The 115,343-nt window shown below is 34.7% G+C and carries 127 protein-coding genes and 1 pseudogene (2 of these 128 only partly in view); 114 read left to right on the top strand and 14 right to left on the bottom strand.

Translation table 11 applies throughout. The features are described from left to right. From NTHER_RS09120 to NTHER_RS09110, 3 genes are all read left to right on the top strand, one after another. Nucleotides 1–67, top strand: the 3' portion of a protein-coding gene (locus NTHER_RS09120; RefSeq protein WP_012448247.1) for a hypothetical protein. It extends 290 nt beyond the left edge of the window; 67 of the gene's 357 nt are visible here — the last part of the coding sequence; the start codon falls outside the window, past its left edge; the stop codon is at nucleotides 65–67. Nucleotides 68–278: 211 nt separating this feature from the next. Continuing rightward, the gene (gene mtaB / locus NTHER_RS09115) at nucleotides 279–1,634 is read left to right on the top strand and encodes a tRNA (N(6)-L-threonylcarbamoyladenosine(37)-C(2))-methylthiotransferase MtaB (protein WP_012448246.1); all 1,356 of its coding nucleotides are present in this window, start codon (nucleotides 279–281) and stop codon (nucleotides 1,632–1,634) included. Beyond that, a complete protein-coding gene (locus tag NTHER_RS09110; RefSeq protein WP_012448245.1) occupies nucleotides 1,631–1,813 on the top strand; it encodes a DUF896 domain-containing protein in 183 nt (60 codons plus the stop codon). Before mtaB ends, NTHER_RS09110 begins: the two co-directional genes overlap by 4 nt. Nucleotides 1,814–1,923: 110 nt before the next feature. On the opposite strand, the gene NTHER_RS09105 is transcribed toward NTHER_RS09110, so the two are convergent. After that, nucleotides 1,924–2,856 (bottom strand): amidohydrolase family protein, encoded by a 933-nt coding sequence (locus NTHER_RS09105; RefSeq protein WP_012448244.1) that lies wholly within the window; start codon nucleotides 2,854–2,856, stop codon nucleotides 1,924–1,926. A 183-nt stretch (nucleotides 2,857–3,039) separates the two neighbouring features. On the opposite strand from NTHER_RS09105, the gene NTHER_RS09100 reads away from it, so the two are divergent. The 35 genes and pseudogenes from NTHER_RS09100 to NTHER_RS08940 form a co-directional block, all read left to right on the top strand. Then, complete coding sequence (locus tag NTHER_RS09100) at nucleotides 3,040–3,789, top strand: hypothetical protein (protein WP_012448243.1); 750 nt, start codon at nucleotides 3,040–3,042, stop codon at nucleotides 3,787–3,789. Nucleotides 3,790–4,028: 239 nt separating this feature from the next. Further along, nucleotides 4,029–4,694 carry a helix-turn-helix transcriptional regulator gene (locus tag NTHER_RS09095; RefSeq protein WP_012448242.1) on the top strand — a complete coding sequence of 222 codons (666 nt, stop codon included), beginning with the start codon at nucleotides 4,029–4,031 and terminating at the stop codon, nucleotides 4,692–4,694. Between the two features lie 69 nt (nucleotides 4,695–4,763). Beyond that, entirely contained in the window at nucleotides 4,764–6,140 is a 1,377-nt protein-coding gene (locus tag NTHER_RS09090; protein ID WP_012448241.1) for a tyrosine phenol-lyase, read from the top strand. 132 nt (nucleotides 6,141–6,272) lie between these two features. After that, entirely contained in the window at nucleotides 6,273–7,025 is a 753-nt protein-coding gene (gene nadE / locus NTHER_RS09085; protein ID WP_012448240.1) for an NAD(+) synthase, read from the top strand. Between the two features lie 87 nt (nucleotides 7,026–7,112). Further along, complete coding sequence (locus tag NTHER_RS09080) at nucleotides 7,113–7,865, top strand: YebC/PmpR family DNA-binding transcriptional regulator (protein ID WP_012448239.1); 753 nt, start codon at nucleotides 7,113–7,115, stop codon at nucleotides 7,863–7,865. Nucleotides 7,866–7,940: 75 nt separating this feature from the next. After that, a complete protein-coding gene (locus NTHER_RS09075; RefSeq protein ID WP_012448238.1) occupies nucleotides 7,941–8,510 on the top strand; it encodes a BofC C-terminal domain-containing protein in 570 nt (189 codons plus the stop codon). 47 nt (nucleotides 8,511–8,557) lie between these two features. Beyond that, nucleotides 8,558–9,043 (top strand): crossover junction endodeoxyribonuclease RuvC, encoded by a 486-nt coding sequence (gene ruvC, locus NTHER_RS09070; RefSeq protein ID WP_012448237.1) that lies wholly within the window; start codon nucleotides 8,558–8,560, stop codon nucleotides 9,041–9,043. Nucleotides 9,044–9,071: 28 nt separating this feature from the next. Then, nucleotides 9,072–9,716 (top strand): Holliday junction branch migration protein RuvA, encoded by a 645-nt coding sequence (gene ruvA / locus NTHER_RS09065; protein ID WP_012448236.1) that lies wholly within the window; start codon nucleotides 9,072–9,074, stop codon nucleotides 9,714–9,716. Between the two features lie 15 nt (nucleotides 9,717–9,731). After that, the gene (gene ruvB, locus NTHER_RS09060) at nucleotides 9,732–10,757 is read left to right on the top strand and encodes a Holliday junction branch migration DNA helicase RuvB (RefSeq protein ID WP_012448235.1); all 1,026 of its coding nucleotides are present in this window, start codon (nucleotides 9,732–9,734) and stop codon (nucleotides 10,755–10,757) included. A gap of 100 nt (nucleotides 10,758–10,857) precedes the next feature. Further along, nucleotides 10,858–11,076, top strand: coding sequence for a DUF2905 domain-containing protein (locus NTHER_RS09055; RefSeq protein WP_012448234.1), 219 nt, complete (start codon nucleotides 10,858–10,860; stop codon nucleotides 11,074–11,076). 17 nt (nucleotides 11,077–11,093) lie between these two features. Further along, nucleotides 11,094–13,256, top strand: coding sequence for a SpoIID/LytB domain-containing protein (locus NTHER_RS16455; RefSeq protein WP_012448233.1), 2,163 nt, complete (start codon nucleotides 11,094–11,096; stop codon nucleotides 13,254–13,256). Nucleotides 13,257–13,282: 26 nt separating this feature from the next. Beyond that, a complete protein-coding gene (queA, locus tag NTHER_RS09045) occupies nucleotides 13,283–14,314 on the top strand; it encodes a tRNA preQ1(34) S-adenosylmethionine ribosyltransferase-isomerase QueA (RefSeq protein WP_012448232.1) in 1,032 nt (343 codons plus the stop codon). Nucleotides 14,315–14,414: 100 nt separating this feature from the next. Beyond that, on the top strand, nucleotides 14,415–15,053 hold the full coding sequence (locus tag NTHER_RS09040) for a hypothetical protein (protein ID WP_012448231.1): 639 nt from the start codon (nucleotides 14,415–14,417) through the stop codon (nucleotides 15,051–15,053). 53 nt (nucleotides 15,054–15,106) lie between these two features. Further along, nucleotides 15,107–16,219 carry a tRNA guanosine(34) transglycosylase Tgt gene (gene tgt, locus NTHER_RS09035; RefSeq protein WP_012448230.1) on the top strand — a complete coding sequence of 371 codons (1,113 nt, stop codon included), beginning with the start codon at nucleotides 15,107–15,109 and terminating at the stop codon, nucleotides 16,217–16,219. A 25-nt stretch (nucleotides 16,220–16,244) separates the two neighbouring features. Next, nucleotides 16,245–16,517 (top strand): preprotein translocase subunit YajC, encoded by a 273-nt coding sequence (gene yajC / locus NTHER_RS09030; RefSeq protein ID WP_012448229.1) that lies wholly within the window; start codon nucleotides 16,245–16,247, stop codon nucleotides 16,515–16,517. Nucleotides 16,518–16,603: 86 nt separating this feature from the next. After that, nucleotides 16,604–17,023, top strand: coding sequence for a TIGR04086 family membrane protein (locus NTHER_RS09025; protein WP_012448228.1), 420 nt, complete (start codon nucleotides 16,604–16,606; stop codon nucleotides 17,021–17,023). 218 nt (nucleotides 17,024–17,241) lie between these two features. Further along, a complete protein-coding gene (locus tag NTHER_RS09020) occupies nucleotides 17,242–17,427 on the top strand; it encodes a DUF1858 domain-containing protein (protein WP_414628122.1) in 186 nt (61 codons plus the stop codon). Between the two features lie 69 nt (nucleotides 17,428–17,496). Next, the gene (scfA, locus tag NTHER_RS15635) at nucleotides 17,497–17,634 is read left to right on the top strand and encodes a six-cysteine ranthipeptide SCIFF (RefSeq protein ID WP_012448226.1); all 138 of its coding nucleotides are present in this window, start codon (nucleotides 17,497–17,499) and stop codon (nucleotides 17,632–17,634) included. Between the two features lie 54 nt (nucleotides 17,635–17,688). Next, on the top strand, nucleotides 17,689–19,158 hold the full coding sequence (gene scfB, locus NTHER_RS09015) for a thioether cross-link-forming SCIFF peptide maturase (protein WP_012448225.1): 1,470 nt from the start codon (nucleotides 17,689–17,691) through the stop codon (nucleotides 19,156–19,158). Next, on the top strand, nucleotides 19,139–20,482 hold the full coding sequence (locus tag NTHER_RS09010; RefSeq protein ID WP_012448224.1) for a replication-associated recombination protein A: 1,344 nt from the start codon (nucleotides 19,139–19,141) through the stop codon (nucleotides 20,480–20,482). Before scfB ends, NTHER_RS09010 begins: the two co-directional genes overlap by 20 nt. Then, nucleotides 20,469–21,575, top strand: coding sequence for a tRNA 2-thiouridine(34) synthase MnmA (gene mnmA / locus NTHER_RS09005; RefSeq protein ID WP_012448223.1), 1,107 nt, complete (start codon nucleotides 20,469–20,471; stop codon nucleotides 21,573–21,575). Before NTHER_RS09010 ends, mnmA begins: the two co-directional genes overlap by 14 nt. 93 nt (nucleotides 21,576–21,668) lie before the next feature. Further along, entirely contained in the window at nucleotides 21,669–21,842 is a 174-nt protein-coding gene (locus NTHER_RS16040) for a hypothetical protein (protein WP_012448222.1), read from the top strand. A gap of 49 nt (nucleotides 21,843–21,891) precedes the next feature. After that, nucleotides 21,892–22,071 (top strand): hypothetical protein, encoded by a 180-nt coding sequence (locus NTHER_RS09000; protein ID WP_012448221.1) that lies wholly within the window; start codon nucleotides 21,892–21,894, stop codon nucleotides 22,069–22,071. A 57-nt stretch (nucleotides 22,072–22,128) separates the two neighbouring features. Continuing rightward, nucleotides 22,129–23,235 carry an AI-2E family transporter gene (locus NTHER_RS08995; RefSeq protein ID WP_012448220.1) on the top strand — a complete coding sequence of 369 codons (1,107 nt, stop codon included), beginning with the start codon at nucleotides 22,129–22,131 and terminating at the stop codon, nucleotides 23,233–23,235. A gap of 428 nt (nucleotides 23,236–23,663) precedes the next feature. Next, entirely contained in the window at nucleotides 23,664–26,300 is a 2,637-nt protein-coding gene (gene alaS, locus NTHER_RS08990; RefSeq protein ID WP_012448219.1) for an alanine--tRNA ligase, read from the top strand. Nucleotides 26,301–26,442: 142 nt separating this feature from the next. Next, nucleotides 26,443–26,685 (top strand): IreB family regulatory phosphoprotein, encoded by a 243-nt coding sequence (locus NTHER_RS08985; protein WP_148206920.1) that lies wholly within the window; start codon nucleotides 26,443–26,445, stop codon nucleotides 26,683–26,685. Nucleotides 26,686–26,765: 80 nt separating this feature from the next. Then, nucleotides 26,766–27,191, top strand: coding sequence for a Holliday junction resolvase RuvX (gene ruvX / locus NTHER_RS08980; RefSeq protein WP_012448217.1), 426 nt, complete (start codon nucleotides 26,766–26,768; stop codon nucleotides 27,189–27,191). 20 nt (nucleotides 27,192–27,211) lie between these two features. Beyond that, on the top strand, nucleotides 27,212–27,496 hold the full coding sequence (locus NTHER_RS08975; protein ID WP_041367053.1) for a DUF1292 domain-containing protein: 285 nt from the start codon (nucleotides 27,212–27,214) through the stop codon (nucleotides 27,494–27,496). Between the two features lie 96 nt (nucleotides 27,497–27,592). Then, the gene (gene mltG, locus NTHER_RS08970) at nucleotides 27,593–28,660 is read left to right on the top strand and encodes an endolytic transglycosylase MltG (RefSeq protein WP_012448215.1); all 1,068 of its coding nucleotides are present in this window, start codon (nucleotides 27,593–27,595) and stop codon (nucleotides 28,658–28,660) included. Between the two features lie 28 nt (nucleotides 28,661–28,688). After that, a complete protein-coding gene (locus NTHER_RS08965; RefSeq protein ID WP_012448214.1) occupies nucleotides 28,689–29,948 on the top strand; it encodes a peptidase U32 family protein in 1,260 nt (419 codons plus the stop codon). Between the two features lie 64 nt (nucleotides 29,949–30,012). After that, nucleotides 30,013–31,140, top strand: a complete 1,128-nt coding sequence (locus NTHER_RS08960; RefSeq protein ID WP_052291967.1) for an NAD(P)/FAD-dependent oxidoreductase — start codon at nucleotides 30,013–30,015, stop codon at nucleotides 31,138–31,140. 155 nt (nucleotides 31,141–31,295) lie between these two features. After that, nucleotides 31,296–32,087 carry an acyl-CoA dehydratase activase gene (locus NTHER_RS08955; protein ID WP_012448212.1) on the top strand — a complete coding sequence of 264 codons (792 nt, stop codon included), beginning with the start codon at nucleotides 31,296–31,298 and terminating at the stop codon, nucleotides 32,085–32,087. A gap of 53 nt (nucleotides 32,088–32,140) precedes the next feature. Then, complete coding sequence (locus NTHER_RS08950) at nucleotides 32,141–33,217, top strand: 2-hydroxyacyl-CoA dehydratase family protein (RefSeq protein WP_012448211.1); 1,077 nt, start codon at nucleotides 32,141–32,143, stop codon at nucleotides 33,215–33,217. A 117-nt stretch (nucleotides 33,218–33,334) separates the two neighbouring features. Continuing rightward, nucleotides 33,335–34,594 (top strand): 2-hydroxyacyl-CoA dehydratase subunit D, encoded by a 1,260-nt coding sequence (locus NTHER_RS08945; protein ID WP_012448210.1) that lies wholly within the window; start codon nucleotides 33,335–33,337, stop codon nucleotides 34,592–34,594. Nucleotides 34,595–34,762: 168 nt separating this feature from the next. Continuing rightward, nucleotides 34,763–35,101, top strand: a pseudogene (locus tag NTHER_RS08940) (sigma-70 family RNA polymerase sigma factor); the annotation flags it as partial. Between the two features lie 58 nt (nucleotides 35,102–35,159). Here the strand turns inward: NTHER_RS08940 and NTHER_RS08935 are convergent. Beyond that, the gene (locus NTHER_RS08935; RefSeq protein ID WP_012448208.1) at nucleotides 35,160–35,999 is read right to left on the bottom strand and encodes an undecaprenyl-diphosphate phosphatase; all 840 of its coding nucleotides are present in this window, start codon (nucleotides 35,997–35,999) and stop codon (nucleotides 35,160–35,162) included. Nucleotides 36,000–36,212: 213 nt separating this feature from the next. Here NTHER_RS08935 and eam point away from each other — a divergent pair, with 213 nt between their 5' ends. Together eam and NTHER_RS08925 are read left to right on the top strand one after the other, a co-directional pair. Beyond that, entirely contained in the window at nucleotides 36,213–37,451 is a 1,239-nt protein-coding gene (eam, locus tag NTHER_RS08930; RefSeq protein WP_012448207.1) for a glutamate 2,3-aminomutase, read from the top strand. A 127-nt stretch (nucleotides 37,452–37,578) separates the two neighbouring features. Next, the gene (locus NTHER_RS08925) at nucleotides 37,579–38,778 is read left to right on the top strand and encodes an MFS transporter (RefSeq protein WP_012448206.1); all 1,200 of its coding nucleotides are present in this window, start codon (nucleotides 37,579–37,581) and stop codon (nucleotides 38,776–38,778) included. Here the strand turns inward: NTHER_RS08925 and NTHER_RS08920 are convergent. Beyond that, the gene (locus NTHER_RS08920) at nucleotides 38,764–40,011 is read right to left on the bottom strand and encodes a nucleoside recognition domain-containing protein (protein ID WP_012448205.1); all 1,248 of its coding nucleotides are present in this window, start codon (nucleotides 40,009–40,011) and stop codon (nucleotides 38,764–38,766) included. The two genes, NTHER_RS08925 and NTHER_RS08920, sit on opposite strands and share 15 nt — an antisense overlap. Nucleotides 40,012–40,155: 144 nt before the next feature. Here NTHER_RS08920 and cobO point away from each other — a divergent pair, with 144 nt between their 5' ends. Then, nucleotides 40,156–40,710, top strand: a complete 555-nt coding sequence (cobO, locus tag NTHER_RS08915; RefSeq protein ID WP_083762758.1) for a cob(I)yrinic acid a,c-diamide adenosyltransferase — start codon at nucleotides 40,156–40,158, stop codon at nucleotides 40,708–40,710. A gap of 71 nt (nucleotides 40,711–40,781) precedes the next feature. Here the strand turns inward: cobO and NTHER_RS08910 are convergent, their stop codons facing one another. From NTHER_RS08910 to NTHER_RS08875, 8 genes are all read right to left on the bottom strand, one after another. Beyond that, the gene (locus tag NTHER_RS08910) at nucleotides 40,782–41,894 is read right to left on the bottom strand and encodes an AAA family ATPase (protein ID WP_012448203.1); all 1,113 of its coding nucleotides are present in this window, start codon (nucleotides 41,892–41,894) and stop codon (nucleotides 40,782–40,784) included. 49 nt (nucleotides 41,895–41,943) lie between these two features. Further along, nucleotides 41,944–43,050 carry an acyl-CoA dehydratase activase-related protein gene (locus NTHER_RS08905; protein ID WP_012448202.1) on the bottom strand — a complete coding sequence of 369 codons (1,107 nt, stop codon included), beginning with the start codon at nucleotides 43,048–43,050 and terminating at the stop codon, nucleotides 41,944–41,946. Continuing rightward, nucleotides 43,022–43,993, bottom strand: a complete 972-nt coding sequence (locus NTHER_RS08900) for an acyl-CoA dehydratase activase-related protein (RefSeq protein ID WP_012448201.1) — start codon at nucleotides 43,991–43,993, stop codon at nucleotides 43,022–43,024. Before NTHER_RS08900 ends, NTHER_RS08905 begins: the two co-directional genes overlap by 29 nt. Before the next feature lie 263 nt (nucleotides 43,994–44,256). Continuing rightward, a complete protein-coding gene (locus tag NTHER_RS08895; protein WP_012448200.1) occupies nucleotides 44,257–44,637 on the bottom strand; it encodes an Asp23/Gls24 family envelope stress response protein in 381 nt (126 codons plus the stop codon). 108 nt (nucleotides 44,638–44,745) lie between these two features. Beyond that, nucleotides 44,746–45,336, bottom strand: a complete 591-nt coding sequence (locus NTHER_RS08890; RefSeq protein WP_012448199.1) for a thymidine kinase — start codon at nucleotides 45,334–45,336, stop codon at nucleotides 44,746–44,748. A 123-nt stretch (nucleotides 45,337–45,459) separates the two neighbouring features. Next, nucleotides 45,460–46,344: a cell division protein FtsX gene (locus NTHER_RS08885; protein WP_012448198.1), complete on the bottom strand. Its 885-nt coding sequence runs from the start codon at nucleotides 46,342–46,344 to the stop codon at nucleotides 45,460–45,462. Continuing rightward, on the bottom strand, nucleotides 46,341–47,033 hold the full coding sequence (locus tag NTHER_RS08880; RefSeq protein WP_012448197.1) for a cell division ATP-binding protein FtsE: 693 nt from the start codon (nucleotides 47,031–47,033) through the stop codon (nucleotides 46,341–46,343). Before NTHER_RS08880 ends, NTHER_RS08885 begins: the two co-directional genes overlap by 4 nt. A 116-nt stretch (nucleotides 47,034–47,149) precedes the next feature. Further along, the gene (locus tag NTHER_RS08875) at nucleotides 47,150–48,331 is read right to left on the bottom strand and encodes a coiled-coil domain-containing protein (protein WP_012448196.1); all 1,182 of its coding nucleotides are present in this window, start codon (nucleotides 48,329–48,331) and stop codon (nucleotides 47,150–47,152) included. A gap of 363 nt (nucleotides 48,332–48,694) precedes the next feature. Between NTHER_RS08875 and putP the strand changes: the two genes are divergently transcribed. The 10 genes from putP to NTHER_RS08825 all read left to right on the top strand — a co-directional run bounded on the left by putP (nucleotide 48,695) and on the right by NTHER_RS08825 (nucleotide 58,576). Then, the gene (putP, locus tag NTHER_RS08870; RefSeq protein ID WP_012448195.1) at nucleotides 48,695–50,236 is read left to right on the top strand and encodes a sodium/proline symporter PutP; all 1,542 of its coding nucleotides are present in this window, start codon (nucleotides 48,695–48,697) and stop codon (nucleotides 50,234–50,236) included. 134 nt (nucleotides 50,237–50,370) lie between these two features. After that, nucleotides 50,371–50,679, top strand: a complete 309-nt coding sequence (locus tag NTHER_RS08865; RefSeq protein WP_041367043.1) for a (2Fe-2S)-binding protein — start codon at nucleotides 50,371–50,373, stop codon at nucleotides 50,677–50,679. Next, nucleotides 50,672–51,841: an NAD(P)/FAD-dependent oxidoreductase gene (locus tag NTHER_RS08860; RefSeq protein ID WP_083762756.1), complete on the top strand. Its 1,170-nt coding sequence runs from the start codon at nucleotides 50,672–50,674 to the stop codon at nucleotides 51,839–51,841. The genes NTHER_RS08865 and NTHER_RS08860 overlap by 8 nt, the downstream gene beginning before the upstream one ends. 5 nt (nucleotides 51,842–51,846) lie before the next feature. Continuing rightward, nucleotides 51,847–52,359 carry an ATP-binding protein gene (locus NTHER_RS08855; protein ID WP_012448194.1) on the top strand — a complete coding sequence of 171 codons (513 nt, stop codon included), beginning with the start codon at nucleotides 51,847–51,849 and terminating at the stop codon, nucleotides 52,357–52,359. After that, complete coding sequence (locus NTHER_RS08850; protein ID WP_012448193.1) at nucleotides 52,356–52,631, top strand: (2Fe-2S)-binding protein; 276 nt, start codon at nucleotides 52,356–52,358, stop codon at nucleotides 52,629–52,631. The genes NTHER_RS08855 and NTHER_RS08850 overlap by 4 nt, the downstream gene beginning before the upstream one ends. Beyond that, nucleotides 52,627–53,772 carry an NAD(P)/FAD-dependent oxidoreductase gene (locus tag NTHER_RS08845; protein ID WP_148206917.1) on the top strand — a complete coding sequence of 382 codons (1,146 nt, stop codon included), beginning with the start codon at nucleotides 52,627–52,629 and terminating at the stop codon, nucleotides 53,770–53,772. Before NTHER_RS08850 ends, NTHER_RS08845 begins: the two co-directional genes overlap by 5 nt. A gap of 99 nt (nucleotides 53,773–53,871) precedes the next feature. Then, complete coding sequence (gene pruA, locus NTHER_RS08840; protein WP_012448191.1) at nucleotides 53,872–55,506, top strand: L-glutamate gamma-semialdehyde dehydrogenase; 1,635 nt, start codon at nucleotides 53,872–53,874, stop codon at nucleotides 55,504–55,506. A 118-nt stretch (nucleotides 55,507–55,624) separates the two neighbouring features. Then, nucleotides 55,625–56,380 (top strand): SagB/ThcOx family dehydrogenase, encoded by a 756-nt coding sequence (locus NTHER_RS08835; protein WP_012448190.1) that lies wholly within the window; start codon nucleotides 55,625–55,627, stop codon nucleotides 56,378–56,380. A gap of 78 nt (nucleotides 56,381–56,458) precedes the next feature. Beyond that, nucleotides 56,459–57,418 carry a carbon-nitrogen hydrolase family protein gene (locus tag NTHER_RS08830; RefSeq protein ID WP_012448189.1) on the top strand — a complete coding sequence of 320 codons (960 nt, stop codon included), beginning with the start codon at nucleotides 56,459–56,461 and terminating at the stop codon, nucleotides 57,416–57,418. A 45-nt stretch (nucleotides 57,419–57,463) separates the two neighbouring features. Then, nucleotides 57,464–58,576, top strand: a complete 1,113-nt coding sequence (locus tag NTHER_RS08825) for a site-2 protease family protein (RefSeq protein ID WP_012448188.1) — start codon at nucleotides 57,464–57,466, stop codon at nucleotides 58,574–58,576. A 7-nt stretch (nucleotides 58,577–58,583) separates the two neighbouring features. On the opposite strand, the gene NTHER_RS08820 is transcribed toward NTHER_RS08825, so the two are convergent. Then, nucleotides 58,584–59,246: a DUF6391 domain-containing protein gene (locus tag NTHER_RS08820; RefSeq protein ID WP_012448187.1), complete on the bottom strand. Its 663-nt coding sequence runs from the start codon at nucleotides 59,244–59,246 to the stop codon at nucleotides 58,584–58,586. Between the two features lie 106 nt (nucleotides 59,247–59,352). On the opposite strand from NTHER_RS08820, the gene NTHER_RS08815 reads away from it, so the two are divergent. The 6 genes from NTHER_RS08815 to NTHER_RS08790 all read left to right on the top strand — a co-directional run bounded on the left by NTHER_RS08815 (nucleotide 59,353) and on the right by NTHER_RS08790 (nucleotide 66,221). Next, nucleotides 59,353–60,264: a radical SAM protein gene (locus NTHER_RS08815; RefSeq protein WP_012448186.1), complete on the top strand. Its 912-nt coding sequence runs from the start codon at nucleotides 59,353–59,355 to the stop codon at nucleotides 60,262–60,264. Between the two features lie 14 nt (nucleotides 60,265–60,278). Next, nucleotides 60,279–61,979, top strand: a complete 1,701-nt coding sequence (sppA, locus tag NTHER_RS08810) for a signal peptide peptidase SppA (RefSeq protein ID WP_012448185.1) — start codon at nucleotides 60,279–60,281, stop codon at nucleotides 61,977–61,979. Between the two features lie 106 nt (nucleotides 61,980–62,085). Next, entirely contained in the window at nucleotides 62,086–62,931 is an 846-nt protein-coding gene (locus tag NTHER_RS08805) for a DegV family protein (RefSeq protein WP_012448184.1), read from the top strand. A 123-nt stretch (nucleotides 62,932–63,054) separates the two neighbouring features. Beyond that, the gene (locus NTHER_RS08800) at nucleotides 63,055–64,356 is read left to right on the top strand and encodes an NfeD family protein (protein WP_158438240.1); all 1,302 of its coding nucleotides are present in this window, start codon (nucleotides 63,055–63,057) and stop codon (nucleotides 64,354–64,356) included. Between the two features lie 85 nt (nucleotides 64,357–64,441). Next, nucleotides 64,442–65,317 carry a slipin family protein gene (locus tag NTHER_RS08795; protein WP_012448182.1) on the top strand — a complete coding sequence of 292 codons (876 nt, stop codon included), beginning with the start codon at nucleotides 64,442–64,444 and terminating at the stop codon, nucleotides 65,315–65,317. 124 nt (nucleotides 65,318–65,441) lie between these two features. Then, the gene (locus NTHER_RS08790; protein ID WP_041367041.1) at nucleotides 65,442–66,221 is read left to right on the top strand and encodes a slipin family protein; all 780 of its coding nucleotides are present in this window, start codon (nucleotides 65,442–65,444) and stop codon (nucleotides 66,219–66,221) included. Nucleotides 66,222–66,336: 115 nt separating this feature from the next. Here NTHER_RS08790 and NTHER_RS08785 read toward each other — a convergent pair whose 3' ends face one another. Beyond that, nucleotides 66,337–67,002: a cysteine hydrolase family protein gene (locus NTHER_RS08785; protein ID WP_012448180.1), complete on the bottom strand. Its 666-nt coding sequence runs from the start codon at nucleotides 67,000–67,002 to the stop codon at nucleotides 66,337–66,339. A gap of 278 nt (nucleotides 67,003–67,280) precedes the next feature. Between NTHER_RS08785 and NTHER_RS08780 the strand changes: the two genes are divergently transcribed. From NTHER_RS08780 to NTHER_RS08670, 23 genes are all read left to right on the top strand, one after another. After that, nucleotides 67,281–68,798 (top strand): recombinase family protein, encoded by a 1,518-nt coding sequence (locus NTHER_RS08780; protein ID WP_012448179.1) that lies wholly within the window; start codon nucleotides 67,281–67,283, stop codon nucleotides 68,796–68,798. A 65-nt stretch (nucleotides 68,799–68,863) separates the two neighbouring features. Then, on the top strand, nucleotides 68,864–69,205 hold the full coding sequence (locus NTHER_RS08775) for a sigma-70 family RNA polymerase sigma factor (protein ID WP_012448178.1): 342 nt from the start codon (nucleotides 68,864–68,866) through the stop codon (nucleotides 69,203–69,205). A gap of 184 nt (nucleotides 69,206–69,389) precedes the next feature. After that, nucleotides 69,390–69,884 carry a YqeG family HAD IIIA-type phosphatase gene (locus NTHER_RS08770; RefSeq protein ID WP_012448177.1) on the top strand — a complete coding sequence of 165 codons (495 nt, stop codon included), beginning with the start codon at nucleotides 69,390–69,392 and terminating at the stop codon, nucleotides 69,882–69,884. Between the two features lie 60 nt (nucleotides 69,885–69,944). After that, on the top strand, nucleotides 69,945–70,220 hold the full coding sequence (locus NTHER_RS08765) for a hypothetical protein (protein ID WP_012448176.1): 276 nt from the start codon (nucleotides 69,945–69,947) through the stop codon (nucleotides 70,218–70,220). Between the two features lie 217 nt (nucleotides 70,221–70,437). Further along, nucleotides 70,438–70,950, top strand: coding sequence for a type 1 glutamine amidotransferase domain-containing protein (locus NTHER_RS08760; RefSeq protein WP_012448175.1), 513 nt, complete (start codon nucleotides 70,438–70,440; stop codon nucleotides 70,948–70,950). Nucleotides 70,951–71,094: 144 nt separating this feature from the next. Beyond that, a complete protein-coding gene (locus NTHER_RS08755) occupies nucleotides 71,095–72,435 on the top strand; it encodes an APC family permease (RefSeq protein ID WP_274377051.1) in 1,341 nt (446 codons plus the stop codon). Nucleotides 72,436–72,464: 29 nt separating this feature from the next. Next, nucleotides 72,465–73,352 carry a shikimate dehydrogenase gene (aroE, locus tag NTHER_RS08750; RefSeq protein WP_041367036.1) on the top strand — a complete coding sequence of 296 codons (888 nt, stop codon included), beginning with the start codon at nucleotides 72,465–72,467 and terminating at the stop codon, nucleotides 73,350–73,352. A gap of 126 nt (nucleotides 73,353–73,478) precedes the next feature. Continuing rightward, nucleotides 73,479–75,164, top strand: coding sequence for a GspE/PulE family protein (locus tag NTHER_RS08745; protein WP_012448172.1), 1,686 nt, complete (start codon nucleotides 73,479–73,481; stop codon nucleotides 75,162–75,164). Between the two features lies 1 nt (nucleotide 75,165). After that, a complete protein-coding gene (locus NTHER_RS08740; RefSeq protein ID WP_012448171.1) occupies nucleotides 75,166–76,377 on the top strand; it encodes a type II secretion system F family protein in 1,212 nt (403 codons plus the stop codon). Nucleotides 76,378–76,406: 29 nt separating this feature from the next. Then, a complete protein-coding gene (locus tag NTHER_RS08735; RefSeq protein ID WP_012448170.1) occupies nucleotides 76,407–76,808 on the top strand; it encodes a type IV pilus modification PilV family protein in 402 nt (133 codons plus the stop codon). Nucleotides 76,809–76,812: 4 nt separating this feature from the next. Continuing rightward, complete coding sequence (locus NTHER_RS08730; protein WP_012448169.1) at nucleotides 76,813–77,295, top strand: PilW family protein; 483 nt, start codon at nucleotides 76,813–76,815, stop codon at nucleotides 77,293–77,295. A 3-nt stretch (nucleotides 77,296–77,298) separates the two neighbouring features. Next, nucleotides 77,299–78,306, top strand: coding sequence for a pilus assembly PilX N-terminal domain-containing protein (locus NTHER_RS08725; RefSeq protein WP_012448168.1), 1,008 nt, complete (start codon nucleotides 77,299–77,301; stop codon nucleotides 78,304–78,306). 2 nt (nucleotides 78,307–78,308) lie between these two features. Continuing rightward, nucleotides 78,309–79,280, top strand: a complete 972-nt coding sequence (gene pilM, locus NTHER_RS08720) for a type IV pilus biogenesis protein PilM (RefSeq protein WP_012448167.1) — start codon at nucleotides 78,309–78,311, stop codon at nucleotides 79,278–79,280. A gap of 117 nt (nucleotides 79,281–79,397) precedes the next feature. Further along, nucleotides 79,398–79,823, top strand: a complete 426-nt coding sequence (locus NTHER_RS08715) for a hypothetical protein (RefSeq protein WP_012448166.1) — start codon at nucleotides 79,398–79,400, stop codon at nucleotides 79,821–79,823. Beyond that, a complete protein-coding gene (locus NTHER_RS08710) occupies nucleotides 79,820–80,473 on the top strand; it encodes a hypothetical protein (RefSeq protein WP_012448165.1) in 654 nt (217 codons plus the stop codon). Before NTHER_RS08715 ends, NTHER_RS08710 begins: the two co-directional genes overlap by 4 nt. Then, on the top strand, nucleotides 80,463–80,933 hold the full coding sequence (locus NTHER_RS08705) for a prepilin-type N-terminal cleavage/methylation domain-containing protein (RefSeq protein WP_012448164.1): 471 nt from the start codon (nucleotides 80,463–80,465) through the stop codon (nucleotides 80,931–80,933). Before NTHER_RS08710 ends, NTHER_RS08705 begins: the two co-directional genes overlap by 11 nt. A gap of 38 nt (nucleotides 80,934–80,971) precedes the next feature. Beyond that, nucleotides 80,972–81,244 carry a late competence development ComFB family protein gene (locus NTHER_RS08700; protein WP_012448163.1) on the top strand — a complete coding sequence of 91 codons (273 nt, stop codon included), beginning with the start codon at nucleotides 80,972–80,974 and terminating at the stop codon, nucleotides 81,242–81,244. Between the two features lie 22 nt (nucleotides 81,245–81,266). Then, nucleotides 81,267–81,836, top strand: a complete 570-nt coding sequence (locus NTHER_RS08695; protein WP_012448162.1) for a shikimate kinase — start codon at nucleotides 81,267–81,269, stop codon at nucleotides 81,834–81,836. Next, the gene (cysK, locus tag NTHER_RS08690) at nucleotides 81,826–82,734 is read left to right on the top strand and encodes a cysteine synthase A (RefSeq protein WP_012448161.1); all 909 of its coding nucleotides are present in this window, start codon (nucleotides 81,826–81,828) and stop codon (nucleotides 82,732–82,734) included. The genes NTHER_RS08695 and cysK overlap by 11 nt, the downstream gene beginning before the upstream one ends. Nucleotides 82,735–82,799: 65 nt before the next feature. Next, nucleotides 82,800–83,234: a type II 3-dehydroquinate dehydratase gene (gene aroQ, locus NTHER_RS08685; RefSeq protein WP_012448160.1), complete on the top strand. Its 435-nt coding sequence runs from the start codon at nucleotides 82,800–82,802 to the stop codon at nucleotides 83,232–83,234. Between the two features lies 1 nt (nucleotide 83,235). Next, complete coding sequence (locus tag NTHER_RS08680) at nucleotides 83,236–84,309, top strand: M24 family metallopeptidase (protein WP_012448159.1); 1,074 nt, start codon at nucleotides 83,236–83,238, stop codon at nucleotides 84,307–84,309. 46 nt (nucleotides 84,310–84,355) lie between these two features. Then, nucleotides 84,356–84,922 (top strand): elongation factor P, encoded by a 567-nt coding sequence (gene efp, locus NTHER_RS08675; RefSeq protein ID WP_012448158.1) that lies wholly within the window; start codon nucleotides 84,356–84,358, stop codon nucleotides 84,920–84,922. A 40-nt stretch (nucleotides 84,923–84,962) separates the two neighbouring features. After that, a complete protein-coding gene (locus NTHER_RS08670) occupies nucleotides 84,963–85,238 on the top strand; it encodes a CD1247 N-terminal domain-containing protein (protein ID WP_012448157.1) in 276 nt (91 codons plus the stop codon). A gap of 48 nt (nucleotides 85,239–85,286) precedes the next feature. Here the strand turns inward: NTHER_RS08670 and NTHER_RS08665 are convergent, their stop codons facing one another. Continuing rightward, complete coding sequence (locus tag NTHER_RS08665) at nucleotides 85,287–85,772, bottom strand: hypothetical protein (RefSeq protein ID WP_012448156.1); 486 nt, start codon at nucleotides 85,770–85,772, stop codon at nucleotides 85,287–85,289. 509 nt (nucleotides 85,773–86,281) lie between these two features. Here NTHER_RS08665 and ltrA point away from each other — a divergent pair. The 34 genes from ltrA to NTHER_RS08490 form a co-directional block, all read left to right on the top strand. Beyond that, entirely contained in the window at nucleotides 86,282–87,709 is a 1,428-nt protein-coding gene (gene ltrA, locus NTHER_RS08655; protein ID WP_012446632.1) for a group II intron reverse transcriptase/maturase, read from the top strand. Between the two features lie 136 nt (nucleotides 87,710–87,845). Beyond that, entirely contained in the window at nucleotides 87,846–88,814 is a 969-nt protein-coding gene (gene spoIIIAA, locus NTHER_RS08650; RefSeq protein ID WP_012448155.1) for a stage III sporulation protein AA, read from the top strand. A 14-nt stretch (nucleotides 88,815–88,828) separates the two neighbouring features. Then, nucleotides 88,829–89,344: a stage III sporulation protein AB gene (locus NTHER_RS08645; RefSeq protein ID WP_012448154.1), complete on the top strand. Its 516-nt coding sequence runs from the start codon at nucleotides 88,829–88,831 to the stop codon at nucleotides 89,342–89,344. Nucleotides 89,345–89,359: 15 nt separating this feature from the next. After that, nucleotides 89,360–89,566: a stage III sporulation protein AC gene (gene spoIIIAC / locus NTHER_RS08640; protein ID WP_012448153.1), complete on the top strand. Its 207-nt coding sequence runs from the start codon at nucleotides 89,360–89,362 to the stop codon at nucleotides 89,564–89,566. 1 nt (nucleotide 89,567) lies between these two features. Further along, on the top strand, nucleotides 89,568–89,957 hold the full coding sequence (spoIIIAD, locus tag NTHER_RS08635) for a stage III sporulation protein AD (RefSeq protein WP_041367029.1): 390 nt from the start codon (nucleotides 89,568–89,570) through the stop codon (nucleotides 89,955–89,957). A gap of 42 nt (nucleotides 89,958–89,999) precedes the next feature. Then, nucleotides 90,000–91,214: a stage III sporulation protein AE gene (gene spoIIIAE, locus NTHER_RS08630; protein WP_012448151.1), complete on the top strand. Its 1,215-nt coding sequence runs from the start codon at nucleotides 90,000–90,002 to the stop codon at nucleotides 91,212–91,214. Nucleotides 91,215–91,239: 25 nt separating this feature from the next. After that, nucleotides 91,240–91,950: a stage III sporulation protein AF gene (gene spoIIIAF / locus NTHER_RS08625; RefSeq protein WP_012448150.1), complete on the top strand. Its 711-nt coding sequence runs from the start codon at nucleotides 91,240–91,242 to the stop codon at nucleotides 91,948–91,950. 57 nt (nucleotides 91,951–92,007) lie between these two features. Then, complete coding sequence (locus NTHER_RS08620) at nucleotides 92,008–92,592, top strand: sporulation stage III protein AG (RefSeq protein WP_012448149.1); 585 nt, start codon at nucleotides 92,008–92,010, stop codon at nucleotides 92,590–92,592. Nucleotides 92,593–92,610: 18 nt separating this feature from the next. After that, a complete protein-coding gene (locus NTHER_RS15245; RefSeq protein ID WP_012448148.1) occupies nucleotides 92,611–93,249 on the top strand; it encodes a SpoIIIAH-like family protein in 639 nt (212 codons plus the stop codon). 96 nt (nucleotides 93,250–93,345) lie between these two features. After that, complete coding sequence (locus NTHER_RS08610; protein ID WP_012448147.1) at nucleotides 93,346–93,720, top strand: Asp23/Gls24 family envelope stress response protein; 375 nt, start codon at nucleotides 93,346–93,348, stop codon at nucleotides 93,718–93,720. A 47-nt stretch (nucleotides 93,721–93,767) separates the two neighbouring features. After that, nucleotides 93,768–94,307 carry an alkaline shock response membrane anchor protein AmaP gene (gene amaP, locus NTHER_RS08605; protein ID WP_012448146.1) on the top strand — a complete coding sequence of 180 codons (540 nt, stop codon included), beginning with the start codon at nucleotides 93,768–93,770 and terminating at the stop codon, nucleotides 94,305–94,307. A gap of 15 nt (nucleotides 94,308–94,322) precedes the next feature. After that, nucleotides 94,323–94,544, top strand: a complete 222-nt coding sequence (locus NTHER_RS08600) for a DUF2273 domain-containing protein (RefSeq protein ID WP_012448145.1) — start codon at nucleotides 94,323–94,325, stop codon at nucleotides 94,542–94,544. A 34-nt stretch (nucleotides 94,545–94,578) separates the two neighbouring features. Continuing rightward, nucleotides 94,579–94,998 carry a transcription antitermination factor NusB gene (gene nusB / locus NTHER_RS08595; RefSeq protein ID WP_012448144.1) on the top strand — a complete coding sequence of 140 codons (420 nt, stop codon included), beginning with the start codon at nucleotides 94,579–94,581 and terminating at the stop codon, nucleotides 94,996–94,998. Nucleotides 94,999–95,004: 6 nt separating this feature from the next. After that, the gene (locus tag NTHER_RS08590) at nucleotides 95,005–95,985 is read left to right on the top strand and encodes a Kae1-like domain-containing protein (RefSeq protein WP_041367026.1); all 981 of its coding nucleotides are present in this window, start codon (nucleotides 95,005–95,007) and stop codon (nucleotides 95,983–95,985) included. A gap of 109 nt (nucleotides 95,986–96,094) precedes the next feature. Beyond that, entirely contained in the window at nucleotides 96,095–96,949 is an 855-nt protein-coding gene (gene folD / locus NTHER_RS08585; protein WP_012448142.1) for a bifunctional methylenetetrahydrofolate dehydrogenase/methenyltetrahydrofolate cyclohydrolase FolD, read from the top strand. Next, nucleotides 96,931–98,202 carry an exodeoxyribonuclease VII large subunit gene (xseA, locus tag NTHER_RS08580; RefSeq protein WP_012448141.1) on the top strand — a complete coding sequence of 424 codons (1,272 nt, stop codon included), beginning with the start codon at nucleotides 96,931–96,933 and terminating at the stop codon, nucleotides 98,200–98,202. Before folD ends, xseA begins: the two co-directional genes overlap by 19 nt. Then, nucleotides 98,189–98,461 carry an exodeoxyribonuclease VII small subunit gene (locus NTHER_RS08575; protein ID WP_012448140.1) on the top strand — a complete coding sequence of 91 codons (273 nt, stop codon included), beginning with the start codon at nucleotides 98,189–98,191 and terminating at the stop codon, nucleotides 98,459–98,461. Before xseA ends, NTHER_RS08575 begins: the two co-directional genes overlap by 14 nt. Nucleotides 98,462–98,463: 2 nt before the next feature. Beyond that, complete coding sequence (locus tag NTHER_RS08570; protein WP_012448139.1) at nucleotides 98,464–99,357, top strand: polyprenyl synthetase family protein; 894 nt, start codon at nucleotides 98,464–98,466, stop codon at nucleotides 99,355–99,357. A 48-nt stretch (nucleotides 99,358–99,405) separates the two neighbouring features. After that, nucleotides 99,406–99,849, top strand: coding sequence for a divergent PAP2 family protein (locus NTHER_RS08565; RefSeq protein WP_012448138.1), 444 nt, complete (start codon nucleotides 99,406–99,408; stop codon nucleotides 99,847–99,849). A gap of 98 nt (nucleotides 99,850–99,947) precedes the next feature. Next, nucleotides 99,948–100,532, top strand: a complete 585-nt coding sequence (locus NTHER_RS08560) for a hypothetical protein (RefSeq protein WP_052291965.1) — start codon at nucleotides 99,948–99,950, stop codon at nucleotides 100,530–100,532. Between the two features lie 9 nt (nucleotides 100,533–100,541). Next, complete coding sequence (gene dxs / locus NTHER_RS08555) at nucleotides 100,542–102,437, top strand: 1-deoxy-D-xylulose-5-phosphate synthase (protein WP_012448136.1); 1,896 nt, start codon at nucleotides 100,542–100,544, stop codon at nucleotides 102,435–102,437. Then, nucleotides 102,424–103,254 (top strand): TlyA family RNA methyltransferase, encoded by an 831-nt coding sequence (locus NTHER_RS08550; RefSeq protein WP_012448135.1) that lies wholly within the window; start codon nucleotides 102,424–102,426, stop codon nucleotides 103,252–103,254. Before dxs ends, NTHER_RS08550 begins: the two co-directional genes overlap by 14 nt. Next, entirely contained in the window at nucleotides 103,251–104,111 is an 861-nt protein-coding gene (locus tag NTHER_RS08545) for an NAD(+)/NADH kinase (RefSeq protein WP_012448134.1), read from the top strand. Before NTHER_RS08550 ends, NTHER_RS08545 begins: the two co-directional genes overlap by 4 nt. Nucleotides 104,112–104,148: 37 nt before the next feature. Next, entirely contained in the window at nucleotides 104,149–105,822 is a 1,674-nt protein-coding gene (gene recN, locus NTHER_RS08540) for a DNA repair protein RecN (protein WP_012448133.1), read from the top strand. Between the two features lie 167 nt (nucleotides 105,823–105,989). Then, a complete protein-coding gene (gene spoIVB, locus NTHER_RS08535) occupies nucleotides 105,990–107,291 on the top strand; it encodes a SpoIVB peptidase (RefSeq protein ID WP_012448132.1) in 1,302 nt (433 codons plus the stop codon). Between the two features lie 162 nt (nucleotides 107,292–107,453). Beyond that, nucleotides 107,454–108,296 (top strand): sporulation transcription factor Spo0A, encoded by an 843-nt coding sequence (spo0A, locus tag NTHER_RS08530; protein WP_012448131.1) that lies wholly within the window; start codon nucleotides 107,454–107,456, stop codon nucleotides 108,294–108,296. A gap of 126 nt (nucleotides 108,297–108,422) precedes the next feature. Then, entirely contained in the window at nucleotides 108,423–108,947 is a 525-nt protein-coding gene (locus tag NTHER_RS08525; protein WP_012448130.1) for a hypothetical protein, read from the top strand. A 209-nt stretch (nucleotides 108,948–109,156) separates the two neighbouring features. After that, on the top strand, nucleotides 109,157–110,305 hold the full coding sequence (steA, locus tag NTHER_RS08520) for a putative cytokinetic ring protein SteA (protein WP_012448129.1): 1,149 nt from the start codon (nucleotides 109,157–109,159) through the stop codon (nucleotides 110,303–110,305). Nucleotides 110,306–110,321: 16 nt separating this feature from the next. Further along, a complete protein-coding gene (locus tag NTHER_RS08515) occupies nucleotides 110,322–110,786 on the top strand; it encodes a DUF349 domain-containing protein (protein ID WP_012448128.1) in 465 nt (154 codons plus the stop codon). Nucleotides 110,787–110,797: 11 nt separating this feature from the next. After that, nucleotides 110,798–111,493, top strand: a complete 696-nt coding sequence (locus NTHER_RS08510; RefSeq protein WP_012448127.1) for a glycosyltransferase family 2 protein — start codon at nucleotides 110,798–110,800, stop codon at nucleotides 111,491–111,493. A gap of 28 nt (nucleotides 111,494–111,521) precedes the next feature. Continuing rightward, nucleotides 111,522–112,349, top strand: a complete 828-nt coding sequence (locus NTHER_RS08505) for a glycosyl transferase (protein WP_012448126.1) — start codon at nucleotides 111,522–111,524, stop codon at nucleotides 112,347–112,349. Between the two features lie 30 nt (nucleotides 112,350–112,379). Continuing rightward, nucleotides 112,380–114,146 carry a sigma-54 interaction domain-containing protein gene (locus tag NTHER_RS08500; RefSeq protein ID WP_012448125.1) on the top strand — a complete coding sequence of 589 codons (1,767 nt, stop codon included), beginning with the start codon at nucleotides 112,380–112,382 and terminating at the stop codon, nucleotides 114,144–114,146. A gap of 213 nt (nucleotides 114,147–114,359) precedes the next feature. Continuing rightward, nucleotides 114,360–115,268, top strand: coding sequence for a phosphate butyryltransferase (ptb, locus tag NTHER_RS08495; RefSeq protein WP_012448124.1), 909 nt, complete (start codon nucleotides 114,360–114,362; stop codon nucleotides 115,266–115,268). Between the two features lie 47 nt (nucleotides 115,269–115,315). Then, nucleotides 115,316–115,343 carry the start of a Glu/Leu/Phe/Val family dehydrogenase gene (locus NTHER_RS08490; RefSeq protein ID WP_012448123.1) on the top strand. The gene runs 1,037 nt beyond the window's last position, so the window shows 28 of its 1,065 coding nt (coding positions 1–28); it begins with the start codon at nucleotides 115,316–115,318; its stop codon lies beyond the right edge, outside the window.

Here is a 115,343-nt window from a genome sequence, read left to right as displayed (position 1 = left end):
ATGGTTTACATATCCTGGAGAAGACAGGGACAATTCATTAAAATTAAAGGAAAAACTAGTATTTTAAACTTTACGGAGAATTACGCTAAACAGCAGCAGAAAGCTCACTGCTTTAGCTGTGGAAGTATGTCAATGAATTAAAAGAAAGAATAAGAGATCTCACCAAGCAATTTGAGAGCTTAAAGAAAACTTAATTGCTTAAACACCTGTTTTTTTGTATAATGCCTTCAGGATTTAAAAAATAAAAAACATAAGAACCTAGTGGAGGAAGGCTCAAAATGATTATAGGTGAAAAAAATAAATCATTTAAAATCATAACTTTAGGATGTCCTCTTAACCAGTCAGAAAGTGATTTAATGAGAGCCAGACTTCATCAAGCTGGGTATAGTGAAACTGGAACTGGAGATGATACTGCCGATATATATATTATTAATTCCTGTACCGTTACCCAAAATGCTGCAAGAAAGTCAAGAAAAGAAGCCAGAAAAGCAAAAAAGGGAAATCCAGATGCCTGGGTTTGTTTAGTCGGTTGTTATGGTGAGATGGAATACGAAGAAATTAAAGAAAAAATACCTGAAATAGATTTAATTATAGGTACGCGAAATCGAGAAAAAGCTATTGAAAAACTAGTTGGCCAGGAATTAGATTTAAATCAATTTCATAATTTTCCCCAAGATAATAATGAAATAAGACCTGATAAAATTAGGCCTGCTATAAAAATACAAGAAGGTTGTGACCAATCATGTAGTTACTGTATAGTTACTCTGGCGCGTGGTCGTCCCAAGAGTAGAGAGTTTCGACAAATCAAACAACAGGTAAAATCTTATCTGGAAGAGGGCTATCAAGAGATTATATTAGCTGGAACAAATATGGGCTTATATGGTAAAGATGTGAAAGGTCAATCAAAGCACTCTTATAAATTTATAGATTTGCCCATGCTTGTTTCTGAGCTGGCTACATTACCTTATGACGATTATAGGATTAGGATAAGTTCTTTAGAACCTTTGGAAATGACTGAGGAACTTTTATATGCCATGAAAGAACACGACAAAATTTGTAATTATCTGTACTTGCCTCTTCAGAGTGGCAGTGATAGAATACTTAAACTAATGAACAGAAAGTATACTACCGATGATTTTGCCAGGATAGTGGAAAAGGCCAAGACATTACTTCCCGGCGTGGGCATCATGACAGATTTGATAGTTGGTTTTCCTGGAGAGAAGGAAGAAGATCATAAAGCTACCATGGAATTTGTAGAAGAATTGAAGTTAAGCAAGCTACATGTTTTTCCCTATTCACCTCGCCCTAAAACACTAGCTGCAAGCTTTAATGTTCAGGTTCGTCCTGATATCAAAAGAGCGAGGACTGAAGAAATGAAAGAGTTGGGTCAAAAACTTGCTAGAAGATTTTATCAGGAAAACTTAAATACCAGGTTGCGGGTTTTGTATGAGCGAAATTATGAAACATCTGATAAAATTTTGGGTGAAGGTTTTTCGGAAAACTATTGTTTGGTTAGATTTGAAACAAAGGGTACTAATCTAACTAATAAAAAAGGTGAATTTGTAAACGTAATAAGCCATCAAAATTATGATTGGGGATTGATGGGTTCAACAAGTCAGGAGGTGAAATATTGATCTCTCAAGATTTAATAAATAGAATTAATGAGCTATACAAGAAACAAAAAGAATCAGGTTTAACTGATGAAGAACAACAAGAACAGCAAAAATTAAGACAGGAATATTTAAAAGGGATTAGAAAACAAGTGCTTAAACAGATGGGCGAGGATCCAGAAAAAGAACCTAAAAATAATTAAGTGTTTGTAAACTTAATTTTCAAATTAACTTGTTTAATAACTCCACACCTTTTTTAGGTGTGGAGTTTATTTTTTGATTATGAATAAAATTACTTATGCTTAAAAGAATACTAAAGTGAGTTATTTAAAAGCCTGTTAGCATTTCCAGAGAAAAAGAGTTCTTGGTCTTTTTTACTGACACCAAGGTCCTCTAGAATTTTCCATTGGACTTTTAGGTATTTATAGCTAAATCCTCTTGGGAACCAACTAGAATCTGTTCCAAAAATCATTCTTTCTGGCCCTAGAGTTTTTAATGACTTTTTGAATACGTCTTTTAAACTCATGTCATAAACCATCCAGTCAAGCCATTGATTGGATCCAGATGAATCAACGTAAATATTGGGAAGGCTCCAAGCTAGGTGGAGCACTTCTTGGAAATAGCCTGCTCCAAAATGAGGAATGATTATTGGAATATCGGGATATGAACGGGCTACTTCAAAAATTGAAAAGGGATTTATATATTTATAAGTGGCTAAACCGCCGGGGCCTCCAACAATTCCAAAGTGAATTATCACTGGCAGTTTATTATCATTAAGATATTTCCAAAAAGGTTCAAATTCGGGGTCGTTAAAGGGACGTTCCATAAATGGTGCTAACATTTTATGACCCGATAATCCCAATTCTTCTATGCCCCGTTGTAATTCCTCAAATGAATTAGATTCTTGAATATCGTGATGTGTAAAACCAATAAAAGATTCGGGATATAAGCTAATTATATTTGCTAAAGTATCATTATCAAAACCTGCTGTAACGGCATTAACTTTTTCTAGACCATAATATTCTTTTTCTTTGTACCAAAGCTCTGCAACCTTCTCAGGACTGTAGACTTCACCATTAGGTTTATCAAATCCCCATTTCTCAAAAAATTTTTCTTGTAATTTCTTTCTATGATTTTGTATAGCTGGGTGACTTGATCGTGACTTATTTGGTTTTTTTCGTTGTACAGGTAGATGAATGTGAAAATCTATAACAGGAAAATCAGGCATCTCAACTTGTTCTGACATTTGTTTAAACCTCCCACTAAATATATTTACATTCCGAGATTTATTAATCAGTACTCATACTAGCATAGATGAGTTACACTCGCAAAGTTAAAACCAAAAATTGGATTTATAAATAGAAGTAAATTAACAAATAATAGAAGTGGAAACAAAAGATAAGAAAACTAAACAGGAGGTGGTGAAGTAATGGCAAATTATCAAGGACCAAGATATCAAAGTGGACAGTATGGTCCTACTCAAGGAAGTTACAGAGGACAGACTCAACAGGTGCAAAATCCAAATATAGGTGGTAGCCAACCACATGATTACCACACCAGCCGATATCAAGGATATAGCGGAGGGCAAAAACCTAGTCAGTATAACCCAGATGCTTATCACACTTCCAGGTATCAAGGCTATAGTGTTGGAAATGCACCTCAACCAGGTACTTCAATAACCCCTCAGGGTGGCCAATTTGGTCAAGGTGGCCAGTATGGTACAAGTCAAATGCCAACCCAAGGATCTCAAACAATGTATCAAACTGTACCAACCGGAGGATATGGTGGCACCACCAGTGGATATGGTGGCACAAGATATAGTTACGGCCAAAACTTTGGTCAAGGAGTTAGTGGTGCCAATGTTCAGCAGATTCAAAGTCAGCTAAATCGCTGCAGACAGAATATTGACCAGATTAACCAGCTTGCAGGTCAATTAACTCAAGCAGAACAGCAAAACAGACAGGAAATTGATCAATTGTATCAAATTGAACAAGATAATTACAGAAGACTTGAATATCTAAGTCAACTAGAAGCACAAGCTTCACAACAATTACAACAAATTCAATCAATGTGCAATCAGATTAATCAAGAATTCCGTGCTATTGAAAATCAGGTTATGAGTCAAGTTGGAACTATGACTCAACCCGGATCTATGAATCAGCCGGGAAGAATGAACTAAACTCACACTAAACCTGATAAAATCTGTTCCCAACCATTAAAAGGCCCTCCTATTAGGGGGGCCTTTAACTGTTTAGTGGCTCTGAAAAAACTTAATACAAATTATTACTTAAATAGAGTAAAGCTTTAAAGCCAAAAACCGTTGAATTACTAAAATTTTGTAAGCTTTGTTGACATTTTGGAAATGCTTTGGTATTATAAATTATAGTTATGATAGGAAAGATATAGGAGGAAACTATTATGGAAGTAAATTACAATGAAATTTCAGAAAAGTTAAAACCCTTTTTGCCAATTGTCGAAGGTATTGCAACAACTTTCGGTAAACATTGTGAAGTGGTTTTACATGATATTAATCAAGCTCATACGAGCATTGTGGCAATAGCTAATGGACATGTTACAAGTCGGGGTATCGGTGGTCCACCTACAGACTATCTATCAGAAATACTTAATCAAGAAAAAGAAAAACGAGAACATAACAATAAACTTTTTAATTATAAAACGAGAAGTAAAGATGGCAAAGATTTAAAATCCACTACTATTTTATTGACCGATGAATGTAATGACCTGATCGGAGCTTTATGTATAAATATGGATCTAACGTCACCAAAAATGGCACTAACCTTTTTGGAAAATTTAATTCAGATAGATAAAGAAGAAGAAAGAGAAAAATTCCCCGAAAATGTTAACGATTTTTTAAAGGTAATGATAGACAAAAGTATTGGCTCTTTAGACAAACCTGTGAATCTGCTTTCAAAGGAAGAAAAGTTGGAAGTAATCCGTTATCTTGATCGCCATAGAATTTTCCAAATTAAAGGTTCAATTGATTTGCTAGCTAAAGAGTTAAATGTTTCTAGATATACAATTTACAATTATCTAGATGAAGTGGCTGCCGAAAAAGAATTATGATAGTTGTTTGCTTAGCTAAGCCCTTGATAATAGGGTTTATATAATTAATACACTAAGGAGGTTATTTACATGTCAAGAGAGTTTCAAGCAGAACCTTTCAGAATTAAAACAGTAGAGCCAATCAAAATGACTACAAAAGAAGAGCGAGAAGAGGCTATACAAAAAGCAGGGTTCAACACTTTCCTATTAGATTCTAAAGATGTTTACATCGATTTATTAACTGACAGCGGAACTAATGCCATGAGTGATTATCAATGGGCAGGTCTTATGATGGGTGATGAGGCTTATGCCGGAAGTAAAAACTGGTATAACTTAGAAAAAGCAGTACAAGAATGTTTTGGTTTCGAATATGTAGTTCCAACTCATCAAGGTAGGGGCGCAGAAAACATTTTATCTCAGATCATGATTAAAGAGGGAGATTACATCCCAGGAAATATGTATTTTACAACTACTAAGGCCCATCAAGAATTTGCCGGAGGTACTTTTAGAGATGTGATAATTGACAAGGCACATGATTCACAAGCTGAGCATCCTTTTAAGGGAAATGTAGACCTAGAAAAATATCAAGCTTTGATTGATGAAGTAGGTCCGGAACGAATTCCATATATCTGTGTTGCAGTTACTGTAAATATGGCGGGTGGACAGCCTGTTAGCATGGAAAATTTACGCAAGGTTAAAGAAATATCTGATAAATATGGTATAAAAGTAATGTTTGATGCTACTCGTTGTGTGGAAAATGCTTACTTTATCAAAGAAAGAGAAGAAGGGTATCAGGATAAATCCATTGCTGAAATTTTAAAAGAAATGATGAGTTATGGTGACGGAGCTACTATGAGTGGTAAAAAAGATCCCTTAGTAAATATTGGTGGTTTCTTGGCTATGAATGACGAAGAGCTATATCAAAGAGCTACTCAACTAGTTGTTGTGTACGAGGGAATGCCCACTTATGGTGGAATGGCAGGAAGAGATATGGAAGCCATGGCGAGAGGAATATATGAATCACTAGATTATCACTACATTAGTCACAGAGTCAATCAGGTAAGGTATTTAGGAGAGAAGCTAGAGGCTGGCGGAGTTCCAATTGTCAAACCTATCGGTGGTCATGCAATATTTGTAGATGCCGAGAGATTCTTGTCCCATTTACCTAGAGAAGAATTTCCAGCCCAGGCCTTGGCTGCTAATATTTATAGAGATTCTGGAGTAAGGACTATGGAAAGAGGTACTGTTTCTGCTGGAAGAGATAAAGATGGCAACAATATTTTCCCCAAATTAGAAACAGTTAGATTAACTATTCCTAGAAGAGTTTACACTTATGCGCATATGGACGTTGTTGCGGACTCGATTATCAATCTTTATGAAAATAGAGAAAAAATCAAAGGTTTACGATTTGCTTATGAACCACCAGTATTAAGATTCTTTACCGCAAAATTTGAAGAAATAAAATAACGTTTGAACAAGAACTAAGAGCCCTCCAATGAGGGCTCTTTTGTTTTCGTTGCATACATGTAGAATATGATGTAAAATGGAACATGACTTACTGGAAAAATGTTAAAATGGCTCGAAAAGGGGTTGACTAGCTTGTACGTGGACACGCATTCAAAAGCTGAAATGATGGTGGAATCGGTTAGTGATTGGATCAAGCAACAAGTTGAAGAAGCAGGCTGCAAAGGCACTGTAACTGGACTTAGTGGTGGGATTGATTCTGCGGTAGTGGCCGCTTTATCAAAAAGAGTTTTCCCTGAAGATACATTAGGTGTGATTATGCCATGTTATAGTGAACCCAGAGATGAAGAGGATGCTTTATTATTTGCTGAACATCATAATATTAACGTGAAAAATTTAGACCTATCCGAAACTTACGATTCAATGGTAGGAAAATTGGATGATACAGAGAGCACTTCCAAAATGGCTCTTGCTAATATTAAGCCACGACTTAGGATGACTGTATTATATTATTATGCGCAAACCTATAAATATCTAGTTTTAGGAACTTCTAACAAAAGTGAATTGATTTTAGGGTACTTTACTAAGTATGGTGATGGGGCTGCCGATTTATTACCAATAGCTACGTTTACTAAAATGGAAGTGTATGCACTTGCTCGTCAATTAGAGATACCCGAACGCCTGATTAAACGACCACCAACAGCAGGTATAATATCAGGCCAGACCGACGAAGATGAGATGGGTTTTACTTACGATGAACTGGAGAAATATTTCAAAGGGGAACAGATATCTAAAGATGTAAAGAATAAGATTGAAAGACTAGAAAGAATAAATGCACACAAACGTTCTATGCCCCCTATATATACACCGAAAGAATCATTGAATTAAGTCTTGTAACATTGAATGATTGTTATTAGTAATTTTTATGCGAACATTATTTAGATTGTATTATCAAATTTAAAAGGGGGGATAATTTTGGCAGGACATTCAAAGTGGGCAAATATTAAGCACAAAAAAGCCAGAGTAGACGAGAAGCGTGGCAAACTTTTTAGTAAACTTTCAAAAGAAATTATTGTTGCCGCGAAAGAGGGTGGAGGAGACCCTGAAAAGAACTTTCGTTTAAGAATGGCTGTTCAAAAGGCAAAAGAAAATAATATGCCTAATGATAATATAGAGCGAGCAATTAAAAAGGGCACAGGAGAACTCAAAGGATTTAATTATGAAGAGATATCCTATGAAGGTTACGGTCCAGGAGGAGTTGCTATATTCTTGGATGCCATGACAGATAATAAAAATAGAACAGCTTCTGAAGTACGTCATATTTTTACAAAGAATGATGGTAATCTGGGTGAAGATGGTTGTGTTGCTTGGATGTTTGACCGTAAAGGTTTAATTACTATAGATAAAGAACAAGCTGAAAACATTGATGAAGAAGAACTGATGTTATTAACTGCGGAAGCCGGGGCTGAAGACTTCAAATCCGATAATAACAGCATTGAAATCGTAACTACTCCACAAGATTTTGAACAAGTGAGAGAAGCATTAGAAAACGAAGAAGTTCCGTTATCATATAAAGAAGTGACTATGATACCAAGCAATACTGTAAAAGTTGAAGGTGAAGAAGCCAAGAAAGTCCTACAGCTAATGGAAGAGCTGGAAGATCATGATGATGTTCAAAATGTTTATGCTAACTTTGACATTGATGATTCTTTAATGGAAACAGGTTAAGTGAGAATAATCCCCCCAGTATCTGGGAAGGATACCTTTTAGGTGTATCTCTTTTCAGATTGGGGGGAAATTTTTATGAACTTTAAAAAATCTCTTAAACTTAATCAGAAGCAAATAATTGGTACAGGTGCTGTGCTTGTCATTATAATATTTTTGATTGCCAGCCAAGTAGGGCCAGGTAACGGTACAAAAACTGAAGAAATAGCAATAGATGAGGATACTGAAATCAACTATATTAAAAAATTTACAGAATGTGGTACTGAAAAGCATTATTCTCAAGAGTATCCCCCGGAAATTTTCGAACGGATGGACTTTATAGGTTATACAGAAGAAGAACTGACTGATTTTTTACCCGATGATTGGAAATTGGAAGAATTCAGCCAAGAAAGTGTGACTTTGGCATACTACGGAGAAAAATATGAGAAGCATGAAGAAATTGTAGAAAAGGTCAACTCAGATTTTGTAGGGTATGTGGGGATCTATCAAAACAAAATTGCCATATATAGAGGAGAACCTCCGGAAGGGGAATTAGTAGAAGTTACTAGATATCAGGTGAAAGATGTATATTTCAATGAACTCAAAGAAGGTATTAAGTTTGAAAGTGAAGAAGAAAAAAATAAAATACTGGAGAGCTATACCAGCTAATAAATCGATCTATTAAAAAACAGGAAAAATGTTGGGGTGGATTTACTATGATTATAATGGGGTTAGATCCTGGAATAGCAGCATGTGGGTATGGTATAATACATGCTAAAGGTACTAAATTAGAATGTCTTGCATGCGGTGTTTTACGTACATATAGTGACGAAAGTGCTACAAAGCGCCTGGAATCAATTTATCAAGGAGTTTCAAACTTGATAAGTGAATTTTCACCGAATACTGTAGCTGTAGAAAGTTTATTTTTTGCCAAGAACTCTAAGACAGCGATGAAGGTGGGACAAGCCAAAGGGGTACTAATGCTTGCAGCAGCTCATAACAATTTAGAAATCTTTGAGTATACTCCTTTACAAGTTAAACAGGGAGTTTGCGGTTATGGTTCGGCTTCTAAGGAACAAGTGCAAAAAATGGTTAAACAGATTCTAAGTTTAGATAAGATTCCTAAGCCTGATGATGCCGCAGATGCCCTGGCTGTGTCATTGTGCCATTCCCAGGCATACCGCTTGAGAACTAGATTATAAAATTGAACTAGATGGTGAGGGGATAGAAGTGATCACTAGAATAAGAGGCGAGATGTTAGAAATTACACCTGATTATTGTGTGGTTATGGCCGGAGGTTTAGGATACAAAATATACATTCCTGATAATTGTCAAGAGGAGATACCGGATCCTGGACAGGAAATTGACTTACATACATATTTATCTGTTCGAGAAGATGCTATGACTTTGTATGGGTTTACTAGTGGTGAACAGTTGGCAGTTTTTGAATTGATTATGAATGTTTCCGGAATAGGCCCTAAAATTGCTTTAGCTTTAGTAGGGACTATACCACCTACAGAATTTTATTTATCTGTACTTAATGATCAGGTTAATCAGTTAACGAAAGTTCCTGGAATTGGTAAAAAATCAGCTCAAAGGATTATTTTGGAATTAAAAGAAAAAGTTAAAGATATAACATCCAAAGATGCTTATCAAGATATATCTGCATCAGAAAAACTGGATAATACAGGTGAAAAATTAGGCATTAGTACCAGACACAAACATCTTGATGAATTAAAAGCTGCTTTAAGCAGTTTAGGTTATACTAATCGGGAAATTGAAAAAACAGTTGATGCAATTCAAGGACAAATAACGGAAGGGCAAGATATGGAAGAACTCTTGCGATTAGCTTTACAAAAATTAAACACGAAATGATGAGGAGGAAAAATAATGTCCTCAGATGAAAGAATTATTACTCGCCAGCAAGTGGGGGAAGACTATCAACTGGATAGCGATTTGCGTCCAAGAAAATTTGATGACTATATTGGTCAAGAAAAAGTAAAGACTAATCTAGAGATTTTTATTAAAGCTGCAGTTGAGCGTTCTGAAGCTTTAGATCATGTGCTATTATACGGCCCTCCAGGATTGGGAAAAACTACTTTAGCCCATATAATTGCAGAACAAATGGGTGTGAATATTCATGTGACATCAGGGCCTGCCATTGAGAGGCCTGGAGATTTAGCTGCTATTTTAACAAATTTAGAAGAACGGGATGTCTTGTTTATTGATGAAATACACCGCTTGCCTAGAAGCGTGGAAGAAATTCTTTATCCTGCTTTAGAAGATTTTTCGATAGATATTATGGTAGGAAAGGGACCAAGTGCTAGGAGCTTGCGCCTTGATTTAGCTCCCTTTACCTTAGTGGGAGCAACTACTAGAGCTGGTAGTCTATCTAGTCCTTTAAGAGATAGGTTTGGAGTTGTAAATAGACTGGATTTTTATTCAATGCAAGATCTTTGTCAAATTGTGACTCGATCAGCAGACATTTTGGGAATAGAAATTACTGAAGAAGGGGCCAAAAAACTAGCTCAAAGTTCTCGCGGCACTCCTCGGATAGCCAATAGATTATTGAAACGTGCCAGGGATTATGCTCAAGTTAAAGCCGATAACAAAATCACAGCAGAAGTTGCTGATAAAGCTTTGGAAATGCTCGAAGTGGATTCTTACGGATTAGATGAGATTGATAGAAGATTGATGCATACAATTTATAATAAATTTAGTGGTGGCCCCGTTGGCCTTGATACTATTGCTGCTGCCATTAGTGAAGAAGCTGAAACTATTGAAGATGTTTATGAACCATTTTTGCTACAATTAGGTTTTTTACAGCGTACACCTAGAGGACGTGTACTAACTAAGGCAGCTAAGAATTACTTAGGCCTTTCTGATGACTCACCAGAGCAGCAAAAATTATTTTAGGTGGACTCAGATCACTTACTTAATTCTAAAATAAGTTTTAAGTTATTTCTAAATTAATTCCTAATATTGTATCTAAATTATTTCACCTGAGGTGGTATCAATGTTTGATCAATTTGGTCGACTACTAATAACCTTTGGAATACTATTCTTAGTCATGGGTGGAGTTGTCACTTTGATATCTAAATTAGGCAATATTGGTAAGTTACCAGGAGATATTTTTATTCAACGCGGTAATGTCACTTTCTTTTTCCCATTAACTACTTCAATTATAATAAGTATTATCTTGTCATTGATCCTGACTTTTATAATCCGAAGATAAATTAAGGAGGAGATTCAGTGGTTAGAACAACTAGTTTGATCACTTTAATTTTATTATTTTCTATTGTATTTATAGGTCTAAATTATGATGTATCGGTATCTGCTGATAGTCCAGGAATTACATCAAATTTGGATGAAGTTGAGGTCGGAATACTTCACAGGGAAGATGATTTGGAATCAAGTATAAAGCTTGAGCCCGTTTACAACAATACAGACTTAGAAATAAAATTGAACGGAACTGCTATACCAGTTTCTAATGGTGCAGATGGTGTAAATATTGAGAAAAAAAGTAATCGATTACTAATTAATGGTGAAACTATCGATGAATTCAATCAAGGGAGCTCAATTTCAATTACTTATCCAATGAAAATAGGCCCGATAAGTTCTAAACAAATAAGTGAACTAGAATCAAAAGTAGAATCCCAAGAAGAAATAACTAACATAACTACTATTCAAGAGTCTGGTGCTAAATATTTAGAAATGGAGCTAACAGAACTTGATGCAATAAATTCAATCATGAAAATTATAAATGATAGATTATCTAAAAAAGGATATTCTTATCAGGGTGATTATTTAGTTATTTTAGAAAAAAGTCAAGATAAACAAATGATTGAACAACGTAAAGATGAATTTAATGACTTAGATTCATTGCATACAATTTCTTTTGGTGATAAATGGGCTCTTCTAACTGAAATTGATCAATTAACAACAGCTTTTTCTTTGATCAATAAATATGATATAAATATGGATGATTTCAAAATTTACGGTCCTGGATTTTATAGGAATAAAGACAATACTGAAGTGATTACTATTGATAGACCTGGTAAAATATCAATTCTCTTGACAGGTGATTATTCGGAAACAGAATTAATGAAATTAAAAGAACTTATCAGTGATAAAACTTTTCTTGAAACTAATTTAGTAAAAGAAGGTTCCAAAGGTCTATTAATTGGAAGTTTTAATGAAACAGTTGATGAATCCTTAATTAAAAATTATTTAACTGACCACAAAGGTATAGCTAGTAAAATTGGAGGAAAATACAGGACGGAATTTGCAACTGTATCTTTGAAGGATTTTACAGAAGGAAATGATACATATCAGAAAAGTAGTTCACAGAAAGACTCTTCTCAGATAGAAGAAATTATAATTCATGGTAATGGAAATCCAATTGAACTTGAAAATAATAATCGTTCTTATCGTGGTAAGATGAAACTAAGACTTAAAGATAACGGATTTATGGTTACTAATGTTGTGGGATTAGAAGACTATCTTAAAAGTGTCGTTCCCTCAGAAACCTATAGTTCCTGGGATATAGAAGCCTTAAAAGCTCAGGCCGTAGCTTCTAGAACTTATGCTATTTATTCACAGCAAAACAACAATTATAATGATTTTGACTTGACTGATTGTCAAAATTCACAAGTATATAAAGGTTATCAAGCTGAAAATTCTAAAACTACAGAAGCTGTTAACAGTACAATGGGAGAAGCAATTTATTATAATGGTGATGTGATAAATGCACTTTATCATTCTAACTCAGGTGGGAAAACTGAAGATCCTGAAAATGTATGGGGATCTGCTATTCCTTATTTAAGCTCAGTCGAAAGCTCATGGGATGAAGAAGCTGAAGATAGTAATTCTGATATTTACAATTGGGAAAAACAGATTTCTCGAGAGAAAATTTCTGAAAAGCTAAATGAAGACTATGATTTAGGAGAATTAAAGGATATTGAGATATTAGAACGAACATCAGCAGGACGAGTTAAAGAATTAATTTATAGAGGGACAAAAGGTGAGGAAAAGATATTCGGAGATAAAAACAGAACCCCTATGGGTTTGAAAAGTACTAAATTCGAAAAAACTTCTAATAGAGAAGATACAGAAGTTTCTATAAAAACAGGAACAGGTAGACAAAAAAAATATGTAGAAAGAGATCAGTTATACGCTGTTTCCGCAGATAGTAGTATCCCTAAAGAAGTCACAGAAAGTCAGCAAGAATACTATATAAAAAGTGGCAATGGAATAAGGGAGGTAAGAAAAATTCTCCAGTTTACTTTTTCAGGGAAAGGGTTTGGACATGGATTAGGTATGTCCCAATGGGGTGCCCACGGAATGGCCCTTGAAGGTTATAATTACAGGGAAATTTTAAACCACTATTACAGTGATCAAATAATAATTGAATAAAATAAAATAGTAAATGGGGTTGTAATATGAAATTAGAAGAATTTAATTATGAACTTCCAGAAGAATTAATCGCACAGAAACCACTTGCTAATAGATCTAAATCCAGATTAATGGTAGTTTCAATTAATTCATCAGATGTCCAGCACAACCATTTTGAAAAATTACCACAGTACGTAAAGGATGGAGATCTGTTTGTAATTAATAATAGTAGAGTAATACCTGCCAGATTATTTGGTAACAAAAAACAGACAGGTGGAAAACTGGAAATGGTGCTACTTCACCCCTTAGAGGGTAAAGATGAATGGGAAGTGCTGGTTAAACCGGGTAAGCGTGCTAAACCCGGGAATGTATTCGAATTTGGTCAAGAAACTTTGGAAGCAGAAATTTTAGATATCACTCCTGAAGGTAGTCGAAGAGTCAAATTTTATTACCAAGGAAATTTTCAACAGGTATTGGACCAATTGGGTCAAATGCCTTTGCCTCCATATATAAAGGAGGAATTAGAGGATCCCGAACGATATCAGACTGTGTACGCCAAGGAAAGTGGGTCAGTAGCGGCTCCTACAGCTGGGTTACATTTCACACCAGAAATCATAAGTGATATTAAGGATCAAGGTGGAGAGGTAGCCGAATTAACTTTACACGTAGGCCTAGGTACTTTTAGGCCTGTAGAAACTCCTAATATTGAAGAACACGAAATGCATGCTGAATATTATCAACTCCCAGAAGAAACAGCCAAAAAAATTAATCAAGCAAAACAAAGGGGTAATAGAGTGATTGCTGTAGGTACAACAGTAGTTCGTACTTTGGAGACAGTTAAAACTGACGATGGTTTAGTTCAGCCTGGAAAAGGTTGGACAGACATATTTATCTACCCCGGATACGAATTTAAAGTAGTTGACGCTATGCTAACTAATTTTCATTTGCCTAAATCTACATTGTTAATGTTAGTAAGTGCATTTGCTGGCAAAGATTTAATAATGAGCGCTTATCAAGCTGCCATAGAGGAAAGATACCGGTTTTTCAGTTTTGGAGATGCCATGTTTATTAAAAATTAGGTACTGGCACTGTTATAGTTAGTTGTTGATATTGTTACAGTTATCAACATTCAGCCAAAAATTAAATTGGCGATTTAGTTATTACAAGGAGCGCTGGAAAATGCGAATGAAATGGAATAAAGAAATTAATGAATTACTGATCAAAGCAGCTTCAGTTATCGAAAAATTTGTGGCACTGGCTTTGTTAGTCGGGGTAGTGTTGGGATTGTACCTTTATATTGTGACAGGGAATTTTTATCAAAATTTTTTTGGTGAAAATATTTACGATAATTTTAGAAATTTTATTAGTTTAATATTGATTTTTGTGATAGCGCTGGAACTCAGTGAAATGTTGTTGATAAAACGGCCTGGAACAATAGTAGAGATCTTCTTTCTTGCTATTGCTAGGAAATTACTAGTTTATACGGAAAATACATATGAGCTAGTCTTAGGTGTCATAGCATTAGCGGGAGTTTTTATGATTAGAAAATACTTATTTATTGATCATTTTGAGCCGTATGAATCAGTTATTGTTGGTGGAAATACTTTTATAAAAGATGCTAATAAAATTGCAGGGGTCAATATACTTCAGGATCCCAGTGAAACTACGATCAATCAATTATTGCATAAGCTTTCTGAGGAAGAAAGAAGGCAACTCGTAGAAAACTTAACTTTTACTGTAGGGGATGCAAAGTTAACTATATTGGATATGAATCAAGAATTCATATCTAAAGTTAGAATAAAAAGATTGAACAATTAAAATGTAATGATTTTAGATTTTTTTAATGAAATGACTACAGGCAGGTGAAATTATTGGCTATAAGTTATCAATTAGAACAAACATCATCGGAATCCAGGGCTAGACTGGGAAAGCTCAAAACTCCTCGTGGTGAAATTCAAACTCCAGTTTTTATGCCTGTGGGAACCCAAGCTACTGTAAAAACCATGACACCAGAAGAGTTAAAGAACTTAGACGCTGAAATAATATTAGGTAATACGTATCATTTGCATTTGCGACCAGGAAATGACATTGTTAGGGAAGCAGACGGACTTCACAAATTCATGAATTGGGATAGACCCATACTTACTGATAGTGGGGGGTTTCAGGTATTTAGTCTGGGTAAACTAAGACAAATATCAGAACAGGGTGTTGAATTTCGTTCACATATAGACGGTTCAAAACTGTTTATGACACCTGAAAAATCTATTGAAATTCAGGAGGATTTGGGTTCTGACATAATGATGGTCTTTGATGAATGTCCACCCTATCCAGCCGAATACGATTATGTTAAAGAATCAATGGACCGTACTATCCGGTGGAGCAAAAGATGCTTACAACATCAAAAACACCCTGAAAAACAAGCCTTGTTTGGTATAGTTCAGGGTGGTATGTATCCCGAATTAAGAAAAGAAAGTGCTTTAAAAACAACAGAATTAGATTTCCCAGGTTATGCAGTAGGTGGATTAAGTGTAGGTGAACCTAAAGAAATGATGCTTGAAGTACTTAATACAACAATTCCTTATCTACCGGAAGAAAAGCCCCGATATTTGATGGGGGTTGGTACACCTGATTATATAATAGAAGCAGTTAGAATGGGTATAGATATGTTTGACTGTGTTTATCCTACAAGAGTAGCACGAAATGGTACTGCTATGACTAGATTTGGGAATTTAACTGTTAGAAATGCTGTATTTCAAAGAGATTTTCAACCAATAGAAGAAGATTGTGATTGTTATGTATGTCAAAATTATTCAAGAGCTTATCTAAGGCACTTAATAAAAGCAAATGAAATCCTTGGATTTAGATTACTGACTTGGCATAATTTGTTTTTTCTGATAAAGTTAATAAAGGAACTACGTCAGGCAATAGCAGATGATAATTTTCTAGCCTGGCGGGATTCTTTTTATAAAAATTATCAAAATTAATATTTAATTAAGGAGGAATACTCTCATGCCAGAAGTAGTGGGTTCGTTTTTACCGCTGATTATTTTAATTGCAATTTTTTACTTCTTGCTTATCAGACCACAACAAAAGCAGCAGCGAGAAAGACAGGAAATGCTTGATAATTTGAAAAAGAACGATAAGGTGATTACCATTGGTGGAATTCATGGTACCATCAAAGATATCAAAGAGGATCAGCTAACTTTAAAAATTGCGGAAAACTTATCTATAACCATGTCTAAGTTCGGGATCCAATCAGTGGTTAATGACGAAAACAAATAATAATAAGACAAGTGTAATCGTTATCGAAACATAATCCTCCATCATCTCACATAAATATTTACTAGCCTTGCTAGGAGGTGATGGGGATGGCTCGAATGAGGAACAGTTCTGCGGGCTCAAATAAAGCTCAAGGAAGCTCTGAAAGTTTATTGAACTCTCCTTTGGTGCTAGGAGTGATTCTGGCTTATTGTATAACTCTAGTTGTTTTTGTACTAGCCAGTCTCATGTTTACGTTCACTCCACTACCAGAAGCAGTAATGCCCTATCTTACGTATATTACGAGTATCATCAGTGTATTAATTGGGAGTATCTATGCCGCAGGAAAAATTGGGTATAAAGGATGGCTCAATGGAGGGATTTGTGGTCTTCTTTATTTCTTGGGTTTGTTTATTTTGAGCCTGGTTTTAGGTGTACAAATTGTATACGGTCTTCAGTTAATTTCTAGAGCATTACTAGCTTTTGTTATAGGAGCAGTAGGTGGTATATTAGGGATAAATATCAGTTGATGGCTTAGAAATTATTTGTCTTTTAATAAGTGGGACTTGATTGTGGAAACATAATATTAGAATCAACTTTTGCCGGGGAATACCCGGCTTATTTATTGAGTTGAATCACCCCTTGACCGCTTGATAATAAGAAAGTAAAATGTTAACAGAGTTCAGGTGTTAAAATTATGTAAATTAGTTGGGAGGTAATGACTTTGTCAGAAAAAGTAACCAAAGATATGACTATCAGTGAAGTTTTAAAGAAAAATCCTAAAACAGCTGAAGTCTTTATGAAGCACGGTATGCAGTGTTTAGGCTGTCCTTCAGCAGCAGGAGAAACCGTTGAACAGGCTGCTATGGTACATGGAGCCGATGCGGACAAGTTGTTGGAAGAACTTAACAAAGTTTTTGAAAATGAAGAGTAAGACTAATTGAATTAGGCCTACGCTGAATGTAGGCCTTTTCTTAACAAGAATACTTTAGGAGGTGTAATAATGAAACATATAAAAATTATTTCAGAAGCAAAAACAACAGATAATAATAAAACTGGATGCGGTGAGTGTCAAGCTTCTTGTCAGTCTGCTTGCAAGACTTCATGTACTGTAGGAAATCAGGCATGCGAGCAAAAATAAATGATATAAGGTGATAATGAAAACGAATTGAAAATTGAAAGTGAGTTGAACAGCATGAGAAATTTTAAACCCTTAATTCACATATTCAATGTAGCTGATAGATACTTTTTATTTGACACAAATGCAGAGACTTTTTTAGAGATCAGTAAAACTTGTTATCAGATAATTGAAGAAGCCCGACAAAATATAGGTGATAGGGGATTACTCACAAAAGAAAGCTTTTCAGAGTTGATCAACTCTGAAATAGAGGACATAATTAGGCTTAGTAATCTTAATTATCAAGATGCTAATCAAATAGAAGAAACTATCACGGAATTGAAGATGCTTTATGAACAAGGTTTAATCTTTTCTGAACTACAATATCCTGTGGATGAAAAAAATATAGGAAAGTCTGGTATCAAAGCTCTATGCGTACACCCTGCTCATGATTGTAATATGCGTTGTAGTTACTGTTTTGCTGAAGGTGGATCTTATTCCCATGATATAAGCTATATGGATATCGATACTGCAAAACAAGCTGTTGAATTTTTAGTGAATAATTCTGGAGACAGAAAAAACTTAGAGATAGATTTCTTTGGTGGAGAACCTTTATTAAATTTTCCGGTAATTGAAAAATGCGTTGCTCATGCAAAGGAGTTAGCTAACAAGCATGGGAAGCATTTTAAATTTACTTTAACTACCAATGGACTTGCATTAACTGATTCAATTATTGATTTTTTAGTTTCAAATCGTTTTGCCGTAGTTATGAGTTTAGATGGAAGAAAAGAAATCCATGATAATTATAGAACTGATCTGGCAGGTAATAGTACCTACGAAAAGATTTTACCTGCTTTTAAAAAATTATTAAATAAAATGCAGGCTCACGATTACTGTGAGTATTATATCAGGGGAACTTACACTCGCAAAAACTTAGATTTTTCCGAGGATGTGTTTCATATTGCTGATTTAGGTTTTAGCAGGATATCTTTAGAACCTGTTACTGGTGAAGAGAATTCAAGTTTTAGTTTAAATGAACATTATTTAAGTAAGTTGAAAAGTGAATACTTAAAGATAGTTGAAAACAGTTTAACAAGAAATAACTCTTCAGAGATTAACTTTTTTCACTTTAACCTAGATCTTAATAATGGACCATGTACTACCAAAAGAATTACAGGGTGTGGAGCAGGTTTTGATTATTTGGCTGTTGACCCTGGAGGAAATTTATATCCATGTCATCAATTTGTTGATATGGAAGAATATTCCATGGGTCATGTAGCTGAGAATAGCTTAAACTCTGATATTTCTAAGAAATTCAAAACTAACAATTTGATAAATAAAAACGATTGCTATGATTGCTGGGCTAAATTTTTATGTGGTGGAGGTTGTCATGCTAGTGCCCTAAAAGCTAATAACTCAATCGAAATGCCAAACCAGCTCGATTGTCAGTTAAAGAAAATTCAGTTTGAATATGCTCTGTACAAAAAAGCGCGTGAACAGGAAGTAGATAAAGAAGGGGTAGTTCATCATGGATATGGATCTGTTTAATTATAATTTAGAAGAAAAAAAGTTTAATGACACTCCGCTGGCGGACAGGATGCGGCCTCGTAGCCTTGACGACTTCGTGGGACAGGAACAAATCTTAGGAAAAGGCAAATTATTACGAAGGGCCATTGAAGCCGATCGACTTACTTCAATCGTACTTTATGGCCCTCCTGGTTCTGGAAAAACTACTATAGCTAAGATTATCGCCGAAAACACAGAAAAATATTTCTATCAATTGAATGCTGTCACTAGCGGTGTCAAGGATTTACGGGAAGTGGTGGAAAAATCTAAGGAGAATAGAAGTTATTATAGTAAAGGTACAATTATGTTTATAGATGAAATTCATAGATTTAATAAGAGTCAACAAGATGCACTACTTCCATATGTGGAAGATGGGACAATCACATTAATTGGAGCTACTACTGAAAATCCGTATTTTACAGTTAATAATCCTCTTCTCTCTAGATCCCGAATATTTAAGCTAGAACAACTGGGGATTCAAGAAATTGAGACTTTACTACGTAGATCCTTGCAGGATGAAGAGAAAGGTTTAGGTAATTATAATGTTGAAATAAATCAAGATGCATTGCAGCATCTGACTGATTGTTCTAATGGAGATATTCGAATTGCATTAAATGCACTAGAATTGGCTGTATTAACTACTGTCCCCAATGAAAATGGGACGAGAATTATTACTAAAGAAGTGGCTGAAGAATCAATCCAAAAAAAAGCTGTATATTATGATCGAGATGGGGACTATCACTATGATGTCATTTCTGCTTTTATTAAATCTCTACGCGGTTCTGATCCAGACGCAGGTTTATACTGGTTAGCCAGGATGTTATCTGCAGGAGAAGATCCTTTATTTATAGCCCGAAGAATGTTAATTTTTGCCAGTGAAGATATAGGTAATGCAGATCCTATGGCTTTACAGCTTGCATTGTCAGTATATCAGTCAGTAGAAAGACTGGGCTTACCAGAAGGAAGGTTGACTTTGGCACAGGGTGTTACTTATTTAGCTTCAGCTCCCAAAAGTAATAGTAGTTACAAAGGGATATTAAAAGCTATTTCAGAAGTTGAACAAGGAGGTCATGATCAAGTACCTCAACATTTAAAAGATTCACATTATCAAGGAGCAAAGGAACTTGGACATGGAAAGGGTTATCAATATCCTCATAAATACCCTGAAAATTTTGTTCATCAGTCATATTTACCTGAGGAATTTCAAGATAGAATATATTATCATCCAACGGAGAATGGTAAAGAAAAAGAAATAAAACAACGTTTGAACAGGTTTTGGGATAAGCGTGGTGATGATGATGAGTAATAGAGTTTTAGTGGCAATGAGCGGTGGGGTAGATAGCTCAGTTGCTGCTTTAATGTTAAAAGAACAAGGTTATGAAGTGATCGGTGCTCATATGCGAATTTGGTACAGGGAAGAAGATGAAGAGCTTTATGAACAAAATGTGAAAGGTTGTTGTTCACTAGCTGCTGTCCACGACGCCAAGAGAGTTGCCGATAAAATTGGAATACCTTTTTATGTATTGAACTTTAAAGAACCCTTTTACGATTGGGTTGTAAAGAATTTTATCGACGAGTATTTACAGGGACGAACACCAAATCCGTGTATAGCATGTAATAGATTTATTAAATGGGAAGAATTTTTGAAACGCGCAATGGCTTTAGAATGCGATTATATTGCGACTGGTCATTATTCAAAAATTGTATATGATAATCTTAAAAACAGATATTTACTGTACCGTGGTAAAGACAAAACCAAAGATCAGAGTTATATGTTATCGCAATTAACCCAAGAGCAGCTGGCCCGTACATTATTTCCCTTAGGTGATTATTACAAAGAAGATGTAAGAAATATTGCTGAACAAAACGAGCTTGGCGTGGCTGATAAACCAGATAGCCAAGAAATTTGTTTTGTTCCCAATAACGATTATGGAGAGTTTCTTCAATCTGTAGTACCTGAACACATTAATCCTGGTCCTATCCTTGACGCCCAGGGAAATAAACTGGGTGAGCATAAGGGAATTGCCTTTTACACCATAGGACAGAGACGAGGTTTAGGCATTTCATTAGGTAGACCAGTGTATGTTATTGATATCGATGCAGATAATAATGCCCTCATAGTTGGGGATAAAGAAGAATTATACTCGGATGGGTTGATTGCAGAAGAGATCAATTTAATTCCATATGAACAAATTGAAAATTCAATTGATATTGAATGTAAGATTAGATATAATTCAAGAAATGTATCCTCAACACTTCAGCCCTATGGAAATGATCAACTATTGGTTAAATTTAACCAACCCGTAGAGGCAGTAACTCCAGGTCAAGGGGTTACTTTTTACCAAGATGATTTGGTGATTGGCGGTGGTACTATACTTAAGGCGACCACGAAAAAATAGCAAAACTTTTCATAACTTCTTCTCTTTAAGTTAGAATAACTGTCCCCTCCACAAGGAATAATAAGGTTAAAAGACTAATTTGGAGGGGATATTATGGTTACGTATTGTCCAGTATGTAATAGAGTAGATATTGGTAAAGTTGGAGCTAATCAATATTATTGTTGGCATTGTTGTATAGAATTTAGTATGACTGGAAAACACAGATATCGCTTATACAGTATCGAGGATGATGGTACCTTATCCTCACTTGGTGAAGAAAAAGTATAATATCTAGGAAACTAAATCTAATATATGTATAGCAGGAGGAGATGAATCAATGCTTGGTGGTGGATATATACGAGGTTTAGTAACAGGAGGCATACTAGGTGCTATGGCAGGTTTATATTTAGCTGCCAAAAGTAGCTCTGGAAATTCAAATATTGATAACACTTATGATGAAAACTTTCAAGGAGTGAGAGGTCAAGACGAAACAATATCTAATTATCGCTATAGATAGGGGAGAAAGTGTTAGTCAAGTATCAGTGTTTTCATTAAAGGGAGTGGGGAAACTAGCATGGATTTTGAAGATAGAAGATGGATGAAAAAAATTGGTCTGGCGACAACATCGGTTTTGATTGTAATAATAATTTTCGCGGTACTATATTGGTTATTATCTACAGCAGTTATTTTACGAAGTCAAATAATTAACTTTCTATTACCCTTTCTGTTTGCCTTTGTTGTTGCCTATATTTTAAAACCAGCTGTAGACTATATGGAAGAGAACAAAATCCCTAGGATTTTAGCCATATTGATTTTATACGCAATAATTGGCAGTTTTCTAGTTTTTGTTGGTGGTAGAGCTTTTGCAACTATTGTCAATGAAGTGCAAAAATTAATTTCTATAGCTCCACAATATGCTAGAGACATACAATTCTTTTTAATGGACCTTGAATTGTGGATTGAAAGACACGATTTGCCAATTATGGTAACAGAGACAATTAGGGAAAATATTGCTGAAGCTGAGACCGAACTAACGGAATATTTGGATAGAATAGTTGATGTAGAGAGTTTACTGGCATTTGCATTGAATATCTTTGGGCATTTCTTGAGCTTAGTTGCTTTTCCAATTATTTTATTCTATTTCTTAAAGGATACTGATTTAATCAAGAAAAACCTGAGTTTCTTAATTCCTGGAAGATTTCGTAAAAGGTTTTTATTTGCTTTTAGGGATATTAATAGAACAATTGGAGCTTACATTAGAAGCCAAATCATTATCTGTGGATTTATAGGGCTATTGACTTACTTGGGATTAATGATACTCGGAGTTGATTTTGCCTTAGTTTTAGGAATTTTTGCGGGTATAACTAATATAATTCCCTACTTTGGGCCATTTATTGGCGCTATACCTTCAACAGTAGTTGCTCTATTACAGACTCCAACTCTGGCTATAAAAGTTATTATTCTGATAACTATTATTCAACAAATTGAAAGTCAAATAGTTGCACCACAAGTTTTTGGAAAAAATCTAGCAATTCATCCTCTAGCAGTAATAACTGTTTTAATAGCTGGTGGACAATTTTTTGGTATTTTGGGAATGATTTTAGCTGTACCAGTTTTAGCTATAACTAGAGTAGTAGTAAGGCACTTGGCTTTCGATTTTTGGTTAGCCGAAAAAGAGTGATAACTTGACACACTAAAGGCCAATTAATATAATATAAGAAAATCTAGATAAGTAACCTCAATGAAGGGGCTATAACTGGTTCCCAGAGAATAAACCCCAGTGTAATTTTAGTTATTTTTTATTAAGTATTAACTAGTTGGTCACTGGCTGAGAGGGTTTTGGACCTATAATGCCACCCTGGAGAGGTCGGTCGAAGCCTTAAAAGGTCGTAAGGTTGTAGGCCGAGACGGTTGGTTATCGTTATTAAACCAGGGTGATTAATACACCGAAAAAGCGACTGGTTATGCCAGTAATTAGGGTGGTACCGCGAGTAATCCTCGTCCCTTGTGGGAACGAGGATTTTTTGTTGTTTTGCATGACATGATTAATTATAAGCTTTGTTGTTAACCCGGTATATCATAACCAAAATTTAATAAGGGGGTAGTTTTATGAGAACCCATGAGATTAGAAAGAAATTTCTGGAGTTTTTTGAAACAAAAGATCACTATGTGAGGAAAAGTTATTCGATAATTCCCGAAAATGATCCTAGTATTTTACTAATTGGAGCTGGTATGGCACCTTTAAAACCGTATTTTACTGGCGAAAAAACTCCACCATCCCCTAGAATGGCAACTAGCCAAAAATGTGTTAGAACACCGGATATTGAAGAGGTTGGAATTACAGCTCGTCATGCTACTTTTTTTGAAATGCTAGGTAACTTTTCCTTCGGAGATTATTTTAAAAGAGAAGCGATATTCTGGGGATATGAATTTTGTACTGAATGGCTAAGTCTATCTCCGGAAAAATTATGGGCTAGTGTATACCTGGATGATGACGAAGCATACGATATATGGCATGACGAAGTGGGGATACCTCATGAACGAATAGTGAGATTAGGTAAAGAAGATAACTTTTGGGAAATAGGAACAGGGCCGTGTGGTCCATGTTCTGAAATTCATTACGATCGAGGTGCTGAATACGGATGTGATTCTCCTGATTGTAAACCAGGTTGCGATTGTGATCGTTATTTAGAAATTTGGAATCTGGTTTTTACCCAGTTCAACAGAGATGAAGAAGGTAACTACACAACATTAAAACAAAAAAACATTGATACAGGAGCAGGTTTAGAGAGATTGGCCGTTTTATTACAGGACGTTCCTTCCATTTACGAAATAGATATAATTAAGCCTATCTTAGATCATGTTATCCAGTTGAGTGGAGTTAATTATGGAGAGGATAATGACAAAGATATTTCATTAAGAATAATTACTGAACATTTACGAAGTGTTACTTTCATCGTTGGTGATGGTGTGTTACCTGCTAATGAAGGTAGAGGATATGTTTTAAGAAGAATCTTAAGAAGAGCTAGCCGTCATGGCAAATTATTGGGAATAAAAGATACATTTATGAGTGATGGAGTTGATCTGGTAATAGACATTATGAAAGAAGCTTATCCTGAGCTAGAAGAACGTAGAGAATACATCAAAAAAATTGTTGAGATCGAGGAAGACCGTTTTAATAAAACAGTTGATCAAGGATTAGGTATTTTGAATGAATTCTTGGAGAATATGAACAAACAAGGCAAGAACACCTTAGAGGGATCAGATGCTTTTAAATTATATGATACATACGGATTTCCTCTTGAATTAACTAGAGAAATAGTGCAAGAAAACGGTTATACTTTAGATGAACAAGGCTTTCAGGAAGAACTTAATAGACAGAGAGAACAGGCAAGAAAGGCTCAACAGGAATCAGAAGGTATGCTAACTGAATCAAATGCTATGAAGCAATTTCAGGACCAAAAAGTTGAATTTACTGGCTATGATAATCTAGAACAAGAGTCACAAATTATCGGGATTATAGATCACAAAAATGATGACTTACTTAAAGAGGTACAAGAAGGAGAAGAAGTTCAAATTTTGATCAATCCTACACCCTTTTACGGTGAAAGTGGTGGTCAAATAGGTGACACAGGGGAAATCTTTTCAGATAATGGTAGAGCTCATGTTAAGAATAGCTCTGTAAACGGGTATGACCAAACAGTTTTACAAGTGAAAGTGACTGATGGACAGCTTCGTACTGGTGACAAGGTCAGTGGTAAAGTTGATTATCAACGGCGAAAAGATATAATGAAAAACCACAGTGCGACTCATATGTTGCATTATGCTCTTAAAAAAGTCGTAGGAGCCCATGTGGAACAGGCTGGTTCTTTAGTGGCTCCAGATCGTTTAAGATTTGATTTTACTCATTTTGCTCCTTTATCTGAAGATGAAATCAAACAGATTGAACTTGAGGTTAATAAATTAATTAGAGAAAATTCCAGAGTTAGAGTGATAAATACCGACTTGGAAGAAGCTAAAGAATTAGGCGCTGTTGCCCTATTTGAAGATAAATATGAGCAAGAAGTACGAGTGATTGAAATAGGACCTGCCGTTGAACTATGTGGAGGTACTCATGCAACAGCCACAGGTGAGCTAGGTTTATTTAAAATTGATAATCAAACCAGTGTGGGTGCGGGAGTCAGAAGGTTGGAGGCCTTAACCGGCCAACACGCCCTTGAATATTTGGATCAAAAAGCAGAGCAGATTCAAGATATTGCTGAACTATTAAAAACAGAAGAAAACAAAGTAGTTGAAAAAACCCAAGAGTTCCTAGAAGATTTTAAAGCAAAAGACAAGGAAATAGAAAAACTAAAAAATCAAATATTTACCTTTAAAGTCGATGATTTATTAGCTCAAAGTAAAGATATATCTGATTTTAAACTTGTTGCTAACCAGTTAAATGATTTTGATGCAGATAGTCTGAGAGATTTATCTGAACGCGTAAAAAATAAACTTGACAGTGGTGTGGTAGTATTAGGAAGTTCTACAAACAACAAAGCGTTATTTGTAGCAATGGTCACTAAAGACCTTGTTGAAAAAGGTGTTCATGCTGGGAATATAGTTAAAGAAGTAGCTAAGATAACAGGGGGCGGTGGTGGAGGCCGTCCAGATATGGCACAAGCAGGTGGTAAAGAACCTGATAAGCTCAATGAAGCAATTATGAAAGTAGAAACTTTAGTTAGAAACCAACTTAGTCATAGCTAATGATAGAAGACAAGATGCGATAAATTTAACCGTTATTTATTGACAGGAATTTTAAAGTTTTTGCAGAATTAGATAATGGAGCATTAAATAAAGAGGTGATAGAATGTCAAAAAGCCCTAATGATAAATCTATAGGAAAAACCATGAGGTATAATATTCCCCAGGATGATAATCAGGAAATTCGCGAGATTTTGCAGCAAGTGTATAATGCTTTGGAGGAGAAAGGCTACAATCCTATAAATCAGTTGGTTGGATATTTTATGAGTGGTGACCCTACTTATATTACCAATCATCGCAATGCCAGATCAGTTATCAGGCAAAGGGAAAGAGATGAGTTGTTGGAAAGAATTTTAAAATCTTATTTAGAGAATAATTCCCTTTCCTAATTTGGTTTTATGTGGTAAAGTTACATGTATAGATAATTTGGTATGCGGGTACAATATATTTCGTAAATTAGGTGATATTCATGAGAATTATGGGTTTTGACCTTGGCGAAGCTACAATAGGAGTGGCGGTAAGTGATGCGTTACAACTAACTGCCCAAGGGAAGACAGTTATCAAAAGACAATCTTTAGAAAAAGATATTGAACAAGTTACTAAGTTGATAGAAGACTATCAAGTGAGTAAGTTGATAGTTGGACTACCCAAGAATATGAATGGGAGTTTGGGACAAATGGCTGATCAGATAATGGATTTTATTAAATCTCTTGAACAAGAAGTTGACATCCCTATTGAAACCGTAGATGAAAGGTTAACTTCTCGCATGGCCGAGCAGACATTGTTAGAAGCCGATGTTTCTAGAAAAAAGAGAAAACAAGTTATTGATAAACTGGCAGCCGTCAATATTTTGCAAACATACCTGGATAGACAGGTAAATAAAAATAATAATTAAGAATTTAGGAGGGATCATTGTTGGCCAATGAAGATAACAATCAGGTGATTGTCTTGGAAGATGATAAAGGAGAGCGACATAATTTTGAGGTTTATGACTTTTTCAAAGAACAGGATAATGATTATGTCGTATTGCTTCCTACCCAGGAGCAACAGGACAAATATCCTGAAGAGGCTGATGAAGCAGTAATCATGAGAGTAGAGCAGGATGAAAATGGTGAATACATGTTGACTACTGTCGAAGATGATGATGAGTGGGAACGAGTCAAAGAGGCCTATGAACAGAAGATGGAAGAATTAGATTAAATCTATTAAAATTAAAATAGAGCCTTAGGGCTCTATTTTTTTTATGGTATAATTAGGACGAGGGTTCTATTAGTTGATATTGGGGAGGAGTTATCAATGGCTCAGTTTTCTTTAAAAAATTATTTTAGCCAGCGAAAAAAAATGATGATATACTTGATAACAGGATTTATGGCTGCTATTTTATTAGGCTCAGCAGGGATATATTTTTATATTTACAGTGGCTTACAATCAGTAGATATTGACGAAGAAATTGAAATTGAAATTCCCAGGGGAAGTAATTTAAGACAGGTTGCCGATATTTTAGAAGATAATGGCATCATTAGAGATGCAACTTTGTTTAGATATTATGCCAGGTTTTCTGGTTACGATGCTCAATTACAAGCGGGTGAATATTTATTCGAGGATGAGATTGCTCCCGAGGAGGTATTGATTAAGCTTGCCCAGGGCGATGTTATCGATCGGAGTATTAGATTTACAATCCCAGAAGGCCTTAGAGCTGATCAGGTAGCTCAAAGGCTTGAAAGTCAAGGATTAGGTGATAAAGATAAATTTCTTGAATTATTCTCAGAACCTGAAGAGTGGGATTATTGGTTCCTAGAGGGGTTAGCAGAAGAGCATGTTAAGTTTCCATTAGAAGGTTTTCTATATCCCGATACTTATCAAGTCCAGGAGGATATTAGTGAAGAAGAAGTAGTGAAAAGAATGTTAGATCAATTTAATGAAGTATTTGACGAAAGTTATCAAGAAAAGAAAGAACACCAAGGATTTAATATCCATGAATTGATAACTATTGCTTCGATTGTAGAAAGAGAGGCAGTAATTGACGATGAGCGTGGCAAGGTAGCAGGGGTTTTCCTAAATAGATTGGAGAACAATATGCGCTTAGAAGCCTGCGCAACAGTGGAATATGTTCTTCAGGAAAACAAACCCGTACTTTCTGATGCAGACACTCAAATTGAAACACCATACAATACATACCAAAATTCCGGATTACCACCTGGACCAATTGCATCACCAGGTCGTGCTTCTATTGAAGCAGCTCTAGACCCCAAGGAACACGATTATTTGTTTTTTGTTGCAAAACATGATGGAAGTAGAACTCATGTGTTTTCAGAAACGTATCAAGAACATTTGCAGGCTAAAGAAAGAGTTAGAGCTGATTAAATATATTATTGATGAAGGGAGGAAAAAAATGACTATCGAATATAAAGGTAAATCTAAAGTTGAACAAAATCAAAATCCCTTAGAACTTTTAGCTCCTGCTGGCAATCTAGAAAAACTTAAATTTGCTATTGATTACGGAGCAGATGCCGTATATTTAGGTGGGAAATCTTACGGATTAAGGGCTTTTGCCGGTAATTTTTCAAGAGAGGATATGAGAGCGGGCGTTGATTATGCTCATTCGCGCGGTAGAAAGGTTTATATTACAGTTAATATCTTTCCACACAACGAGGATTTAGAAGGTTTAGAAGAGTATTTAAAGGAATTACAATCAATAGGGGTAGATGCCATAATAATATCTGATCCTGGTATACTTAGAATCTGCAAAGAAACTGTACCAGAGATGGAAATTCACTTATCGACTCAAGCTAACTGTACAAACTGGAGATCTGCTAAATTTTGGAAAGATCAAGGTATAAATCGAATTATTCTAGCTCGAGAGCTAAGTTTAGCGGAAATAGAACAAATTCATAGAATGGAATCTAATATAGAATTTGAAACTTTTGTCCACGGGGCAATGTGTATTTCGTACTCAGGTAGGTGCTTACTATCCAATTATTTGGCCAATAGAGATGCAAATAGAGGTGAATGCGCTCATCCTTGTAGATGGCAGTATTATCTTATGGAACGTGAGCGTCCGGGGGAGTACCTGCCAATAACTGAAGATCAGGAAGGTACCAAAATTATGAGTTCCAAAGATTTATGTATGATTAGGCATATTCCTGAACTTATAGATGCAGGGATTAAAAACTTCAAAATAGAAGGACGTATGAAGAGTGTACATTACGTTGCTACTGTAGTAAGAGCTTATCGAAAAGCTATTAATGCATATCTTTCCGATCCTGATAACTATAGTTTTAAAAGAGAATGGGAAGAAGAATTAAAGAAAGCTTCTACAAGACCTTTTAGTACTGGTTTTTATTTTGGCTCACCTGATGAAACTGATCAAGAATATACTAAAGAGCCAAGACAATCAAATCGCGATTTTGTGGGAATCGTTTTAAACAGTCAAGATGGATATTTAACTATTCAGCAGAGGAATCATTTTCAAATTGGTGATCGCATAGAAATAATAGGACCTAACAAAACTTATGGTGAATTTGTCATAAACGAGATAATCAATAGTGAAGGTAAAAAAAGTCAAGCTGCTCCACATCCCAAAGAAGTTGTTACAGTTCCGTTGAATGTAGATTGTGAACCTAATTCATTGATACGTAAAATTCTGGGTTGAGTTTTAAAGCGGTTTTCGATATTATAAATTTAAGTCCGATTAGTTAATAGAAAGTGGTGATACTTTGGGAGCAGGAGTTACAGTGGCAGTCTTAGGGGGCGGTCCAGCGGGGTTAGCCGCATCTATCCAAGGGGCCCAACAAGGATTGAGTGTAACTTTATTCGAAAAAAATAAGGTTGGAGAAAACATTAAATGTGCCGAAGGTTTTTATGATTCAATGAAACTATTCGGCCCTCCTTCTCATGGAGCATTATTTAAAGTTGATTGTCTACATATAAAAGTTAAAGATGAATACAAAGTAGATTGTTCTAATGTAAATCTTTGGATGATTGATCGCCAAACTTGGCAAAAAGGGTTGAAGGAAGAGGCCATGGCATTAGGGGTAGATGTCAAAGAGAATTGTCCCGTTAATCCTACAGATTTGGTAAGTATAAGCCAAAACTATGATTGGGTGATTGATTGTACAGGGATTCCTTCTACAACATCTATTTCTAAAGGTTTTAGCCATGTTTACAAAAACTATTGGGCTTACGCACATCAAATAACATTATTTGGTAATTTCCAAAATCAGCTAGGTGAGTTGAAAGTAGGTGTAAGTCCTGATTATTTAGGTTATTACTGGATATTTCCTAAATCTAAAGATTTTGCCAATGTTGGCCTGGGAATTTTTCCTCAAAATAATAAGTACCCAGAGACTTTGAAAAAACGTCTAAAGCGAGAATTACATAATATTATTCATAGAGAAGGACTGCAAAACTGTAAAAAAGTGCGTAAAACTGGTGGTGTTATACCCACTAAACCCCTAGATGAACTAGTATTTGATAATATAATTTTAGCTGGAGATAGTGGTGGCTTTTCTTCCCCCCTTCACGGAGGGGGAATAGACCTGGCCTTATTTACTGGAAAAGAAGCTATCAATGCAATTAATGAGGGAGAAATAGATAATTATCGTCAGAGATTATTAGATAAAGCGGGAGCGAAACTAGAGATAGAGCAGAAAATTTTCGATTTGTGGGAACAGATTGGATACGAAAATTTAGACAGGCTATTACGATTAATTCTAAAAAGAGAAGCTGTTTTTGAATTACCTAGATTATTTCAGTTTAGGGATTTATTGATTAGTGAACGTCAGACCATAACTGCTTTTTATGACGGTTTTTTTCAAGGTAATTGGGACAGGATTTCTTATTAATTAAAGACATCACAATATATTAGATTTTTTTAAATTATTATTGTTGGAAAAGTGCATATTATTATAAGTTAAAAAGTGATCGGCTTGCCATTAAGGTAGGCCGATTACTTGTAATAAATTATTTAAATTATAGTTAAATCAAAGGAGGGGAGTTTATGTCAATAGCAGCAGGAATAGATATTGGATCTTTATCAACTGAAGTCGTTATTGTTCAGAATAATCAAATTACATCACAAGTGATTTCAGCAACAGGGTCAAACAGTAAAAAGGCTAGTGAAGAGTCATTTAACAAAGCCCTTGATAAAGCGGGAGTACAAAAAGAAGAGGTAGGTTACATAGTTAGTACCGGTTACGGAAGAGTAGCTACTCCTTTTGCCGATAAACAGATTACTGAAATAACTTGTCATGCCAAGGGGATGTACTATTTAAACCCTGATATGAGGACAGTTATTGATATTGGTGGTCAAGACAGTAAAGCGATAAAATTAGCTCCTGATGGGACTGTTGAGGACTTCATTATGAATGATAAATGTGCGGCCGGAACTGGCAGATTTCTAGAAGTCATGGCCAGTGCCTTGGAAGTAGAACTTGAAGAATTTGTAGATATTGGTAAACGACAGGGAGAACAAGTACCAGTCACCAGTATGTGTACTGTTTTTGCAGAATCAGAAGTGGTTTCTTTAATTGGTCAAGGATATGCCAAAGAAAAAATTATTCGAGGATTGATAGATTCTATAGGTGAACGCACAGAAACCATGGCAGATCGAGTCCAGATAGAACCACCTATAGCTATGAGTGGTGGAGTTGCAAAAAATAAGGCCGTAGTGACAGCCCTTGAAAATAGATCTGGGGAAAATATATTTGTGCCTAAAGAACCGCAAACTGTAGGAGCTTTAGGAGCTGCCTTATTAGCTGAACAATTTATAGCAAAAAGTCGAGCGAATTAGTCTTTGCTTAATAATATAAGAGATTAGACAAATATATGGATGGGAGTGGTTCGGTGAGCAAAGAAACCCAAAAAGTCGCCTGGTTATGTACTTACATACCTGAAGAAATAATCCATGCAGCTGGATTCCAACCTTATCGATTAGTGCCAGGTGAGATTGATCAAAAGGGGAACTGCAAAACTCTACCGTCAAATTTTTGTCCTTATGTTAAAGAAGTAGCTGCAGCTTTAGAAAAAGGAGTTTATAACGACTTTATAAGTGGTTTTGTAGTGTCTAATTCTTGTAATGCCATGATACACCTTTACAATGTACTTAAGGAAATGAGTTCCGATGATCAGTTTGTTTACTTACTAGACCTTCCGCGAAAAAATAGTGAAACTGGTATTGAATATTACAATAGACAATTAGAAGAATTATATAACTTTTTATATAAAAATAGAACAAATAAAAACTCTGTTGAGGAACAAACTGAAAATTTGAAACAATCACTCAAGTTATATAGTGAAACTCAGAAATTATTACAAAGTATTAATTATAAATTATATAGAATTCAAAAAGATATTATTGATCTAAGCATACAAATAGCCAATAATGATAGGAAAAATGTAAATGATTTTATATCACACCAAATTCAACAGGGAGCAGATTATAAAAATTCTACAATATTATTAACAGGTGGAATAATATCTAGGGAAATTAATAGATCATTAATTGAAAATAGTGATTACCCATTAATGCCAGAAAATTGTATGGGACTCCGCTATCTAATGAAAAGTGATTTAGCTAATATTGAGGACCAACACTTAGAACAGTTAACAAAACAACAGATTCTAGGGCTAATTGCCAAATCGTATTTAAACAAGCCAGAATGTCCTAGAACCTTTACAGTTACTCCTGATATTGGCCGTGTAAATTATTTAAAATATTTGATAAATCAATTTGATGTAAAAGGAGTTATACATCATGATTTAGGATTCTGTGATCTTAGTAATTATGATTATTTAATTATACAAGATTTATTTTCAAAATATAATATACCAGTCTTAAAAATAAATTCCGAGCTAGGTGAAAGGGAGATAGGCCAAATTAAGACTAGAGTAGAAGCTTTTTATGAGATGAATTTAATTTGAAAAGTCGTCACGCACTCTCGTGACTTTAGTCATGAGAGGTTCACTTAGATTGAATAACTTGTTTAAGATTTAGATATCTAATGATAGTAAAAATTGATAGGGAATGGAGGGATAATTTTGGATCCCGTTAAAATTTTTAAGGAAAAAATAGGTGGTAATTTTAGTAGAAAAGCACTTAAGTCACCTCAAGCTTATAGACTTGCCAAATTAATGTTTGTGGCAAGAAACCCCTATCCCTTCCGCGGGATTAAAGAACTTACTGCCCTTGGTCTAGATCAGACGGCCAAGGCTTATGATGACGAACAAAAAGTAGCTTTTACTACAGCTTTTTTTCCTGAAGAAATAGTGCATGCCCTAGGTTGTGTTCCTTTTGCACCAGAAGTTGCTGCAGCTACAGCAACTTCTTTAAATCTCTCACAAGAACTCCTTAAAAACTCCGAAAAAGAAGGTATGTCACGTGATGCCTGTTCTTTTCATAGAGTGGCTGCCGCAGGGGGGCCAAGAGATTATTTTCCAATACCTGATTTTTTCTTGGCCAGTTCTCACTTATGTGATGGTGCTCCTCAATTATTTAGATACTTATCTCAAAAATATGACCGCCCATATTATTTTTTAGATGTACCAGCTCAGAAAGATGCACAAGCTGTAGAATATGTAGCACAACAATTAGAAGAATTAATAAAAGAAGTTACTAAAAATTTAAATATTTCCTTGGATGAAGAAAGGCTTAAAGAGGTAATTGAGAACTCCAACAGAGCACGGGAGGCTCAATTATACTTAAATAATATCAGAAAGAAGTATCCTGGTATTTTACCTGGGGCCCAAGCTATAAATTTAGTGTATTTACATTTCCTTTGTCAAGGTCTTGAAAAAACTCCCGACATTTATAATATACTTGCGGAGGAAATAGAAAATAAAGCTTCAAAAAACGAACATAAAACTGATGCTCCCCGTATTCTGTGGTCTCATTTACGTCCTTTTTACGAGAATGATATTTTTACAATCTTAGAACAAGAACTGGAAGTTAATATTGTTTTTGAAGAGATGAATCAAGTTTATTGGCCTCCTCTAGACCCAGCAAAACCTTATGAAAGTTTAGCTCGCAAGATAATTAATAATCCACTTGTAGGTCCTTTAGACTATCGAATGGATTATTTAAAACAAATTATTGATGATTATTCTGTTGATGGGATTATTCATTTCTCACATTGGGGATGTAGACATGCAGTTGGGGCTGTACCTTTACTTAAACAAAAAGCTAAGGATTTAAATGTAGCTTTCTTAAATTTAGATGCAGACTGTGTTGATCGGCAAAATTACTTTTCGGGTCAGGTGAGGACTAGACTTGAAAGTTTCATTGAAATGCTATCATTTTAATCTATTGACACTGTTGTATTTCGTTTTTGGTAATTATAATTTTCAATGTATGATTAGGCGAGCTTAGCATTTTAATAATATTTCTTAAGACAGGCACGAATTTTAGATAAGACCATATAATAATTGTACCCCTTGCATTTCTTATACTAGAGGAGGTGTTATATTTTAATGATACCTGTGATTGGAGTTATATCATTAATTGTCAAAGAAATTTCTTTACTTGTTTCTTATATTAGCAGCAACTCATTTCCTCAACCTTTATCTGCAGAAGATGAACGCAAATACCTTAAAAGATTAGAACAAGGTGATGATAAAGCTAGGGAAGTTTTAATTGAAAGAAATCTACGACTAGTAGCCCATGTTATCAAAAAATTTGAAAACAGTGGTGAAGACCCAGAAGATTTAATTTCAATTGGTACAATAGGATTAATCAAAGCGATTAACACTTATAATTATAGAAAGGGTACTAGATTAGCCACTTACGCTGCACGATGCATTGAAAATGAGAGTTAACTTACAATACTGTTGCGGAAAAATATGGTATTTAAAATTTTTGAATTAATTACTACATTGAAATGGATACTAAGATTATAATTCCAATAAAGATAACATAAATTGCAAATAGGGATAATTTGCTTCTTTTAACTAAAGAGATCAAACTTTTAATACCAATTATAGAGGCCAGTAAGCATGCAACAAATGATACAATTAGTTCTTGGAGTCCCGGAATCATTTCAATAGCTTGGGATGGTGTGTTTTGATAAATTTGTATTAATGAAGGTAGTTTGTAAACAAAGGAACCTAAAATTATAGGAAAAGCCAGTAAAAAAGAGAGTTTAACGGCCAAATCCTTAGAATACCCCTGAGATATGCCTGCAATAACTGTAATTCCTGATCTAGAAATCCCTGGAATTACAGAGAGCCCTTGACAAATTCCCATAAAAAAGCTATCTTTAATAAACAAATCCTGTTCTTGTTTTAAAAAAATAAAATGAAATTTATGAGATTTTTCTATTAGTATTAATAAACATCCAGTAATTATTAAACTCGTTCCAGTAACAGCCAAATGTTTAATATATTCTCCTAGCACTTGTTCCAATATTATACCTGTTATACCACTTATTAAAGTAGTAACTATTAAAAAAACCATCAAAGAAAACTGTTGTTTGCAGTAGGAAGATTTCTTTATTAGATATTTTAGAGAATTTGTAATTAGATCCCAAATTTCTGTATTGAAATAGATTAATAACGCTACAAATGATGCAAAATGCAAGGTTATTTCAACTATTAATCCTGGATATTCTAAACCCATAATTTTTTCTCCGATTACCAGATGGGCAGAACTGGAGACTGGTAAAAATTCAGTAATTCCCTGAATTAAACCTAAAATAAACAGTTCTAGCAATTAATTTCCCTCCCTGAACAGATAAAACTAAAGTTAACTATATTAAAACATGTCTATATTAATCTATGGGCCTGTTCGTAATCCTATGAAGATTAAATAATAATAAGCTATAATAGGTAGTTGATAAAATAATAGGAAGGAATCTCTAAAATTTTGCAGAATTATTAACAGAAGGAAAACTTCGTGTATCTAAAAAGTAAAGGAGGGATGCAGATGAGTAAAGATGCCAGAACTATTTCTAACAAAAGAGCTCAAGAACTGAAGGACAGTATTCAAGACTTTTTAGAAGCTAGAGAACATATTGTAACAGGAGAAAAAATTAGTGATGAGCTTGCCAGAAGGCGAAGTCTGATTTTGGAATTGTTTAATGCTTCGGAGCAAGATTGGAGCGACTGGAAATGGCAGTTGCAAAACAGAATATCTGATGTTGAGACTTTAGAGAAAATTCTCAATTTAACCGAGAGTGAAAGACAAGAAATCGAACAAGTAGGTAAAGATTACAGATGGGCTGTTTCACCATATTATGCTAGTTTGATGGATCCTGATGATCCAGAATGTCCAGTAAGAAAGCAATCCATACCTTCTGCACAAGAGGTGAAAGATAAAGCTGGGGTTACCGATCCAATGGCCGAGGAATTTACTAATCCGGCTGGGAATGTTACCAGGCGATACCCTGACAGATTAATAATAAATGTCACCAATCAGTGCGCTATGTACTGTCGACACTGTCAAAGAAAAAGAAATATTGGTGAGGTCGATAAGCCAACTCCTAAAGATGTACTAGAAGAGTCAATAGAGTACGTAAAAAATCATGCTGAAATCAGAGATGTTTTATTGACCGGCGGGGATGCATTCATGTTGTCAGATGAAACTCTTGATTGGCTTTTAACTGAATTGAGGAAAATACCTCATGTAGAAATTATAAGATTAGGTAGTAGGACCCCGGTTACAATGCCTCAGAGAATAACTCAAAATCTTTGTGACATTTTAACTAAGCATTTACCTTTATATGTAAATACCCAGTATAACCACCCTAAAGAATTGACTGCAGAAGCTAAAAAGGCGACCTTTAAGCTAGCTAGAGCAGGTGTTGGTTTAGGTAATCAAGCAGTTCTTCTCAACACCATTAATAATGACCCCCATGTAATGAAAACTCTTTGTCATGAGCTATTAAAGGGGATGGTAAGACCTTATTATATTTTCCATGCTAAAAAGGTAAAGGGAACAACCCATTTCAATACTAGAGTTGAGGATGGATTAGAGATTTTAGAAAAGATGAGAGGCTATACATCTGGTATGGCAATTCCATCCTACATTATTAACGCACCGGATGGTCACGGAAAGACACCCATAGTTCCGGAATACATGATTTCTCAAGGTAGAGATAAAGTGTATATCCGCACTTGGGAAAATAGAGTTTTTGAATATCCTAATGATGCTCCAGAACAATAAATAATGGTTTTGAAAGTGCTTAGGCAGGGATGAATTTCCCTGCCTTTTTGTATGCAAAAAACTTTCTTAGAGAACACTAAAAAATATGAAATTTAAAATAACAAAGTCAAAATAGGGGGAAAAAAGTTTGAAAACTATAAGTGCAATTAAAGTAGCAATTTTGTCCGCTTCAAATTATATAACAGTCCTAGTAAATACAGTACTATTTCCTATTTTCCCTGTCATGGCACAGGCTTTAAATTTAACTTTAAGAGATTTAGCAATCTTAGTCGGTATAGTTTCTTTTCCATCAGCCCTAATTAATTTAGGAGGTGGGATATTAGCAGATAGATTCGGAAAAAAAATAATTATTGTATTATCCTTAACATTATATGGGCTTGGGGGGTTATTAGCTGGACTAAGTATTATATTAATGGAAGAACCTTATCCGGTAATTTTAGTTGGTAGGCTATTTCAAGGAATAGGTGCGGCAACACCCATGTTTTTATCAGTAGCACTGGTTGGCGATATTTTTCAAAGCTTAGAAAGAAGTAAAGCTTTGGGTTTTTTAGAAACGGCTAACGGATTAGGGAAAGTTACTAGTCCAATTTTAGGTGCTTTAATTGGTCTTATTACATGGTATTCCATATTTTTTATTTATCCAATTGTGGCTTTACCGGTTGCTATTGCAACCTGGAAAGTTATAGAGGAACCTAATGAGAATAAAGGGGTAGATTGGGAGAAACAGAAAAAGGCTTTTCGTCAATTTAAAGATGAATCCAGAATTATCACTTTGCTCGTGGCTTTTTTGGTAATATTTATTTTAATTGGTACCATGTTTTGGTTGAGTGATTTTTTAGAAGCTAGACTAGAACTAAATCAGATTTTAAGGGGAGTTGTTATATCCTTACCAGCTCTAGCTATGTTACTTACCACATTATTTGCTGAAAGAATACATAATAAGTTGAATCCTCGCTTTATTATGGGGGGTGGTCTTATATTAACATCAGCTTGTTTAATTGGTATTTACCATACCTTAGAAACGATTTTATTTTGGCCATTAATAGTAGCTTTAGGTGTGGGGGCAGGAATTGTATTGCCTTCTGTTGACATGGTGAGTACTTCAGTAGAAATTAAAGAAATTAGAGGAGTTATGAGTACAATATACGGATCTGCTCGATCTTTGGGAGGAGCAACTACAACTATTACATTCTCTTACTTGTTGGAATACGGATTACAATTAACATTTTATAGTATAGCAGTGGGAGGGATAATAGTTGGTTTAATTGTATTATTTAGAATGAATGAAAAAAAATTATTGCCCAAAGAACTGTTACCGGATAAGTGATAGCAGCCAATTGATAACAGGTTTAAAGATTAAAATTAAAATTGATAATAGAAGTAATAGACCAATTAGAGCCACTTTGTAACAAATTAGCAGTTTAATTAAAGTAAAGATATCAGATCTTTCAAAAAGGGCAGTTGTAGTAATCAAATTTTGACCTACAGGCAAAAAGATTAATACTACATAAACAGATAGCCCTGATAGAAATCCGTGAATTAATCTTGTAGCTATAAAAGTATTCATACTAAAATCTGCTTCTGCCGTCACAGTAATGACCTGAGCGTGAATCGAAAATCCGCCCCAACCTAGAATAAAGGATATTACAGCTAAAATATGGACTAGTTCTTGATTTGATTCTACTGCCATTTCTGTTCCCACGGTAGTTTCAAACAGCCCCGCAAAAAAAGAAGAAATTAAATTAATATCTCGAAAAGCTGTTGGTATTATATGTTTAAGATTAACATACAGTTGTTCGATAATTGCCAGTTCAAATAATAACTTTATTATTACTGAAAATAACATAATGTATCCACCAATATATACTACTTTTATCATAGAATCGTAGACTATTTCTTTGGACATATCTCGGATACCGGTGTAGTTTGTTTCTAAATACTCACTTGCTGACTTCACGGCTTTTTGAAATAAACAGATCAGGCCAATGGGTTGTGCTAATTCATTTCTCTGGCTTTTGATCTGGGACGACTTATCAAGATATTTGCTAAGTTGCCCCAGAATTATTCCTAATATAATATTAGTTGTATAGTGAATACCTGCGATAATTATCCCTAGATCAGGCCTATTTAGCATGCCTACGGGGATTGCACTCACCATGAACAATAAACTGGAATTAGATGTGAAGGCTATTAATCTTTCGCCTTCTTTTGATGTTAACATTTTTAGATTTCTAAGACGGGTTGCTATAGTTCCGTTTACTGGGGCGCCGCTGGTCATACCCATAACCAAGGCAAAGGCGCCAGATCCAGGAACATTGAAAACAGGCCTCATTAAAGGTTCTAGAAGGGTGCCCCCAAAATGTATTACACCCAATCGAACCATAAATTCAGAAAGAATAAAAAAAGGAAGTAGTGCGGGGAGAATTACTTCCCACCAGGTAGTCAAACCATGCTTGGCTCCGGCAATCATGGCAGAGGATTGCACTTTGAATAACGAAAATATTAATATTATGATCAATGTCAACATTAATGTTCTAATTTTTTCTCCTCTTGATTTCATGATATTCCCCTCATTGTCTATTTCTTATAAGCATGGTATGAATAAAATTTTTAAATATTATAATGATGGCAGGTAAAGTGATAAAAATCTCGAACTAAAAATATAGTAAATATAATAATCCTATTGCTAATGGTTAAACATTAAATAAGAAAGGAGCTGATTAAAATTAGCGATGAAAAAAATGTTGGGGCTGTACAGGTTTACACAGGAAACGGAAAAGGTAAGACAACAGCTGCTTTTGGACTTGCCTTTCGTTCTTTAGGACATCAAAGAAAAGTTTGCTTAATTCAGTTTATGAAAGGGAGTGAAAATTACGGCGAAATTAAGGCACTAAAACAATTTCCCACAGCTGAAGTGATACTTGCAGGTCGTGAAGGCTTCATTAATAAAGATGCTCCTGATGTTAAGGATGTAGAGCTAGCTCAGGATGGTTTTGAGAAAGCTATGGATAAATTGACATCGAGGGATTATGATATGGTGATTCTAGATGAGCTAAATGTAGCCGTAGATTTTCATTTAATTGAAGTAGAACAAGTTATGGAATTACTTAATGAACGACCTGAGAATGTTGAATTAGTTATTACGGGAAGAAATGCTTCAGAAGAATTAATCGAAAAAGCAGACTTAGTAAGTGAAGTTAAAGAAATCAAACATCATTTCCAAAAAGGCGTTGGAGCACGAGAAGGAATTGAATATTAATTTAAAATAAATAATATTTAATATGGAGAGATACAAAATAACAACCGCAGTTTTTTTAAACTGCGGTTTTATTATTTTTTAAATAAACTAGCTAATTTATTTAAAAAGCCGGTCATTCCTCGGGAATTAGATTGATTGTTTCCTATTATATTATTAGCGAGTTGTGTGATCTCTTTAGATGGGGGTGAAAAAGGCCATTTATCTATGATGGGATGTTGATTTCTAGCTGCTTTTGAAAATAGTCGACTTTCTTGAACAAAGCCAAGATATTCAAGAGAGATCCCTAAAAATTGTCTTGCTGCAAAGCTGACTTTATTCCCCACATCTTGTCCTTCTTCTTTACTGTTTGCTTTATTCACTATGAGTTTAACAGGTAAATTCTTATTTTGTTCTGTTATGACTTTAGTCATAGCGTAAGCATCAGTAATTGCATGGGGTTCTGGTGTGGTAACCAGTAAAATCTCGTCTGAAGCTAGTAAGAAGTTAATTACATTAGAGTCAATACCTGCACCGGTATCAAAAATAATAATATCAGTGTACTGTTCCAGTTTATTGAAGTTTTTAACAAGCTGTTGAAATTGAAATGTATTCAAACTGGCAATATCCTGCCAACCAGAACCGCCTGGGACCACTAATACGTCTTTTGGCCCCTTAATAATGACATCAAAAATATCTATTTCTTCGTTAAATATATGAGTGAGATTGTACTTTGGAGTCATTTTTAATAAGACATCAATATTGGCCATTCCTAAATCAGCATCTACTAAACAAACTCTCTGTCCCTTTTTTGAAAGTGCGATAGCCAAGTTAATTGCTAGACTACTTTTTCCTACACCACCTTTTCCGCTTGTGATAGCTAGTACTTTAGTACTTATACGATCTGATTTTTGAGAATTATGCCTACTTTTTAAAATGGAGTGAGGAGCTGCAATGATTAGAGATTGTTCTTGACCAAATTTACGAGAAAGAATTTCCGATTCAAATACTTCGTCCATGACTGTAACTTTTATTTGGGTTTTAGTTGGTAAAGGAATCAGTTTGCCGTCAGAGTAGGGGACAGTAATTTTTAATTCTTTTTGATTAATATCAATTACTTGGCAATGATATTCTTTTGAATAGATACTATTATTTAACGGGTGTATCTTAATATCTTGACCAGGGTGAATATTTAATAGTGTATTCATTTTGACCCCTGCCTTAAAATATTCTCTTAAAGATATTTTCTATATCACATTAAGAAATCCTGCAGTGTTCGGATTGACTATGTCTTTTTTTTAGGATTAAATCAATAAAAGCTTCTAGACGAGTATTAACACCCGCTTCACCTGTTTGTTCATCAAAAGATAGTGACATAATGGGAAAATTCAAATCATTACTAGCCTTTGGTAATACACCCTGGGCAGTGATTTCGGGCATACAGGTAAAAGGAGATACATGAATAACGCCATCTAGCCCTTCTAAATGTGCCAGAACAGCTTCACCTACAGACTCTCTTCCATGTCCCCCAACAAAATCGTTTAGGTATGGCTTGGCAAGTTTTTTGATCTCATGTTTCTTTTCCTTTTGATGATTCTTGCCGGGTAATAGATTTTCCTGGATCCAATCAGATAAATAAATACTTCGTTCAATTTCGACTCCCAATAGTCCTAACTTTTGTTCAATTTTTTGGTTGGCTGTTTCATCTAAATTTAAAAAAATTTCCCCAACTATGGCTACTCTAATGGGATTTATAGATTTTTCCGTGACGAGTCGAGACAATTCTGAGTTAAAATTTTCTTTAATTTTATCTACTTCTTCAGGTGAGTTGGCCTTGTTAAGTTTTGTAAAAGTAGTGGTTTTTAAATTTTCAAGGGAATGTTTTTCTTTTTCATATGGTCGCCATTCATTAAGGCTCTTAGAAACGTGATCAATAGCTAAAAGTTTAGTCCAACTAAGTTTTCCTGCTTCTGATAACATTTTAAGAGAAATATTTTTAATTAAAGGTGAGATGCCTTTAATTAAGTTTATGAAACCGGCAGAAGGTGGTTCGCCAATTACTAGTTCAGCTTGATAACCTAGATCATTCAATATTTCTTTATGAACGGGTCCGTAGAAACCGAATCTACAAGGACCTATACCACCTGGAATTAAAAAAGTATCAGCACCTTGTTCCGCAGCCTCTATGAAATTGCCCAGAGTAATCTTTAAGGGAAAACAAGCGAATTCAGGGGCATATTTGACTCCGAGTTCGATGGTACGTTTAGTAGTTTTTGGTGGGATAATCACATTGACACCTAGATTTTCAAAAAGCGTTTTACTAGCGATCCAGTAACTACCCATGTGAGGGACTGTAAGGTTCACGTGATCCCCTCCTATTAATAAGATCAATAAAAGCTTCAATACGGGTGTGTAAACCAGAAAGCCCAGTGTGTTCATCCAATGTTAGTGTCATGGTTGGTAAAGGATTTAAGTGATTAATTTTTCGATCAATTAAATCACTGATGACAGAATCAGGACCACATGGAAAAGTATTAATTTGAATTAAACCATCGATCAAACCTTTTTTCGATAGATATATAGCAGATTCAAATAAGGCCTTGTTTTTAGTCCAATATAGGTCTTTCGGCATTGCTTTTGCGCTTTCTTTTTGGGGTAACCATTTAAGATCAGTCGAAGGGTAAATAATACATCCTAATTCATGTAATTTGCTTTTGATAGGCACTCCAAGTAACTTATCTTCTAGTACATAATCGTGACCTATTATTCCAATCCGGGGGCCGGTAGAATTTGCTTTGTATGAATTAACACTTTCAGTAAACTGTTTTTTTCGGAATTTAATAGTTTTATGATAAGCCGTTTTTGCTTTAAAAAAAGCCTTCAAAATTTTCCATGTAGATAAATCCAATGAGTTTTTAATATCAGTTAAAGATTTAAGAAAAGTTTTGTTTTCATTATAATTAATAGTGGGTTCAATTAATTTTGCTGAGTATTCTGGAAAAGTTTGTTTAATTAAATCGGGAATTCCGATAAACTTGGGGCACATGTATTCTCTTTTTTTGAGGCTAACGAGACGAGGAATAAATAAGTAATCTACTCTGTTAATTAAGCTTAACACATGCCCGAAGTGAAGTTTTACAGGTAAACAGTTATCTAGCATGGTTAGTTTAGAGCCGTGATTTAGTATTTCCTTGTTTGAAACAGGGGAGATTTTAATGCTGTAACCCAGTTCTTTGAAAAACAATTCTAAACTATCTGAATAAAAATGATACATCAATGATCTTGGAATTCCAATAACGGGTTTCATATAGATTCCTCCTTAGTAAACATCAGGAGCTCACAATAGACTCATATAATAAATGAATTAAATAACATAGCCCTTAATTAAAAGTGTAAAAAAATAGAAGTAAATAATCAAGTCAAATCGTAAAAATTTTCGTTAAAACGCTAACATAACATATTAGTTCAATTGATGATTTTTCACACTCAGTATCAACAACGAAAATGAAATAGTACCCAAAAAAAAAAGACCCATAAGGGCCTTTTTAAATTCGTATCTAAGGGGCTAATTTAATCCGTATTTTCGAGTTCAATCTGTTCGTCTAAATTAACTCCTTGCACATTAACTGAAACTCCAGGAACCGCTAATCCAGTCATTTCTTGAACGGCTTCTCTTACTCTCTCTTGTACAACTCCACAAGTTTCATGAATTTTTATTCCATAATCGACTATCAAGTTCAGTTCTATGCTGGCTTCCTCATTAGTTGATTCAACTTTTACTCCTCTAGCTAAATCTTTTTTGGCACCTAATCTTTCAGCTAAATTCCCCACAACTCCACCACTCATACTAGCAATGCCATCAACTTTATTGGCAGCTATTCCTGCAATAATAGCAGTAACTTCATCGGAAATAACGATTTGATCTTCCTTTGGTAAAGATTCATTTGCCATATGATATCATCTCCTTATAGAAGAGTTGACTTGATAATTAATATTTCGACATATAATGGAAAAATCCTGCATTATAGGAACATATTGAATTGATTTGTTTTAAATATGTTAAGAATTAGCAACAGTTTCGTCAGTATTATTATAATCTTCTTGCCAGCATTTATTACATCTTGGTTCATATTTTTCTTTTCCACCTACTTCAACATCCGTGGATTTAGGAAAGAGAGCTATGGTTTTAGTAGCTATACCACCACATTTGGCACAAACCCCATATATTGGCGTAATATTATCGGATATAGACAATAAATAAGGCATGGAATTAAAAGGTCTCCCCTCTGAAGTTGAGGATAATCCGGCTATAATAACCCAGTATCCTTGATCTCTTAGCTGGCTGACAATATCAATAATTTTGGTATCAAAAAATTGTGCCTCATCAATTGCTACCGCATCAGGTTGTTTTCTAATGGTTATGTCTAAAATTTCCTGAGGAGAAGATACAGAGGTGGCAGATAAAGTATTTCCATTGTGGGATTTAGCAATATTATGTTCATTTCTATTATCTTTATGAGGTTTAAATAATATGTAAGACTTTTGGGCCCAGCCCAAGTGATCTAATCTTCTTAAAAGTTCTCTGGTTTTTCCTGCAAACATGGCACATGAATGGATTGTTTCAATCCAGCCGCAGTCGGGTCTAAACATTAGTCCAGCCTCCTCAAAAACGAAATTATTTTTAATATCTCAATCATAATAAAATAAGTACACTCATATTATAATCATTTGTAAGAATGAAATAAATAGGTAGAGAGTTATAAATAAAAAAATTTATGCCCAGTTACTTTTTAACAAAGTTATTGAACTACCAACACAGCCAAAAAATGCACCTAACAGGGTGAAGGAAATTATTAAGGTAGAAAGTAGTTCTACCACAGTTGGTATTGGTATGAAAGGTAGTGCAGAAATAATCAACTCGTGTAGTCTAGGTAAAGTTATGTACAATAGTCCACCAGATGTCAATCCGCCTAGGGCTCCTAAAAAAGTTCCTTCCATGACAAAGGGGATAGCTATAAATCCTCTTGTAGCTCCTAATAATTGTAAAGTAGATATTTCCTCTTGCCGGGATAATAAACCCAATCTGATAATATGGGAAGTTATAATCATAATACTTATAGCTGTCAAAGTAGCAAATAAAGATGCAAAATAAATAAATATTCTAGTAAGGGATTCCATCTGAGCGAGGACCTCAGTATTGGTTCGTGTGTGCTCTACATTATCGTATTGAGATATTTTATCCATGGCATGATTTATGTTTTCAACTGAAATATTCACTTCAAAATAGGGTGATAGAGGATTGTCTTCAAAATAGTCAAGAATTTTTCCTTCTTCACCTAAAATTTTATTCATTTGTTCTTTTGCTTCGTCTTTATCCACATTATAAACATTTTTCACTCCACTCAATTGACTTAAATTCGTGCTCAATTCATTAATTTTATTATCGGAGATATTTTCGCTATAAAAAACCATAATTTCTCCTTGATCTTTTATGTAATCAGTCAAAACTTGTCCGCTCCACCAGAAACTCAGAATAACACCTAGTATGGTAAATGCTAAGCCAATACTGATAACAGTAACTGCATGACTGAAATAATTTTGTTTACAAGAAATTAAGAATTCTTGGATGAAAAAAAGTGAATTACTAAGGGATTTCACCTGGATTCCTCCTTTTCCAGGTAATCATCAGAACTAACTTGTCCACTTTTCAAAGTAATAACTCGACCCTGAAAATATTTAAGTAAATGAGTTGCATGTGTTGTGATTAAAATTGTTGTGTTGTTACTTTTGAAACTTGCTAAGAGTTTCAAGATATTAAAAGCTGTTTCTTGATCTAGATTACCTGTTGGTTCATCTGCAAGTATTATTTCTGGTTTTCTAGCAACAGCCCTGGTAATGGCTACTCTTTGTCGCTCTCCAAAAGATAAATGATCTATTTTGTGGTTAATCATGTCTTGTAATCCTACTTGATTGAGTAGTTGAATTACATGATGTTTATCTTCTTCAGTTATTGGGCCTAAAACGCGTAATCCAATCAAAACATTTTCCAGTACAGACCTTCCTTTAAACAATTTAAAGTCTTGAAAAATCGGTCCAATTTGTCTTCTTAAAGAAACTTTTTGTACCTTATTGATTCCACGATTAGTTAAACTGATCCCGTTGACAGTAGCTCTACCACTTGTTGGTTTGATATTACCCATTATAATATTAATCAAACTGGTTTTTCCTGCACCACTTTCACCTACCAAAAAGGCCATTTCACCTTTGGTTAAATAAAAATCTATATTTTTTAAAGCCATTGTTTTAGTGTGATTGTACTCAAGGCTCAAGTTAGAAATATCAATCATCAATTCCCACTCCCAAAACTTTTACTTAGTGTTCACTCATAAAGATGTGCTGTCAAACTCGCATAATCGTTCAAATGAAAATTTTACATTATTAACAAATAAGTATAACAGTGCTTTTAATTAAAAGACAATTGCAATTTCATGTAATCTTCCTGTATATTTATTTCTTTAATTCGATAGCCTGCTAACTCCTCTGAAAAGTCCAGTACAATATTTGAATTACTTATTTGCTGCCCGAGCTGGTCACTAGCAATATCAAGTCCTAAAAATTCAAATTTTGTAGGTTTTAACTCCACATACGAATTGTTTTTTGGGACAGGATTCAGGTACAAGTGCTTTTCTTCATTTGAGTTACTCTCGGTAAGTGTTAGCTTAACCTTATCATTATCTAATGAGAAGGTTATTTTTTCTAATTCCTGTTCTTTTTCAATAATTGATATAAACGTATCTTCATAAATTTTTGCTTGCATACTGAAAATGTTCCCGCTGAGTTCGATTTGCTCTTCATCAAAAGTGTGTGTGGATAAAATATCACTTAATATATGTTCTAAATCATCCAACTCGGAAACTGCATTTTCCCAGGCTAAATTAATATGTTTCATTCTGTCTTCGAATTGCTGACGCTGTTCTGATACTTCTTCTAGAATCTGTTCTTGTTGCTTATATTTATTCGTTAAATTTTGAGACTTATTTTTTAGCTCATTTTCTGTTTGTTCTTGTTGATCCAAAGTGTTTGATAGTACTTTTTCTTTTTCTTGGAGGGCTTCTTTATTGGAAATGAGATTATCAATAGTTGTTCTGATATCGGAAATAAATCCTCTAATTATGTTTAAACGCGATATAAAGACTTCAGTACTTCCCGCATCTAATAACTCTTCTAAATAGGAGAGAGGTCCCATTTTTTGAAGAGTTGTTAAAATGTCTCCCAGATTCGCTTGAGCTTTTTGATATCGTTCCTGTTGTTCAGATATTTCTTTGTTCAATTGGGAAATTTGTTGTTCTATTTTATTTATCTGATTTTTTAATGTGGATTTTTGAATCCTAATTTTTTCTTTTTCTCTAGATAATTGAAATAGTTCTTCTTGAATTTTTAATTCCTGTTCATTTAGTTCTTTGATTTCATTTTTAAGATCACCTAGCTCAGAAATATCTTCTTTCTGGATAGTTTCAGAGTTTTCATTAATATTTCTAGTAGTTCGTGTCATGGCCGTTGTATTGAAATTTACTAGATGAAATATTATTAGTAAAGTAAAAGTAACGATTATTGACTTATACTCAGATTTTTGTAGATTCATCATAGTCTAACACCTCTAAGAGGTTTATTGTAGAATTCTATTGTAGAATTCTAATTTATAATTCTTTTTTACGTAAATAAACTCCTGTTGATTTAAAAAATTGCTTATTAGTTATTAAAAAGGATTTTTTTAATTTAAATAGAATAATATATAAAATCAAATAGTTTGTCCAATGAATTAACGATACCGTAGACGAAATAAAAATAATTGTAGCAAATTAAAGAATTTACAAAAAATTATAACTGAGGGAGGAATTTTTGTGGAGTATACTCTTACGACTGCTACGTGGTTTTGGTTACTTGTACCTATGCCTTTACTGATTGTATGGGCCATTATTAGCTATTTTGTTGAGAGGAGGAATGAATAATGGTCCCCATACCTATAATGTCGACTTTTATAGCATATTTAATCTTTATGGTAATAGTCGGTATAATAACCTATAAAATGACTTATACCTTGGATGATTATGTGTTGGCTGGGCGCGGTTTAAATAAATGGGTTGCAGCTATGTCAGCTCAAGCTAGCGATATGAGTGGTTGGCTACTCTTAGGATTACCAGGTGCCGCTTATGCCTCTGGCATGGGCCAGTGGAGTATCTGGATGTGTATAGGTCTTGCTACAGGAACGATGCTTAATTGGCAGTTTATTGCTAAAAAACTCAGGGCTTATACAGAATTAGCTGGTGACAGCATTACATTATCCGAATTCTTCTCAAATAGATTTCGAGATAAGAGTGAAGTACTAAGAATTGTATCTGCTCTATTTATTTTAGTATTTTTCTTGTTCTATACTGCGTCTGGCTTGGTTGCCGGGGGGAAATTATTTGAGTCGTTTCTCGGTGTTGATTATTATCTTGCTTTAACTATTGGAACTATTGTTATCTTGATTTACACCTTTGTAGGGGGATTTATTGCAGTTACCTGGTTGGACTTTGTTAATGGTATATTAATGTTTTTTGCTCTGATCATTGCCCCTATAGGAGTTGTCAGTCATCTTGGAGGATTGAGTGATGTTTTTGCAGAAATTGGTTCCATAAACCCTGATCTATTAGATATAACTCGAGGTGTAAATTATAATTACACTGACGATATTTTTTGGGAATCTACAGGCCCTATTGGAGCCATTGGTATTATATCGGCTTTGGCCTGGGGATTGGGATACTTTGGTCAACCTCATATCTTAGCGAGATTTATGGCCATTAAATCTTTGAGAGCTATTAAAACTTCTCGGTTAATTGCAGTGATATGGGTTGTTTTAACATTGATGGGAGCTTCCATGGTGGGCTTTATGGGAATTTCCATTTTTGGAGAAGAAGCACCTCTATATGATTCTGAGTGGGTCTTTTTAGAATTGGTTCCATTAATTTTTAACCCGTGGATTGCGGGGATTCTATTGGCAGCAGTGTTAGCAGCTATCATGAGTACAGTGGACTCACAATTACTTGTTTCTTCTAGTGCCTTAACCCAAGACTTTTACAGGCGATTCTTGAGAAAAGACGCCACTGAAAAAGAGTTGGTTTGGGGTGGAAGAATTTCTGTCTTAATTATTACTTTAATAGCATATTATTTAGCATGGGAAGAAGGCCATGTATTAGAACTAGTTGAATATGCTTGGGCTGGTTTTGGAGCGACCTTTGGCCCTGCTGTCATAGCTTCTTTGTTTTGGAAAAGAACTACTCGTAACGGAGCTCTGGCAGGAATAGTTGTTGGTGGATTGACGGTGATTTTATGGGAAATACTGGGTACTCCCTTTGGGCTATATGAGATCGTACCTGGTTTTATTTTGTCACTGGTAGCAATCATTATTTTTAGTTTGATTGATGATGAGCCTAGTCAAGAAATTTTGGAAGAATTTGAAAGATCCCAAGAGCTTTCACAACCTGGAGCTGAACTGCCAGAAAAGGAATAATTTCAACTATAATCATGATTACTGGTTTTAGGCGGGTGAAACCGTCTAAAACCAGTAATTATGGATGTTAATATTGCAATTGCAATATATAAATAACACATAATTGCTTTATTCTAGTTTAAAGGAGGGAGCATATGAGAATCAAAAATCACCCGATTTTGAATTTTGAAAACAATGAAACAGTTACTTTTTATTATGAAGGCCAAAAGTACCAAGGTGTTAAGGGTGAGACCATTGCTTCAGCACTTCATGCGGCAGGGGTGAAAGTACTTCGGAATAGTAGAAGACATAAAAGACCACGGGGGTTCTTCTGTGCCATTGGTAACTGTTCTTCATGCTCTATGAAGGTGAATGGAGTACCAAACGTCCGGGTGTGCGTTGAGCCCTTAGAAGAAGGAATGGTGGTGGAAAAACAGGATGAAAGAGGTGAATTAAATGTCTGATAATCACAATTTTTCAGAACTTTCGCCTAATCTACGTGATCCTTCAACTTTACGACTTAAAAAAGAGATCAATACTGAAGTAGTAGTTATAGGTTCTGGACCGGCCGGTTTATCTGCTGCTTTAAGTGCTGCTGAGGAAGGAGCACAGGTTCTTTTATTAGAACGAGATCCCTTTTTGGGTGGTCAACTTGTCAAACAAACACACATGTTTTTTGGCTCTGAAGAACAATATGCAGCAGAACGAGGAGTTAAAATTGGTAAAATACTTTCAGAACAATTGCAATCTTATGATAATATAGATGTTTATATAAATGCTACAGCTCTAGGCTATTATGAATATGGTACTTTATTAGTAGAGCATAATGGGGAAATAATTAGGATAAAACCATCAAAGATGATTGTTGCTACTGGAGCACAAGAAAAAGTTCTTCATTTTCCCAACTGGGACTTACCTGGGGTATACGGGGCTGGAGCTGTACAAACTTTGATGAATGTTTACGGAGTCAAGCCCGGAGATAAAGTTGTTATGGTAGGTGCTGGAAATATTGGTGTTATTGTTAGCTATCAATTGATTCAGGCAGGAGTGGAAGTTGTTGGTGTTTTAGAGGCAGCATCACAAATTGGTGCTTACCTAGTACATGCCTCTAAACTCAGAAGGCAGGGAGTTCCTATATATACATCTACCACTGTTAAGGAAGTTCACGGAGAAAATGCTTTAGAAAAAATAACTACTGTCGAACTAGATAATAATTGGAACTATATTCCTGGGAGTGAACAAAATTTCGAGGTTGATGTGCTATGCCTTTCCGTTGGGTTAACTCCACTAGCAGAACTATTATTACAAGCGGGTTGTGAAACTGTATATGTTCCAGAATTAGGAGGGTTTACTCCTATTAGGGATGAAAATTTTGAAACTACAAAAAGCGGTATTTATGTAGCAGGTGATGTTTCAGGTGTAGAGGAAGCAAGCTCTGCCATGGTTGAAGGCAAGCTAGCAGGTATGTTTGCAGCTGAAAGCCTCGGATATCAAAAAGAAGGTTTTTGGATCAGGGCTAAAAATGCTCGCGAAGAGTTAATGAGCTTAAGAAGAGGTCCTGTGGGCCAAGTTATCAGACGTGGACAAAGTCAATTAGTTAAAAAAGCCAAAGCTAAGGGGGTTTAAATATAATGAATGATAAAATAGTCGAAACAGGTGTGCCTTCGGAAAAGTTACAAGAACAAGTTAAACCTCCCGAACATAGGCGAGAACAAGGACCTGTGGTAATGGTGGAGTGTTTTCAGGAAATCCCTTGTGACCCCTGTAATAAAGCTTGCAATTTTGGTGCTATAAAGCCCTTTGAGGATATAAATGATTTACCAGAAGTAGATTTTGATAAATGTAATGGTTGCGGAGTTTGCGTTGGTTACTGTCCAGGGTTAGCTATTTTTATTATTGATGAAACTTATTCTCAAGAAACGGATCTTGTTAAAATACCCTACGAATTTTCACCATTACCTGAAAAGGGGCAAGTTGTTCAGGGGCTAGATAGGGAAGGTAAGTACGTGACAGATGTAAAAGTCTCACAAGTAAGAGAATCTAGCAGAAAAAATCGAGTTTATATATTGAGTTTGGAAGTTCCCAAAGGATATGGTTACACCGTAAGAAATATTTCTTTTACTAGTGAAGGAGGGTCGTCATGACAGATGATACTATTCTTTGTCGTTGTGAAGATTTGACTTTTGGTGAAGTGAGAGAGTGGATTAATAAGGGTTATAATAATTTTGAAGAATTGAAAAGAGTTTGCAGAATAGGTATGGGAGCCTGTCAAGGAAAAAGTTGCCGAGAGGCTTTATTAAAAGAATTGGTAAAAGTTAAAGGTAGCTCTATATCTGAGGAAACTACCGGTGTTTATCGACCTTTATTAAAACCTGTCAAGCTGGGAACTTTAGCAAGGGGTGATCTCGATGATTAATAACACGGCGAATGTAGTGATTATTGGAGGAGGTATCAATGGATTAGCTACAGCTTATAACCTGGCCAAAATGGGAGAAAGCGATATAGTTTTAGTTGAGCGAGAATATATTGCAAGTGGAGCTACCGGTAGGTGTGGAGCAGGAATAAGGCAGCAATGGGGAACTGAAAAAAACTGTATTTTAAGTAGGGAAAGTGTCAGGATGTTTGAAAACTTAGAAGAAACTTTAGATTACGACCACGATATAGAATTTAAACAAAAGGGTTATTTGTTTTTGGCTTATGATGAAGGGCTTTTTGAACAATTTAAGAAAAATGTGAAACTGCAAAATGATCTTAATATTCCCTCTAGACTGTTAACTCCTGGTGAAATTAAAGATATAGCCCCTCATGTAAATATAAATGGTCTATATGGTGGGACCATTTGTGAGGAAGATGGGCATGCCAATCCTTTTCATGTTAGTGAAGCCTATCGAAAAGCGGCAGAGAGATTAGGAGTGAAAATTTACACCTATACAGAAGTATGGGATATTGAAACAGAAAGAGGTGAAGTAACTGGTGTAATTACAGATAAAGGAAAAATATCAACGAAAAAGGTGTTAAATACCGCCGGGGGTCATGCTAAAGAAGTTGGACGAATGGCAGGGATTGAACTTCCTATATATCCCGAGCGACATGAAGCCATGGTTTCGGAACCGCTAGATCCTTTTCAAGGTCCTATGATCGTTTCGCTTTATCATGATTTTTACATGCAGCAGGTACCTCATGGAAGTTTTCTCATGGGGCATGGTGACCCCGAAGAACCAGAAAGTTTGAACATTAATTCTAGTGTTAAATTTCCTATTAAATTATCCAAAAAGATTGCCAGTGTATTCCCGCCGTTAAAGGATATTAAAATCATACGGCAATGGGCTGGATTATATGATATGAGTCCAGATGCACAACCGATTTTGGGTGAAACCTCAGTTAAAGGTTTTTATACTTCTGCAGGTTATAGCGGGCACGGTTTCATGATTGCACCTTATACATCAAAATTAGTTGCCCAGCTTATCCTTGAACAAGAGCCAGAACTCGATATTAGTATGTTAAATTACGATCGCTTTGAAAGAGGAGAATTAATTTTAGAACCATCGGTAGTTTGATTTTTGACTTTTTGTTGATCTACTATTAGTCAAAGGGTTTTTTAGGAATAAAGTCGAATTAAATAATTAGAGACACTCAATTTTATAGGAGGTGTAGTAATGCCTAAAAATAATGCTTTTGAATTTGTTCGCCCAAGAAATGAATATCCTTTAAATTATACTCCAGGTAGTCCAGAGAAGGAAGAGGTTAAAGAGAAATTAACTGAACTGAAAGGTGAAGTTACGGAGATTCCATTAATCATAGGTGGTCGGGAAGTGAAAACAGGTGATCTTGGTGAAGTTCGGATGCCTACTGACCATAGCACTGTCCTTGCTAAATATCATAAAGCCGGTGAAAAAGAAATTGACATGGCCATAGAAGCTGCACTTAAAGCTAAACACGAGTGGGAAAGGATGCCCTGGGATAAAAGGGCAAAAATATTTAAAAAAGCTGCTGCTTTGATAGCAGGTCCATATAGATCAACAGTAAACGCGGCTACTATGCTTGGTCAGGGGAAAAATATCTATCAATCTGAAATTGAAGCTGTTTGCGAATTAGTAGATTTCCTGGAATTTAACACCTATTATTTAAATGAAATTTATAAGGATCAGCCAGATTCTCTAAGGACTGTAATTAACCAGGTGGAATACCGTCCTCTTGAAGGCTTTATATTTGCAGTTTCACCGTTTAACTTTACAGCTATTGGAGGAAATCTACCTAGTGCCCCTGCAATAGCAGGCAATGTATCAGTGTGGAAACCAGCTTCCACGGCAGTATATTCAAATTATATTGTTATGAAGATTTTTGAAGAAGCTGGTCTACCCCCTGGAGTCATAAATTTCATTCCAGGATCTGGTGGATTAGTTGGTAACCGTGTTATGAAACATCCTGACTTAGCTGGTGTTCATTTTACCGGGTCTTCGGAAGTCTTTAAAGATATGTGGAAAGAAGTTGGTCAAAATATCGACCGTTATAAAACTTATCCCAGAATTGTAGGGGAAACAGGTGGCAAAGACTTTGTGGTTGCTCATCCAACTGCAGATAAAAATGAAGTAATTACCGCTCTTATCAGAGGTGCTTATGAGTACCAGGGACAAAAGTGCTCAGCGGCAAGTCGTGCTTACATTCCAGAAACCCTCTGGGAAAGAATGAAAGATAAATTAATTGAAAAAGTTTCAGAATTAAAAGTTGGCCCCGTTGAGGATTTCACAAATTTTGTTAATGCAGTTATTGATAAACAAGCTTTTGATAAGATTGCTTCATATATTGATTATGCCAAAGATTCAGATGAGGCCGAGATACTTGCAGGAGGTAAGTACGATGACTCAGAGGGCTATTATATTTGGCCAACTGTCATCAAAACTGACAATCCTAAATTTAAAACCATGGAAGAAGAAATTTTTGGTCCAGTGCTAACTGTTTATGTATATCCAGACAATGAATACGAAAAGACTCTAGAATTGTGTAATGAAACCTCACCTTATGGATTGACTGGCAGTATTATAGCCAAGGATAAAGAAGCCCTTTTAAAAGCTGAAGACATCCTCACTCATGCGGCAGGAAACTTTTATATAAATGATAAACCAACTGGCTCTGTTGTTGGTCAACAGCCCTTTGGTGGGGCAAGAGCTTCTGGAACTAATGATAAAGCAGGTTCAATGTGGAATATAATTAGATGGATTTCCCCTAGATCTATTAAAGAAAATCTTAATCCACCCAAAGATTATAGATACCCTTGCATGGAAGAAGAGTAATTTATAAAGCCTCCGGTTTGTTTACCGGGGGCTTATAAATAGTTAGGATGTTTAAGATGTAAGTTAAGTTGAGTAAACTAATAAAATTTTTACATAATTAAGGAGGTAGAATATTTTTATGGATAATATAGGTAAAAATTTTATTGAATACACAAAATTGAAAAACCTGAAAAAATCTGATGAAGATAAGGGTTTAGCTGAACCGCCCATTGAAAAGGAGTTATCCCAAGAAGAAAATATCATTGAACTTCCAGACCCAGAGTTGGGCATGAATCACAATTTTCATTTACAAACTGTTATTGGTAATAGGAAAAGTATTCGTAATTTTAGTGCAGAACCTCTTTCTAAAGTGGAATTGTCGTATCTTTTATGGAATACTCAGGGTATCAAACGAAAATCTTCTAATAACTCTGTAACTAAGAGAACTGTACCTTCAGCTGGTGCTCGTCACCCTTTAGAAACTTACTTATATGTTCAAAATGTAGAGGATTTACAACAGGGGATTTACCGCTATATTGCAGGGCAGCATAATTTGAGTTTTTGGAAACCGATAAAGCAAGGGACTAAAGTAGAGGATTTGGAAAAAGCCTGTTATCAGCAAAAATTTGTCGGCGAGTGTGCAGTTACTTTTATTTGGACTGCAGTTGTTGAGAGAACGACTTGGAGGTATGGCGAAAGAGGTTATCGGTATTTATTTTTAGATGCAGGACATGTTTGCCAAAATCTCTATTTAAGTGTAGAAAACATTAACTCAGGAGCATGTGCAATTGGAGCTTATGATGACGAAATGGTTCATGAAATTTTAGATATAGATGGTGAAAAGGAATTCGCTATTTATCTTGCTTCTGTGGGGAAAAAGATATCCCGTAGTTAAATTTCTTGACCCGATATAATTGTTGCACTAAAATAAATTCAAATCATTTAATTTAGTATTTAGACGGGGGTGTTCTAGATGCCGTATAGAATTGTAGAAAGAGTATTTTCTAGTGATGATAATAGTCCTACAGTTTTGATTGCTAATTTACACATGAAATCAGATATAGAAGAAAATCTCAAAAAAATGGAGCAAGTCGTAGAAATTGCCCACGAAAAAGAAGTGAATATTCTTATTTTTCCGGAACTTTGTGTTACTGGTTATGTTTGGGAAACAGAAAATGAAAGTGAAGTTAGAGATTATTTGAGAAGAGGAGAGAACAGTCAGATAGCTACATGGGTAAAGAATATACGTGATAGTTTATTTGACGATGGTATTGGTTTGGAGTACGTTTTTTATAACAATGTTAACTTAAAAGATGATAAATTCTATAATTCAACTTTTATTTTAAATCCTAATATAGATCTTTATGATGAGAAATATATTTACAACAAAATATTTCTTCCACCAATTGAACAAAAATATTTTGAGCGAGGACCTGATAAGAGATTGACTATAGATACTAAATGGGGTAGATTTGGATTTTTGATTTGTTATGATCTAAACTTTGTTGAACTGGCCAGAAAATATGCTGTAGATGACGATGTAGACGCCATTATAACTATGGCCCATTGGCGATCTGAAGCCAGGAGAGAATATCCCGAAATGAATATAAAAACAGATCACTATTATGGGTTTTTGTGGAATCTAATGAATTCCTCTAAAGCAGCTTACAATCAAGTATTTAGTTTAGCTGCCAATGCCGTAGGGCGTCATGAAATCTCTGATGTTTACTTTTGGGGCGGAAGCGGTATTTGGGCACCTTCAGGGATGCAATTACTGCAAGCATCAAATATTAACGAAGAATTACTCATTATTAAGAATTTAGATATTAGAGGTCAAAAGTTCAAAGAAAAAGATGACTTTAATTATATGATTGATTTCGAAAGATTTTATAATGGGATTAAAGATCAGGGTAGCTACACTAAGTATTTATAAAAATTTCAGGCCATTAATCACTGTATTTTTTGGAGGGTTAGATAAGTGTTTAGTAACTCACTTAGAATAGCTCGTTTTTTTGGAATTGATGTTGAGTTAGATTTTAGCTGGCTCGTAATTTTTATGGTATTTAGTTTTAGTTTATCAACAAACTATTTCCCAAATGTTTTAGCTGAAAAAACAGATCTGATATATTGGCTGGCTGGGGTAACAGCGACAATTATGTTATTTATTTCAGTATTAATCCATGAATTTGCTCATTCTTTAACAGCCTTAAAAGAAGGACATGATATTAAAAAAATTACATTATTTATTTTCGGTGGAGTAGCTCAGTTAGATGAAGAACCCAGAACTTCCGTTTCTGAATTAAAAATCACTATAGTGGGGCCAGTTTCTAGTTTGGCATTAGCCGCAATTTTTGGACCTATCAGCCTCTTATTTACAGAAGGGCATTTTTTGGGAGAAATTTTATTTTTTTTGGCTAGAGTTAATCTAACTATTGGAATACTAAACTTGATCCCTGCCTTCCCCCTAGATGGTGGCCGAATATTGCGAGCTGCTATCTGGTACTTTAAAAAAGATTTGTTATTAGCTACTAAAATTAGTGTATTAGCTGGAAGTGCCTTGGCTTTCTTATTAATGGGAATGGGTTTTATGATAACTGTAACAGTTTCAGTAATGGGACTATGGTATATTTTTATGGGATGGCTTCTTTATCAAGCAGGACAAAACAGCTACACCCAGGTCACCTTGAAAAACACATTATCGGGTTATCAAGTGCAAGATGTCATGACAGATAATGTGCTAGTTGTATCTACTGAATTAACAATTGATAGGCTAGTTGAAGAATTTTATCGCCATAAAGTAGGAGCATTTCCCGTAGTAGGAGGCTCAGCAGTTCTAGGTTTAGTAACCATGAACCAAGTCAAGACTGTTAATCAGGATGAATGGGAAGTAAAGAAAGTTAGAGAAATAATGACGGCTATTGATGAATGCATTATTATGGAGCCTGAAGAAGAAGCTGTAGAAGCCATGATGAAAATGGCCCGGCACAATGCCGGGCGTGTTCTGGTAATGGATGCTGGACGCCTTGTAGGGATTCTTAGCAATACTGATATGATGCGTCTAATTAAAATGAAAACTCTTTTTGAAAAATAGTCATATTTTAGATACGAATAATTTCAACCTGATCACTTTTTTGTGTCCTGACAAAAAATTTGTTGGGAGTTTGGGGAAAAGACATCCCGAAAATACCAATGAAGTTTCTAGAATTGTATTCTACACCTATAATATCCATATCTTTAACTTGAGCTGATGTGGTTATAAACCGCTGTAAAATTCTACCCGCTAGGGGTCCAACGAACTGGGACAGGATAATGGCGACAATGATATTAAAGAAGTTAAACATACCTGTCTGCCAGAGCAGAACAATAAAAATTACTGCAGCTACAAAGTTAGCAGCCAACATACTAGTTCCACATCTATTGTGAATGGCTAAATGATTTTCTCCTCTTTGTAATCTCTGAAGCCCAATTATTGCTGCGTTTTCTAAATGAGCAGGATGTACTTTCCCTTGGATAAAAAACCCTTGTTCTGTAGCATAGCCAGCTAATTTCCTATAGCCAAACTCTCTTTCCAAAACATTAATAGTTGAATGTTCCAAGGCATGATTTTGTCTTAATTTTTTATTAATTGCTATTTTAATTAGTTGACCAGGTATAGTTATTATATTAATCAAGGAGTAAAATGCAAACTGAAACGGTAATATTAAAATACTAAAAAAGAGAAATAATAAAATTGGTAATAATAACAGATCAATTAAGAACATGTCTTCCTCCCCTTTTTGGGTTGTGAGATTTTTCATACTTCCATTATAATTTTATCACAACGGGTTTATTAGCAAAAGATTGTCAGAATACTTTGGAGGGAGTCAAATGGTACATAACTACTTACCTGGATACTTGAAATTATTTGAAGCGGGAAAATTGGAAAAACTAAGACAGAATGCTTATCAAGAATTGGAAAATTGCACAATTTGTCCCCATAATTGTCAAGTTAACAGATTAAATGGACAAATAGGGTTCTGCCAAACTGGTGAATATGTTCGGATTGCCTCATTTTTCCCTCATTTAGGAGAAGAGGGACCTTTGGTTGGGAATAAGGGGTCTGGTACTATATTTTTTTCGTATTGCAATTTGAAATGTACTTTTTGTCAGAATTATGATATTAGCCATTATGGTAATGGTGAGCTGATATCATTGGAAAAATTAGCCAGAATAATGGTCAAATTACAAAACACTGGTTGTCACAATATCAACTTGGTTTCTCCATCCCATTTTATCCCCCAGATAATCTCGGCTTTGTATGAAGCTAGTAAAATGGGACTAAAAATACCTGTGGTCTATAACAGCGGAGGTTTTGACTCAATTAAGGGTTTGAAGTATCTTGATGGAATAATTGATATTTACTTACCTGATATTAAATTCGGTAGTGATGAAACTGCATATTATTATACAAAAGCTACTAATTATTTTCAGGTAGTTAATAAAGCTGTTAGTGAAATGTTTAGACAGGTAGGTCCTTTAAAAACTGATAAACATGGTATTGCTTATCAAGGGTTGATTGTTAGGCACTTGGTTTTACCTAAAAATCTAGCTGAATCAAAACAAGTCTTTGAAATGCTTGCAGATATTTCTCAAGATATTACAGTAAATGTTATGGGACAATATTATCCAGCATACCAAGCTCATCAGGATGAGTTACTGTCCCAACCACCAACTATCAAGGATATTAAAGCAGCTAGAAAATCAGCCCATGATAGAGGACTTAATCTTTTGGATGATTGATAAGAGGTGATATAATGTTATTATCCCATGTGTATTCAGGGTTTAGATGGATATATTATGGTTGTTCTTTTATTAAAAGAACTTTAACCAGGCCCGCGGATTACATAATAATCGAGTTAGAAGGTAATTATAATTTTTTTCCTGAACCCCAAAATTTTTTAAAAAAAAGATTTGCTAAAACCCCTCCGGCAATATTAAATTTAAAAAAACAATTGAAAACTATCAGTAACGATCCTAGATTAACAGGTGTGGTTTTGAAACAGACCAATTTTAATATACCATACACTTATTTAGATGAAGTTATAGACGCTTTAAAAATCCTGAAAAATAACAATAAAAAGTTATACTCCTGGGCAAAAAATTATAGTACCAGTGGTTATTTTTTAGCTAGTTATTGTGACGAAATATTTTTGCAACCTGGTGGAAAAATTGATGAGTTGGGTTTTCTCAATGAGAGTTTTTTTCTTAAGGATGCTCTTAATCAATTGGGCATTGAATTTGATATTTTTAAAATCAGTCCTTATAAAACAGCTTCAGACTTTCTGATTCGGTCTAACTCTTCTAAAGAAGCCCGAGAGATGAATCAGTGGATTATGAACTCTATATATGACAATTTCATTAATAATATATCTTGGGGCAGAAAAAAGACTAAACAGGAGATGGAAGAATTAGTCAATAATGCTCCCTATACAGATAACGAAAGCCTTGAATTAGGATTGATAGATAAAATCTTGGGAGAAGAAGATTTAGTTAAATTTTTAAAACCGCTCGATAAAAAAGAGTCGAAAAAAATACAACACTCAATAAAAATTGAGAACTTTAAGAGTGCTCATAAAAAACTATATCCACCTAGACCTAAAAAGTCAAAAGGTAGTGTTGGACTTGTAAAAATAGAGGGTATGATAATAGATGGTAGGAGCAAAGCCCCGCAAAATTATCCTCCCATTCCAATTCCCTTAATTGCTGGTGAACGTGCTGGCGATCTCACCATTACCGAACAATTAAGGAAACTGGGTGCAAATCCCAAAATTAAGGGGATAATTGTATTTATTGATTCAGGAGGCGGTTCGGCTTTGGCTTCTGAGTCTATTGCTTACACTATAAGGTCTATTACTAGACAAAAACCAGTAATTGCTTTATTAGGTGAAAAAGCAGCATCCGGGGGATATTATGTGGCATCACAAGCTGATTATATAGTGTCCTACCCCACTACACTTACTGGATCCATAGGTGTAGTTGCCGGTAAGGCAGTTAATACAAATTTACTAAATAAATTATTGATTAACCGAGAAATCAATGTAAGAGGAAACAGCAGAGAAATGTTTTACAGTCATAGAGTTTTCAATGATAGAGAACGGGAAAAAATGCAAGAAGGATTAATGCGAACATACAATCTATTTTTAGAAAGAGTTTGTGAGGGCAGGAAAATGACTAAAGCCCAGTTAGATCCTATAGCAAAAGGTAAAGTCTGGACTGGGGAACAAGCTTTAGCCAAAGGATTAGTTGATGAGTTAGGTGGATTTGAAGAAACAAAAGTTAAAATGAAAGAGTTAACAGGTTTATCTAAATTTTCGATTTATGAACCAAAAATCACCGAAAGGTATCAAATATCAAAATTTGATGAACAACAAAATATCGTAAATTATTCCATAGAAGGACTAAAATTATTTGATGGTAAAAAACCGTTATGTATAGCTGAGGAATTGGTATATTAAAGTGTGTAGAAGTTAGAAGTTGATAACTAAAGAATATCAATTCGCTAAGCTTATGAATTTATTAATGTAAGGATTAATGCAAAAATTATAAGGGAGGGGAGAGGACATGATTAAAATTCTAACTGATAGTGCTAGTGACTTGCCAGAAAAAATTATTAAACGTTATAAAATAGATGTATTGCCATTTGTGATAAATTTAAATGGTAGGGAGTATAGAGATGGTATAGACATCAATTCTAAAGATATTTTTCAGGCTATTAGGGAGGGAAAAGAAGTTTTTACATCCCAAGTACCTCAAAATATATTGTATCAAAGGTTGGAAACTTATGCATCTCAGGGATTCGATTGTCTCTATATTGGTTTTTCTTCAAAATTATCAGGTACTTATCAAACTGCCAGAATGATAGCCAAGGAAGTGGATGAAAAATTTCCTGAAGTAAATGTAGCGACTGTAGATAGTTTGGCTGGATCATTGGCACAAGGCATGATAGTTGAGAGAGCAGCTATCATGAAAGAAAACGGAGCTTCCTTGCATAACATCATTCAAAAAATACAACAACAAACTAAGAAGGTAGAACATATATTTTCAATAGATGATTTAAAACATTTGTACCGAGGTGGTAGGATTAGACTTAGCAGTGCCTGGCTAGGTTCTGTTTTAAAAATCAAACCGGTGCTTCATGTAACGGATGGGAAAATTGAACCTTTGGAAAAGCAAAGAGGGAATAAACGCTTGTTGAGAAGAATTGTCGATATAGTTGATGAACGAGGTGATAATCTAAGTCATCAGACAATTGGTATAGCCCATGCTGATGATGAAAATAAAGCTTTGCAGTTGAGAAATATGCTAATGGAAAGGTTAAATTGTAAGCAATTTGTAATCAATCAAATAGGTTGTGTATTGAGTGCTCATTTAGGTGTTGGAGGAGTAGGAGTGTTCTTTAATGCTTAGTTACAAGAAAGATTTTGTTTTCGTGAGGTGAAAACAATGGACGTCTGCTCCAAAAAAAACCTTAGGTTTTTAAAAGTAACATCTATTTTGGTAATCTTGGTTTTTTTATTAAGTGCAATACAAATGCCTGTAAGTAGTGAAGAAAACAATTCTGACCCCAAATATAAACTATTAACTGTTGAGGACACAATTACAGCAGGCACTAGTCAATATCTGGAGCAAGGAATTGAAAATGCCATAAACCAAGGATATGACGGGGTGATTATAGTCCTAAATACTCCCGGGGGGCTTGTTGATGCCACCTTAGATATTATGGGTAAAATAGTTAATTCTCCTATACCTGTAATCACCTTTGTAAGTCCTTCAGGAGCCATAGCTGCTTCGGCTGGTACTTTTATTTTAGTTAGTGGGCATGTGGCAGCTATGACACCGGGAAGCACTTGTGGCGCTGCTATGCCAGTGACTATGCAGCCGGGGGAAGAGGGGACACAAGAAGCGGATCAAAAAACCATTAATTTTTTGGCCGGTCACTTAAAAAGTGTTGCCAGGGAACAGGGTCGACCTGAAGAAGTTGTCGAGAAATTTGTAACTGAAAATTTAACTCTGAATGCATCGGAAGCTTTGGAGAAGAATGTAATTGAATTCAATGAACCAAATTTAGATGCTTTATTAACCGCTATCCATGGTCATGAAGTTACTGTAGCAGGTGAGGAAATCACCTTAGAAACTGAAAACGCCAGGATAGATGAAGCTGAAATGACTTTTACCCAACAGTTGAGTCACTTTATCAGCAATCCTCAAATAGCATTAATACTATTTATGATCGGTATTTATGGAATTATTTTTGGTATCAATATGCCTGGGACAATTATACCAGAACTTGGGGGAGTCCTTTCACTAATTTTGGCTTTATTTGGTCTAGGTATGTTTGAAGCAAATACCCTTGGCATTATCTTAATTGTATTATCAGTAATTTTATTTATAGCTGAGGTATTCACACCAACTTTCGGTATATTAACTACCGTTGGTGTTATTGCATTAGTCATAGGTGGCTTCTTCTTGCCAGTTGAACCCATGCTCCCTCAAGCATGGTTTGATGCTTTTCAAATGACTGTCATAGGGATGGCTTTGGTAACTGCAGGTTATCTGGCTTTGGTTATAATGAAACTACTTAAAATACGTAAACAGTCTGCTGTACACAAAAAGCATGGAATGATCGGTTATCGTGGCAGGACAACAGAAGATTTGAATCCAGAAGGTTATATTAAAATTCGCGGTGAATTGTGGCGAGCCAAAAGCAAAGATGAGGAATTTATAGCGAAGAATAGAGATGTAATAGTAGAACAAGTTGAGGGGATTAAACTGATGGTATCTGAAACAAAAAGGAGTGACCAAGAGGAGACGGAAAAAGAAGTTGAGGAGTAACAGGGGGCGGACATTGAGTAAATAACAGAATTTTGTTTAAAACCAAATAATGACGGATTATACAAACTTTTAGGGAGGGGAGTTTATGTTACCTCAGTACTTTGGATTACTGGGTGGAGCTTTATTAGTAATTATCCTTTTAAGCATGGCCATTCAAATTATCAATGAGTACGAGCGTGGTGTAACATTTCGATTGGGTAGACTTATAGGAACTAAGGGGCCAGGCCTGATTGTAATTATCCCTATAATTGATCGTTTAGTACGAGTTACCTTGAGAACTGTTGTATACGATGTTCCAGTGCAAGAAGTAATTACCAGGGATAATGTTACTTGCAAAGTTAATGCAGTTCTTTATTACCGGGTAGTAGCTCCTGAAAAAGCTGTGGTCAATGTCCAAAGGTATCATGAGGCAACAATTCAACTAGCTCAAACAACCTTAAGAAGTGTAGTAGGTGAAGCTGACTTAGATGAACTGTTATCAGAACGGGAAAAGCTCAATCAGAAACTACAAAAAATTATAGATGAAGCTACCGATCCTTGGGGAATTAAAGTTACTACAGTTGAAATTAAAGACGTAATGATTCCTGAGGCCATGCAAAGAACCATTGCTCGCCAGGCAGAAGCAGAAAGGCGTAAAAGAGCTGTTATTATTCAAGCTGATGGAGAGCGACAAGCAGCTGTTCAATTGGCCAGGGCGGCGGATATATTGTCTAAACAAGAAGGCGGTTTAACATTGAGAACACTAAGGACGGCTTCTGAGATTTCTGCAGAAAAAAGTTCAAGTATCTTTTTCCCACTACCTATGGAATTTGGAGGCTTATTATCACGTATAGACCTTGATGAATTGATAAATAAATCCTCGGCTCGAGAGTCTTCAGAACAAGATCATAATTTAGAAAATGAAAGTTTAAATGAAGAGCACCATGATGAGAAAAAACAAGAGGAAAATGATAATGAATAATAACAATAAAATATAATGTTGGTAAATCAAAGCTAGGAACTGAAGAAAAGTTCCTAGCTTTTTTTGGAATAAAATCTCAATAAACAAGTCAAACTAAAATTAGGAAATTTTAGGACTCAGGGGGATGATAATAGTGCTTAATTTTTTAGCAATAATCTTAGTTTTACTGCTAGTCTTAACTTTACTTGGCATGGCAGTAAGAATTTTCGCTGAGTACGAACGAGGAGTGACCTTTCGCCTGGGAAGATTTGTAGGAACAAAAGGACCTGGTTTAATATTTATTATTCCATTTATAGATAGAATCGAAAAAGTATCATTACGGACTGTAGTTTATGACGTGCCGGTCCAAGAAGTAATTACTAAAGATAATGTAACTTGTAGAGTGAACGCTGTTTTGTACTATCGGGTGGTAGAACCTAAAAATGCTGTAATTAATGTTCAAAGATTTCATGAGGCAACTATTCAACTATCTCAAACTACATTGCGCAGTGTGGTAGGAGACGCTGAATTTGATGAATTACTTTCAGAAAGAGAAAAGTTAAATCAAAAATTGCAACAGATTATTGATCAGGCTACTGATCCCTGGGGAATTAAAGTCACTACCGTTGAAATTAAAGATGTCACTATCCCAGATAGTATTCAAAGGTCTATTGGAAGGCAAGCCGAAGCTGAACGAAGAAGAAGGGCAGTTATAATTCAAGCTGAAGGAGAAAAACAAGCAGCTAAGGAATTAGCAGAAGCGGCTGATATATTATCTAAACAAAAAGGTGGTTTAACGTTAAGGTCATTAAGAACTGCTCTTGAAATGTCTGCCGAAAAAGGTAATACCATTTATTTTCCCTTTCCTATGGAATTTACTAGTTTAATGAATTTAATAGGCGGGGAAGAAAACGAAGAAAAATAGGAAAAATTAAGGACCCTGTTCAGGGTCCTTTTTTAGTTGGCGCTGTTTTATTTTGTTGTAGATACCGTTGTCAACAGTGAACTTTAATACAGACTTTTAGTAAAGCTGGACTAGGTTATTCCAATTTGATTAATTTGATACCATTTAAAGCCAAATGATGCAGAAATACATTATGAAAGACTTCCCTAGGGTGAGGGATAGCACCTTTTGGTGTCTGGTCTTTAGGTAAATCGTAAGTGTTTACCATGTCTACAATTACATTTATATCAGCCTTTTTTGACTGTTCAGACATCCAGAGCTTAGTTCCCATGGCTGTTTGATAAACACATAAATCGGTGCAGTTACCTACTATGTAAATATCTGTAACTCCCTTCTCCCAAATTTGCGATAACCACTGGGTATAACCTGAAGCCCCAAAAAACGGGCTTAATGTAGCTTTAGGTAAAACTTCAGAGTCATGATGTGATTCTATTTGAGATTTAATAGGTTCGACTAGCTGGGATTCATGAGAGTCAGCAAGGCAATGAGGTGGAAAAGCTTCGAATTCATCATCTGACTCTGAATGAGAGTCTTGAACTGATAATATTGGTCCTTTAAACTGAGATACTAATTTAGCTATTGGTTCTTTTAAGCTGTCATTATGAGGACTTTGAAGAGCTCCCATATTACAAAAACCATTTAGCATGTCAACTATAATTAATGCACTGTTTTGTGAAGTGATTTGTGAAAATTGTTTATTTATTACAGGTAAATCGCCTAACTGTTCCTTTAGAAACTCCATAAAAAAACCTCCTTAATATAAACCAGTTAGGGCAAAATTTTGATAATATTCAAATAAATCATTCTACAATAGATTAAGGAAATCCTTCATCTTCCTATATATGACAGGCCCACTGACGAGCCCATAATGCATAACCTCCCACTAAGGGAGGGATTATATGGTGAGTAAAAGGCCAATTATCAACAATATAACTATTAACAAAGGCGAATATTTTGATGAACAAAAACAAAAATGCATTAATTTTTTAATAAAAAAAGCTAGTGAGGAGGAAAAAAGCAATGATCGGGATATATGCTCGAGTCAGCACAGAGGAACAAGCAAAAACAGGGACTAGTATTCAAGATCAGTTAAGAGCCTGTAAGGAGTATTTATCCAAGGATGAGCTTCAAAATTATCAACTTCAGGAATATATTGATGAAGGAATTTCGGGTGAAATCTTTGAACGTCCTGCTCTATCTAAATTGAGAAATGATTCCGAAAGGGGGAACTTAACAGCAGTTATCTGTTTTGACCCTGATCGATTATCTCGTAAATTAATGCATCAACTAATAATTACTGAAGAACTTAATGAACATGGAGTGGAGCTATTATTCGTTAATGGCTATTATCAAAAAACCCCAGAAGGGAATTTGTTTTATAGTTTAAGAGGAGCAATTTCAGAATTTGAAAAGGCTAAAATTACTGAACGTATGAAACGAGGAAGATTAGAAAAAGCCAGACAAGGTTCAGTTTTAAGAGATTATAATGTATATGGCTATAATTATAATAAAAATAATCGTAGTTTGGAGATAAATAAAAAAGAGAGTGAGATAGTTAAGTTAATATTTGATTTATTTACAAGGCCTGAGGGTCAAAATTTAGGGATCAATGGTATTGCAAATTATTTGACGAAAAAAGGGATTCCGACTAAAACAAACAAGCAAACTTGGCATAGACAAGTAGTAAAACAAATCCTGCAAAACCCAGTTTATATTGGTAGTTTTTACCAAAACAAATGGAAAGCGGAAGCTACAAGGGACTCACCAGTACAAAAAGCAACTAAGTCGATAAGCCCTAAGGTAAGGGATCAAAGTGATTGGATTGAAATTAAATGTCCAGCTATAATTACAGAGAGCAAATTCTATAAAGCCCAAGAACTTCTGAAACAGTCCAGGAGAAAGTGGGTTAAGCAAGGAAAACGTCTTTATCTGTTAAGTGGTTTAGTGAAATGCGGTTTATGTAATAATACTATGACTGGCAGACGTGTTAAGAATTGGGGTGAGTATGTATTTATTTATACTGATAAAAAGAATAATCCCGGAATCTATCAGGGCTGTGGTTTGAATATTCCGTGTAGTGAGTTAGACAAAGTTGTTTCAGAAGTGGTGTTTAACTGGTTAACAGATTTAAATGAAATAAAATCTCAAGTATCCGAGGTTTTAGAAGGGCAAAATAAACATATTGAACTAGATATAAGTGAAACTGAGTCAAAACTTTCTAAAACAAAGCAACAAAAGAAAAAGCTCCTTGATTTAATTGGTGAAGATACCATATCAATTCAAGAAGCAAGGGAGTATTTGCAAAGCTGCAATCAGAAAGAGAAGAAATTGAGTCAAAAATTAAAGGAATTACAAGCTCATAAGAAGAATATAAAAAAACAGTATCAATCTAAACAAAGTAAGCATATAATTTCATCGACTTTTGCAAAGATTAAAAATTACAATGAAGAAGATTTAATTAATCAACAGCAAATCATTAGAACCATGATTAGAGAAATCATAATCTATAAAAATAGTATAGTCATTAATACCCATTAAACTGGATTAAGTGGAACTGGTTAGCTGGGACTTGCTAAACTCTTGTCATTGAAACGGAGATTTTAATGCATTTTAGAGCAACTAAAAAGAACCGCTCAGAATCTTATTTGCAAGATCCTATAGGTGTTGATAAAGAGGGAAATGAGATAACTTTACTTGACATACTCGGGTCTGATTCTAATATGGTTATTGATCAAGTGACTTTATCAATAGACAAGGACAAATTACGTAGAGTTATCAAAACCTTAAAACCTAGAGAGGAAAAAATTCTTAGATGGAGATTTGGATTATCCAATGAGAAAGCTTTAACCCAAAAAGAAGTAGCTGAAAAGCTAGGGATTTCTCGTTCTTATGTTTCTAGAATTGAGAAGCGGATTTTAAATAAGATGGGCGAACTGCTCAGTTAATAATATTATTAATTTCCCGGGAAACCGCAGAATACAACATTTATAAATAATTTTTTACAATAATAGATAAGTTTTTTGGCAGGATATTAAGAGTTTGATGAGGAATGTATAAAAACGAAATATTATATTTTCACTAAAAATTTACTAAGAATAATTACACGCTGAAATATTGGAGTGACTTAATTTGAAACTATTGTATCCGGATTTATATCTAGAGTCTATTTACAATCTAGATTTTGACAAATTAGCAAATAAGGGAATCCAAGGTATAATTACAGATTTAGATAATACTTTGATTGCTTGGAAAGATGAAGAGTTGACTGATTATCTTAATAATTGGTTTCAAGAAGCTAAATCAAAGAAATTAGAGATGTGCATAGTATCTAACAACCAAAATAGTCGAGTCCATAAATTTGCAGAAAAAGTTGGTTTACCTGCTATACCAAATGCCAACAAACCCAGAAAAAAAGCTTTTAAGAAGGCTTTACAAGAATTGGAATTACCACCCGAAAAGGTTGCAGTCGTAGGTGATCAGGTATTTACTGATGTCCTGGGAGGTAATAGGATGGGAATGTTTACAATTTTAGTTGTTCCCATAGACGAAAAGGAATTTATAGGGACCAAATTTTTGAGACTATTAGAAAGGTTCATATTGCGGAAAGTGAGCAAACAGAGTTAATAATTTCAAATTATTTGGGTATAATATACCCCCAGGTTGAAAACCGGGGAGGGATTAAAAGTGGAAAATACAATTTCAATTACAGAATTAGTACCATACTCTCCTGAAGAACTTTTGGGGAAAGAGGATTATTTCCTTGAAAAAATTAAAACTTTCATTGATAAAGTGAGAAAAGAAAGAACCGATCTTGATAATTATCGCTTAAATGATGTTGGTTTTATTCCCAAAGAGGATGCCGTGTTGATTAAATTATACTTTAAATGGGATCATAACGCTAAAGAACAGATACCTGATAAAGAAAAAATAATTGATATTCGCCAGTATTTAAGCACCTGATTACCTCAGGTGCTGTTTTTTTTGGGAGCTATTATATTAGTTGTTGATACTGTAAAAATTAAACGGATTATGCAGTTTTGACAGTACATCTTAATAAGTGAATAGGAGAACTAGGTCAACCTTTTTAAACATAATTATTTGATAACCAGGAAAATGTAATATAATATCGAAAAATAATATTTAGAGAAACAAAATAATTTAGGAGGTAGTTATTAGAATGCAAGATAAAAAAGCTATTGTTTTATGTGCAAATATGTATGAAGAGAGAGAGTTATGGTATCCTTATTATCGACTTCAAGAAGCTGGTTTAGAAGTAGAATTGGTTGGGGCTGAGGAAGGAACATATACAGGAAAAGCAGGTCTGCCATGCAAGGTCGACAAGCAAATATCCCAGATTAATGCTGAAGAAGTAGATGCTGTAATAATACCAGGTGGTTTTGCCCCAGATAGCTTAAGAAGAAATCAACAAATTCTAAATGTAATTAAAAAAGTAAATAACAATGGAGGTTTAATTGCTGCTATCTGCCATGGTCCCTGGCTATTAGTTTCTGCTGATATAATTTCTGGTAAACATATAACTTGTTTTTGGGCTATCATAGATGATGTTAAAAATGCAGGTGCCCATTATGAAGATCGTGAAGTTATTAGAGATGGTAATATAGTTACTTCAAGGATTCCTCATGATTTACCGGAATTTATGAAAGAATGTTTAACAGTATTGCAAGATTAATCGAAACATGTGACAATTTTAGTTGTCATATGAATATGGGAAGATCTCTTTGTTTGAGATCTTCCTTTTTAGTGGCTTTAAGTGAAATTGAAATTTTATTTATCAACATTCAACTTTATTATATCTAAAATTTAAATATCGGGGGTGTTGACAATTACTGCTTCCAATAAGAAAGTTGATTCACAACAATATCAAATTAGCTTGCTCGGAGCGGTTATTATGATAGTTGGAACAGTTGTTGGAGCAGGAATTTATATTATCATTGGCCCCTTAGCAGTTTCAGTAGGACCAGGCTTGATGATATCGTATTTAATTGCTCTGTTAATTGCAGCTGCATCATCCTTTTGTTATGCTCAAGTGGCTGCTATTTATCCTACTACAGCAGCTACTTACAGGTATGCCAGAATGTTTTATCCTGAAACTATTGGATTTTTAATGGGTTGGTTAAGGTTTATGACTTCTTTTTACGGTTTAGCATTAATGGCTAGTGGTTTTACTGAGTACTTTGATAGTCCCTGGGGGATTGATAATAGAATTATTGCAGCTGTAATTTTAACGATTTTTTATGTAGTTAATGCCTTTGGAATTAAAACCACCCAACTGGTACAGAGTGTTTTAGTGACTATAGTAGTTGCTGGTTTGATTGTTTTCTCTGGAGGAGGATTAGCTGAAATTAATTTGGATAACTTAACACCAATGACTGAAGCGGGTATGGGTACAATTTTTGGTGGCGCATTAACTGCTTTTTTTGCCTATACTGGTATGTACTTTGTGGCTGAGATTGGCGATGAAATTGAAGAATCAGATAAAAATATTCCCAGAGCAATTATTATTGCTTCAATAATAATTGGACTTTTGTATTTAAGCACTACTTTGGTGTTTTCAGGAGCATTAGGTTGGGATACTATTAAGGCTGCTGAACCCAACTTAGCAGAAGCTGCTCAAATTATTTTCCCGGGATGGACTTTTTATTTTATACAGTTGAGTGGCGTAGTAGCTGTAATTATGCCCATTAATTCAATTTATGCTGCCAGTTGTAGACTACTAGCTAGTTTATCTGAAGACGGTTATATGCCCGTAATTTTAGCTAAGAAAAACCGTTTTAATGTTCCTGGTATAGCTTTGACAGTAATTTATATTTTAGGGATATTGATTGTTTCTCTAGATTTATCAATTTTATATTTGGGAGCGATTAGTTCATTAGTGACTTTAATTGGAATGGCCTTGGTAGCTGGTGCCGGGTTAAAGATACTTGCCCAGGAGCCAGATAAACTGAAAGAGGCACCTTTTACTCTTTCCCCTCGAGTAATGATAGGATTGGGAATATTCACCATTATTGCAGTGATCTGTTTAGCGGTATTTTCTTTCATGGAGGATCCTTTAATTTTGTATTCTTTATTTATATGGATTGGTTTGGGTTTAATATATTTTAAAATTAGACAATATTATGCTAAAACAAAAGGCTATCAAAACTTTTATGGATAATGAATTTAATAGAAAATGGTGGTGAGATTATGGTTAAAAATCCCAAAGGTTTACTGGCTTTGATTGGTAATCCAGTGGGGCACTCTCTTTCTCCTGTGATGCACAATGCCGCTTTCCACGAGATGGGGCTAAATTGGTGTTATCATGCGTTTAATGTAGAATCTATTCAGTTGGCCGAAGCGATTCATGGACTGAAAGCTTTAAATTTTAATGGAGGAAATGTAACCTCTCCGTACAAAGAGCAGGTTATACCTTACTTAGATAATTTGACTTGGGAAGCTAAGATAGCAGGTGCTGTTAATACTTTGATTTTGGATGATCTAGAGGGGAGCATTACAGGGGACAATACAGACGGAGATGGGTTTGTAACTTATTTAGAAAAGGAAAAGAACTTCACTCTTAAAAATAAAGACATATGTGTTATAGGAGCAGGTGGAGCTGCCAGGGCTATCTGTATGGGAATGTTAAAAAGAGCACCAAATAGCATTGTCATAGTTAATCGAAACTTAAATAGAGCAGATAAATTAGTAGAGAGATTAAATCAAGCAATAACAGAAGATCAATTCAAAAAACTGTATGGACATGTAAAAACCCATTTAAAAGCTGTTTCATTGGAACCCAGTTGTCTTATTGGAGTTTTAAAAGAAAGCAATTTGATCATTAATTCTATACCGACTGACCCGCCCGAGTATATTGTGCAAAGTTTACAAACTCTTGAAACAATTGATACAAGAACAGCAGTGGTCGATTTACGCTATGGCGAACAACTGGGTCCCTATCTACAGCAAATAGCTAGACCTGGTATAGAAATATCCGATGGCTCGGGGATGCTTTTATATCAGGGTATATTGTCTTTTGAAAAATGGACCGGAGAAGAAGCTCCTGTTAAGATCATGAAAAAAGCTCTAAATTGGTAATTTAGAGCTTTTTTTTTTATTTTTAGAGTAAAGAGGGTTTTGGAAAATTATGTAGAATAAAGTATTACTTTCACTTGTCGGAGGTGCATAACAATTTCAAACAACCAGATCAGTATAGAAAAACTATTGATTGATTACAACATACTTTCAAAAGCTCAACTCAATGAAGCACTAATTGTTCAAAAGCGTACAGGTAACAGATTGAGTTCGATAGTAATAGATTTACAATTTATAAGTGAGAATGCGTGGGTTCAATTGTTAGAAAAAAAATTAGGTTTACCGCGAATAGAATTGTCAGATTATTGTGTCGAAAATGATACTGCCTATATACTTCCCTTCCATATCGTTGAACAAAATCGAATATTTCCATTTAAACTAAATCAGAATAATGTTGCTATAGCTACATCTGAACCATTGAATATTTTAATTATAGATGAAATTAAGTTAATAACAGGTAAAGAAGTTGAAATATGGTTGGCTACTCCCGGAGAAATTGACAGAGAGATTAAAAGATTTTTTGATATCAAAGAAGTGGTAGAAAAAGAAGTGCAGTTAATTTCCAAAGAATCTGTTACCAATATTATAGATAATAAAAACAGTGATCAAAATTTAAATTTTGAAAATGAAGCTCCTGCTATAAAAATTATAGATACAGTAATAAAATTAGCCATTGATCAAGAAGCTAGTGATATACATTTTGAACCAACTAGTAGTGACATGTTAGTTAGATTTAGAGTTGATGGGATGATGCGTCAAATAACCTGTTTTCCCAAGCACACTCAAGAACTGTTGATATCACGGATAAAAATAATGACCAATATGGATATAACTGTGAAAAGATTACCGCAAGATGGACGATGTGAATTTACAAGTCAAGAACAGAACATAGATTTAAGAGCATCAGCACTACCCACTATATTTGGTGAAAAAATAGTGATCAGATTACTTTACAAAGAAAAAATTATTTTTCCTTTGGACAAACTTGGGTTTAAAGATAAAGAATTAAGTCAATACAAGGCTATGTTGGCTGATAGTTCTGGCATGATATTAGTGACTGGACCTACGGGCTGTGGAAAGACAACGACTTTATACTCATCACTTAGTTGGATAAATTCACCAGAAAAAAATATAATTACTGTGGAAGACCCTGTAGAATACCAACTACCAGGTGTTAATCAAGTGGAAATGAATGAGAAAGCTGGATTAACCTTCGCAATTGGATTAAGGTCTATTCTACGGCAAGATCCCGATATAATTATGATAGGTGAAATCAGAGATTTGGAAACGGCACGGATAGCAGTCAGATCCTCATTGACTGGTCATTTAGTTTTTTCCACACTACACACTTCAAATTCAATAGGAGCTTTATCAAGATTAATTGATATGGGGATTCCCATGTATTTATTGAACTCTTCTATTAAAGGTATTTTGTCTCAGAGATTGGTTAGGAAAATTTGTAATCATTGTAAAGAACTATATCAGCCTAGTTTTCAAGAACTTAACTTTTATGAAGCTCATGCCAATCATATATCTTATTTACCTAATTTTTTTAGAGGCAGAGGTTGTAGAATATGTAATGGAACAGGATATCAAGGGAGAAAGGCTGTATTTGAACTGCTAGTAGTAGACAATCAAATAAAAAAAGAAATCGCGAAAGGGGTAACAAAACTAGATGACTTGAACTTCGCGTCAGTGTGGGATTGTTTAACACTAGTGAATAATGCTTTACAGGATGTTAATAGTGGAATTACGACTTTAGAAGAAGTTATTAGAATAACAAGTTTCCAAGAATCCCTAAAAGTGAGGAAATAAGATGATTAAATATTATTATAGAGCAAAAAGTTGGACAGGAGAAGAAATTAAGGGATTTATCACTGCTGACAGTCGGGAAACAGCCATATTAAATTTAACAAATGAAAATTTTTGCTTAATTGAACTTAAAAATTATTCAAAGCGAGATTCGTTATTCGAATATATCAGAAAATTTTTAGATCCAGTCACATCTAAAGAATTAATGCTATTTACTAGCCAATTTTCCACAATGGTTAGGTGTGGGATTCCTGTTATTGAAAGTCTTGACTTGCAAACACAACAATTAGGAAATAAAAATCTGACCAGGGGACTAACCATAGTAATAAAATCTCTAAACTCTGGTAAAAGTTTACGAGAAGCTTTTTCAGATGCCAGTGAAACCTTTCCATGGCTTATTACGGAAATGGTGGGAGCTGGAGAAGAATCGGGACGCTTGGACGAAATTTTAGATCGTTTGGCATTACATTACGAACAGGAATATACTTTATCTCAAAAACTAAAATCTGCTATTAGTTATCCAATTTTACTAATCATATTAGCTATGGTAGTAGTTTATATTTTATTAACAGTAATTTTCCCACAATTTATCAATTTGTTTGAAGCTCAGGGTGCAGAGTTACCTTTTATCACGAGAATGATTTTTGATTCAGGGATTTGGATGACTGAAAACTTTTCACTTATCTTTGTCCTGGCTATCTTGTTAATGTTTTTGTGCGTTTATATATTTCGAAGATTTGGAGCTCGGCTGATACTTGATTCTGTGAAATTAAAAATACCTGTTTTTGGTGATTTAGTTATAAAAGCGAATGTTGCTCGTTTAACTAGAACTGCCGCAATGCTTTTGGAAAGTGGAGTCCCTCTGAAAAACTCCTTGAGTATTGGAAAAAATGTTGTCAGTAATCTAAAAATACGAAGAGATATAGATAAAATTATTCACGGTATACAGGAAGGCCAGAGGATGACATATTGTATGTGTGGATTGGAAACTTTCCCAGATCTATGCAACAGATTGATATCTGTAGGAGAAGAAACAGGGACCCTAGATGAAACATTGAAACGAATTGCTAATTTATACGAGAGGGAATTGAGTTTAAATGTCAAACAAATAACGGCTTTAATAGAGCCATTAATGATATTAATTATGTCCTTAATAATCGGATTACTTGTCTTGGCTGTTATCATACCTGTTATTGAATTATGGAAAATTTTCTAAAAAACTCAGATTAATTGAGGGGTAATGATATGAATTTGAGATCAAGTAATGAAATTACAACTTTAAAGAAATCTGGTTTTATTTTATTGGAATTATTGATTAGTTTAGTTATTTTAGCATTGATTGCAGGTCCAATAATTGCTCTTACTATTCAAGGCGTAAAAGGAATCTCTCATTCTGGAACCTATAGTGAGGCCAGTTATCTAGCCAAGGGAGAACTGGAAGTTTTAAAAAATAAAACATATGAGGAAATAATGCAGAACGACGAACCTGTGTCATTAAATCCAAATTTCGAAATTGTAATAGAGACTACTGTTTTAGATGAAATCCAAGATTGTAAACTATTGTTAATTGAAGTCCTGATAGAGTGGGAAGATGAAACGGGAAAAACTTCTCACTACTATGTAAACACCTTACAGACTAGCAGGTGATTTCTTGAAAAACATACTTACTGATAAAAAGGGCTTTACATTATTTGAACTACTCATAACCTTGGTTATCTTTGGTATGCTATCAAGTGGATTTTTTATATTGTTCAATGTAGCTATAAAAAGCTGGCAGGTTGGCTTAGATAATGCTGATACACAGCAGGACGCTCGTTACGCTATGAATAGAATGGTGGAAAATATCAAAATTTCCCAAAAAGATAGTATTAAATTCAACTCTAATAGTGATATAGACTTGGGAGAGACGAGGTACTATCATCATAAACTGACTAATGATTTAAGAAATCAGCATCATAATCCTATCGCATCGAATATTAGTAAATTAAAATTTGAAAAAGTGGTTTTGATTGATGGAAAAGTGTTAACAGTTTCGAGAGATCAGTCAGATTGGGATATGATTAAAATTACTTTGGAGGTGCACAAAAATGGAGAGCATAATCACTTATCTACCTTTGTGTTACCAAGAAATTAGTTGATGAACAAAGCTAGGGGAATAACTAAAAGAAAAAAGATCAACAATGAAACTGGTTCAATGACAGTGTTGAGCCTGGTAATATTAATGATTCTAATAATAACTGGAATAGTGCTTTTAGAAATTTCAGTTTTTACAAACACTATATCTGTTGGAGATGGAGATGGGATTCAAGCCGCCTATAATGCCGAAGCGGGTTTAGAATATGCCTTATTTTCATTAAAAAAGGATTGGGAAGGTACAACAGATATCAATAGCAACTTACATAACCAAGATTATATGGACTTCGTTATGAAGCAACAAAATCAGCAGCCAATTTTTGAACTAGAACTGTCTCAAATTGATGCCAAAGGAGTGAAAGTCACTTCAAAAGGTTATTATTACGATGCGATTACGACTAGCGAAGCATTAATTGAACAAGAATTTATTCTTTCGGACTCCTTAATCTTTTTAGAAAATTATTACGAATATGTGATTACAGCCAAAACTTCAGACTTATGTGAAGACACTATTTATGGAGAAACATATTACCTTGATAGCAATCAGGATTTGACTGAGTTAGCGCCAGTCCTAGAAAACATTGATAAATGGAATCATGATAATATTGTAGTCCATACAGGAGATGTCAAACTTGATTCAATTCCCAGTGACCCCTTTGTATTAGTAGCCCTTGAAGATGATTACTCGCACAGTCAGGTTATTGTTAGCGAAAATGTTCTATCTATCAGTGAAGAAAAAACAGTTGTAATTCTTTCGCAAGGAGAAATAAAATTAAAAGATAATAAGCGTCATTATATTAATGGAGCCCCTGTGTTAATTTACTCTGAATCAAAGGATACAGGGATCAGCTTTATTGGTGGAAATATTTCGCTCAAGGGTAGTTTTATTACCCCAAGAGGTAGAGTTACCTCAGATTGTGAAAACTTACGATTGTATGCTCCAGATAAAAAAGATTTTAATTCACTATATCAATTAAAGTTGAGTGATTTTAACTACCCTTTTAGGAGGTAAATATGACATATTCAAAGGCTTTTGGTTTATTTGATCAAAACGCTATTGGAGTAAATTTTGATAGTCACGGTCTAAAAATAGTCCAATTAGGTAAAAGGGGTAACAAAATTATATGTAAAAAGATAGAAGACATTAATATTCAAGATCAAGGGAACCAGGATACCGTCGATTTTTTGCAAAGTAGGATAGATAGATTAAGAGAATATTTTGTAGCTAATAGTTTAACAAAAAAACAGATTTATTTTGCCATAAAATCTAAAGATATAATAATTAAAACCATTCAATTGCCAAATATGTCAAAAAAAGATATAGATTCGGCTATTAAACTACGGATAGAAACCCAATTAATTCTTCCATGGGATAATGTGGTTGTAGACTGGTTTATCTTAAATAGAAGTGAAACTAATACAAAAGTTTTAATAGTAGCAGCCCAGAAGGAACAAATAAATGATTATTGTCGTGTATTTAAGGATGCTGGACTAATCATCTCAGCATTAGAAGTTGATGTTTTTTCAATCCTAAGGATGGTAAATTATACATATAGTAATGATCTAACCACAGAATCTCAACAAATAAACATTATTGTCAATATTAATACTAACTACGTGTCACTAATTTTTTTAGAAGAAAATAAATATATTTTATGTAGAAATGTAAATCTAATAAATTTCGATATACAAAATCAACTTACCTGGGAAAAAATAATACTGGAAATCGAAAGTTCTTTAAATTATATCAATTTTGAAGGGCTTTCGTCTGGTAATCCGAGAACTTTGTTTTTAACTGGAGACTGCCATCAATTTATTGAAAAGCATGTAATCAACACTGAAGTGATTAACAATAACTTGGTTTTGAAACACCAATTAATCAATCCTTTTCAAAAAATTGACGTGGTCAATTTAAATTCTTCTGTCTTACAAGATAAAGTTTCTTATTGTGTAGCAACAGGGCTTGCTTTGCGGAGGTGGTTATAACTGAATATTAAAATAGATTTAAGACCACAAGAATTAATAGATAATGAATTAGTCATTAAGAAAAGGAAATTAGGGTTAATTGTTATAATTGTATACGTTTTCATCCTGATACTAATTGTGACAAACTTATATTTAAAGAATAGAACTTTGGATCAACAACTAACTATGTTTTCTCAGGAGAAGGGTGATATTACCGAAAAACATCAAATTGAGGATATAAAAAATCTCTACTTGAAAAAGAAAGATCACATAGATTTATTATTATCACAGCAAATTGATTGGCCCAGTATTTTCAAAGAAATTGAAGAAATTTTACCTAAAGAAGTTAGTTTAATAGATTTTAATGCTAAAGATTTGCCAACAATCAAAATAGTGGGACACAGTTCATCTGTATATCATACATTATTATTTAAAGAAGAGCTCAATTCTCTAGAAAGAGATATAAAAGTTGAATTAAAGAATTTGGACTACAGATACGGTAGTTATCATTTTATTCTACAGGGTATACTGAACGAAGATAGAAAAGGAGATGAAAGTCAGTGAACTATTACTTTGATTTGGTAACAAAAAAATTATTCCAATTAAGCATCAGAGAGCAGATATTGATATTTATAGTACTGTTACTGTTGATATTTTTGTTTTTCTGGAATTTATTGTATATGCCGTTAACAGAAAAAAACCAGGAATTAAATTTACATTTGACCGAAACTAAAGAGCATAGTAAAAAACAGATGAGTTCTATCAATTTTGAAGATAGTTTGAAACAACAACAAGTTAACTTTTTAGATGAAATAAAACATTTACAAGCATTAGTCCCAGGGAATAAGGAGTTGGAATATAGTTATTCTAATCTTTATTCATTAATGGAGCTTAACAATGTTTCTGTAAACTCGGTTAACATTTTCTCCGGCTCTAATAACTTACCAGAGATAAAAAGTTTGATTTTATTACATAAAATCGAAGGTCATTATTATGATATCAAACAGGTGATCGATGATTTATCTAATTTGGATAGATTGTTCAGTTTACGAGGATTACATATTAAAGAAAGTGTGAATACCGGTAGTGACGACAATAAATACGTATCAGTTGAAATGGAACTTGAAATTTTCTATGATAATATCTCAATTAGTGAAGGAAGGACACTAAAGGATGTTGAAGATATAAAAAGGGTACAAGATAATGTACAGTAATATAGTAGGCCAAAAAGGTTTTACACTGCTAGAAATATTATGTGTGGTACTAATTTTAGGAATCTTAGGAACTTTAGCGGTAACTGGTTTGTACCAGTTAATTGACTATTTTATACTTGAGGCAGCCCAGAATAAGCTTTACAATGAAATTCGTCAGGCTAAGATGCAGGCTATTAAAACCGAAGAGTTATCCAGGATAAGTTTTCCTTTTATTGGGGTTCAAAACAATTATGTAGTGATGTTGCCAGGAGAAGGGACAAGTATTAAAACTTTACCCGCAGGTTTAGAATTTTGTACAGTTAACACTGGGGGATTCGATCCTTTTAATTCAATGATAATCTTTACAGCTAATGGAACTCCTCGTTGGGGAGGGGCCAAAATAGGTATTAGCAATTCTCGCGGAGATAGTCGTTATATTGTAGTAGCAGCCGTCTCTGGTAGAGTGAGGAAAACTAAATGATTGGATAGCTACAAACTTTAATTATTGGAGGAGAATTTATGAGTGATTTAAAGTTACAAAATTATATGGAAAAAGTAGTTGAAAAGAAATTAGAAGAAATTCTAACAGACAGGAAAGAAGTTTGTGATTGCCAACAATGTAAACTAGATATTATGGCTTTGGCTTTAAATGATTTACCACCGAGATATGTAGTAACGGAAAAAGGTGAAGTCTTTTCAAAGATTGATTCCTTGTTTGTACAATTTTCTACAGATGTGACTACTGCTATAATTAAAGCGATTGATCAAGTTAAAACTCAGCCTAGACATTAAAATTTTTTGTGAGGGGTAAGTAATGGCCAGATTAAATTTAAATCAATTAAAAATACATGTAGTATTATTGGGTTTTATGGGAACAGGAAAAACACATAGTGGTCAAATACTGTCAAATATGATGAACGTACCTTGTTATGATACTGATAAAATAATTGTCAGTCGTACAGGTATGAATATCAACGATATTTTCAAACATTATGGAGAAAATTATTTTAGAGACCAGGAAACAGATATTCTAACAAAACTGGTAAATGAGAAATCTCCATGTATAATTACTACAGGTGGAGGGATTGTAATTAGAGAACATAACTGGTATGTAATGGATAAGAATTCAGTAACTTTTTCGTTGTTAGCTAGTCCAAAAACTATATATGATAGATTAAAGTATGATGAGACTAGACCTTTACTCAATACAAATGATAAATTTTTAAAAATAAAACAATTATTAATTAACAGATTGGAATACTATGAGAAGGGAGACCATTTAATATGGACTGATAAGTTAACTCCTCAAGAAGTTGCTAATCAAATTTACAGTAAATTATACTCTAATGGCTATATGTATAGGAGTGATTTAAATGGTTGCTAATAATATCATTAACTCAATTGGGGATACTCCCATGGTTGCACTTGCCGGTAACGATGGAGCCCAAATTTATGCTAAGTTAGAATACTTTAATCCAGGGGGAAGTGTAAAAGATAGGATTTCTTTAAGTATGGTACAAGCTGGTGAGGAAAAAGGTAAGATTGATTCGGAAACAACTATTATAGAACCAACTAGTGGAAACACAGGTATTGGTCTAGCAATAGTGGCTGCTTCAAAGGGATATAGATTACAACTTGTTATGCCTGATTCTATGAGTTTAGAGAGAAGAGGGTTACTGGCAGGATTAGGAGCTGAACTAGTTTTAACCCCTGGCAATGAAGGCATGGGTGGAGCAGTTAAAAAAGCTCAAGAACTACAGGAAGAGTATCTTAAAAGTTTTATGCCTCAACAATTTGATAATCCAGAAAACCCTAAAATTCATTATCATACAACTGGCCGTGAAATAATTGCAAACCTTGGAGATATTGAGCCAGATTTTTTTGTGGCTGGAGTTGGTACAGGAGGTACTATTACCGGTGTGGGACAGGCTTTAAAAGCAAAATTTCCCAAAATCAAAAATATTGCAATAGAGCCACAAAAATCACAAGTGCTTACAGGAAAAGATCCTGCTCCCCACAAAATCCAGGGAATTGGTGCTGGTTTTATTCCTAAAGTCTTGGATTTTAATATAATAGACGAAATTATACCAGTTAGTGATCAAGATGCCATTGATAGTGCAAAATTATTATCTAAACAACATGGTATATTGACTGGTATTTCAGCTGGAGCGGCTTATTTCGCTGCCCAAGAAATTGCCAGTCGGTACCCTGGATCCAAAATAGTAACTGTTTTACCAGATACTGGGGAACGCTATCTATCAACTCAATTATTTCAGGATTAATAAATTATTAAAATTAGGTCATTTGAGAAGCGAATAACTAGTGATCATAAAAGGAGGCTGACTGTTTGAAAATCTATGTCATCCACGGCCCTAATATTAATATGCTAGGTAATCGAGAATCTGAACACTATGGCACCCAAACATTAGAAGAATTAAATAGCTCAATCATTAAAGAAAGTGAATCGCTAGGTATAGAAGTAGAAATTTTTCAATTCAATAGCGAAGGAGATATTATAACCAAATTACAAGAGGCTAATAATTACGCCCAAGGGGTTATAATTAATCCAGGGGCTTACACCCATTATAGTATAGCTATAAGAGATGCTATAGCAGCTATTTCTAAGCCAGTTATCGAAGTACATATTTCTAACATTTTTAATCGCGAGAGTTTTAGAAGTCATTCAGTAATTGCACCTGTTGCTAAAGGTCAAATCTCTGGTATGGGTTTTGCCGGATATTTATTGGCTTTAAATGCTTTTATCAAAACTAAGGAGGGTTAGTATGTCTAAAATGGACAGACTAAATAGGTTGCGAGGGAAAATGTCAGAGCATGATATCCCAGCCCTGTTTGTAACAAAACAAGAAAATTGTCGTTACTTAACTGGCTTCACTGGAAGTAGTGGCTTTATACTGGTCACACAAGATGAAAGTTATTTTTTAACAGACTTTAGATATGTGGAGCAAGCTGAAGAGCAAATTCCAAAAGACTTTAAAGTAATTAAGCACGAATTTCCCATGGTCAAAACTCTTAATGAATTACTAAAAAAACTTAATATTGATCAAATTTATCTAGAAAAAAATCATATCACTTATGAAGATTACGAAAGGTATCAAGAAAATCTTGAAGCTGACATAATACCAGAAAAAGATTTAGTGTCAGAATTAAGAAAAATAAAGGACAAAGAAGAAGTGGAAATCTTATCAAAGGCTATTCATATAGCCGATGAAGCTTTTGTACATATTGTTAATTTTATTGAAGAAGGAGTTACTGAGCGAGACTTGGCTCTTGAACTTGAATACTTTATGAAAAAACAAGGGGCAGAAGACATTTCTTTTGATATAATTGTAGCCAGTGGACACCGATCATCATTACCCCATGGAGTAGCGTCAAATAAAAAAATCCAGAATGGTGAATTTATTAAAATGGATTTTGGAGCAAAATATCAAGGTTATTGCTCTGATATGACTAGAACAGTAGTTTTAGGAAAAGCTAGTGAAGAACAGAAAAAGATATATGATCTCGTATTTCAAGCTCAGATGAATGCTTTAGATAATATCCATGCTGGATTAACGGGTAAAGAAGCGGATAGCTTTGCCAGATTAACTATTGAAAAAGAGGATTATGGCAATTATTTTGGTCATGGATTAGGTCATGGAGTGGGGATGAAAGTACATGAATCTCCCAGACTTTCGCCTAACCATGAAGACGAATTAGTTCCCGGTATGACGGTTACAGTGGAACCTGGAGTGTATATTCCTCAATGGGGTGGTGTTCGAATTGAGGATATTGTTCTCGTTCAAGAACAAGGCTGTGAAGTTCTAACACGATCAACTAAGGATTTAATCGAGATTTAATTATAGTAGTACCCGTGGAACTAAAGTTGACAAAGGAGGTATTGTAATGATTACTAGTAATGATTTTAAAAATGGCATGACAATAGAAGTTGATGGAGAAGTATACAGTATTGTGGAATTTCAACATGTTAAGCCTGGTAAAGGTGCAGCATTTGTTCGTACGAAACTAAGGCATATGAAATCAGGAAATGTATCTGAAAAAACTTTTCGCGCTGGTGAAAAAGTAAAACGTGCTCATTTAGAAGAACGCGAAATGCAATTTCTGTACGCGGCAGGAGATATGTATAACTTTATGGATACAGAGTCCTTTGAGCAGTATACTTTAACCAAAGATCAGTTAGAAGATAAAACACAGTTTATAAAAGAAAACATGATAATTACTGTATTGTTTCATAATGGAGAAGAAATAAGTATTGAACTGCCGGTATTCGTCGAACTGGCAGTGAGCGAAACTGAACCGGGAGTAAAAGGAGATACAGCTTCAGGAGGTAGTAAACCAGCAACTTTAGAAACTGGTGCAACTGTTAATGTACCTTTCTTTATTAATGAAGGTGATATAATCAAAGTTGATACTAGAACTAGTGAATATATTGAAAGGGTAAAAGGGGAATAATAATATGCGACACTAAATATATTTTTTGAGGAGGTATACAATGCAGTACAGAGTTTCCTACCTTAAAGGCATGATGGATGGAATGAATATGGTAAGTAACAGTCAGGAAGGCAAAGTAATTAGCGAAATTGTTTCTGTTTTGGAGGATTTTGCTGATGCTTTTGATGAGATGGACGCAGATCTAGCTATGCTAGAAAATCACGTAGATGGACTTGATGCCGATTTAGAATTTATGGAAACACATTATTATAATTTAGATGAAGAAGCTCCTGAAGAATCCACTAGACCGGAAACATACAGTAGTTTTAAAAAATAGGCCAGTTAACCTAAAAAAATCCCTCCTGCTTTTTTGCAGGAGGGATTTTTAAAAAATAGTTTTTTTCTTATCCTGTAATTCTCCAACTAAATATAGCCCCCCAATAATAGCCATATGGATTAATAAGCTTAAAAGAAAAGTTTCCAAATAACTCCAGTTCTGATATGTCAACATATTATTTAATTCGAAGGCATAGTGACTAAGCGTAGATAGCAAGGGAAATAAAATCAGGACTATAATTCTACTTAAAAGATGAGTACTCAGTTTCAATAAGTAAATAAACATAATAACTAAAGGAGTCCAGGTAGCTGATAAAAAAATGGGTAATTCACCTAAATACAGAATATCCTCTCTGATAAAATCCCAGAACCCGAATCTGATTTCCATATAATAAATTAATAGTATAGCTTGTAAAATCCCAAATACAATACCAAATATTAGTTTATTAATAATAAACTCTTTAGGTACAATTAGTATTAGTAATACCAGGCTAATACCAAAAATTAATAAACTGGCAAAATAAGGTAAGTACATAATGGACTCCTCCAATCAATTTTAGTCATCTTTATTATTTTCCATAAATAAATTCATAATGTAAGAAAAAATCCCTGGATTTAAAAACTTCCAGGGATTTTTATTGTGCGCCATGCATGACGATTAGCTAGGTGGTGTAAGTCCACTATGGGGGTTTGTAGTTACCAACCATTAGCCAAGAGCAAGGGTGCCCATCGTGAGGTGGGATCTGAAGGAAGCTTAAGGCAAAATTCCGACCCAAGGCACACGAACATCATCAGGCATAAGGTATGGGATGAGTTTGCAATACAAAACGAAGTCCAATCAACTACACGGACATACCAGTGTAAATGATGTGGGTACATGGAATGAAAGTTAATCGTCTTACCGTGGGAGGTCTCATGGACGTGGCAAGATGAACTTCGAACCACGGTTGAAATAAGATTTGTCATGAGAAGTCAGCAGATTCCATAGTACTTGATGAGGTCGACATCATTAAGGAAGGGATGAACCTAGGAGGAGATCAGTAAATGACTGTTACCAATAAAGGAATGAAGTGCCGCCAACTTCTGACAGGCGAAAGCTGCAAAGAAGGCTCACCGCAGAAGAATAGTGCGGAACACGAAGGATATGCGGGAGTGCACAGTTCTTTAAGGATAACTGAAAACAACATCTCCAATGCAAACTTGTCGAAGGGGAATTTGCTAGAGGAAATTTTGGATAGAGACAACATGAATAAAGCATTCAAGAAAATAAAATCCAACAAAGGCTCTCACGGGATTGATGGGATGGGAGTAGATGAACTTCTACAATATCTCAAAGAAAACGGGGACCACCTCAGGCAAAGAGTCCTGGACGGTAAATACCGCCCTAATCCCGTCAGAAGGGTAGAGATACCTAAAGAAGATGGGAAGAAAAGAAAATTAGGCATACCTACAGTGGTAGACAGGGTAATCCAACAAGCAATAGCCCAAGTACTATCTCCAATATATGAGGAGCAATTCTCAGATAACAGCTATGGTTTTCGCCCTGGACGCAGTACTCATGATGCAATTAAGAAAAGTCAACAAAACATAAATGAAGGATACAAATATGTAGTAGATATGGACTTGGAGAAATACTTTGACACAGTAAACCAGAGCAAATTGATAGAAGTGCTATCTAAGACAATAAAAGACGGTCGAGTAATATCTCTTATCAACAAATATCTAAGAGCAGGAGTAATGATCAAACACACCTATAAGGATACAGAAGTTGGCGTGCCCCAGGGCGGGCCTCTTAGCCCTATCCTCAGTAACATAATGCTCCACGAATTGGATAAAGAACTTGAGAAAAGGGGGCACGAATTCGTCCGCTATGCGGACGACCTGCTAATCTTTTGTAAAAGCAGAAGAAGTGCCGGACGCACCTTGAAGAACATACTACCCTTCATCGAAAATAAACTATTTCTCAAAGTAAATAAAGATAAAACTGTAGTTGCCTATGTAGGAAAGGTAAGATTTCTTGGGTTTGGCTTTTACAGACATAAAGGAAAAGCCAGATTAAGAGTTCATCTTAAATCAGTTACAAAGATGAGAACGAGAATAAAAGAACTCACATCTAGAAGTTATGGAATAAGCAACGAAGCCAGAGCAAAGAAACTTAGCCGATACATTATGGGTTGGGTTAACTACTTTAAACCAGCTGATATGAAGAATCTGTTAATAAATACTGACAGTTGGATGAGAAGGCGTATTCGCATGATTTACTGGAAACAATGGAAGAAAGTGAGAACAAAATTTAAAATGCTCAAGTTCTTTGGAGCCAATAAATACAAAGCATGGGAATATGCAAACACAAGAAAGGGCTACTGGAGAATTTCCAATAGCCCCGTCTTATCCAAATCCCTTGGAAATGATGTAATCAAAGGATTTGGTTTCCTATTCTTTTCGGAATATTATCGACAAGTTAAAGCGTAAACTAGGAACCGCCGTGTACCGAACGGTTTGCTCGGTGGTGTGAGAGGTCGGTAGATAAAATAATTATCTACCTCCTACTCGATTGCATAAATGTAGGACTAGCTAAATAGTTATAAACAGAAAGGAGGAGTCTATTTTGGAAGAATGGTTTACTAAGCTTTTAGAAAAATATTTTCCAGCTCAATTACAAGAGAAAATTAAAAATTATCTAAAGGGATCTTCTCAACAATGCAAATTGGAAGAAATTCGCTTACGAGCTAATAGACCAGCTATGCTGGTTTTTTCAGATAAGGATGAAATTTTAAATTATCAAGTAGAGCTAAATGATTTACAAAAAGTAATGAGTCTAATTAGTGAAAACTCTGTATATTCATATCAACACGAGATCAACAGGGGCTTTATAACTGTAACAGGAGGTCACAGAGTAGGCATAGTTGGGAGAACATATTTAAAAAGTGGTGAAATACAAACCATCCGTGATGTCTCTGGAATAAATTTTAGAATTGCCAGGGAAATAAAAGGAGCCGGTAAAAAACTAGTTGATAAGTTAATAGACAAGAGAATAAATAGTTTTCTTAACACTTTATTAATAGGTCCTCCTGGATGTGGTAAAACCACTATTCTACGAGATTTAACTAGACTGTTAAGTACTGGAAACAAGAGTTTTGATAGGACATTTAAGATTACGTTAATAGATGAAAGATCCGAAATAAGTGGATCAGTTCGAGGGATTCCCCAGAAAGAAATTGGGTTACGAACTGATGTGTTAGATGGCTGTCCCAAGGCAAAAGGCATGATGATGGCTGTAAGAGCTATGTCACCAGAAATTATTGTAACCGACGAAATTGGAACAAAAGAAGATATAAATGCTGTTAAAGAAGCTATGAATTCCGGAGTAAAGCTATTATTGTCTATACACGGTGATAGCTATGAAACTCTGTTAAAAAGACCAGGAATCCCAGAACTTTTACATGATGGTGCTATTGAAAAATTGGTGATTTTAAGCCGGAGACGAGGACCTGGAACAATTGAAACAATTAGAGATAATAAAAATGTTTTAAAACAAAGCTCTAATGAAAACAAAAAATTAACTGTAAATATCTAAATGGGGGGTCAGAAATGATCAGGATAGTAGGCGCAGGATTAATTTTATTTTCAACTATGGCCTTAGGAAATCAAGTGGCACACAAATATAAGATGAGGCCAAAACTATTGAGACAATTGGAAGTTTTATTAGAAATGACCGGCTCAGAAATTAATTATGCTGCTGTACCCCTTCCTGAATTATTATCTAAAATTGGCCGAAGATTTCCTAAAGGGGCTGGGAAAATATTTCACAGAGTTAATGAACACTTAAAACATAATGGTGTTACACCTGAAGAAGCTTTCTATAAAACTAAGCAACAATTACAACATGAATTGAGCATTAATGAAGAAGATTGGCAGGTCTTAGAGAACTTTGCTAGTTATTTAGGGAAAAGTGATTCTGGGGAGCAGTTAAAGCAAGTTGAGTTATGTCTTTCCCATATTAGAGCTAATCAAAAAATTGCAATGGAAGATCAAAGGAAAAATGAACGCATGTGGCGATACCTCGGTGTTCTGGCAGGCCTCATGCTGGTAATACTAATTTGGTAGCTGGGAGGTATACTGATGTATGAACTGGACATTGATTTATTGTTCAAAATAGCTGGGGTAGGAATGATTTTAGCAGTATTAAATCCAGTTTTAAATATATTGGATAGGCAAGAAGTTACAACTTACGTAAATTTAGCTGGCGTAATAATAGTACTTTTTATGATTATCCAGTTACTTGCTGATTTGTTTGAAACAGTTCGTCAAGTATTCGGGGTGTATTGATATGGATATAGTGCAAATTGTAGGTTTTGGTTTTATTGCAACAGTATTAATTGTAATTTTAAGACAACAGCGCAAAGAGTTAGCTATTTTACTATCAATGGGAGCAGGAATTATGATTTTTTTAAAAGTTATAGAGCCCCTACATTCGATATTAACAGTTTTAGAAGAGTTAACTGTACAGGCTAATTTAGACTTGGCCTACATGGATACATTGTTGAAAATTGTTGGAATAGCTTATATTACTGAATTCGGTGCTCAAGTTTGTAATGACGCGGGTGAGGGAACTATTGCAAAAAAAATTGAGTTAGCGGGTAAAATCGCCATTATGCTTTTAGCTGTACCGTTAGTTTTAATGATCTTAGAGACCGTATTAACATTACTACCTTCTTAAATACTCTAGATTTAATTAATCATGGAAGGATGTTATTGGCTTATGAACTTTAAAAAGTTTCGCCAGAGAAAAATAATACTTTTGTTAATAATCTTGTATATATTATTGGTTCCTTCACCAATAAGTGGTGATACAGGAGGTGAAACAACTGCGGAAGAGCAAATGGAGGACGAGCTAGATCAAATCATGGATCAGCCAGAAATTGATCAATTAAGGGATCACTGGGAAGAGCTAGATCAGGAAATGTCAGAATATATACCCGACCTATCATTTAGAGATTTATTTTATATGATAGTTGGTGAAGAAGAAGGTTTTTCACTAGCTCAAGTATTTTCAGGTCTATTACAGTTCTTTCTACACGAAGTCATTGTAAATTTCAGATTACTTGGAAAAGTCATTGTTCTAACTGTAATAGCTGCTTTGTTGACAGCTCTACAAGGAGCCTTTGCCAATGAAAAAGTTGCTCGTCTTGCCCATACCGTAATTTACTTTGCTGTAGTGATTATTGCACTACAGAGTTTTTATCTAGCTGTCGACATTGGTAGAGAAGCAGTTTCAAGTATGGTGGATATCATCTTGGCCATGGTTCCGCTGTTATTAACTTTATTAGCATCTATGGGGGCAGTTACAACAGTTGCTATTTTCCATCCGATCTCAATTTTCTTAATAAACACTTTTAGTACCTTGATCAATAATGTGATTTTCCCATTATTACTTTTTTCAGCAGTTTTAAGTGTAATAAGTCACCTTAATCCCAAATTCAAGGTATCTTCTCTTGCAGGTTTGTTCCAAAACATCAGTATTACGGCAATTGGATTCTTTCTAACTATCTTTATCGGAATCATGGGATTGCAGGGAGTAGGTGGCGCCGTTGCAGATGGTATAAGTATTAGAGCGGCAAAGTTTTTAACAGGTTCTTTTATACCGGTGATTGGTAAAGCACTATCAGATGCTGTTGAAACTGTCATGGGAGCATCCTTAGTTTTAACTAACAGTGTCACAATGGCAGGGGCAATTATACTTTTTTTTGTAACCATATTTCCAGCATTAAAAATTTTAGCCCTTGTATTTGTATATAAGTTGGCCGCTTCACTATTAGAACCTTTAGGTGAGACTTCCATACCCGAAAGCCTTGGTACTATGTCGAAATGTTTAACCTGGGTATTTGCAGGAGTAGCTACTGTGTCTATTATGTTTTTTATAGCTATGGCTGCTATTGTTGGCGCAGCTAATGTATCTATGATGATAAGAGGGTAAAGTCTGACAGAAAGGGGGAAGGGAAATGCTGAGTACAGTAAATGAACTGATCACAACGATAGTGGTAGTAATTGTCCTGGCAACTTTTTTAGAACTTTTGTTACCACAAGGCCAATTACAAAGATATGTAAGATTGGTAATTGGTTTATTAATAGTATTGATCATCCTAAATCCTATAGTAAGCATTATAGAAAGTGAAAACTTCATGATAGAACCAGATATATTTGAAAAAGAAACTTCTGCTGAAGAAACAGATGAACTCATTCAAAGGGGTGGACAACTTAAAGAAGAAAATATCGCAGAAATTGATAAAGAATATGAACAAATGATCTCAAAGGAGATAGTGGATCTAGCCAGTGATTATTTTGAAAAACTAAAAGTTTCCGATATAGAGCTTAATTATGAAGAGGACATGGAAGCTGCTAACTATGGTGAGATAAAAAACATGACCGTTTATTTAACCCAATTAAATGGTAAAAAAGAATACAGAAGCTCTGAAGACAAAGAAGGGCAATTAGTAGAACCAGTTAAAGAAGTTAAAATTAATCTTAATGATGAAAAACAGGATGATAAATCTGAAAAAACTGAACTAGGAGGGAAAGATGAAAAAAACCAACAAGGCCAAGATTTAAAATTATCTAAAAATATTCAAGAAAATAAAGAAAAATTTAAATATGAACTTAGTAAAAAATTTCATTTAGAAAGAGAGTTAATTGATGTAGAAGTAATTAAATAAAAGCTTACTGCATAATATGTACTAGCTCAATAACTCATTGTACAAGGAGGGTAAAAAGTGTCTCAAAATCCAAAAGAATTATTCCAAAAAATACCGCCCCATTTAATTGTTTTGGGTGTACTGGGGCTTATTTTTGTAATTATGGGTAATCCTATTGATAATGGGGAAAAGGATGAACAAGAAATAGAAAAAAACATAGACATAGAAACAGAGGATGAACAAATTGACAGATCAACAGAAGAGTATAGATACAAAAAACAACTTGAACAAGAACTAGAAGAAGCACTTTCTTTAGTCACAGGGGCAGGCAGTACTAAAGTCATGCTCAGTTTAAAAGGAAGTGGTGAATTGGATTTAGCCAAAAATGTGGATGAGGAACAGGTTACTACAGTAGAAGCTGATGGAGCGGAAGGGGAGCGAGAAATTGAAGAAAGATTTACAACGGAAGAAATATTAACTGTAAGAGAAGAAGGCCAAGAACAACCAATGGTGATCAAAGAATATAAACCCTCTATAAATGGAATAGTGATAGTAGCAGAAGGTGCAAATAATATCAATGTTAAAAAGCAATTGCAAAGGGCAGCTACTACTTTATTTGATGTACCCGAACATAAAATTGTGATCTTACCCAAAGAAAATTGATTTAAAGGAGGCTATATTATGAAGATTGTGCATTTAAAAAGAAGATGGCTGTTGCTGGTATTAGCTCTATTCATAGCAACGGCTTTTTGGATTATAAATGTAGAGCGGCAGGTGGAGGAAGTAGAGATCCTAAAAGATGAGGCAGTAAAAAAAGATGACCAAGAAGTATTCAGTTTCAAAGAGGAGTCTAATGATATGATTCAAAAAGACGAGTTCGATTCTGAATTTATTTCAAAGGATGAAGAACTGGATGATGTCTCTGATATTTTACCACCTGAAAAAGCTGAGGACTGGGAACTTGAAGATGATAAAGATTTTTTTGTAGAATATAGACTACAAAGAGATCGAGTTAGATCAAAAGAGATAGAAAGATTGAATGAATTTCTCGATAATCCTAATACTAGTCAAGATGCAAAACAGGAAGTAGAACAGGAACTGTTAGAATTAGTTACTAAGAAAGAAAAAGAATTAATTATTGAAAATCTAATCAGGGCAAATGGATTTGAGGATGCCATTTTGTTTTATAGAGATAGTTTTGCCAATGTAGTGGTTAGAGCAGAAAATCTATCGGAAACAGAGGTCATGCAAATCGCAGAGATAGTTTCTGAAAACGCTAATATACAAACTTCCAATGTTAAAGTGGTTGAACACAACTAATAGGGGTAGATTTATCATTCTAGTTTGTTAATATAAAAAGGATTTTGGTTTTGAATCACGAATTATACTTATAGTAATAACGGGAGGTGTTTAGCTATGGAATATAATTCACATACTATGGCTGAAAAAAATGAATTAGGGCATGTCAGAATTGGTAACAATGTAATAGGTGTGATAGCTTATCTAGCTTTAAGTGACTTTGATGAAATATACAATGTGGGAGGAGGAATTTCTGAAGGCCTTAGTGAATTTTTTGGTAAAAAATCACAATCTAAGGGTATTAACGTGGAGTTAGAAGAAGATAATGTCTTTATTGATGTGAACGTAGATATAAAATACGGGACAAAAATACCTGATGTTTCAAAAGCAGCCCAGGAGGCTGTTAAGGAAGCAGTAGAAAATATGACAGGTTTTTCAGTAACAAATGTCAATGTAAATATTCAAAGAGTTAGATTCCCAGATGAAGGATAAAAAAATATTAAATAGGATAACATAATGGGTAAAGGAGGTCTATGTAAATGCAGGTGCTTGATAGAATTATATTTTTTATTGGCAGTTTGATTATTTTGTTGCTGTCCATTACCTTGATCGCTTATGCAATCCCTTTAAACTTGGTTATTAACTACATAGGGACAAGCTTGGATTATTACACAGGAACAATTGAGATAGGAATACTAGGTCTAGTATTATTATTAATTGCATTTAGATCAATATGGGGAGTGTTTAAAACAGAATCTCAAGCAGAAACAGTTAATCATGCTACTGAAATGGGAGAAGTTAAAATTTCCCTTCAAACAATCGAGAGTATGGTGATCAGGGCAGCACAAAAAGAGGTAAAAGGTATTAAGGAAGTAAAAACCAACATAAAAGTATCAGAAAATGGAGTAATTATCTATTTGAGAGGGAAAATCCTTGCCGATCTTGAAATTCCTCAAGTATCAGAACAGCTACAGAAAGCTGTTAAAGAAAATGTCGAATCTCAGGCTGGCATTAATGTAAAAGAAGTCAAAGTTTTAGTTGAAAATATAACTACTGAAGCTTCTCGTCCAGCTAAGTAGTGTGGGGGTGATGACATGGATCGGGAATACCTTATGTACTTACTCGAAAATTATTTTGGTAGGATTGTAGGAGTTGTTATTGGTTTTTTAATTGCCTTAATTTTTATTTTCTTTGGATTTTGGCGTGGTTTGATTACAATAATACTAATGGGACTAGGTTTTTTTGTGGGACGTTTTTGGGATAAAGAAAAAAGATTACCAGATTCTATAGAAAAATTTTTGCCTCCCAGGAGATAAACTCTAGATAAAAGATGAAAAAGGGGAGTAAGGTATGAGTAGACGAACTGCTAGAGAGGCAAGTATGAAATTAGTATTCCAAATGGCATTTAATGATGATCATGTAGATGAAGTAGGAGCGGAAGATATTCTGGCACAAGCCAAAGAAGAGCTTAACTATAATAACTATCAATACATAGAAACGGTAGTTTCTCGTACTGAATCAAATTTACAAAAGATTGATGAGTACATCGAAAAGTTTTCTGAAAACTGGAAAATAGACCGATTGAGCAAGGTTGATCTAAGTATATTGCGGTTAGCTATTAGTGAAATTTTATTTTTTGATGATATTCCCACTCGAGTTTCGATCAATGAAGCTGTAGAACTAGCTAAAAAATTCAGTACAGATAAAGCCTCCGGGTATATTAATGGAATTCTTGACCAAGTTGCTAATCAATTGAATAAGGCGCGGTGATAGCCGATGGAACTGCTAATGGGTTTAGATACGAGTTGTTATACTACATCTATGGCGGTAATTAACAAGCAAGGAAAGATTATTGCAAAAACTGAACGCCCTTTAGAAGTTGCTATGGGAAAAGGCGGTTTAAGACAATCGGAAGCTGTTTTTCAACATATTAATAATCTTCCCCAAGGACTAACTGAAATAAAAAAACAATTGAATGTCAATAATCTGGATTTAAACTTGGCTGCTATTGCAGTTAGCAGTAGACCACGTCCCATAGAAGGTTCATATATGCCCGTCTTTAAAGTGGGTGATTCTTATGCAAAGGCATTATCTTTGAGTAGTGGTATTCCTTTATTGGAATATACACATCAAGAGGGGCATATCGCTTCGATTGTATATGAAAAAAGCAACAATATTCGCCTTGAAGATATGGACAAGTTTCTGGTATTTCATGTTTCAGGAGGAACCACTGAATTATTAATCTGCCATACCAAGGGTAAATTTTCTTCATTTGACATAGAAATAATTGGGGGAACAAAAGATATTGCAGCAGGACAATTAATAGATAGAACGGCAAAATTAATGAATCTGCCATTCCCTGGAGGTCCGCATTTAGAAAAACTTGGGGACCAATCAGGACAAACTGATATATCTGTTCCCTTTTCAGTTGAAGATACTAAAATTAACTTTTCAGGCCCGGAAACTCATATTAAGAGATTGATACACAATGAGGATTACCCAAAGCCAGCTGTTGCTAGGGGGATAGAGCAATGTGTTGCTAAATCGCTGTTAACAGTACTTGAAAATGCGCTCAAGAAACATCAAGTAAAAAATATTTTATTTGTAGGTGGGGTCATGAGTAATTCGTATATTAAGAACTATTTATCAAAAAATATTTCCAATGAAAAATACAATTTAATTTTTGGTAGCCCCGAACTATCCAAAGATAATGCTGTTGGGGTTGCCTGGCTCGGTTACAATAATTTTTTTAATTAAACTCTGTTAATTGATTCATACAGCTTACGCACAAATTAACAGAGTTTTTAATTAAATAAGGTTAAATGAAGGGGAAGATATTAAGAGTTACTTAAAAGGAGGTATTTTTGTGAGTGCGAGTTTAATAAAAGGTTCAGATGTGGCTAAGGAAATTCGCTCCGATTTACAAAAGGATGTTGAGGATTTAAAATCTCAAGGCGTCACACCACATTTGGCTGTTGTCTTGGTGGGAGAAGATTCGGCTTCACAGACTTATGTGAATATGAAAGAAAAAACTGCAGGTAAAGTGGGAATTGAATCAACGGTTAAAAGATTACCAACTAACGTTGAAGAAGATGAACTATTGCGATTGATAGATGAGCTTAATAAAGATGACAGTGTACACGGTATTTTAGTTCAACTTCCGCTTCCTTATCATATTGACGAATATAAAATCCTTAATGCAATAGATCAATATAAAGATGTGGATAGTTTTCATCCAGTAAATGTAGGAAACCTTACCATTGGACAAAAGAGGTTTACTCCATGTACCCCAGCCGGTATCATGAAGTTATTGGATTCCATCGATTATGATTTGAACGGTAAACATGCAGTGGTATTGGGTAGAAGTAATATAGTAGGCAAACCAATATCTCTGCTCTTGTTAGAACGAAATGCGACTGTATCTATCTGTCATTCCAGGACAAAGGACCTGACAGAAATGACAAAATCCGCCGATCTTTTGATAGTTGCTGTAGGGCGGCCTGAGATAGTAACTGGAAAAATGATTAAACCAGGAGCTGTAGTGATTGATGTGGGAGTTAATAAAGTTGATGATAAGCTAATCGGGGATGTTGAATTTGAATCTGCCAAAGAAGTTGCTGGATGGATTACACCTGTACCAGGCGGTGTTGGCCCTATGACCATCACAATGCTTTTAAATAATACCATCGAGGCTGCCAGGAGATGTCTGAACGAACAGTAACGGTTTCGCAACTAACGAATTATCTTAAAAACCTGTTACTACAAGATCATAATCTTAAAAATGTCCTGGTGAGAGGTGAGATTTCTAATTTTAAACACCACTCATCAGGACATATGTATTTTACTTTAAAAGATGAAGGGGCTAGTCTCCGCTGTGTGATGTTTCGCAACCGCAATTGGAATTTAGATTTTTCTCCCCAAGATGGAATGGACGTTATAGTACAAGGTGTTGTAGGAATTTTTGAAAGAGCAGGCTTATATCAACTTTATGTAGAGAAAATGTACTCCCATGGTTTAGGATCGTTGCATCTTGCCTTTGAGCAATTGAAGGAAAAATTAGCAGAAGAAGGCATATTTAATGAGGAATATAAAAAAACTTTACCTCCTTTTCCCAAGAAAATTGCCGTGGTTACTTCGCCGACAGGAGCTGCAGTTAGAGATATGATAGTAACTATAAGTAGAAGATTTCCTTTAACATCAATACTGTTAATCCCCGTGAGAGTACAGGGTGAATATGCAGCCAGTGAAATAAGAGCAGGAATTGATTATGCTAACTCAATTGATGATATAGATGTGATTTTAGTCGGTAGAGGTGGAGGTTCTTTAGAGGAAATTTGGCCCTTCAATACTGAAGAAGTGGCTAGGGCAATTTTTTCGTCAAAAGCTCCTGTGATTTCATGTGTTGGACACGAAACGGACTTTACCATTTCAGATTTTGTGTCAGATTTGAGAGCCCCTACTCCAACTGCAGCAGCAGAATTGGTGGTTCCAGATCAGGTTGAGCTTAAAAGGCAAGTTAGTGACTACAAACATAGATTGACAAAAGCGTTATACCATAAGTATCGCAATTTAGATCAGAGAGTAGTAGAGTTACTTGACAGGCCGGTTATGAAAAATCCGTATACATTAATCTCTGAACGAAAAAAAGAATTAGAATATTTAGATCAGCGATTGTTAAGGGAAGTTTATCATCTCTTTAAACTTAAAAGAAATAAATACTCATCTTTAGTAGAACAGCTGGACTCATTGAGCCCTCTAAAAACTTTAGGGCGTGGTTATACTTTTTGCCAGACACATGATGGGGACATAGTCAGGAGTGTAACTGACATAGAACAGGAAGATATCCTGAAACTTACGTTTTTTGATGGTTCTGCGAAATGTTTAGTAAAGGAAAAGCAAGAACATCATATAAGTGAAGACCATTCAAATTTGAATTCTTTGTGTAATGAGGAGGAAGACTATGACAGACAATAACAAAGAGGAAATCAATCAAAATAATCAAGAAAATGTAGAGTTCGAACATGCTTTAACTGAGCTAGAAAAGGTTGTGCAGGCACTAGAACGGGGCGAGCTCACCCTTGAAGAATCTTTGAAAAAATTCCAAAAAGGAATTGAATTGTCCAGAGTTTGTAATGAGAAATTAAAACAGGCAGAAAAACAAATTGAAAAATTGACAAAGGATGAGGAAACAGGTGAATTAAAGTTTGAGCCAGTTGATTTTGAGGAGGAATAATCATGTCTTTAGATGTTTTTATGAAAAATAACAAAAATTTAGTGGATCAAAAGTTACAGGAATACCTTCCCAATAAATCTGAATATCCTACTGCAATCCATGAAGCCATGCATTACAGCGTTTTTGCTGGTGGCAAGAGATTACGTCCACTTTTAACTCTTGCAGCAGGAGACTTATTTGGAGCTAATAAAAAAACTATTTTACCATTTGCTTGTGCCATAGAATTAATTCATACTTATTCCTTAATTCATGACGATTTACCTGCCCTGGATAATGATGATTTGAGACGAGGTAAATCAACTAATCATGTAGTTTTTGGTGAAGATATAGCTATCCTAGCAGGCGATGCATTGTTAAATTATGCTTTTGAATTAATGACTTCTAAGGGGGTTGAAAACTTCACAGACGCTAGAACGCCACTATGGGCAATAAGTGAAGTTGCTAAAGCATCTGGCACTAAAGGTATGATAGGAGGACAAGTAGTAGATATAAAAAGTGAGAAAAATGCGGATATTGATCTAGAAACAGTTTCATATATCCATAAACACAAGACAGGTGCCTTATTTACTGCTAGTATCAGAATAGGAGCTATTTTATCACAAGCTAGTCAAGCCGATTTAGAAAAACTGACAACATACGCCCAAAAACTTGGTTTAGCATTTCAAGTTGTTGATGACATTTTAGATATTGAAGGGGATGAACAAAAACTTGGTAAAACAGTTGGAAAAGATGATGACAATGAAAAAGCCACATACCCTAAGATTATGGGCTTAAAGGAATCCCATGAATATGCCTCTCGTTTACATCATGAAGCTTTAACGGCTATTTCTGATTATGGGGAAGAAGCTAATATTTTACGGGAATTGGCTAACAAAATAGTCAACAGGGAAAAATAGGATTAACATCAGTTAGTAGGAAGTTACTATAGAAAGGCGGATAATAGTTTGATTTTAAATGAACTTTTATCAAATATTTATTTGATATCAGCTTTAATAGGATGGTTTGTCGCTCAGCTTATTAAGTTTACAATATATCTGATCAAGCATAGATCTCTTGATCTAAAATTATTTGTTGCAAGTGGTGGTATGCCCAGCTCTCATTCTTCTTTTGTTGTGGGTTTGACCGGCGCTTTAGGATTTGACTTGGGTTGGGGGGCACCGATAACTGCCCTGTCAATAGTTTTTGCTCTAGTAGTAATGTATGATGCCGCTGGTGTAAGAAGGGCAGCGGGGAAACAAGCTGAGATATTAAATAAATTAATCTTTGAAGATAATACGGACAAGAATTTAACAGAACAAAGACTAAAGGAGTTAATAGGGCACACTCCTGTTGAAGTTTTGGCAGGTGCTATTTTAGGATTTTTAGTTGCTTATCTAGTTGTGTTTTGAGGGTTCTTTTTAGTTTTAATCAAGCTGTGTTATAATATAAAATGCGATTACTAGCATCTCTCGGGTAGATATTTTAAAAGAACCGGGGTGAAACAGATTTGTCAAAAATGCGAGAAAAACAAAATACGGTTAATCGATGGGCTATTGTAATTAGTATTTGGACTTTTTTCCTTGCAATTGTTTTTAGTTTTGTTAGTCAATTTGTTCTGGCACAGGTTACTTCTACAATCATAACTTTGATTGTTTTACTAATAACAGTATTTACAGGGATTTTTTTTGATCTTATTGGAGTATCTGCCACATCCGCTAGTGAAGCCCCTATCCACGCCAAAGCTGCTAAAAAAGTTTATGGTGCTAAAAAAGCCAATGAACTCATAAAAAATCGTGATCAAGTAGCCAACTTTTGCGCTGATGTTGTGGGTGATATAGCTGGTATAGCTAGTGGTACAATAGTTACTATACTTGTTTTAAGAATGGTAGCCGAACAAGAAATGCTAGGTTCAACTGTTTTAAACATAGGCTTAACAGCCTTTGTATCAGCGCTGACAGTAGGTGGTAAGGCTTATGGTAAATATATTGCGGTTACCAGAGGGACAGACATTATTTTTTTAGTAGGCGTTGTATTAACAAAACTTGAAGACCTACTTGTTTTTCCCAAAAAACACATTAAAAATGTGAAGTGAGGGATATAAATGACTAAATTATTGAGTTATATTAATACATCAGAAGATTTAAAACATCTATCAACAGAAGATTTGAACAAGCTGGCTGAGGAACTCAGGGAATTTTTAATAAGCTCTATTTCTATAACGGGTGGTCACCTTGCACCTAATTTAGGGGTAGTGGAACTGACTCTTGCTATTCATAAGGTGTTTTCACCTATACAAGACAAAATTGTTTGGGATGTAGGTCATCAATCTTATATCCACAAAATATTGACTGGGAGAAAAGAGCAATTTTCAACCCTGAGACAGTTTGGAGGATTATCCGGCTTTCCTAAACCTGAAGAAAGTCGTTATGACGCTTTCGGTACTGGACATAGCAGCACCTCGATTTCAGCAGCTCTTGGTATGGCAAAGGCTAGAGACTTACAAGGAAGTAATGAAGAAGTCTTGGCTGTAATCGGAGACGGTGCAATGACTGGTGGAATGGCCTTTGAAGCCATGAACCATGCTGGCCATGAACAAGCAAATATGACAGTAATTTTAAATGATAATGAAATGTCAATCGGAACAAATGTAGGTGCTCTGTCTTCATATTTATCTCGATTAAGAACTGATCCTAAATACCACAGAATTAAAGAAGATGTAGAGTTTCTGTTAAAACGAATCCCAGCCATTGGCGGTAAAATGATGAAATCAGTTGAACGGGTTAAAGATAGCATGAAATATTTGATGGTATCGGGAATGTTGTTTGAAGAATTAGGTTTTACTTATATTGGACCTATTGATGGTCATAATATTCCTCAACTCATGGAAGTACTAAACAATGCCAAGGATAAAAATGGCCCAGTCCTTGTTCATGTAATCACCAAAAAAGGTAAGGGATACGAACCTGCCGAGAAATTTCCCGATAAATTTCACGGAACTGGTCCCTTTGAGATTGAAACGGGTAATGCTCCGAAAAAGGCAGAAACTGCACCAAGTTACTCTAAAGTTTTTGGAGATACTATCTCAGAAATTGCCAGGAAAAATGAATCGGTTGTTGCGATTACAGCAGCTATGAAGGATGGAACCGGTTTAACTAATTTTGCTAGAGAATTTCCTGAAAGATTTTTTGATGTAGGGATTGCAGAACAACATGCAATTACTTTTGCAGCAGGTTTAGCTCGTAAAGGGTTTAAACCAGTAGTTGCTATATATTCAACTTTTTTACAAAGAGCATACGATCAAATTATCCATGATGTTTGTATGCAAGATAATCCTGTGATTTTTGCAATTGATAGAGCTGGTATAGTTGGAGGAGATGGAGAAACCCATCAAGGTTTATACGATTTATCGTACCTTAGAAGCATACCAAATTTGATAGTGATGGCACCTAAAGATGAAGCTGAATTACAAAGAATGTTAAATACAGCAGTTAACATCAATAAACCTGTAGCTATAAGATATCCTAGAGGAAAAGGTGAAGGTGTAACTCTTTGGGAGAATATGACACCTATTCCTTTGTATAAAGGAGAGACTATACGAGAAGGATCCCAAGTAGCAATGATTGGAGTAGGGAAGATGGTACCTGACATGCTTGAAGTGGCTGATATGCTGAAAAAAGAAGGTATTGAACCCACAGTTTTCAATGCTAGATTTGTTAAACCTTTAGACGAAAGTTCAATTCTTGAAATAGCTCAAAAACACGAATACATTTACACTTTCGAAGAAAATACAGAATTAGGAGGATTTGGTTCCCAAGTATTGGAATGCTTATCTAAACATGGTCTAGCACATAAATTAATTGATAGATTTTGTTTACCTGATGAATATATTCCGCATGGTGATAGATCTAAAGTACTAAGTCAATATAGTTTACATTCCCAGGAATTAATAAATAAAATATTAAATCGCCTTAGAGGTGAACAGATTGAGCAAGGATAAAAATCGACTCGACCAATTGCTAGTAGATAAAGGTTATTTCGCATCAAGGGAGCAGGCCAAGCGCAATATTATGGCTGGTTTAGTTTTTGTCGATAATCAAAAAATTGACAAGCCTGGAAAAAAAGTTCATCTTGATGTGCCACTTTATGTAAAAAATGACCACTTAAAATATGTAAGTCGAGGTGGATATAAACTAGAGAAAGCTTTAGATGAGTTTTCCGTAAATGTTGAGGATAGAATTGCAGTTGATATCGGTGCATCAACAGGTGGCTTTACGGATTGTTTATTAGCTAATGGAGCCGCACATGTATATGCAGTTGATGTGGGATACGGTCAATTAGCTTGGAGGTTGAGAAATAGCCAGCAAGTGACAGTACATGAAAAAACTAATATACGTCATGTGAATTCTGACTTGTTTGATGACATACCTGATCTAGCGACTATTGATGTTTCCTTTATCTCTTTAAGATTGGTAATACCCATAGTAAATGAGATACTAGCACATCCTAAGGATATCCTGGTATTAATAAAACCACAATTTGAAGCTGATAAAGATCAAGTTGGGAAAAAAGGTGTTATAAAAGATAAGGACATTCAGATAGAAGTTTTGCATAAAGTTTTAGATATGGCAAAAACAGATTTGAATTTTAATGTTTGTGGATTGACATTTTCCCCTATCACTGGACCTGCTGGTAATATAGAATTTTTAGCTTTTTTAAGTCAGGGTTCACAGAGTACTTCGAACACTTCAATGGATCAAATAGTAACACAAGTTGTAAAAAATGCCCATGAATACTTTAAAGGAGGCTCTTTATGAGGAGTGTAGGTTTAATACCCAACATTCAAAAAGATCAAGTAGCGGAAATTACAAGTAGAATGTATAAAATCCTATCAGAACACGATATTGATGTGTACTTGACCCATGAAGGTGCAGATTTAATTGGGACTGAAAGTGCCGGAGTTTCCTCTGATGTCATGGGAGAAGTGGCGGAAATGATTATCATTCTGGGAGGAGACGGTACAATACTAAAGGCAGCTCGAGAGTATGCCCCTTATGATATTCCTTTATTAGGTATTAATTTAGGGAAGATGGGTTTTCTAGCGGAAATTGAAGCTAATGAGGTTATGGCATATTTAGAAAGCCTTTTAACAGGTAATTATACAATTGAAGAGCGCATGATGTTAGATGCTACTGTGTTAAGAGATCGTAAAGAAATCACAACTTTTAGTGCTTTAAATGATGTTATCATTGCTAAGGGGCCATTTTCTAGAATAATTGAAGTTGAAACTAAAGTGGGCGGTAATTATCTGGAAACGTATCCGGGAGATGGTTTGATAGTTACTAGCCCAACAGGTTCAACGGGATATTCTTTTTCAGCTGGAGGTCCTATTATTAGTTCCAATTTGGAGGTCATGATGATTACCCCGATATGTCCTCATCTCATGCATAATAGATCTGTAATAATATCATCTGATGAGGTGGTAACTGCTAAGATGAAAACCAATTACGCTGTAGTAGTTTTAACTGTAGACGGTCAACAGGGTTTCACTTTACAAGATGGCGATGAAATAAAGGTTAAAAAATCTAACTATAAGACTAAATTAGTTAAATTACGGCGAAGAAGTTTTTATCAGTTATTAAATGAAAAATTGACAGGAGGTCAAGAAGTATAATGATTAGGGAGCTGCTGATTAGAGAAGGAGGGCTCGAATGCTAGTACATCTAAATATTAAAGATTTTGCCCTGATTGATCACCTTATCCTGGAGCCTGGTCCGGGATTAAATATTTTAACTGGAGAAACTGGTGCAGGGAAAACAATAATTTTAGATGCCTTAGGACTTATCTTGGGAGGAAGAGCATCCACTGAATACATTCGTACAGGGAGTAAAAAGGCTATTGTACAAGGGGTGTTTCAACTAAAATCAGGTCCCATTGATAATATCTTGGAAGAATGGGGAATAGCCAAAGAAGATAACCAGCTTTTGATAATAACTAGAGAAATATCCCAAGGTAAGAGTATTGCAAAAATAAATGATCAAATAGTAACAGTCAATAAATTAAAAGAGTTAGGTAAACAGTTAGTAGATATTCATGGACAGCACGATCATCAATCTTTATTAAATATTGATAAACATCTTGATCTTTTAGATGCATATGGTGGTTCAGAATTATTACAGCTAAGAGAAATGATTTCAGAACTCTATCAACAGCTCCAGCAAAACAAGCAGAAATTACAAGAGCTAATTCAAGATCCGAAAGAAAGAGCCCGTAGATTAGAACTACTGGAATATCAACAAAGAGAAATTGAAGAAGCAAACCTGGATTCTAAAGAGGAACAAGAATTAATAGAACAAAGAAATAAATTACAGAACATAGAAAGGTTAAGGGAAGCTGTCGGTTTTGCATATACCAGAATTTATGAAGGAGAAGAATATCAGCCTTCGGTTATAGATTCCTTAGGCTCAGTCCTGGACAAGCTGAGAAATGCCGTTGATATAGACAACAAAATAGAAAATTTTTACCAACAAGTTGAACAAGAGATGATCAAAATTGAGGAACTAAGCCGAGATATTAATAACTATATTGAAGAAATGGATATTAATCCTATGGAACTTCAAGAAATCGAAGATAGGATTAACACTTACAACGAGCTAAAACGAAAATATGGGAATTCAATAGAAGAGATTATGAATTATCTAGAAGACATAGCTTCGGAAATTGATTACTTGAAAAACACTGAAAATCAGCGTATTCAACTTGAACAAGAACAGCAACAAATAACAGATAAATTAAATAATTTATCGCAACAACTTCATAACAAAAGAATGGAAGTAAAGCCTAACTTAGAAGAAAACATCATTTCTCAATTAAAGGATTTAGCCATGGATAAAGTTCAATTTAGTGTAGATCTTCAACAGACTAAACTTAATTCAAGAGGTTTTGATAAAGCTGAATTTTTATTTAGCCCCAATAAAGGTGAACCAGTAAAATCTCTTGTAAAAATAGCCTCTGGTGGTGAACTTGCTAGAGTTATGCTTGCTCTAAAATCAATATTTTCTGATATCGACAATATAAGCACTTTAGTTTTTGATGAGGTAGATACAGGCATTAGTGGGACTGCTGCTCAAAAAGTAGCGTATAAATTACAAAGCTTGTCCGATAATACACAAATTTTATGCGTCACCCATTTACCACAAGTTGCTAGTAAAGCTGATGAACATTTTAAATTATCTAAATCAGATTATAATGGCCGAACTGCAACTGAAATAAACACTTTATCCCGTCAAGATAGAATTTTTGAGATAGCCAAGATGATTGATGGAGAAGAACCATCAAAAACATCTTTAGAACATGCCGAAAACATGATTTTTGGGAGAGATTAACACCATTATAAAATGGTGTTTTTTTTGTTAATGATACCTTGAGTTTCAGTTTATTCCCTAAAATAGCTACAGTATTAGACATACTTATCGAGGGAAATTTAAAAATAGCGCTGCATCAATCAGCCGGGGAGGTGAAAAAATCTCAAATTAACTAGGAGTGTTGACAATTGATAAACAAAGAAACTAGTAGAAAAATTACAGGGATTATCTTAGCAGCTGTAATTCTATTAGTTGGTTTTAGCAGTCCCGTAAGAAATTATGTGGAATTACCCAATGAATTAAGGCTAATTAAGGGTGATAAACTGGAAGTTCATCCATTTTTACCAGTAGAACTACACATATTAAATCAAGATCAAATTTTATCAGTCAATGGTCAACAAATTACTGATCAAACTCCCGCAGCAGTAGGTTTAACAGAACCTTTAAAACTTTCTTCCTTAGATGTTGGTAATGTTAAAGTAGAGTTTCGTCTTTTTGGTTATGTTCCCCTTAGAACAATGGAAATAAACGTAATTGAAGACAGGGAATTAGTACCAGGAGGCGAAGCCATTGGAATAAAAGCAGGAACTAGTGAAATAGTAGTTTCTGACTACTTTTATTTAGAAACTGAAAATGGTGAAATGTCACCAGCTAAAAAAGCTGGCATTCAAAAAGGAGATAGCCTACTTGAGATAGAAGGTCATGATATTTCAAGTTTAGATTCTACTTCAGAATTATTAATTGATCTATTAGAAAAACAAGATACCGATTCAATTGAAGTGATTATTGAACGATCAGGAAAAGAAAAATCGAAAACAATTGATCCTCGATACTGTTTAAACTTAAATGAATATGGTATTGGTTTGTATCTTACCGATTCTTCTCTAGGAGTTGGAACTTTAACTTATAAAGATTTTGAAAACAAAGAATATGGAGCTTTAGGCCATTCAATTTCAACATGGGATAGTGCTCCTGCTTCTTTAAAAGATGGTAGGATTGTAGATGCCAGGATAATAGACATTAACAAGGGTAGTGATGGAAAACCAGGAGAAAAAAAGGGAAATTTCCTCCATGGTGAAGAACCTTTAGGTACTATTGAAAAAAATACTAAACATGGTATTTTTGGTAAAATCACTAATGAAAGTGTATACAGTTCCCAAATTGAACCCAAATCTATTGGATTGGCTAAACACGCAGAACCAGGATCAGCTCAAATTTTAACGGTTTTAGATAATCAAGAGATAGAAAGATTTGAGATTGAAATCAAAAGAGTTTTTCCACACAATGCAGAAAATGGAAAAGGGATGGTAATTGAAGTTACAGATGAAGAATTACTACAAAGAACTGGTGGTATTGTTCAAGGTATGAGTGGTAGTCCTATCATCCAAGATGATAAATTAATTGGTGCAATTACACATGTATTTGTAAACGATTCAGAAAAGGGATATGGAACGTTTTTAGAGTGGATGCTCTATGAATCCGAAAAATAATACACATTTGCACAAATTTCTGTTAATTGGCATCGAAGCGTGTGGATATTCGATGCCAATTTTTTTATAGGAAAATGAAGGAACTATTTACTGATTTGTCGAAAGCATTTTTTGGCAATAGTTCTTAAATTTTGGATAAATTATTATTAAAGGAGGTATTTATTGTTGATTGATATTTTAATTGTAGATGATAATAAAGAATTTTGTGAAATTTTGAAGGATTACTTGGCTGAACATGACGATTTTAATGTTGTGGGTACTGCACATAATGGAGAAGAAGCTATCGAAAAAATTAAACAAAGTCCCCCTGATATTTTGTTACTTGACATTATTATGCCAATATTAGATGGAATAGGTGTATTAGAGTATCTGCAAAAAGAAGATTTCGAAAATAAGCCCAAAACTATTATGCTAACTGCCTTTGGTCACGAAAAGATAACACAACGGGCCGTTAGTCTAGGAGCCGACTATTACATTTTAAAACCCTTTAGCATGGATATTTTAGCAGATAGGATCAAACAATTGTATTCAGGTTTTGGGATGTCAAAACCTGAAATTGACAATCTAGCTGCTACCGATGATAGTAAAGAAATGGTACTTCAGGATTCTCAGAATATAGGTAATTCCATAAACCCCGAAAATAATAAAGTTGATTTAGAAGCAGAAATCACTGATATCATTCACGAATTGGGAGTTCCTGCTCATATAAAAGGATATCTTTATTTAAGAAAAGCAATTATGATGGTTATCGAAGACCCTGACTTATTAAATTCGGTAACTAAGATTTTATACCCCAAGATTGCTGAAACCTTTGAAACTACACCGAGTAGAGTTGAAAGGGCAATTAGACATGCCATTGAAGTAGCATGGAATAGAAATGATATCGAAACCATTAAGAATTTATTTGGATATACCATAAATACTGAAAAAGGGAAGCCAACGAATTCAGAATTTATTGCAATTGTAGCCGACAAATTGAGATTAAAAACAAAACAAAGAGCTTAAACTCTGAAGGTACATATCGAATTTAACTGATCTATCACTATTTGATCATGATTTAATTTATTTGACAGTTTTCTTTAAAAGCAATTATAATATAATATTAATTCGTATTTTTGAGGAGTCCTTGGAGTGAGAAAAATTAATGTTCATTGGCAAATATTGATAACTTTACTAATGATTCTATTTGCATTGTATCCTAATCCGCTAAAATTTGCTCAATCTATTTATCGAATAATTGATCCACCAATAGATACCCAAGAAGTTTTAAATTATCCTATCAGATTTATAGATGATGAAATAGATGTCCGCCAATTAGAATCAGCGGTAATTGAAAGTATACCTTATCAATATGATTGGACTACTTATGGAATGCCATGGTACTATCCAACAGTTGATGAAATCATTGCTAATCAAAAAGGTGATTGTAAATCAAGGATGGTAATTTTTGCATCCATGCTAGAGTATAGACAAGAACCATATACTATTAAATATTCTTTAGATCATTTTTGGGTAGATTATCCTGGTAAATTGGATACACCTATTGAAAGTGATGAATTGGCGATCTTTTCTCACGAAGAGGGCTTTCAAATGCCAAATGTTCAATGGGATGTAACATTAAATACGTACACTGCTTTTTGGGATTATATGCCCTAGCAAGTAAAAATCACTTTTAGCTTGAGTTGGTTATTACCCGCATTCTTAGCAAAGAGATATAATAAATACTTTGAAAAAATCAACCGCTTATAAGCGGTTGATTTTTTATTTATAGCTAATAGCAAATTAAGTCATACTAATTAATGAATCAGTTACACTATGGAATCAGTTACACAATTAAGATGTATTAGCCATTAGGAGGATATATATTGATCAGTCCAATCAAGCAAGGGAAAATAAAAGGAAGAGGGAAATTAGGATTTAAAACTAAAGATTTAACACCACTGCTTGATTCCGGTGATATAGCTATTATAAGACATGAAGATATTGATGAAATAGCCGCCAGATCATTGTGTGAAGCAAATATAAAGGCTGTTATTAATCTCAGTGACAGCATGACTGGATATTATCCTAATCAAGGTCCGAGGGTATTTATTGAACACAGTGTTCCATTGATTGATCAAGTTGATGAAAATATTATAGATAAATTAAAACCAGAAAGAGATATATTCATAGATGGTGAGTGTATATATCAAGATGACGAATTAATAGGTAGAGGTCGAATTGTAAATTTACAAGTTATTAGCCAGTTAGAAAAAATCGCTGAAAACAATTTTGAAACTCGCCTGAGAGAGTTCGTAGAAAACACTTTTCAATATGCAATTAAAGAAAAAGATTTAATGTTAAAAGATCTGTATACCGATGAGTTATCATCTGATCTTGTTAATTTATTTTATAATAGACATTGTGTGATTGTTGTTAGAGGTAAAGATTATCGTAAAGATTTAGATGCCATCTCAGAATATATAAATGAAGAAAATCCTGTACTTATTGGGGTTGATGGAGGAGCAGATGCATTAATAGAATATGGCTTCTCACCTGATATTGTAATAGGAGATATGGATAGTATTTCAGATTATGCTCTTAATAAAATCAAAAATCGAATTGTGCATGCTTACCCCAATGGAAGTGCGCCTGGTGCGAAAAGATTAAAAAAACTAGGTTTAGATTATAATGATATCCCTGCACCTGGGACCAGTGAGGATCTAGCTTTATTACTGGCTTACCAAATGGAAGCTCGTCTATTAGTAGCTTTGGGGACTCATACTCATGTAATTGACTTTTTAGAAAAGGGCCGTCAGGGAATGGCAAGTACTTTTTTAGCAAGACTAAAGGTTGGTGAAAAATTAGTTGATGCCAAGGGAGTTAGTCAACTTTATCGGCCGAGAGTTAAGTTACAATCTTTAGGTTTAATTGTAGTTTCAGCCATATTACCTGTAGTGATATTAGCTATGCTTTCCCCAATAGTGGCGCATTTTTTTAGGTTATTGTATCTATATGTACGTTTGTTTTTCTGATTAGGAGGTTTTAAAGTTGTTTAAAATAAACCATTACATAATTACGATTGTCTCGCTATTTTGTAGCCTGGCAATAGGTATACTTATGGGAATGAGTATGGGAGACGATATTTTAGTTCGACAGCAAGAGGAAATTATCTATCGTTTAGAAAAACATTTTGATGAACTCGCAGAAGAAAACGAACGTTTGATCGAAGAAAAACAAGAATTAAGCAATGAATTAGAAGAACTTCAACAAGCTCGAAACGATATCAAAGACACTTACAATGATGTTGTTTCGGAGAATAATGAACTGTTTGTAATGGTTAATGAAAGGCCGTTATCTTTAGAACATCAATTAGAAACCTTTGGTCTTAAAGATTATAGATACTTAGATCAAACAGAATTAAAGTCTTTAAATGAAAATGACAGGGTAGTTGATTATCTAGAATCTACTGAAATTGTTATTATCCTAGGTCCTGAACCTGAAACTTTCAATTAGGAGCGTAAATTATGACTTATCCTAAGGTTTCTGCTATTATTCCAGCCTGTAATGAAGGGAATAATATCGTAGATACTATCAGAGGTTTGCAAGATTTAAATGAAGTTAATGAAATTATTGTTGTAGATGATGGCTCAAAAGATGAAACTTTTGAATTAGCTAAGGCTCAAGGGGTAAGTTGTGTTAAACTAGATAAAAATTATGGAAAAGGTAAAGCCCTATATACAGGGGTTGAGTCTAGTGATAGTCAGGTGGTAGCCTTTGTTGATGCTGATCTCGGTCAAACCGCTAAAAAAATCAAGAGTTTGATTACTCCAGTAGTGTGCGGTGAGGCTGATATGGCAATAGTTAAGTTTCCTAAAGAAGGCAATTATAAATACGGTGGATTTGGATTAGTAAAAAAGTTGGCTAAAACTGGGACTTATTTATTGACAGGGAAAGTAACCGAAGCTTCTCTGTCAGGACAAAGAGTTATAAACAGAGAACTGGCTAAACAGCTTTTAGAGTTAGAAATTGACAGTGGATATGGAGTAGAACTGGGAATGACAGTTGAGGCTTTAAAACGAGAAGCAAAAGTGATTGAAGTTGAAGAAAATATGTCTCACAGAAAGACTGGTAAAGATTTACAAGGGTTCCTTCATCGTGGGAAACAGTTTATACAAATTTTGATAACATTATTACGTAAAAAATTTGTTCAAATGTACTAAACAGATAATTGAACTTGGAGAGTTGTGTATGTGGACCCCATTTTACTGGAAGTTACTAGGACTATTTTTAACAGTATTGTTAGTAACAAGAGTTAGTTTAATTGTCTTTAAAGATATATTAATCAATGCCAATTTAGTTACAAAAAATTTCAGGGGTAAGTGTATACCGGGGAAAATGGGAATTGTTTTCCCAATAATAATAGTACCGATAGCTGTTATTTTGTTTATTATGGGTTTAGATCCACTACATATATTATTAATGGTTTTTCTGTTATTTTCCCTTGCAGTGATGGGGTTAATTGATGATTTTAGCCTTGACCAAGAAAAAGGATTAATAGGACATATTTACCTTTTCTTAAAAAAGGGTTCTGTATCAGCTGGTTTTTTAAAGGCATTGTTTGGAGTAAAAATTGGGTTATTATTTTCTTTAATTGCAGCAGGAGAATTTTATGGACCTATATTGTTAATAGATGTGATGATAATTTCTTTATCAGCAAATTTAGTTAATTTATTAGATGTGAAGCCAGGTAGGGCAGCCAAATGGTCACTAATATGGGGGATTATCTTTATTGTTATTTTAGATAATAATTTTGAACTGCTAATACCTCTGATGGCCATGTTAACTGCTTATGCCATGGGGGATATACAAGAACATTACATGATGGGTGATACAGGAGCCAATCCTATAGGAGGATATTTAGGAGGGATAGCTGTTTTATCATTTACATTAGAAGAAAAATTAATTTATTTTGGTTTTTTATTAACAATACATATTTTGACAGAGTTTTATTCCTTAAGTACAATAATAAAAAAATCTATTGTCCTAAGTTTTATTGACGAGTTAGGTAGAAAATGATCTGGTGTTGAGAACCGGAGGGAGAAAATAATGGTGGATAATAAATTAAGTAACAGCTTTCATGTCAATGAAAGTGAAATCAAACAGATATTAAATTCAACTCATGATGGCATGCTTGCCGTTGATGATCAAGGTATTGTAACTTTATTTAATAATGCAGCCGAGAGGATCACAAATATAAAAAAAGTAGATGTACTCGGTAAATATGCCGAAAAAGTAATTCCAAATACCAGGCTCCCTATAATCTTACAAACTGGCGTCCCGGAATATAATCGTCGACAGGAACTTGATCAAAAAACTACAATAATAACAAATAGAGTGCCAGTTTTTGACGACCACGACAATATAATGGGAGCTGTAGCTGTTTTTAGAGATATTACTGAAGTGATTTCCCTAGCCGAAGAAGTAACTGATCTCAAAGAGATTGAAAGCATGTTAAAGGCGATTATTAATTCGACTCAGGATGCTATTTCAGTTGTCGATGAAGACGGATTAGGAATTTTAATTAATCCAGCTTATACGGAATTAACTGGATTAACTGAAGAAGATGTAATTGGTAGGCCTGCAACAGTAGACATAGCAGAAGGCGAGAGTATGCACTATAAAGTATTGCAGACTATGGATTCAGTTAAAAACGTACCTATGAAAGTTGGGCCAAATAAAAAAGATGTAATTGTCGATGTAGCCCCTATCGTAGTTGATGGAAAATTGAAAGGAAGTGTAGGTGTAATACACGATGTTTCTAAAATAAAACAGTTAACTGAAGAACTTAATGAAGCCAAGAGTATAATTAGAAAATTAGAGGCTAAATATACCTTCGAAGATATAATTGGTCTATCAGAAGATATTGAGACTGCTATTCAACTGGCTAAAACTGCAGCCACTACTCCTGCTACTGTTTTATTAAGAGGTGAAAGTGGAACGGGAAAAGAGCTCTTTGCTCATGCCATTCATAATACTAGTGAAAGGAAATATAATCCCTTTGTCAGAGTTAATTGTGCGTCACTTCCTGAAAGTTTACTAGAAAGTGAATTATTTGGGTATGAGGAAGGTGCCTTTACTGGAGCTAAGAAAGGTGGTAAAAAAGGAGTTTTTGAACAAGCCAAAAATGGGACAATTTTTCTTGACGAGATTGGAGAAATGACTTTAAATTTACAAACTAAATTATTAAGAGTTTTGCAAGAATGGGAAATTGTGAGAGTTGGTGGAGAAAGACCGATTTCTATAAACTGTCGAGTAATTGCTGCTACTAACAGAGAATTAGAAAAGGCTGTAAATGAAGGGGATTTTAGAAGAGATTTGTACTATAGATTAAATGTTATACCAATCCGAATCCCCCCATTACAGGAACGCACTGAAGACATTCCATTATTGGCCCAACATTTAATTAAAAAATTTAATCAAGAATATGGCAGAAATGTTAAAGAAGTTTCTAACGAAGCTTTGAAAATTTTAGAAAGTTATCACTGGCCAGGAAATGTTCGGGAACTAGAAAATTTTATTGGTAGAGCAATGATTAATATGAATATGAAAGAGTTTGAAATCAAACCCAAACACTTACCTCCAATTCACACTCTTGCGGAAAAAAATCAGGCCCCATTAATTGCTCCAGGAATGGAACTTTTAAGTAATGATAATCAGATGAGTTTAAAAGACATCCTAACAGAAACGGAAAAGCAGGTAATTAAACAAACATTAGAAGACTATAATGGCAATAGAGAACAAGCTGCCAAACAATTGGGGATAGGTTTGAGAACTTTGTATTATAAATTAGAAAAATATCAAATCAATCAATAAAATCTAGAAATATGAAAAATAACTGAAAGGTATTGCATGTAATATTTTGCAAAAAAACTGCAACAAATTGCAGTTAACCTAATTGCCAAACTCCTTTTTATAGGGTGATTTGGCAGTTATTTTTTTGGCATGATATTTGCATTAATATAAATAATAGAAATTGTATTATTTTTGTGAAAACAAAAAGCAGTAATTTGAAAGGAGGAATAAGAATTGGTTAAAAATCTGGATGAAGTTTTTAATAAAGCTAAAGAGTATACAACTCAAAAAGTTAGTGTAGCAGCTGCCGAAGATAAAGAAGTTCTCATAGCTTTGAAAGAAGCAGCTGAAAATGAAATTTGTGAACCAATCCTAGTTGGTGATGAGAAAAAAATCAAAGAAATAGCAGACGAGCTAAACTTTGATGTGAGTAGTTACAAAATAATCAATGAGTCTGAACCTGCTAAAGCTTCTCAAATGGCGGTTAAATTAGTCAATCAAGGTGAAGCTGATACTGTTATGAAAGGTCATGTACAAACAAGAGATTTATTAAAAGCAGTTCTCGATAAAGAAAATGGGTTGCGGACTGGTAATATCCTAAGTCATATCGCTATTTTAGATGTACCGGAATATGATAAATTATTGTTTTTAACTGATGCTGCCATGAACATTGCCCCTGATTTAGATCAAAAGGTCAATATTGTTCAAAATTCAGTAGACATTGCCAATGATATGAATATTGAAAAACCTAAAGTAGCTCCTTTAGCAGCAGTTGAAGTTGTGAACCCTGATATGGAAGCTACTAAAGAAGCAGCTTTGCTTTCTAAAATGGCTGATAGAGGGCAAATCAAAAATGCCCATGTTGATGGTCCTTTGGCCCTTGATAATGCGATTTCTAAAGAAGCTGCAGCTCAGAAAAAGATTGATAGTCCTGTTGCCGGAGATGCCGATATTTTACTTGTTCCTGATATTGAAGCTGGTAACATTCTTTATAAGTCCTTGACTCATTTGGCAAAAGGTCAAATTGCTGGGATAATCGCGGGAGCAAAAACACCAGTAATTCTCACTTCTAGAGCCGACCCACATGAAGCCAAAGTTTATTCTATTGCTGCCGCGTGTATGATGATGGCTAATAGAAAGTAATAGGAAGTAAATTTTTACTAAAATTATTAATCAAGGAGGTAGTTTTTATGAAGATTTTAGAGACAATGAAAGCTT

It is taken from the genome of Natranaerobius thermophilus JW/NM-WN-LF, assembly GCF_000020005.1.
GTDB classification, from domain to species: Bacteria; Bacillota; Natranaerobiia; order Natranaerobiales; family Natranaerobiaceae; genus Natranaerobius; species Natranaerobius thermophilus.
Note: the sequence above shows the minus strand (reverse complement) of the source record. Positions and strands in the feature narration are given on the sequence as shown.

Excerpts from the sequence above, each read along its gene's own strand:
- ruvB (WP_012448235.1), top strand. The coding sequence starts at position 9,732 with ATGTCCTCAGATGAAAGAATTATTACTCGCCAGCAAGTGGGGGAAGAC.
- NTHER_RS08880 (WP_012448197.1), bottom strand. The coding sequence starts at position 47,033 with ATGATTGATATTTCTAACTTGAGCCTTGAGTACAATCACACTAAAACA.
- NTHER_RS08570 (WP_012448139.1), top strand. The coding sequence starts at position 98,464 with ATGTCTTTAGATGTTTTTATGAAAAATAACAAAAATTTAGTGGATCAA.
- amaP (WP_012448146.1), top strand. The coding sequence starts at position 93,768 with ATGCAGGTGCTTGATAGAATTATATTTTTTATTGGCAGTTTGATTATT.
- NTHER_RS08735 (WP_012448170.1), top strand. The coding sequence starts at position 76,407 with ATGAATTTGAGATCAAGTAATGAAATTACAACTTTAAAGAAATCTGGT.
- ruvX (WP_012448217.1), top strand. The coding sequence starts at position 26,766 with ATGAGAATTATGGGTTTTGACCTTGGCGAAGCTACAATAGGAGTGGCG.
- NTHER_RS08830 (WP_012448189.1), top strand. The coding sequence starts at position 56,459 with ATGCCGTATAGAATTGTAGAAAGAGTATTTTCTAGTGATGATAATAGT.
- cysK (WP_012448161.1), top strand. The coding sequence starts at position 81,826 with ATGGTTGCTAATAATATCATTAACTCAATTGGGGATACTCCCATGGTT.
- mnmA (WP_012448223.1), top strand. The coding sequence starts at position 20,469 with ATGATGATGAGTAATAGAGTTTTAGTGGCAATGAGCGGTGGGGTAGAT.
- NTHER_RS09010 (WP_012448224.1), top strand. The coding sequence starts at position 19,139 with ATGGATATGGATCTGTTTAATTATAATTTAGAAGAAAAAAAGTTTAAT.
- NTHER_RS08955 (WP_012448212.1), top strand. The coding sequence starts at position 31,296 with ATGTCAATAGCAGCAGGAATAGATATTGGATCTTTATCAACTGAAGTC.
- yajC (WP_012448229.1), top strand. The coding sequence starts at position 16,245 with ATGCCAGAAGTAGTGGGTTCGTTTTTACCGCTGATTATTTTAATTGCA.
- spoIIIAE (WP_012448151.1), top strand. The coding sequence starts at position 90,000 with ATGAACTTTAAAAAGTTTCGCCAGAGAAAAATAATACTTTTGTTAATA.
- NTHER_RS08805 (WP_012448184.1), top strand. The coding sequence starts at position 62,086 with ATGATTAAAATTCTAACTGATAGTGCTAGTGACTTGCCAGAAAAAATT.
- NTHER_RS08920 (WP_012448205.1), bottom strand. The coding sequence starts at position 40,011 with ATGAAATCAAGAGGAGAAAAAATTAGAACATTAATGTTGACATTGATC.
- NTHER_RS09095 (WP_012448242.1), top strand. The coding sequence starts at position 4,029 with ATGGAAGTAAATTACAATGAAATTTCAGAAAAGTTAAAACCCTTTTTG.
- NTHER_RS08895 (WP_012448200.1), bottom strand. The coding sequence starts at position 44,637 with ATGGCAAATGAATCTTTACCAAAGGAAGATCAAATCGTTATTTCCGAT.
- NTHER_RS08890 (WP_012448199.1), bottom strand. The coding sequence starts at position 45,336 with ATGTTTAGACCCGACTGCGGCTGGATTGAAACAATCCATTCATGTGCC.
- NTHER_RS08820 (WP_012448187.1), bottom strand. The coding sequence starts at position 59,246 with ATGTTCTTAATTGATCTGTTATTATTACCAATTTTATTATTTCTCTTT.
- xseA (WP_012448141.1), top strand. The coding sequence starts at position 96,931 with ATGTCTGAACGAACAGTAACGGTTTCGCAACTAACGAATTATCTTAAA.
- NTHER_RS09105 (WP_012448244.1), bottom strand. The coding sequence starts at position 2,856 with ATGTCAGAACAAGTTGAGATGCCTGATTTTCCTGTTATAGATTTTCAC.
- NTHER_RS08645 (WP_012448154.1), top strand. The coding sequence starts at position 88,829 with ATGATCAGGATAGTAGGCGCAGGATTAATTTTATTTTCAACTATGGCC.
- NTHER_RS08785 (WP_012448180.1), bottom strand. The coding sequence starts at position 67,002 with ATGGAGTTTCTAAAGGAACAGTTAGGCGATTTACCTGTAATAAATAAA.
- NTHER_RS16040 (WP_012448222.1), top strand. The coding sequence starts at position 21,669 with ATGGTTACGTATTGTCCAGTATGTAATAGAGTAGATATTGGTAAAGTT.
- NTHER_RS09055 (WP_012448234.1), top strand. The coding sequence starts at position 10,858 with ATGTTTGATCAATTTGGTCGACTACTAATAACCTTTGGAATACTATTC.
- mltG (WP_012448215.1), top strand. The coding sequence starts at position 27,593 with ATGGCTCAGTTTTCTTTAAAAAATTATTTTAGCCAGCGAAAAAAAATG.
- pruA (WP_012448191.1), top strand. The coding sequence starts at position 53,872 with ATGCCTAAAAATAATGCTTTTGAATTTGTTCGCCCAAGAAATGAATAT.
- NTHER_RS08760 (WP_012448175.1), top strand. The coding sequence starts at position 70,438 with ATGCAAGATAAAAAAGCTATTGTTTTATGTGCAAATATGTATGAAGAG.
- NTHER_RS08575 (WP_012448140.1), top strand. The coding sequence starts at position 98,189 with ATGACAGACAATAACAAAGAGGAAATCAATCAAAATAATCAAGAAAAT.
- NTHER_RS08860 (WP_083762756.1), top strand. The coding sequence starts at position 50,672 with ATGTCTGATAATCACAATTTTTCAGAACTTTCGCCTAATCTACGTGAT.
- NTHER_RS09040 (WP_012448231.1), top strand. The coding sequence starts at position 14,415 with ATGCGAATGAAATGGAATAAAGAAATTAATGAATTACTGATCAAAGCA.
- nusB (WP_012448144.1), top strand. The coding sequence starts at position 94,579 with ATGAGTAGACGAACTGCTAGAGAGGCAAGTATGAAATTAGTATTCCAA.
- scfB (WP_012448225.1), top strand. The coding sequence starts at position 17,689 with ATGAGAAATTTTAAACCCTTAATTCACATATTCAATGTAGCTGATAGA.
- queA (WP_012448232.1), top strand. The coding sequence starts at position 13,283 with ATGAAATTAGAAGAATTTAATTATGAACTTCCAGAAGAATTAATCGCA.
- NTHER_RS08790 (WP_041367041.1), top strand. The coding sequence starts at position 65,442 with ATGATAATAGTGCTTAATTTTTTAGCAATAATCTTAGTTTTACTGCTA.
- NTHER_RS08670 (WP_012448157.1), top strand. The coding sequence starts at position 84,963 with ATGCAGTACAGAGTTTCCTACCTTAAAGGCATGATGGATGGAATGAAT.
- pilM (WP_012448167.1), top strand. The coding sequence starts at position 78,309 with ATGACATATTCAAAGGCTTTTGGTTTATTTGATCAAAACGCTATTGGA.
- mtaB (WP_012448246.1), top strand. The coding sequence starts at position 279 with ATGATTATAGGTGAAAAAAATAAATCATTTAAAATCATAACTTTAGGA.
- dxs (WP_012448136.1), top strand. The coding sequence starts at position 100,542 with ATGACTAAATTATTGAGTTATATTAATACATCAGAAGATTTAAAACAT.
- NTHER_RS08545 (WP_012448134.1), top strand. The coding sequence starts at position 103,251 with ATGAGGAGTGTAGGTTTAATACCCAACATTCAAAAAGATCAAGTAGCG.
- NTHER_RS08875 (WP_012448196.1), bottom strand. The coding sequence starts at position 48,331 with ATGATGAATCTACAAAAATCTGAGTATAAGTCAATAATCGTTACTTTT.
- NTHER_RS08995 (WP_012448220.1), top strand. The coding sequence starts at position 22,129 with ATGGATTTTGAAGATAGAAGATGGATGAAAAAAATTGGTCTGGCGACA.
- ltrA (WP_012446632.1), top strand. The coding sequence starts at position 86,282 with ATGACTGTTACCAATAAAGGAATGAAGTGCCGCCAACTTCTGACAGGC.
- alaS (WP_012448219.1), top strand. The coding sequence starts at position 23,664 with ATGAGAACCCATGAGATTAGAAAGAAATTTCTGGAGTTTTTTGAAACA.
- NTHER_RS08910 (WP_012448203.1), bottom strand. The coding sequence starts at position 41,894 with ATGAATACACTATTAAATATTCACCCTGGTCAAGATATTAAGATACAC.
- NTHER_RS09075 (WP_012448238.1), top strand. The coding sequence starts at position 7,941 with ATGAACTTTAAAAAATCTCTTAAACTTAATCAGAAGCAAATAATTGGT.
- ruvC (WP_012448237.1), top strand. The coding sequence starts at position 8,558 with ATGATTATAATGGGGTTAGATCCTGGAATAGCAGCATGTGGGTATGGT.
- sppA (WP_012448185.1), top strand. The coding sequence starts at position 60,279 with ATGTTATTATCCCATGTGTATTCAGGGTTTAGATGGATATATTATGGT.
- efp (WP_012448158.1), top strand. The coding sequence starts at position 84,356 with ATGATTACTAGTAATGATTTTAAAAATGGCATGACAATAGAAGTTGAT.
- NTHER_RS08815 (WP_012448186.1), top strand. The coding sequence starts at position 59,353 with ATGGTACATAACTACTTACCTGGATACTTGAAATTATTTGAAGCGGGA.
- eam (WP_012448207.1), top strand. The coding sequence starts at position 36,213 with ATGAGTAAAGATGCCAGAACTATTTCTAACAAAAGAGCTCAAGAACTG.
- NTHER_RS08775 (WP_012448178.1), top strand. The coding sequence starts at position 68,864 with ATGCATTTTAGAGCAACTAAAAAGAACCGCTCAGAATCTTATTTGCAA.
- NTHER_RS08965 (WP_012448214.1), top strand. The coding sequence starts at position 28,689 with ATGACTATCGAATATAAAGGTAAATCTAAAGTTGAACAAAATCAAAAT.
- NTHER_RS08500 (WP_012448125.1), top strand. The coding sequence starts at position 112,380 with ATGGTGGATAATAAATTAAGTAACAGCTTTCATGTCAATGAAAGTGAA.
- NTHER_RS09000 (WP_012448221.1), top strand. The coding sequence starts at position 21,892 with ATGCTTGGTGGTGGATATATACGAGGTTTAGTAACAGGAGGCATACTA.
- NTHER_RS08740 (WP_012448171.1), top strand. The coding sequence starts at position 75,166 with ATGATTAAATATTATTATAGAGCAAAAAGTTGGACAGGAGAAGAAATT.
- spoIIIAD (WP_041367029.1), top strand. The coding sequence starts at position 89,568 with ATGGATATAGTGCAAATTGTAGGTTTTGGTTTTATTGCAACAGTATTA.
- NTHER_RS08865 (WP_041367043.1), top strand. The coding sequence starts at position 50,371 with ATGAGAATCAAAAATCACCCGATTTTGAATTTTGAAAACAATGAAACA.
- NTHER_RS08680 (WP_012448159.1), top strand. The coding sequence starts at position 83,236 with ATGTCTAAAATGGACAGACTAAATAGGTTGCGAGGGAAAATGTCAGAG.
- scfA (WP_012448226.1), top strand. The coding sequence starts at position 17,497 with ATGAAACATATAAAAATTATTTCAGAAGCAAAAACAACAGATAATAAT.
- spoIIIAC (WP_012448153.1), top strand. The coding sequence starts at position 89,360 with ATGTATGAACTGGACATTGATTTATTGTTCAAAATAGCTGGGGTAGGA.
- NTHER_RS08850 (WP_012448193.1), top strand. The coding sequence starts at position 52,356 with ATGACAGATGATACTATTCTTTGTCGTTGTGAAGATTTGACTTTTGGT.
- NTHER_RS09100 (WP_012448243.1), top strand. The coding sequence starts at position 3,040 with ATGGCAAATTATCAAGGACCAAGATATCAAAGTGGACAGTATGGTCCT.
- putP (WP_012448195.1), top strand. The coding sequence starts at position 48,695 with ATGGTCCCCATACCTATAATGTCGACTTTTATAGCATATTTAATCTTT.
- NTHER_RS09090 (WP_012448241.1), top strand. The coding sequence starts at position 4,764 with ATGTCAAGAGAGTTTCAAGCAGAACCTTTCAGAATTAAAACAGTAGAG.
- NTHER_RS08665 (WP_012448156.1), bottom strand. The coding sequence starts at position 85,772 with ATGTACTTACCTTATTTTGCCAGTTTATTAATTTTTGGTATTAGCCTG.
- NTHER_RS08700 (WP_012448163.1), top strand. The coding sequence starts at position 80,972 with ATGAGTGATTTAAAGTTACAAAATTATATGGAAAAAGTAGTTGAAAAG.
- aroE (WP_041367036.1), top strand. The coding sequence starts at position 72,465 with ATGGTTAAAAATCCCAAAGGTTTACTGGCTTTGATTGGTAATCCAGTG.
- NTHER_RS08705 (WP_012448164.1), top strand. The coding sequence starts at position 80,463 with ATGTACAGTAATATAGTAGGCCAAAAAGGTTTTACACTGCTAGAAATA.
- NTHER_RS08800 (WP_158438240.1), top strand. The coding sequence starts at position 63,055 with ATGCCTGTAAGTAGTGAAGAAAACAATTCTGACCCCAAATATAAACTA.
- NTHER_RS08725 (WP_012448168.1), top strand. The coding sequence starts at position 77,299 with ATGAACAAAGCTAGGGGAATAACTAAAAGAAAAAAGATCAACAATGAA.
- NTHER_RS08600 (WP_012448145.1), top strand. The coding sequence starts at position 94,323 with ATGGATCGGGAATACCTTATGTACTTACTCGAAAATTATTTTGGTAGG.
- NTHER_RS09025 (WP_012448228.1), top strand. The coding sequence starts at position 16,604 with ATGGCTCGAATGAGGAACAGTTCTGCGGGCTCAAATAAAGCTCAAGGA.
- NTHER_RS15245 (WP_012448148.1), top strand. The coding sequence starts at position 92,611 with ATGAAGATTGTGCATTTAAAAAGAAGATGGCTGTTGCTGGTATTAGCT.
- recN (WP_012448133.1), top strand. The coding sequence starts at position 104,149 with ATGCTAGTACATCTAAATATTAAAGATTTTGCCCTGATTGATCACCTT.
- NTHER_RS08900 (WP_012448201.1), bottom strand. The coding sequence starts at position 43,993 with ATGAAACCCGTTATTGGAATTCCAAGATCATTGATGTATCATTTTTAT.
- NTHER_RS08795 (WP_012448182.1), top strand. The coding sequence starts at position 64,442 with ATGTTACCTCAGTACTTTGGATTACTGGGTGGAGCTTTATTAGTAATT.
- NTHER_RS08505 (WP_012448126.1), top strand. The coding sequence starts at position 111,522 with ATGTGGACCCCATTTTACTGGAAGTTACTAGGACTATTTTTAACAGTA.
- NTHER_RS08695 (WP_012448162.1), top strand. The coding sequence starts at position 81,267 with ATGGCCAGATTAAATTTAAATCAATTAAAAATACATGTAGTATTATTG.
- NTHER_RS08590 (WP_041367026.1), top strand. The coding sequence starts at position 95,005 with ATGGAACTGCTAATGGGTTTAGATACGAGTTGTTATACTACATCTATG.
- NTHER_RS08780 (WP_012448179.1), top strand. The coding sequence starts at position 67,281 with ATGATCGGGATATATGCTCGAGTCAGCACAGAGGAACAAGCAAAAACA.
- NTHER_RS08835 (WP_012448190.1), top strand. The coding sequence starts at position 55,625 with ATGGATAATATAGGTAAAAATTTTATTGAATACACAAAATTGAAAAAC.
- NTHER_RS08985 (WP_148206920.1), top strand. The coding sequence starts at position 26,443 with ATGAGGTATAATATTCCCCAGGATGATAATCAGGAAATTCGCGAGATT.
- NTHER_RS08610 (WP_012448147.1), top strand. The coding sequence starts at position 93,346 with ATGGAATATAATTCACATACTATGGCTGAAAAAAATGAATTAGGGCAT.
- spoIIIAF (WP_012448150.1), top strand. The coding sequence starts at position 91,240 with ATGCTGAGTACAGTAAATGAACTGATCACAACGATAGTGGTAGTAATT.
- NTHER_RS08510 (WP_012448127.1), top strand. The coding sequence starts at position 110,798 with ATGACTTATCCTAAGGTTTCTGCTATTATTCCAGCCTGTAATGAAGGG.
- NTHER_RS08855 (WP_012448194.1), top strand. The coding sequence starts at position 51,847 with ATGAATGATAAAATAGTCGAAACAGGTGTGCCTTCGGAAAAGTTACAA.
- NTHER_RS09020 (WP_414628122.1), top strand. The coding sequence starts at position 17,242 with ATGACTATCAGTGAAGTTTTAAAGAAAAATCCTAAAACAGCTGAAGTC.